Source organism: Sphingomonas sp. CFBP 13733 (assembly GCF_014841795.1).
Lineage (GTDB): Bacteria > Pseudomonadota > Alphaproteobacteria > Sphingomonadales > Sphingomonadaceae > Sphingomonas > Sphingomonas aerolata.
In genome coordinates this window covers 57,672-169,799 of the sequence record NZ_JACYUP010000006.1, presented here as the reverse complement: position 1 = coordinate 169,799, position 112,128 = coordinate 57,672, and the positions used below count along the sequence as shown (strand labels likewise).

Annotated in this window: 110 protein-coding genes and 1 riboswitch (2 of these 111 running past the window's edge); of the genes, 65 read left to right on the top strand and 45 right to left on the bottom strand. The window is 67.7% G+C overall.

Translation table 11 applies throughout. From position 1 onward, the window contains the following. The 4 genes from IFT71_RS17865 to IFT71_RS17855 form a co-directional block, all read left to right on the top strand. Positions 1-1,558, top strand: partial view of a FlgK family flagellar hook-associated protein gene (locus IFT71_RS17865; protein WP_192142660.1) — the 3' portion only. It extends 461 nt beyond the left edge of the window; only the last 1,558 of its 2,019 coding nucleotides appear in the window; its start codon lies off the left edge, out of view; its stop codon occupies positions 1,556-1,558. 11 nt (positions 1,559-1,569) lie between these two features. After that, positions 1,570-2,163 carry a flagellin gene (locus tag IFT71_RS17860; protein ID WP_342212692.1) on the top strand — a complete coding sequence of 198 codons (594 nt, stop codon included), beginning with the start codon at positions 1,570-1,572 and terminating at the stop codon, positions 2,161-2,163. 78 nt (positions 2,164-2,241) lie between these two features. Continuing rightward, entirely contained in the window at positions 2,242-2,478 is a 237-nt protein-coding gene (locus tag IFT71_RS21905) for a hypothetical protein (protein WP_084215211.1), read from the top strand. A 94-nt stretch (positions 2,479-2,572) separates the two neighbouring features. Then, a complete protein-coding gene (locus IFT71_RS17855; protein ID WP_192142614.1) occupies positions 2,573-3,571 on the top strand; it encodes an adenosine kinase in 999 nt (332 codons plus the stop codon). A 119-nt stretch (positions 3,572-3,690) separates the two neighbouring features. Here the strand turns inward: IFT71_RS17855 and IFT71_RS17850 are convergent. From IFT71_RS17850 to hisB, 8 genes are all read right to left on the bottom strand, one after another. Further along, positions 3,691-5,219, bottom strand: a 1,529-nt coding sequence (locus IFT71_RS17850; RefSeq protein WP_192071544.1) for an amino acid permease, incomplete at its 3' end; no start/stop codon positions are given. A gap of 110 nt (positions 5,220-5,329) precedes the next feature. Continuing rightward, positions 5,330-5,707 carry a histidine triad nucleotide-binding protein gene (locus tag IFT71_RS17845; protein ID WP_192099734.1) on the bottom strand — a complete coding sequence of 126 codons (378 nt, stop codon included), beginning with the start codon at positions 5,705-5,707 and terminating at the stop codon, positions 5,330-5,332. Between the two features lie 142 nt (positions 5,708-5,849). Further along, entirely contained in the window at positions 5,850-6,170 is a 321-nt protein-coding gene (locus IFT71_RS17840; protein ID WP_056408834.1) for a phosphoribosyl-ATP diphosphatase, read from the bottom strand. A gap of 32 nt (positions 6,171-6,202) precedes the next feature. After that, positions 6,203-6,379, bottom strand: coding sequence for a hypothetical protein (locus tag IFT71_RS17835; RefSeq protein ID WP_166747134.1), 177 nt, complete (start codon positions 6,377-6,379; stop codon positions 6,203-6,205). Positions 6,380-6,384: 5 nt separating this feature from the next. Further along, a complete protein-coding gene (gene hisF / locus IFT71_RS17830) occupies positions 6,385-7,158 on the bottom strand; it encodes an imidazole glycerol phosphate synthase subunit HisF (RefSeq protein WP_192142613.1) in 774 nt (257 codons plus the stop codon). Positions 7,159-7,375: 217 nt separating this feature from the next. Continuing rightward, positions 7,376-8,110, bottom strand: a complete 735-nt coding sequence (gene hisA, locus IFT71_RS17825) for a 1-(5-phosphoribosyl)-5-[(5-phosphoribosylamino)methylideneamino]imidazole-4-carboxamide isomerase (RefSeq protein ID WP_031394379.1) — start codon at positions 8,108-8,110, stop codon at positions 7,376-7,378. Then, positions 8,107-8,712: an imidazole glycerol phosphate synthase subunit HisH gene (hisH, locus tag IFT71_RS17820; RefSeq protein ID WP_192142611.1), complete on the bottom strand. Its 606-nt coding sequence runs from the start codon at positions 8,710-8,712 to the stop codon at positions 8,107-8,109. The genes hisA and hisH overlap by 4 nt, the downstream gene beginning before the upstream one ends. Next, complete coding sequence (hisB, locus tag IFT71_RS17815) at positions 8,709-9,296, bottom strand: imidazoleglycerol-phosphate dehydratase HisB (RefSeq protein ID WP_192142609.1); 588 nt, start codon at positions 9,294-9,296, stop codon at positions 8,709-8,711. The genes hisH and hisB overlap by 4 nt, the downstream gene beginning before the upstream one ends. Positions 9,297-9,367: 71 nt before the next feature. Between hisB and IFT71_RS17810 the strand changes: the two genes are divergently transcribed. The 5 genes from IFT71_RS17810 (at position 9,368) to gmk (ending at position 12,706) form a co-directional block, all read left to right on the top strand. Beyond that, positions 9,368-9,853, top strand: coding sequence for an SspB family protein (locus IFT71_RS17810; protein ID WP_031394376.1), 486 nt, complete (start codon positions 9,368-9,370; stop codon positions 9,851-9,853). Between the two features lie 165 nt (positions 9,854-10,018). After that, complete coding sequence (gene fumC / locus IFT71_RS17805) at positions 10,019-11,410, top strand: class II fumarate hydratase (protein WP_192142607.1); 1,392 nt, start codon at positions 10,019-10,021, stop codon at positions 11,408-11,410. A gap of 160 nt (positions 11,411-11,570) precedes the next feature. Next, positions 11,571-11,783 carry a hypothetical protein gene (locus IFT71_RS17800; RefSeq protein WP_037530644.1) on the top strand — a complete coding sequence of 71 codons (213 nt, stop codon included), beginning with the start codon at positions 11,571-11,573 and terminating at the stop codon, positions 11,781-11,783. Continuing rightward, positions 11,780-11,983, top strand: a complete 204-nt coding sequence (locus IFT71_RS17795; protein WP_031440271.1) for a hypothetical protein — start codon at positions 11,780-11,782, stop codon at positions 11,981-11,983. Before IFT71_RS17800 ends, IFT71_RS17795 begins: the two co-directional genes overlap by 4 nt. A gap of 72 nt (positions 11,984-12,055) precedes the next feature. Next, the gene (gmk, locus tag IFT71_RS17790; RefSeq protein WP_055873910.1) at positions 12,056-12,706 is read left to right on the top strand and encodes a guanylate kinase; all 651 of its coding nucleotides are present in this window, start codon (positions 12,056-12,058) and stop codon (positions 12,704-12,706) included. A 39-nt stretch (positions 12,707-12,745) separates the two neighbouring features. On the opposite strand, the gene IFT71_RS17785 is transcribed toward gmk, so the two are convergent. The 6 genes from IFT71_RS17785 to IFT71_RS17760 all read right to left on the bottom strand — a co-directional run bounded on the left by IFT71_RS17785 (position 12,746) and on the right by IFT71_RS17760 (position 17,714). Further along, positions 12,746-13,426: an ATP12 family chaperone protein gene (locus IFT71_RS17785; RefSeq protein WP_056408843.1), complete on the bottom strand. Its 681-nt coding sequence runs from the start codon at positions 13,424-13,426 to the stop codon at positions 12,746-12,748. Positions 13,427-13,439: 13 nt separating this feature from the next. Next, on the bottom strand, positions 13,440-13,658 hold the full coding sequence (locus tag IFT71_RS17780) for a hypothetical protein (protein ID WP_037532554.1): 219 nt from the start codon (positions 13,656-13,658) through the stop codon (positions 13,440-13,442). After that, complete coding sequence (locus IFT71_RS17775; protein WP_192142605.1) at positions 13,655-14,314, bottom strand: HAD-IA family hydrolase; 660 nt, start codon at positions 14,312-14,314, stop codon at positions 13,655-13,657. The genes IFT71_RS17780 and IFT71_RS17775 overlap by 4 nt, the downstream gene beginning before the upstream one ends. 893 nt (positions 14,315-15,207) lie before the next feature. Beyond that, a complete protein-coding gene (locus IFT71_RS17770; RefSeq protein ID WP_192003249.1) occupies positions 15,208-16,506 on the bottom strand; it encodes an RluA family pseudouridine synthase in 1,299 nt (432 codons plus the stop codon). Beyond that, a complete protein-coding gene (gene crcB, locus IFT71_RS17765) occupies positions 16,503-16,877 on the bottom strand; it encodes a fluoride efflux transporter CrcB (RefSeq protein ID WP_031441014.1) in 375 nt (124 codons plus the stop codon). The genes IFT71_RS17770 and crcB overlap by 4 nt, the downstream gene beginning before the upstream one ends. Positions 16,878-16,964: 87 nt before the next feature. Further along, positions 16,965-17,714 (bottom strand): hypothetical protein, encoded by a 750-nt coding sequence (locus IFT71_RS17760; RefSeq protein ID WP_192142603.1) that lies wholly within the window; start codon positions 17,712-17,714, stop codon positions 16,965-16,967. Positions 17,715-17,822: 108 nt separating this feature from the next. On the opposite strand from IFT71_RS17760, the gene IFT71_RS17755 reads away from it, so the two are divergent. Continuing rightward, positions 17,823-18,044, top strand: a complete 222-nt coding sequence (locus IFT71_RS17755; protein WP_031395999.1) for a hypothetical protein — start codon at positions 17,823-17,825, stop codon at positions 18,042-18,044. A gap of 17 nt (positions 18,045-18,061) precedes the next feature. On the opposite strand, the gene IFT71_RS17750 is transcribed toward IFT71_RS17755, so the two are convergent. From IFT71_RS17750 to IFT71_RS17740, 3 genes are all read right to left on the bottom strand, one after another. Next, a complete protein-coding gene (locus IFT71_RS17750; protein WP_244655025.1) occupies positions 18,062-18,529 on the bottom strand; it encodes a hypothetical protein in 468 nt (155 codons plus the stop codon). Next, entirely contained in the window at positions 18,522-18,947 is a 426-nt protein-coding gene (locus IFT71_RS17745) for an OsmC family protein (RefSeq protein WP_031395930.1), read from the bottom strand. Before IFT71_RS17745 ends, IFT71_RS17750 begins: the two co-directional genes overlap by 8 nt. 88 nt (positions 18,948-19,035) lie before the next feature. After that, positions 19,036-19,344, bottom strand: coding sequence for a glycine zipper 2TM domain-containing protein (locus IFT71_RS17740; protein ID WP_037532560.1), 309 nt, complete (start codon positions 19,342-19,344; stop codon positions 19,036-19,038). Between the two features lie 351 nt (positions 19,345-19,695). On the opposite strand from IFT71_RS17740, the gene IFT71_RS17735 reads away from it, so the two are divergent. Beyond that, positions 19,696-20,337: a trimeric intracellular cation channel family protein gene (locus IFT71_RS17735; protein ID WP_056408854.1), complete on the top strand. Its 642-nt coding sequence runs from the start codon at positions 19,696-19,698 to the stop codon at positions 20,335-20,337. A 7-nt stretch (positions 20,338-20,344) separates the two neighbouring features. Here the strand turns inward: IFT71_RS17735 and IFT71_RS17730 are convergent, their stop codons facing one another. Further along, on the bottom strand, positions 20,345-20,938 hold the full coding sequence (locus IFT71_RS17730) for a GNAT family N-acetyltransferase (RefSeq protein WP_192142601.1): 594 nt from the start codon (positions 20,936-20,938) through the stop codon (positions 20,345-20,347). Continuing rightward, a complete protein-coding gene (sppA, locus tag IFT71_RS17725; RefSeq protein WP_192142600.1) occupies positions 20,938-22,812 on the bottom strand; it encodes a signal peptide peptidase SppA in 1,875 nt (624 codons plus the stop codon). Before sppA ends, IFT71_RS17730 begins: the two co-directional genes overlap by 1 nt. 580 nt (positions 22,813-23,392) lie before the next feature. Between sppA and IFT71_RS17720 the strand changes: the two genes are divergently transcribed. The 3 genes from IFT71_RS17720 to groL all read left to right on the top strand — a co-directional run bounded on the left by IFT71_RS17720 (position 23,393) and on the right by groL (position 26,963). Continuing rightward, positions 23,393-24,799 carry an MATE family efflux transporter gene (locus IFT71_RS17720; protein ID WP_342212691.1) on the top strand — a complete coding sequence of 469 codons (1,407 nt, stop codon included), beginning with the start codon at positions 23,393-23,395 and terminating at the stop codon, positions 24,797-24,799. A 126-nt stretch (positions 24,800-24,925) separates the two neighbouring features. Beyond that, a complete protein-coding gene (groES, locus tag IFT71_RS17715; RefSeq protein ID WP_031394281.1) occupies positions 24,926-25,213 on the top strand; it encodes a co-chaperone GroES in 288 nt (95 codons plus the stop codon). A 103-nt stretch (positions 25,214-25,316) separates the two neighbouring features. Further along, the gene (gene groL, locus IFT71_RS17710; RefSeq protein ID WP_031394280.1) at positions 25,317-26,963 is read left to right on the top strand and encodes a chaperonin GroEL; all 1,647 of its coding nucleotides are present in this window, start codon (positions 25,317-25,319) and stop codon (positions 26,961-26,963) included. A 198-nt stretch (positions 26,964-27,161) separates the two neighbouring features. Here the strand turns inward: groL and IFT71_RS17705 are convergent, their stop codons facing one another. Further along, positions 27,162-28,238, bottom strand: coding sequence for a mannose-1-phosphate guanylyltransferase/mannose-6-phosphate isomerase (locus tag IFT71_RS17705; RefSeq protein WP_192142598.1), 1,077 nt, complete (start codon positions 28,236-28,238; stop codon positions 27,162-27,164). 161 nt (positions 28,239-28,399) lie between these two features. Here IFT71_RS17705 and IFT71_RS17700 point away from each other — a divergent pair, with 161 nt between their 5' ends. Genes IFT71_RS17700 through IFT71_RS17680 form a run of 5 tightly spaced genes read left to right on the top strand, consistent with a single transcriptional unit; the run spans position 28,400 to position 36,088 of the window. Beyond that, on the top strand, positions 28,400-29,788 hold the full coding sequence (locus tag IFT71_RS17700) for a TIGR03013 family XrtA/PEP-CTERM system glycosyltransferase (protein WP_192142596.1): 1,389 nt from the start codon (positions 28,400-28,402) through the stop codon (positions 29,786-29,788). A 7-nt stretch (positions 29,789-29,795) separates the two neighbouring features. Then, positions 29,796-31,856, top strand: coding sequence for an XrtA/PEP-CTERM system histidine kinase PrsK (gene prsK, locus IFT71_RS17695; protein ID WP_192142594.1), 2,061 nt, complete (start codon positions 29,796-29,798; stop codon positions 31,854-31,856). Further along, a complete protein-coding gene (gene prsR, locus IFT71_RS17690; protein ID WP_192142592.1) occupies positions 31,853-33,232 on the top strand; it encodes a PEP-CTERM-box response regulator transcription factor in 1,380 nt (459 codons plus the stop codon). Before prsK ends, prsR begins: the two co-directional genes overlap by 4 nt. Further along, on the top strand, positions 33,225-35,240 hold the full coding sequence (locus IFT71_RS17685; RefSeq protein ID WP_192142590.1) for a tetratricopeptide repeat protein: 2,016 nt from the start codon (positions 33,225-33,227) through the stop codon (positions 35,238-35,240). Before prsR ends, IFT71_RS17685 begins: the two co-directional genes overlap by 8 nt. A gap of 38 nt (positions 35,241-35,278) precedes the next feature. Next, on the top strand, positions 35,279-36,088 hold the full coding sequence (locus IFT71_RS17680) for an ATP-binding protein (RefSeq protein ID WP_192142588.1): 810 nt from the start codon (positions 35,279-35,281) through the stop codon (positions 36,086-36,088). A gap of 42 nt (positions 36,089-36,130) precedes the next feature. Here IFT71_RS17680 and IFT71_RS17675 read toward each other — a convergent pair whose 3' ends face one another. Next, positions 36,131-36,385: a hypothetical protein gene (locus IFT71_RS17675; RefSeq protein ID WP_031393487.1), complete on the bottom strand. Its 255-nt coding sequence runs from the start codon at positions 36,383-36,385 to the stop codon at positions 36,131-36,133. 87 nt (positions 36,386-36,472) lie between these two features. Then, positions 36,473-38,248 carry an ABC-F family ATP-binding cassette domain-containing protein gene (locus IFT71_RS17670; RefSeq protein ID WP_192142586.1) on the bottom strand — a complete coding sequence of 592 codons (1,776 nt, stop codon included), beginning with the start codon at positions 38,246-38,248 and terminating at the stop codon, positions 36,473-36,475. Between the two features lie 86 nt (positions 38,249-38,334). On the opposite strand from IFT71_RS17670, the gene IFT71_RS17665 reads away from it, so the two are divergent. From IFT71_RS17665 to IFT71_RS17655, 3 genes are all read left to right on the top strand, one after another. Then, positions 38,335-38,682 carry a hypothetical protein gene (locus tag IFT71_RS17665; RefSeq protein WP_236559110.1) on the top strand — a complete coding sequence of 116 codons (348 nt, stop codon included), beginning with the start codon at positions 38,335-38,337 and terminating at the stop codon, positions 38,680-38,682. A 34-nt stretch (positions 38,683-38,716) separates the two neighbouring features. Beyond that, the gene (locus IFT71_RS17660) at positions 38,717-39,382 is read left to right on the top strand and encodes a response regulator transcription factor (RefSeq protein WP_031393490.1); all 666 of its coding nucleotides are present in this window, start codon (positions 38,717-38,719) and stop codon (positions 39,380-39,382) included. A 100-nt stretch (positions 39,383-39,482) separates the two neighbouring features. Then, on the top strand, positions 39,483-40,793 hold the full coding sequence (locus IFT71_RS17655) for a sensor histidine kinase (RefSeq protein WP_031440086.1): 1,311 nt from the start codon (positions 39,483-39,485) through the stop codon (positions 40,791-40,793). Here IFT71_RS17655 and IFT71_RS17650 read toward each other — a convergent pair whose 3' ends face one another. Continuing rightward, positions 40,794-41,792: an LLM class flavin-dependent oxidoreductase gene (locus IFT71_RS17650; RefSeq protein WP_192142584.1), complete on the bottom strand. Its 999-nt coding sequence runs from the start codon at positions 41,790-41,792 to the stop codon at positions 40,794-40,796. A gap of 124 nt (positions 41,793-41,916) precedes the next feature. On the opposite strand from IFT71_RS17650, the gene IFT71_RS17645 reads away from it, so the two are divergent. The 3 genes from IFT71_RS17645 to IFT71_RS17635 are packed head-to-tail and all read left to right on the top strand — an operon-like array spanning position 41,917 to position 44,121. Further along, the gene (locus IFT71_RS17645) at positions 41,917-42,582 is read left to right on the top strand and encodes a pyrimidine 5'-nucleotidase (protein WP_031393493.1); all 666 of its coding nucleotides are present in this window, start codon (positions 41,917-41,919) and stop codon (positions 42,580-42,582) included. Next, positions 42,579-43,400, top strand: coding sequence for a 2,3,4,5-tetrahydropyridine-2,6-dicarboxylate N-succinyltransferase (gene dapD, locus IFT71_RS17640; protein ID WP_192142583.1), 822 nt, complete (start codon positions 42,579-42,581; stop codon positions 43,398-43,400). Before IFT71_RS17645 ends, dapD begins: the two co-directional genes overlap by 4 nt. A 13-nt stretch (positions 43,401-43,413) precedes the next feature. Beyond that, entirely contained in the window at positions 43,414-44,121 is a 708-nt protein-coding gene (locus IFT71_RS17635) for a CPBP family intramembrane glutamic endopeptidase (RefSeq protein WP_192142581.1), read from the top strand. Here the strand turns inward: IFT71_RS17635 and IFT71_RS17630 are convergent. The 5 genes from IFT71_RS17630 to IFT71_RS17610 form a co-directional block, all read right to left on the bottom strand. Further along, complete coding sequence (locus IFT71_RS17630; protein WP_107931556.1) at positions 44,118-44,894, bottom strand: ABC transporter permease; 777 nt, start codon at positions 44,892-44,894, stop codon at positions 44,118-44,120. The two genes, IFT71_RS17635 and IFT71_RS17630, sit on opposite strands and share 4 nt — an antisense overlap. After that, complete coding sequence (locus tag IFT71_RS17625; protein ID WP_192142579.1) at positions 44,891-45,820, bottom strand: ABC transporter ATP-binding protein; 930 nt, start codon at positions 45,818-45,820, stop codon at positions 44,891-44,893. The genes IFT71_RS17630 and IFT71_RS17625 overlap by 4 nt, the downstream gene beginning before the upstream one ends. A gap of 169 nt (positions 45,821-45,989) precedes the next feature. Beyond that, complete coding sequence (locus IFT71_RS17620) at positions 45,990-46,700, bottom strand: DsbA family protein (RefSeq protein WP_192142577.1); 711 nt, start codon at positions 46,698-46,700, stop codon at positions 45,990-45,992. Beyond that, positions 46,697-48,052 carry a M48 family metalloprotease gene (locus IFT71_RS17615; protein ID WP_192142566.1) on the bottom strand — a complete coding sequence of 452 codons (1,356 nt, stop codon included), beginning with the start codon at positions 48,050-48,052 and terminating at the stop codon, positions 46,697-46,699. Before IFT71_RS17615 ends, IFT71_RS17620 begins: the two co-directional genes overlap by 4 nt. A gap of 198 nt (positions 48,053-48,250) precedes the next feature. Next, positions 48,251-51,211 carry a ribonuclease E/G gene (locus IFT71_RS17610; RefSeq protein ID WP_192142654.1) on the bottom strand — a complete coding sequence of 987 codons (2,961 nt, stop codon included), beginning with the start codon at positions 51,209-51,211 and terminating at the stop codon, positions 48,251-48,253. Positions 51,212-51,778: 567 nt separating this feature from the next. On the opposite strand from IFT71_RS17610, the gene IFT71_RS17605 reads away from it, so the two are divergent. Together IFT71_RS17605 and IFT71_RS17600 are read left to right on the top strand one after the other, a co-directional pair. Next, positions 51,779-53,020 (top strand): N-acetylmuramoyl-L-alanine amidase family protein, encoded by a 1,242-nt coding sequence (locus IFT71_RS17605; RefSeq protein WP_244655023.1) that lies wholly within the window; start codon positions 51,779-51,781, stop codon positions 53,018-53,020. A 137-nt stretch (positions 53,021-53,157) separates the two neighbouring features. After that, positions 53,158-55,131 carry an OPT family oligopeptide transporter gene (locus IFT71_RS17600; protein WP_244655022.1) on the top strand — a complete coding sequence of 658 codons (1,974 nt, stop codon included), beginning with the start codon at positions 53,158-53,160 and terminating at the stop codon, positions 55,129-55,131. A 214-nt stretch (positions 55,132-55,345) separates the two neighbouring features. On the opposite strand, the gene IFT71_RS17595 is transcribed toward IFT71_RS17600, so the two are convergent. The 3 genes from IFT71_RS17595 to queF all read right to left on the bottom strand — a co-directional run bounded on the left by IFT71_RS17595 (position 55,346) and on the right by queF (position 59,563). Continuing rightward, positions 55,346-56,629 (bottom strand): glycoside hydrolase family 130 protein, encoded by a 1,284-nt coding sequence (locus tag IFT71_RS17595; protein WP_031440075.1) that lies wholly within the window; start codon positions 56,627-56,629, stop codon positions 55,346-55,348. Between the two features lie 52 nt (positions 56,630-56,681). After that, positions 56,682-58,952: a glycosyltransferase family 4 protein gene (locus IFT71_RS17590; protein WP_192142564.1), complete on the bottom strand. Its 2,271-nt coding sequence runs from the start codon at positions 58,950-58,952 to the stop codon at positions 56,682-56,684. 152 nt (positions 58,953-59,104) lie between these two features. After that, the gene (gene queF / locus IFT71_RS17585; RefSeq protein WP_037527914.1) at positions 59,105-59,563 is read right to left on the bottom strand and encodes a preQ(1) synthase; all 459 of its coding nucleotides are present in this window, start codon (positions 59,561-59,563) and stop codon (positions 59,105-59,107) included. 20 nt (positions 59,564-59,583) lie between these two features. Between queF and IFT71_RS17580 the strand changes: the two genes are divergently transcribed. Further along, positions 59,584-61,122: a cryptochrome/photolyase family protein gene (locus IFT71_RS17580; protein ID WP_192142562.1), complete on the top strand. Its 1,539-nt coding sequence runs from the start codon at positions 59,584-59,586 to the stop codon at positions 61,120-61,122. A gap of 52 nt (positions 61,123-61,174) precedes the next feature. Then, positions 61,175-62,335, top strand: coding sequence for an alpha-hydroxy-acid oxidizing protein (locus IFT71_RS17575; RefSeq protein WP_192142560.1), 1,161 nt, complete (start codon positions 61,175-61,177; stop codon positions 62,333-62,335). Here the strand turns inward: IFT71_RS17575 and IFT71_RS17570 are convergent. Beyond that, positions 62,332-62,832 (bottom strand): DNA-deoxyinosine glycosylase, encoded by a 501-nt coding sequence (locus IFT71_RS17570; RefSeq protein WP_192142558.1) that lies wholly within the window; start codon positions 62,830-62,832, stop codon positions 62,332-62,334. The two genes, IFT71_RS17575 and IFT71_RS17570, sit on opposite strands and share 4 nt — an antisense overlap. Positions 62,833-62,889: 57 nt before the next feature. Between IFT71_RS17570 and IFT71_RS17565 the strand changes: the two genes are divergently transcribed. Next, on the top strand, positions 62,890-64,956 hold the full coding sequence (locus IFT71_RS17565) for a S9 family peptidase (RefSeq protein ID WP_192142556.1): 2,067 nt from the start codon (positions 62,890-62,892) through the stop codon (positions 64,954-64,956). 144 nt (positions 64,957-65,100) lie between these two features. On the opposite strand, the gene IFT71_RS17560 is transcribed toward IFT71_RS17565, so the two are convergent. Next, positions 65,101-66,036, bottom strand: a complete 936-nt coding sequence (locus IFT71_RS17560; RefSeq protein WP_192142554.1) for a DUF808 domain-containing protein — start codon at positions 66,034-66,036, stop codon at positions 65,101-65,103. A gap of 149 nt (positions 66,037-66,185) precedes the next feature. On the opposite strand from IFT71_RS17560, the gene IFT71_RS17555 reads away from it, so the two are divergent. The 3 genes from IFT71_RS17555 to IFT71_RS17545 all read left to right on the top strand — a co-directional run bounded on the left by IFT71_RS17555 (position 66,186) and on the right by IFT71_RS17545 (position 70,386). After that, positions 66,186-67,196, top strand: a complete 1,011-nt coding sequence (locus IFT71_RS17555; RefSeq protein WP_056409237.1) for an adenosine deaminase — start codon at positions 66,186-66,188, stop codon at positions 67,194-67,196. Further along, positions 67,196-68,188 carry a bile acid:sodium symporter family protein gene (locus tag IFT71_RS17550; protein WP_446740772.1) on the top strand — a complete coding sequence of 331 codons (993 nt, stop codon included), beginning with the start codon at positions 67,196-67,198 and terminating at the stop codon, positions 68,186-68,188. The genes IFT71_RS17555 and IFT71_RS17550 overlap by 1 nt, the downstream gene beginning before the upstream one ends. Positions 68,189-68,259: 71 nt before the next feature. Beyond that, positions 68,260-70,386: a histidine kinase dimerization/phosphoacceptor domain -containing protein gene (locus IFT71_RS17545; protein ID WP_192142552.1), complete on the top strand. Its 2,127-nt coding sequence runs from the start codon at positions 68,260-68,262 to the stop codon at positions 70,384-70,386. Positions 70,387-70,389: 3 nt separating this feature from the next. On the opposite strand, the gene IFT71_RS17540 is transcribed toward IFT71_RS17545, so the two are convergent. The 4 genes from IFT71_RS17540 to pyk form a co-directional block, all read right to left on the bottom strand. Further along, entirely contained in the window at positions 70,390-70,932 is a 543-nt protein-coding gene (locus IFT71_RS17540; protein ID WP_192142544.1) for a biliverdin-producing heme oxygenase, read from the bottom strand. Beyond that, the gene (locus IFT71_RS17535; RefSeq protein ID WP_037527929.1) at positions 70,923-71,120 is read right to left on the bottom strand and encodes a YbdD/YjiX family protein; all 198 of its coding nucleotides are present in this window, start codon (positions 71,118-71,120) and stop codon (positions 70,923-70,925) included. The genes IFT71_RS17540 and IFT71_RS17535 overlap by 10 nt, the downstream gene beginning before the upstream one ends. After that, on the bottom strand, positions 71,117-73,171 hold the full coding sequence (locus tag IFT71_RS17530; protein ID WP_042466965.1) for a carbon starvation CstA family protein: 2,055 nt from the start codon (positions 73,169-73,171) through the stop codon (positions 71,117-71,119). Before IFT71_RS17530 ends, IFT71_RS17535 begins: the two co-directional genes overlap by 4 nt. Before the next feature lie 85 nt (positions 73,172-73,256). Next, complete coding sequence (pyk, locus tag IFT71_RS17525; protein ID WP_056408891.1) at positions 73,257-74,720, bottom strand: pyruvate kinase; 1,464 nt, start codon at positions 74,718-74,720, stop codon at positions 73,257-73,259. 80 nt (positions 74,721-74,800) lie between these two features. Between pyk and IFT71_RS17520 the strand changes: the two genes are divergently transcribed. From IFT71_RS17520 to IFT71_RS17510, 3 genes are all read left to right on the top strand, one after another. Beyond that, positions 74,801-75,109 (top strand): DUF1244 domain-containing protein, encoded by a 309-nt coding sequence (locus IFT71_RS17520; RefSeq protein WP_192142542.1) that lies wholly within the window; start codon positions 74,801-74,803, stop codon positions 75,107-75,109. A gap of 160 nt (positions 75,110-75,269) precedes the next feature. After that, entirely contained in the window at positions 75,270-75,512 is a 243-nt protein-coding gene (locus IFT71_RS17515) for a DUF2312 domain-containing protein (RefSeq protein ID WP_197975315.1), read from the top strand. A gap of 89 nt (positions 75,513-75,601) precedes the next feature. Then, positions 75,602-75,886: a DUF1294 domain-containing protein gene (locus IFT71_RS17510; protein WP_056679033.1), complete on the top strand. Its 285-nt coding sequence runs from the start codon at positions 75,602-75,604 to the stop codon at positions 75,884-75,886. On the opposite strand, the gene IFT71_RS17505 is transcribed toward IFT71_RS17510, so the two are convergent. After that, on the bottom strand, positions 75,887-77,350 hold the full coding sequence (locus IFT71_RS17505) for an ATP-binding protein (protein ID WP_107045068.1): 1,464 nt from the start codon (positions 77,348-77,350) through the stop codon (positions 75,887-75,889). Positions 77,351-77,463: 113 nt separating this feature from the next. On the opposite strand from IFT71_RS17505, the gene IFT71_RS17500 reads away from it, so the two are divergent. From IFT71_RS17500 to ruvA, 5 genes are read left to right on the top strand one after another with little or no spacing between them, the layout of a single operon-like run. Beyond that, entirely contained in the window at positions 77,464-78,006 is a 543-nt protein-coding gene (locus IFT71_RS17500) for a DUF1003 domain-containing protein (protein ID WP_192142540.1), read from the top strand. Between the two features lie 28 nt (positions 78,007-78,034). Further along, positions 78,035-78,778: a YebC/PmpR family DNA-binding transcriptional regulator gene (locus tag IFT71_RS17495; RefSeq protein ID WP_031395214.1), complete on the top strand. Its 744-nt coding sequence runs from the start codon at positions 78,035-78,037 to the stop codon at positions 78,776-78,778. A gap of 52 nt (positions 78,779-78,830) precedes the next feature. Continuing rightward, the gene (locus IFT71_RS17490; protein ID WP_192142538.1) at positions 78,831-78,983 is read left to right on the top strand and encodes a hypothetical protein; all 153 of its coding nucleotides are present in this window, start codon (positions 78,831-78,833) and stop codon (positions 78,981-78,983) included. Further along, positions 78,980-79,486 carry a crossover junction endodeoxyribonuclease RuvC gene (gene ruvC / locus IFT71_RS17485; protein WP_031395213.1) on the top strand — a complete coding sequence of 169 codons (507 nt, stop codon included), beginning with the start codon at positions 78,980-78,982 and terminating at the stop codon, positions 79,484-79,486. Before IFT71_RS17490 ends, ruvC begins: the two co-directional genes overlap by 4 nt. Then, entirely contained in the window at positions 79,483-80,082 is a 600-nt protein-coding gene (gene ruvA / locus IFT71_RS17480) for a Holliday junction branch migration protein RuvA (RefSeq protein ID WP_031440320.1), read from the top strand. Before ruvC ends, ruvA begins: the two co-directional genes overlap by 4 nt. A gap of 2 nt (positions 80,083-80,084) precedes the next feature. Here the strand turns inward: ruvA and IFT71_RS17475 are convergent, their stop codons facing one another. Then, positions 80,085-80,516 carry a winged helix-turn-helix transcriptional regulator gene (locus tag IFT71_RS17475; protein WP_042466957.1) on the bottom strand — a complete coding sequence of 144 codons (432 nt, stop codon included), beginning with the start codon at positions 80,514-80,516 and terminating at the stop codon, positions 80,085-80,087. Positions 80,517-80,633: 117 nt separating this feature from the next. Between IFT71_RS17475 and IFT71_RS17470 the strand changes: the two genes are divergently transcribed. From IFT71_RS17470 to IFT71_RS17435, 8 genes are all read left to right on the top strand, one after another. Further along, complete coding sequence (locus IFT71_RS17470; protein WP_031440318.1) at positions 80,634-81,695, top strand: SDR family oxidoreductase; 1,062 nt, start codon at positions 80,634-80,636, stop codon at positions 81,693-81,695. A gap of 76 nt (positions 81,696-81,771) precedes the next feature. Continuing rightward, positions 81,772-82,797 carry a Holliday junction branch migration DNA helicase RuvB gene (gene ruvB, locus IFT71_RS17465; RefSeq protein ID WP_031440317.1) on the top strand — a complete coding sequence of 342 codons (1,026 nt, stop codon included), beginning with the start codon at positions 81,772-81,774 and terminating at the stop codon, positions 82,795-82,797. Between the two features lie 94 nt (positions 82,798-82,891). Then, positions 82,892-85,165, top strand: coding sequence for a phosphoenolpyruvate--protein phosphotransferase (ptsP, locus tag IFT71_RS17460; protein WP_192142536.1), 2,274 nt, complete (start codon positions 82,892-82,894; stop codon positions 85,163-85,165). Between the two features lie 102 nt (positions 85,166-85,267). Beyond that, entirely contained in the window at positions 85,268-86,137 is an 870-nt protein-coding gene (locus IFT71_RS17455) for a helix-turn-helix domain-containing protein (protein WP_043158400.1), read from the top strand. Between the two features lie 68 nt (positions 86,138-86,205). Next, positions 86,206-87,123 carry a YbgF trimerization domain-containing protein gene (locus IFT71_RS17450; protein WP_192142534.1) on the top strand — a complete coding sequence of 306 codons (918 nt, stop codon included), beginning with the start codon at positions 86,206-86,208 and terminating at the stop codon, positions 87,121-87,123. Positions 87,124-87,154: 31 nt separating this feature from the next. Continuing rightward, positions 87,155-88,174, top strand: coding sequence for a tRNA lysidine(34) synthetase TilS (tilS, locus tag IFT71_RS17445; RefSeq protein WP_192142532.1), 1,020 nt, complete (start codon positions 87,155-87,157; stop codon positions 88,172-88,174). A 104-nt stretch (positions 88,175-88,278) separates the two neighbouring features. Further along, on the top strand, positions 88,279-90,258 hold the full coding sequence (gene ftsH, locus IFT71_RS17440; protein ID WP_031396187.1) for an ATP-dependent zinc metalloprotease FtsH: 1,980 nt from the start codon (positions 88,279-88,281) through the stop codon (positions 90,256-90,258). Positions 90,259-90,322: 64 nt separating this feature from the next. After that, positions 90,323-90,700: a hypothetical protein gene (locus tag IFT71_RS17435; RefSeq protein ID WP_244655021.1), complete on the top strand. Its 378-nt coding sequence runs from the start codon at positions 90,323-90,325 to the stop codon at positions 90,698-90,700. Between the two features lie 65 nt (positions 90,701-90,765). Here IFT71_RS17435 and IFT71_RS17430 read toward each other — a convergent pair whose 3' ends face one another. Beyond that, a complete protein-coding gene (locus IFT71_RS17430; RefSeq protein WP_192142525.1) occupies positions 90,766-91,851 on the bottom strand; it encodes a DUF3667 domain-containing protein in 1,086 nt (361 codons plus the stop codon). A 62-nt stretch (positions 91,852-91,913) separates the two neighbouring features. On the opposite strand from IFT71_RS17430, the gene IFT71_RS17425 reads away from it, so the two are divergent. The 10 genes from IFT71_RS17425 (at position 91,914) to IFT71_RS17380 (ending at position 99,846) form a co-directional block, all read left to right on the top strand. Next, positions 91,914-93,188: a glutamate-5-semialdehyde dehydrogenase gene (locus IFT71_RS17425; RefSeq protein WP_192142522.1), complete on the top strand. Its 1,275-nt coding sequence runs from the start codon at positions 91,914-91,916 to the stop codon at positions 93,186-93,188. A 33-nt stretch (positions 93,189-93,221) separates the two neighbouring features. Continuing rightward, positions 93,222-93,824: a nicotinate-nucleotide adenylyltransferase gene (locus IFT71_RS17420; RefSeq protein ID WP_192142520.1), complete on the top strand. Its 603-nt coding sequence runs from the start codon at positions 93,222-93,224 to the stop codon at positions 93,822-93,824. Between the two features lie 13 nt (positions 93,825-93,837). After that, complete coding sequence (gene rsfS / locus IFT71_RS17415; protein ID WP_031395980.1) at positions 93,838-94,251, top strand: ribosome silencing factor; 414 nt, start codon at positions 93,838-93,840, stop codon at positions 94,249-94,251. Positions 94,252-94,267: 16 nt separating this feature from the next. Beyond that, positions 94,268-94,690: a 23S rRNA (pseudouridine(1915)-N(3))-methyltransferase RlmH gene (locus IFT71_RS17410; protein ID WP_031395979.1), complete on the top strand. Its 423-nt coding sequence runs from the start codon at positions 94,268-94,270 to the stop codon at positions 94,688-94,690. A 2-nt stretch (positions 94,691-94,692) separates the two neighbouring features. Then, positions 94,693-95,880: a murein hydrolase activator EnvC family protein gene (locus tag IFT71_RS17405; protein WP_342212689.1), complete on the top strand. Its 1,188-nt coding sequence runs from the start codon at positions 94,693-94,695 to the stop codon at positions 95,878-95,880. Between the two features lie 112 nt (positions 95,881-95,992). Next, on the top strand, positions 95,993-97,327 hold the full coding sequence (locus IFT71_RS17400) for a S41 family peptidase (protein WP_031439957.1): 1,335 nt from the start codon (positions 95,993-95,995) through the stop codon (positions 97,325-97,327). Positions 97,328-97,347: 20 nt separating this feature from the next. Beyond that, a complete protein-coding gene (locus tag IFT71_RS17395) occupies positions 97,348-97,830 on the top strand; it encodes a disulfide bond formation protein B (RefSeq protein WP_031395676.1) in 483 nt (160 codons plus the stop codon). Then, positions 97,827-98,399, top strand: coding sequence for a demethoxyubiquinone hydroxylase family protein (locus IFT71_RS17390; protein ID WP_042466726.1), 573 nt, complete (start codon positions 97,827-97,829; stop codon positions 98,397-98,399). The genes IFT71_RS17395 and IFT71_RS17390 overlap by 4 nt, the downstream gene beginning before the upstream one ends. Positions 98,400-98,512: 113 nt before the next feature. Beyond that, on the top strand, positions 98,513-98,980 hold the full coding sequence (locus tag IFT71_RS17385; RefSeq protein ID WP_056408911.1) for a hypothetical protein: 468 nt from the start codon (positions 98,513-98,515) through the stop codon (positions 98,978-98,980). Between the two features lie 77 nt (positions 98,981-99,057). Next, positions 99,058-99,135, top strand: a riboswitch (ZMP/ZTP riboswitch). An 18-nt stretch (positions 99,136-99,153) separates the two neighbouring features. Then, on the top strand, positions 99,154-99,846 hold the full coding sequence (locus IFT71_RS17380) for a DJ-1/PfpI family protein (protein WP_056408912.1): 693 nt from the start codon (positions 99,154-99,156) through the stop codon (positions 99,844-99,846). On the opposite strand, the gene IFT71_RS17375 is transcribed toward IFT71_RS17380, so the two are convergent. Continuing rightward, the gene (locus IFT71_RS17375) at positions 99,837-100,469 is read right to left on the bottom strand and encodes a DedA family protein (RefSeq protein ID WP_031439961.1); all 633 of its coding nucleotides are present in this window, start codon (positions 100,467-100,469) and stop codon (positions 99,837-99,839) included. The two genes, IFT71_RS17380 and IFT71_RS17375, sit on opposite strands and share 10 nt — an antisense overlap. Before the next feature lie 53 nt (positions 100,470-100,522). After that, positions 100,523-101,923 (bottom strand): UdgX family uracil-DNA binding protein, encoded by a 1,401-nt coding sequence (locus tag IFT71_RS17370; protein ID WP_192142518.1) that lies wholly within the window; start codon positions 101,921-101,923, stop codon positions 100,523-100,525. Positions 101,924-102,006: 83 nt separating this feature from the next. Between IFT71_RS17370 and IFT71_RS17365 the strand changes: the two genes are divergently transcribed. The 6 genes from IFT71_RS17365 to IFT71_RS17340 all read left to right on the top strand — a co-directional run bounded on the left by IFT71_RS17365 (position 102,007) and on the right by IFT71_RS17340 (position 110,485). After that, complete coding sequence (locus IFT71_RS17365; protein WP_192142516.1) at positions 102,007-102,855, top strand: shikimate 5-dehydrogenase; 849 nt, start codon at positions 102,007-102,009, stop codon at positions 102,853-102,855. A 113-nt stretch (positions 102,856-102,968) separates the two neighbouring features. Further along, the gene (locus IFT71_RS17360) at positions 102,969-104,084 is read left to right on the top strand and encodes an extracellular catalytic domain type 1 short-chain-length polyhydroxyalkanoate depolymerase (RefSeq protein ID WP_192142508.1); all 1,116 of its coding nucleotides are present in this window, start codon (positions 102,969-102,971) and stop codon (positions 104,082-104,084) included. A 152-nt stretch (positions 104,085-104,236) separates the two neighbouring features. Then, positions 104,237-107,086, top strand: a complete 2,850-nt coding sequence (locus IFT71_RS17355) for a M16 family metallopeptidase (RefSeq protein WP_192142506.1) — start codon at positions 104,237-104,239, stop codon at positions 107,084-107,086. A gap of 17 nt (positions 107,087-107,103) precedes the next feature. After that, positions 107,104-107,403, top strand: coding sequence for a hypothetical protein (locus tag IFT71_RS17350; protein ID WP_031439525.1), 300 nt, complete (start codon positions 107,104-107,106; stop codon positions 107,401-107,403). Between the two features lie 80 nt (positions 107,404-107,483). After that, positions 107,484-109,304, top strand: a complete 1,821-nt coding sequence (locus tag IFT71_RS17345; RefSeq protein ID WP_192142504.1) for a DUF885 domain-containing protein — start codon at positions 107,484-107,486, stop codon at positions 109,302-109,304. A 98-nt stretch (positions 109,305-109,402) separates the two neighbouring features. After that, positions 109,403-110,485, top strand: a complete 1,083-nt coding sequence (locus IFT71_RS17340) for a glycosyltransferase family 2 protein (RefSeq protein WP_192142502.1) — start codon at positions 109,403-109,405, stop codon at positions 110,483-110,485. Here the strand turns inward: IFT71_RS17340 and IFT71_RS17335 are convergent. The 3 genes from IFT71_RS17335 to ykgO all read right to left on the bottom strand — a co-directional run. Continuing rightward, a complete protein-coding gene (locus IFT71_RS17335) occupies positions 110,482-111,177 on the bottom strand; it encodes a murein L,D-transpeptidase catalytic domain family protein (protein ID WP_031439528.1) in 696 nt (231 codons plus the stop codon). The two genes, IFT71_RS17340 and IFT71_RS17335, sit on opposite strands and share 4 nt — an antisense overlap. Positions 111,178-111,464: 287 nt before the next feature. Continuing rightward, positions 111,465-112,100 (bottom strand): HAD family hydrolase, encoded by a 636-nt coding sequence (locus tag IFT71_RS17330; RefSeq protein ID WP_192142645.1) that lies wholly within the window; start codon positions 112,098-112,100, stop codon positions 111,465-111,467. Positions 112,101-112,104: 4 nt separating this feature from the next. Then, on the bottom strand, positions 112,105-112,128 hold the final stretch of the coding sequence (ykgO, locus tag IFT71_RS17325; RefSeq protein ID WP_003046794.1) for a type B 50S ribosomal protein L36. Its footprint extends 102 nt past the window's final position; 24 of the gene's 126 nt are visible here — the last part of the coding sequence; its start codon lies beyond the right edge, outside the window — the gene reads right to left on this strand; it ends in the stop codon at positions 112,105-112,107.

Here is a 112,128-nt window from a genome sequence, read left to right as displayed (position 1 = left end):
TTCGATCTCGCGGCTGCAGGGGCTGGGGCGCAGCGCGTCGGGCCCCGCGGACCGCCGCACCACCGCGCTTGAGGAGCTCAGCGCGCTGATCGGCATCACCGCGCGCGAACAGCCGAGCGGGCGGGTGACGATCGATACCGCCTCGGGCGTCCCGCTGCTCGACCAGCGGCTGCGCCAGCTCTCCTATCCCGCCAGCGGCGTCGGCAGCGCGCAGCCGGTCTATCCGACGATCGACGTGCGGTTCGCCGAGGCGGACGGCACGCTCGGCGCGGCGACCGGGACGACGCTCGATACGCCCGCCATGGGCGGGCGGCTCGGCGGGCTGCTCGACCTGCGCGACCGGCAGTTGCCGGCGTTCTCGGCGCGGGTCGAGACGCTGTTCGCGGGGCTCGCCCGGACGATCAACGCCGCGTCCAACACCGGCTCGGCGGTTCCCCCGCCGGCGACACTCACCGGTCGCGCGACCGCGCTGACTGGTGGCGACCGGCTGGGGTTCACCGGCGCGGCGCTGATCGCGGTGACGCGCTCGGACGGCACGATGGTCGCCGGCACCACGCTCGACTTCGACGCGCTCGGCGCGGCAGCAACGGTCGACGATGCGATCGCGGCGATCAATACCGGCCTGGGCGGTGCGGCGACCGCGTCGTTCGCCAACGGCACGCTCACCATCGCCGCGACCGGGGCAGGCACCGGCGTCGCGGTCGCGCAGGACACGGCGCGGCCGAGCGCGCGGGCCGGGATCGGCCTGTCGCACTATTTCGGGCTGAACGACATCGTCCGCAGCGACACGAGCATGCTCGTGCCCTCGGGGTTCACCACCGCCGATCCGCATCGCTTCGCCGCCGGCGAGGCGGTCGATTTCGCCTTGCGCGATTCGTCGGGCCGGCTGGTCGCGCGCTACGCGCTGACGGGTGCGACGGGGCCGACCTATGGCGACCTGATCGACGAACTCAACGCCAGTCCGCTCGGCGGTTATGGCCAGTTCGCGCTCGACGATGCCGGGCGCCTGCGGTTCTCGGCCACCCGCGCCGAATCGGGGGCAATGCTCTCGGTCCTGTCCGACACGACCGACCGCGGCGGCACCGGGCGCGGCTTTGCGGCGATCACCGGGCTGGGCGCGGCGGGGGCGGGGCTCGACAGCGCCGGGGTCCGCCGCGACGTGCTCGCCGATCCGACCCGCCTCCCGCTCGCACGCCTCCAGCCCGTAGCGGTGGGGACGAAGGCGCTGGGGCCGAGCGACCGGCGCGGCGCGACCGCGCTGGTCGATGCGCTGGCGAGCGCGGTCGATCTCGGCGATGCGGGGACGATGACGATCGCGCGCTTCTCCGCGGTCGTGCTGGGCGATGCGGGATCCGCCGCGTCGCGCGCCACCGATCGTGCGGACCAGATGGGCGCACGCCGCGACGACGCGATCAACCGCCGCGACAGCGTCTCGGGCGTCAATATCGACGAGGAGCTCGGCCAGATGGTCGTGCTCCAGAACAGCTACGCCGCCGCCGCGCGCGTCATGACCACCGCGAGCGAGATGTACGACACGCTTCTCGGCATGATCAGATAGGACCAGCATCGATGACCCGCATCGCCACCATCCCGCTCCAGCGGACGCTGACCGACGCGGTCCAGAAGGCGCAGCAGCGGCTCGCGCAGACGCAGCTGCAGCTCAATTCGGGCAAGAAGGCGAAGGACCTCGCCGATCTCGGCAGCGCCGCGGTCCGCACGCTGTCCGCGCGCAGCGCGCTGTCGATGCAGGCGGCGCAGAGCGCGGCGACGACCCGGCTCGGCACGACCTTGTCGCTCTACGAGGCCAATATCACCGCGATCGACACGATCGCCGGCGATCTCCGGACACAGCTGATGACCGCGGTCGGCACCGGCGCGACGCCCGCGCTCGGCAGCGCGATCGAAAGCGCCTTCAGCCAGTTCCGCTCGGCGCTCAACGCGACCGATGGCAGCGAGCCGTTGTTCGCCGGTGCGCAGGGCGACGCGATCCCGTTCAAGCCCGCGACGCTCGCCGAGACCGCGGGCACGACGACGCAGGCCGCATTCGGCAATGACGACGTCCGCGCCTCGGCGTCGATCGGCGGCGGCGCGACGCTGACCTATGGCGTCACCGCGAGCGAGCTCGGCGACGGCGTGCTCGCCGCGTTCCGGACGCTGGCCTAGGCCGGGCCGATCGGCGCCAGCCCCAGCGCGGGCCAGGCCGCGGCGCTCAAGACCGCGATCGCGCAGCTCGACGCCGCCTTGCCGCAGGTCCGCGGGCTCAACGCCGCCAACGGCCTCCGCCAGGCGCAGATCGAGACGCTCGGCGCGCGCGCGGCCGATCGCGCCGCGCTGCTCGAGAAGATCGTCTCGGACAATGAGGATGCGGATTACGGCCAGATCTCGATGGACCTGATGCAGCGCAAGACGATGCTCGAGGCGAGCTATTCGGTGTTCGGCAAGGTCGCCGGCCTCAGCCTCGTCGCCTATCTGCGCTGACGTCCACGGTTGGGGCACCCGGCGCCGCAGCGGTTGCGCCTGCCGCCCGCGCGAATTACGGCGAGCTTTTCCCGTTCGGTCCGGAGACCTCCCCTTGAGCACGCCTACCTATGACGTCGTCGCGATCGGCAATGCCATCGTCGACATTCTGAGCACCGCCGACGACGCCTTCATCGCCGAGATCGGTGTCGCCAAGGGCTCGATGCAGCTGATGTTCTCGTCGGAAGAAGCCGATGCGCTCTATGCCAAGATGGGGCCGGGCATGGAAATCTCGGGCGGGTCGGCCGCCAACACCGTCGCCGGCGTCGCCGCGCTCGGCGGCAAGTGCGGTTTCATCGGCCAGGTCGCCGACGACCAGCTCGGCCAGGTCTTCGCGCATGACGTCCGCAGCATCGGCATCGAGTTCGCAACCCCGGTCCGCGCCGGCGACCCGACCACCGGCCGCTGCCTGATCTTCGTGACGCCCGATGGCCAGCGGACGATGAACACCTTCCTGGGCGCAGGGCAGTTCCTCCCCGCCGCGGCGATCGACACCGCGATGATCGCCGACAGCGCGATCCTGTATCTCGAGGGCTATCTCTGGGATCCCGAAGAGCCACGCGCCGCGATGCGCGCCGCGATCGATTGCGCACGCGGTGCAGGGCGCAAGGTCGCCTTCACGCTCAGCGACGTGTTCTGCATCTCGCGCCACGGCGGCGATTTCCGCCAGCTGCTCAGCGACGGGCTGATCGACATCCTGTTCGCCAATGAGAGCGAACTGGCGGCCCTCGCCGAGACCGAGGATTGCGACGCGGCGGTCGCGAAGATCTCGGGGCAGGTCCCGACCCTGGTCGTCACGCGCGGCGAACACGGCGCCTGCGCGATCCAGAACGGCACGCGCGCCGAAGTGAAGGCCGAGCCGATCGCCAAGGTCGTCGACACGACCGGCGCGGGCGACCTGTTCGCGGCGGGCTTCCTCCACGGCCAGGCGCAGGGCCACGACCTCCACGCCTCGCTCAAGCTCGGTGCGGTCTGCGCAGCCGAGATCATCAGCCATGTCGGCGCCCGCCCGATGGTCGACATGAAGGCGCTCGCCGCCAAGCATATCGGCTGACGAACCGAACCGTCATTCCCGCGCAGGCGGGAACCCATATTGGCCGGCCGCGCGATAGACTCGCAACCGCTGGAGGGTATGGATCCCCGCCTCCGCGGGGATGACGGTCCGGCAGCAGNCTGCCCGGGGGCGCCATGTCGATCGGCTCACCGCCATCGGCCATGCCGCGCCCGAGATAGCTCTTGCGGTAGCCATAGAGGAAATAGATCACGAGGCCGACCGCGCCCCAGATCGGCAGTACCGCCATCGCCTCATAGGGAAGCGAGAAGTACAGCCCGATGCAGCCGACGATCGTCAGCGGCGCGACGATCCAGGCCGCCGGCGTGCGGAACGGACGATGCCGGTTCGGCTCGCGCTTGCGCAGGATCAGCAGCGCGATCGCGACCATCATGAACGCGTAGAGCGTCCCCGCATTGGCGATGTCCGCGAGCTGCCCGACCGGCAGGAACGCGGCGGCGAACGCGACGAACACGCCGGTGATCGCGGTGACGATATGCGGCGTCTTCCACTTGGGATGCACGCGGCTCAGCACTTCGGGCAGCAGGCCGTCACGGCTCATCACGAAGAAGATGCGCGTCTGGCCGAACATCAGGATCAGGATCACCGACGGCAGCGCGAGACCGGCGGCATAGCCCATCCAGTTGCCGACATTGGCATAGCCGACCTGACGCAGGACATGCGCCAGCGCCTCGTTCGAGCAGACCAGCGCCTGCGCGTTGGCGGGGATCAGGCAGGCGCGGGCGAGCTCGGCCGACCCGGTGGTGAACGGCACGCCGTCGGCGCCGAACAGCGGCTGTCCGCCGATCGTGCCGATCGCGCCCGCTGCGACCAGCATGTAGAACACGGTGCAGATGCCGAGCGAGGCGATCAGCCCGATCGGCACGTTGCGCTGCGGATCCTTGGTCTCCTCGGCCGCGGTCGAGACCGCGTCGAAGCCGACATAGGCGAAGAAGATCGTCGCCGCCGCGCCGACCACGCCCAGCCCGTTGCTGCCGAGGATGCCGGTGGGGAGGAACGGCTCGAAATTGCTGCCATGCGTCTTGGGCAGCGTCAGCGCGACGAACGCGGTCAGCGCGACGACCTTGATCGTCACCAGCACCGCATTGACGCGCGCGCTCTCGGTCGTGCCGATCATCAGCAGCCAGGTGATCAGCAGCGAGATGACGACCGCGGGCAGGTTGATGAACCCGCCCGGCATGTACGGCCCGTGCGACAGCCAGGTCGGGAGTGTTATCCCGAACGTCTCGTGCAATATCGAGCCCGCGAAATAGCCGGACCAGCCGACCGACACGGCGCTCGCGGCCACCGCATATTCGAGGATCAGCGCCCATCCGACCGTCCAGGCGAGCAGCTCGCCCATGACCGAATAGGTGTAGGTGTAGGCGGAGCCCGCGACCGGGGCCATCGCCGCGATCTCGGCATAGCAGAGCGCGGCGACGACGCAGACCGCGCCGGCGACGACGAAGCTCAGGATCATGCCCGGCCCGGCCTTCTGCGCGGCGGCGGAGGTCAGCACGAAGATGCCCGTGCCGATCACGCAACCGATGCCGAGCATGGTTAGCTGGAACGCGCCCAGCGATCGGTGGAGCGATTTCTTCTCCGCCGTCGCCAGAATGGCGTCCAGTGACTTAACGCGACCAAAAATCAATTCGGTTCCCCCCGGGGGTTGTGAGGGCCTGTTCACTGGCCCCCTTGCTCAAGCCGGGAAGCCTAATGGCAATTTTATTACGCGCAATCCTTTAGTGGCGGAAAGCCGCGCTATCCGGCCAGCATCGGGCCAAGCGGACGTCCGCCAAAGACATGAACGTGCAGGTGCGGCACCTCCTGATGCCCGTGTTGGCCGATGTTCGCGAGCAGGCGATAGCCCGGCTCGACCAGCCCCGCGGCGCGCGCGACCGTCCCGACCGCGCGGATGAACCCGGCGATCTCCGCATCGCCCGCACGCGCGGAGAAATCGTCCCACGAGACATAGGCGCCCTTGGGGATCACCAGCAGATGCGTCGGCGCCTGCGGGTTGATGTCGTGGAACGCGATCGCGAAGTCGTCGTCATACACCCGCTTGGACGGGATCTCGCCGCGCAGGATCTTCGCGAAGATGTTCTGGTCGTCATAGGGCTGGGTGGCGTCGATCGGCATGGGGCTTGCTCCTTTCGGGGCATCCTACCAACCTTCGTCATCCCCGCGAAGGCGGGGATCCATATCCTCGGAGGATCACGATCAATCCGCGCGGCCAGCCAGTCTGGAGTCCCGCCTCCGCAGGAATGACGGAGGTGGCGGATCAGGCAGTCCGCGCAGCCTTCTCGACCAACCCGCCGACACCCTCGCGCCGCTCCAGCTCCGCCCGCACGTCGTCGAGGCTCAGCCCGGCGTCCGCCAGCAGCACCGCGAGATGGAACATCAGGTCGGCGGCCTCGGGGACGATGCTCGCCTCGTCGCCCGAACAGGCCGCGATCACCGTCTCGACCGCTTCCTCGCCGAGCTTCTGCGCGATCTTCGGGCGGCCACGCGCGAACAGGCTGGCGGTGTAGGAGGTGTCGGCGGGCGAATCGCGGCGCGCGCGGATAGTCGCCTCCAGGCGGTCGAAAACGGGGTCTGCCATGCCGTGCGTGCTGACGCAGGCGCGCGGGCGGGTCAATCCTTTGCGCGCGGCGGCCGCTTCAGGAACCGCTTGCGCAGCGCGCGGCGGACCAGCCACACGCCGATCGCGGCGACCGCGAACAGCGCGATGTCCGACGCTTCGGGGCCGGTGCGCGGATGCACCACGCCGCTATGCCCCGACTGCACCGCGACCAGCGGCAGCGTCGCCATGCCGGTCAGGCCGACCGCAGGGGGGTCCGCACCGGGATCCCCGCAGCGGCCAGCGCGGCGTGCGCGTCGCCGATCGACGCCTGGCCGAAATGGAAGATCGATGCGGCCAGCACCGCGCTGGCATGGCCGTCGCGGATCCCGGCGACCAGATCGTCGAGCCCGCCGACCCCGCCGCTTGCCACGACCGGCACCGCCACGCGGTCGGCGATCGCGCGGATCAGGTCGAGGTCATAGCCGCTGCGCGTCCCGTCGCGGTCCATCGAGGTGACGAGCAGCTCCCCGGCGCCGAGGTCGGCGAGCTTCACCGCATGCGCGATCGCGTCGATCCCGGTCGCGCGCCGGCCGCCATGCGTGAACACCTCCCAGCCTTCGCCCGAGCGCCGCGCATCGACGCTCGCGACGCAGCACTGGCTGCCGAAGCGCTCGGCGATGTCCGCGACGAGTTCGGGCCGCTCGACCGCGGCGGAATTGACCGCGACCTTGTCCGCGCCCGCCAGCAACAGCGCGCGCGCATCGTCCGCGGTCCGAACGCCGCCGCCGACCGTCAGCGGCATGAAGCACACCGCCGCGGTCCGCCGCACGACGTCGAGGATCGTGCCCCGGCCTTCATGGCTCGCGCCGATGTCGAGAAAGCACAATTCGTCCGCACCGGCGGCGTCATAGGCGCGCGCCTGCTCGACCGGATCGCCCGCGTCGCGCAGCTCGACGAAGTTCACGCCCTTCACGACGCGGCCGTCGGCGACGTCGAGACACGGGATCACACGCGCGCGGACGGTCATGGGTGTGCTCGAAGAAGGGGTTCACGCGGAGACGCGGAGACGCGGAGACGCGGCGAAGCCGCTAAGATTGATTCACGCGAAGGCGCGAAGGCGCGAAGAGGGAGAAGGGCAGAGCAGGGCTTCTGCTTACACTTCGTGCCTTCGCGCCTTCGCGTGAACCCATATCTGCCTGCGGCGCCAAAAGACTCTCCGCGGCTCCGCGTCTCCGCGTGAACCCTCATGCCGCCTTCGCCACGCTCAACGCCGCCGCGAGATCGAGCCGCCCGTCGTACAAGGCGCGCCCCGTAATCACGCCCTCGACGCCATCACGGACATGCAGCGCGAGCACGTGGATCTCCGCGATCCCCTTCACCCCGCCGCTCGCGATCACCGGAATGTCGACCGACCGCGCCAGGTCGACCGTCGCCTCGACATTGCAGCCCTTGAGCATCCCGTCGCGCCCGACATCGGTGAACAGCAACGACGCCACCCCCGCATCCTCGAACCGGCGCGCGAGATCGACCGCGCTGGTGGTCGAGACGTCGGCCCAGCCCTTGGTCGCGACCATGCCGTCCTTCGCGTCGACCGCGACGACGATCCCGCCGGGGAAATCCTTCGCCACGCCGCGCACGAAGTCGGGATCCTCGAGCGCCGCGGTGCCGATCACGACCCGCGACACGCCCAGATCGAACCAGCCCTCGACATTGGCGCGCGTGCGGATCCCGCCGCCCAGCTGCACATGCCCCGGAAACTGCGAAACGATCGCGCGCACCGCGTCGCCATTGACCGACGCGCCCGCAAACGCGCCGTCGAGATCGACGACGTGCAGATGCTCGGCACCTGCGCTCGCGAACAGCATCGCCTGCGCCGCGGGATCGTCGCCATAGACGGTCGCACGGTCCATATCGCCCTCGGCGAGGCGGACGACTTGCCCTGCCTTGAGGTCGATCGCGGGGAAAACGATAAGGCTCACGGCCGCCACTCCAGAAAACGTTCGAGCAAGGCCAGGCCGTAGCGCTGGCTCTTCTCAGGGTGAAATTGCACGCCGATCATCGTGTCGCGGCCGATCGCCGCGGTGACGGGGCCGGCGTGATCGGTGGTCGCGAGCACGTCGGCGCCTTCGAAGGCGAAGCTGTGCAGGAAATAGGCCTCGCCCGGCGCGATCAGCGGATGCGCGGTGGCCGGCACGACGTCGTTCCAGCCCATATGCGGCACCTTCGCGTCCATCGTCCCCGGCTCGAGCCGCCGCACGCGCCCTGGCACCCAGCCGAGCCCGGCATGCGTCCCCATCTCCTCGCCCGCGTCCGCCATCAGCTGCATGCCGACGCAGATGCCGAGGAACGGCGCGCCCTCGTCGCGCACGCGGCGGTTCATGGCCTCGACCATCCCCGGCACCGCGCGCAACGCCGCCGCGCACGCGCCATACGCGCCGACGCCGGGCAGCACGATCCGGTCCGCCTTCGCGACGACGTCCGCGTCGGCGGTGACGATCAGGTCGCTACAGCCCGCGGTGCGCAGCGCGTTCTCGACCGAATGCAGGTTCCCCGCGCCGTAATCGATCAGCGCGAGCGTCACAGTATCCCCTTGGTCGACGGGATCGCGTCGGCCTTGCGCGGATCGATCTCGATCGCGGTGCGCAATGCGCGCGCGACGCCCTTGAACGCGGCCTCGGCGATGTGATGATTGTTGGTGCCGTACAGCGTCTCGACGTGCAGCGTGATGCCCGCGGCCTGCGCGAAGCTGTGGAAGAAATGCTCGAACATCTCGGTGTCCATGCCGCCCAGCCGGCTCTGCGAGAACAGGTCCTTCCAGACGAGCCAGGGCCGCCCGGAGATATCGAGCGCCACCCGGGTCAGAGTCTCGTCCATCGGCGACAGCGCATCGCCGTAGCGCGCGATGCCGCGCTTGTCGCCGAGCGCCTGCGCGAACGCCTGGCCGATCGCGATGCCGGTATCCTCGACGGTGTGATGCTCGTCGATATGCAGGTCGCCCTTGGTCCGGACGTGCAGGTCGATCAGCGAATGGCGCGAGAGCTGTTCGAGCATGTGATCGAAGAAGCCGACGCCGGTCTCGACGTCGTACAGGCCGGTCCCGTCGAGGTTGATGGTGACGTCGATCGCCGTCTCGGCGGTGGAGCGGGAAATCGTGGCGGTGCGCATGCCACCTCCCATAACGTGCGCCACGACGCATGCAATCTTGACCGCCATCCGAATACCGCTACCCAGAGGGAATGAGTGATGGACTGCCCGATAGCCTGATTCCGTACGACGAGATCGTGCAAGAAGCCCTGCGTGCCGTCGTCGGCCGCGTGCTCGGCTCCGTGTCGGAGGCCGGCGGGCTTCCCGGCGAGCATCATTTCTACATCACCTTCAAGACGCAGGCGCCCGGCGTCGACATCCCCAAGCGGCTGATCGAACGCTTCCCGGACGAGATGACGATCGTCATGCAGAACCGCTACTGGGACCTCGTCGTCGACGACGAGCGCTTCTCGATCGGCCTGTCGTTCAACCAGGTCCCGTCGAAGCTGGTCATCCCCTATTCGGCGATCACCGCATTCCAGGATCCCGCGGTCAGCTTCGAACTGCGCTTCCAGGCGCAGGAAGGCGCGGACGAGTCGCTCGGCGAGCATGACCCCGCCGAGAATGACGGCCCGACCGCGGTGCCGATCGAAGACGGCTCGAACGTCGTCGCCGTGGATTTCAAGCGGAAGAAGTGAGCTGGAGCGAGGCGATCAGGCAAAGCTGATCGCCGGTCGCAAAGCGACGCGAACGGCCGGCCGACGCGCACCGCGCGGTCGACGACATGGGATTTACTCCCATGTCGGCCTTCTGCTCTACGCCGCCATACCGGAACAAGCCCGGCATGACGGCGTAGGTAGGCCATGACCAACACCCGCACAGAAACCGACTCGATCGGCCCGATCGAAGTCCCCGCTCAGGCCTATTGGGGCGCGCAGACCGAGCGATCGGTCGAGAATTTCCCGTTCGGTACCCGCGAACGCATGCCGATCGAGATCGTCCACGCCCTCGCGCTCGTCAAACAGGCCGCCGCGCGCGTGAACCGCACGCACGGCCTCGACGCCACAATCGCCGACGCGATCGACGCCGCCGCGCAGGAAGTCATCGACGGCACGCTCGACGACCAGTTCCCGCTCGTCATCTGGCAGACCGGCAGCGGCACCCAGTCGAACATGAACGTCAACGAGGTGATCGCCGGCCGCGCCAACGAAATGCTCACCGGCACGCGCGGCGGCAAGTCGCCGGTCCATCCCAACGACCATGTCAACATGAGCCAGTCGTCGAACGACAGCTTCCCGACCGCGCTCCACATCGCCGCCTCGCTCGCCGTGACGCGCCGGCTCTTTCCCGCGCTCGACCGGCTGCGGACCGCGCTGCAGGCGAAGGCGGATGCGTGGGACGACATCGTCAAGATCGGCCGCACGCACCTGCAGGACGCGACCCCGCTGACGCTCGGGCAGGAATTCGGCGCCTATGCCAATCAGGTCTATCGCTGTGGCCGCCGGATCGAGCCGGGCGTCACCAACGGCACCAACCGGCTCGCGCAGGGCGGCACCGCGGTCGGCACCGGGCTCAACGCGCCCAGGGGGTTCGCCGCGGATTTCTGCAAGGCGGTCTCCAACCTGACCGGCCATCCGTTCATCCCCGCCGAGAACAGCTTCGAGGCGCTCGCCTCGAACGATCCTCTCGTTCATCTATCGGGCACGCTCAACACGCTCGCGGTCGCGCTGACCAAGATCGCCAACGACATCCGCCTGCTGGGCAGTGGCCCGCGCTGCGGCTTCGGCGAGATCGACCTGCCCGCGAACGAGCCCGGCAGCTCGATCATGCCCGGCAAGGTCAACCCCACCCAGTGCGAGATGCTGACGATGGTCGCCGGCCAGGTGATGGGCAATCACGTCGCGGCCACCATCGGCGGGATGCAGGGGCATCTCGAACTGAACGTCTTCAAGCCGCTGATCGGCGCGAACGTGCTCCGCTCGATCGACCTGCTCGCGACCGCGATGGAGGGTTTCGCGGAGCGCTGCGTCGACGGCATCGAACCCAATCGCGACCGCATCGCCGACCTGCTCGACCGCTCGCTCATGCTCGTCACCGCGCTCGCGCCCGAGATCGGCTATGACGCGGCCGCGAAGATCGCCAAGCACGCGCATGCCGAGGGGCTGACGCTGAAAGAGGCCGGCCTCGCACTCGGGCTGGTCGACGCGGAAACCTTCGACCGGGTCGTGCGGCCCGAATCGATGCTCGGCCGCTAACGCCTCCCCCGACCCCGTTCGTGCTGAGCGAAGTCGAAGCACCGTCGCTTGCGGCACACCCTTCGACGTCGCTCAGGGCGAACGGAAGGGGGAGGGGCGCACCTGCGGGAACCCAAACGCGGTTCGCGCGCTAACCCGCCACACGCGGAGGAGAAATTACGTGGGCGCAACGACCATAGGCGCGCTGATCGGCGCAGGCATCGACTCGCTCAGCGGCGATGACGGCAATGCGGACGGCGCGATCATCGGTGCGGTCACCGCCAACGTGCTCAAGATCGTCGTGCCGCTGGCCGTGACCTACGCGATCGGCTGGGCGGTGCTGCGCGGTGCAGCGGAACTCAAGGACCAGGTTTTCGGAGAGGTTAAGTCATGATCGGACGTATCATCAGTGCATTGGTTGGCCGCGAAATGGGTCGTCGCAGCGGCGGCAGCGGTGGCACCTCGGGTGCAGTGAAGGGTGTGGTCGCGATGAGCGTGCTGCGTCGCATGGGCCCGCTCGGCATGATCCTCGGCGGCGGCTATGCGGCCAAGAAGGCTTATGACCGCAACCGGGCGCGCAAGTCGGGCTACTGATCCGCCGCCAGAATGACACGCGCGGGCTGTGCATGGGTTGACGCCCATGCGCAGTCCGCGGCAAGGGCGCGCATGCCCCACACACTTCCGTCCGACCCGCATGGTTTCCGTCGCCGCGGCGTCCTGTTCGTCCTGTCCTCGCCATCGGGCGCCGGCAAGTCGACGATCGCGCGCCGATTGCTCGCCGACGAGCATGAGCTGGAGATGTCGGTCTCGGTGACGACCCGGTCGATGCGCCCGGGCGAAGTCGACGGCAAGGACTATCATTTCACCGATCTCGAGGGCTTTCGCGACATGGTCGCGAAGGACGAATTCCTCGAATGGGCGCATGTCTTCAACCATCGCTACGGCACCCCGCGCGCGCAGGTCGAGGAGATGCTGGCGGCCGGCAAGGACGTGCTGTTCGACATCGACTGGCAGGGCGCGCAGCAGCTGTTCCAGATCGCGGGCGGCGACGTCGTCCGCGTCTTCATCTTCCCGCCGTCGATGGAGGAACTCCACCGCCGCCTCACCAGCCGCGGTACCGACTCGACCGAAGTGATCGACGCCCGCATGTCGCGCGCCGCGAACGAGGTCAGCCACTGGGACGGCTATGATTACGTCCTGGTCAATGACGACGTCGACAGCTGCATCCGCGGCGTGAAGACGATCCTCGCCGCCGAACGCCTCAAGCGCTCGCGCCAGACCGGCCTGATCGGCTTCATCCGCCGCCTGACGCGCTGACCCCCCGTCATCCTGGATCGGGTCCAGGATGACGAAAGCCTACAGCATCGCCAGAAACGCGACACCGCGCGCGAATTCCTGGCGCTTGAGCTCGCGCAGCTGCGCCGCCTGCCAGTCCTCGCCCCACATCTCGATCGACCAGTCCTCGTCGATCCCCGCCGCCGCCCAGGCCGCATCGCCGTCGATCTCTCCCTCGACCAGCGCCAGCCCGATCACCAGCGACCCCGTCAGCGTGACGACCGGCGACAGCCCGGCAAGGTGGAAATCGTCATGCGCCGCGACCGCCTCGTGCAGCCGCGCGATCGTCGCGGGGGCCTGCGCGACGTGCATCACCCCCGCCGTCACCGCGAACGTCACGTCGTACCGCGCGCGCGCCCAGTCGAGCAGCGGGTCCCAGCGCGCTGCCTGCCGCTCGACCAGCGGTGGCGGGCCGTCCGCGCGGTAGCAGAGCAGGTCGCTCTCGCCATAGGCCGCCAGCCGTGCGGCGAACTGCGCCGGATCGTTCGCGATCGGATCGGTCGCGGCATTGGCGAGGCCCGTCAGCGGCATCGTCCGCGGATCGATCGTCTCGCCGACGCTGCGCCATTCCTCCGCGACCGCCTGCGCCAGCGCATCGGTCGGCAGCGCGAGCGGCCGTCGCCCGGGGGTGCGGACCGGCTTGCCGTCGAGCGTCACCACGCGATCCGCATCGATCGCGACGTCTGTCCAGAATCTCTTCATGCGTCCTGTCCGGTCATTCGGTGGGCGTGCGCCAGCGCTGCGCCAGGCTGCGCGGCACGATCGCGATCATCGCCATCGCCGACAGCACGATCGCGGTGCCGAGGATCTTCGGCCCCCAGCTATAGGCGCGCGCGATCAGCACCAGCCCGAGCACCGCGCCCGCCACGCCCGCGAGCCGCACGCCGACCAGCACGAACCAGCGCCGCTGCGCCAGGCGATCGGCCTCCGTCACGACGCGGTCACCAGATGGCGTAGCGCCGGCACCGTCTCGGCGACGACGTCCGCGCCGGCCTCCGCCAGCTCGTCGACCGCGTGATAGCCCCAGGTGACACCGACCGCCCGTGCGCCCGCGGCGCGTGCCATCGCCATGTCATAGCTCGTATCGCCGATCATCGCGGTCGTCGCCGGGGTCGCGCCCGCCTCCTTGATCGCCGCGAACAGCATCGCCGGATCGGGCTTCGACGGATGCCGGTCCGCGGTCTGCAGCGTCACGAACCGGTCGGTGATGCCGTGCGCGGCGAGGACATGCGCGAGCCCGCGGTCCGACTTGCCCGTCGCGACGCCCAGCATCCAGCCATCGTCGGCGAGCGTCGCCAGCACGTCGGCGATCCCCTCGAACAGCGGCTCCTCGATCAGCTCGCCGCTCGTCCGCATCGCATGGAACGCGGCCTTGTAGTCGGTGGCGAGCGTGCGATGCAGCGCCTCGTCGCCCTGCGGCACCAGGATCTGCATCGCCTCGACGAGGCTGAGCCCGACGATCCGCCGGATCGCGGCGCGCGGCGGCGGGACGAGCCCGGCCGTCTCGAACGCCCGCTCGCACGCGACGCAGATATTCGCCTGACTGTCGACGAGCGTCCCGTCGCAATCGAACACGGCGAGGCGGATCATGAGATTTTCCAGCGCATCCCCGTCTCGTAGATCAGCCGGGCGAACGAGGGAACGCCAAACCGGAACGCGCATCGTCATGTTCCCCCGCAAGGCGGGGGACTCGGGCCCAAGCAGAGCTCCCGATCATGCCCCCTGGACCCCCGCCTCCGCGGGGGAACGGGCAGGGGGCACCCCCACCACCACCACCCCGGCGAAGGCCGGGGTCCAGTTGGGGGACGGTGCTGACGAAGCGCAGCCCCCGGTTACTGCAACCTCCCCAACTGGACCCCGGCCTTCGCCGGGGTGGTGTTAGGTATGGGGCGAGGTTGGTCCGCGAGATGACCGCGACCCCCGCCTCCGCAGGGGAACGAGTAGGCGGGCAGAGCCCCACCATAATAACCACCCCGGCGAAGGCCGGGGCCCAGTTGGGGGACGGTGCTAACGGCGCGCAGCACCCGGTTACTGCAACCACCCCAACTGGGCCCCGGCCTTCGCCGGGGTGGTGTCAAGAGAGCGTAGCCGTCGACCTGCTAGACCACCGCGACCCCGGCCTGCTGCAGGGCCCGCTCGGCTCGCTCGCCGCCTTATTGTTCTCAACCACACCGCGCACGCGGTGTTCGGCACGGTGACTGAAGCCGTGTGGTTGCGGCTGTTGCGGTAACGCTCGCGCTGATCCGTTCCCCCGCGAAGGCGGGGGCCCAGGACTCAAGCAGCGTGCCATTCGTGGTCCCTGGACCCCCGCCTCCGCGGGGGAACGGGAGGGCACCCAACAATCACCACCACCCCGGCGAAGGCCGGGGCCCAGTTGGGGGACGGTGCTAACGGCGCGCAGCACCCGGCTACTGCAACCTCTCCAACGGGACCCCGGCCTTCGCCGGGGTGGTACTGGAAATGGGCGAGACCACCCCGCTAGATCACCGCGACCCAGGCCCGCTCCTAGGCCCACCCGGCTTCCCCCCCGGACGACCCCGGCCACCAGGCTTGGCACCCTCGACCCGCGGCCCACTCCTGGGCGCGCCGAACTTCGACCCCGCGCCCGTCCGCGAACCACCCGTCTTCGGCCCCGCAGGCTTGCCCCCCGCCGTCTTCTCCTCGACCACACCACGCCCGCGCCGTTCGCCGCGGCGCTCCTTGCGCACCGACTTCGCATGCGCCCTGGCGCGCGACTTGATCTCCTCGCGCGACGGCGCGGTCTTCTCGTCGAGCACCAGCGCATCGCCGAGCGACTCCTCGAAGCCCAGCTGCTTCAGGCTTTCCGCGAAATGCGTCGGCAGTTCGGCGGTCACGTCGATCGACCCGCCATCGGGATGGTCCACCTTGATGCGGCGCGCATGCAGATGCATCTTGCGCGAGATCCCGCCGGTCAGGAACGCCGCCGCGCCGCCATATTTCCCGTCGCCGACGATCGGATGGCCGATCGCCGCCATATGGACGCGCAGCTGGTGCGTGCGACCGGTGAAGGGCTGCAGCTCGACCCAGGCGGCGCGGTTGCCCGCGCGCTCGATCACGCGGTACCGGGTCCGCGCGGGCGCGCCCTCGGCCTCGTCGACATGCATCTTCTCGCCGCCGGTGCCGGGCTGCTTGCCGATCGGCAGCTCGATCATGCCGTCCTCGATCGACGGCACGTCGACCACCAGCGCCCAATAGACCTTCCGCGCAGTCCGCCCCGAAAACGCCTTGGCGAAGAATGCCGCTGCGCGCGACGTCCGCGCGACCAGCAGCGCGCCCGACGTATCCTTGTCGAGCCGGTGGACCAGCTTGGGCCGGCCCTCATTGTCATACTGGAGCGCATCGAGCAGCCCGTCGACATGCTGCGTCGTCTTGGTGCCGCCCTGCGTCGCCAGACCCGGCGGCTTATTCAGCACGAACGCCTGGAAATCCTTGTGGATGACCATCGCCTGCGCGGCCTCGGTCTCCTCGTCCGACAGGATCACGCGCTCGCGCACGCGCCGCGGCGCGTCGACGTCGGCGGTGGCCTTGTCCGCCTCGGGCGGCGGCACGCGCAGCATCTGGCCCGCCGCGATCCGGTCGCCGGGCGTCGCGCGCGCGCCGTCGACGCGCAGCTGGCCGGTCCGCGCCCACATCGCCACTGTCGTGAAGCTCGTCTCGGGCAGGTGCCGCTTGAACCACCGGTCCAGCCGGATGCCGTCATCGTCGAATCCGACGTTGAACTCGCGGAAATTCGTATCGCTATCGTGTTTGCCCGCAGTCATGCGACGGCCCTTACTGCGGAGAGACCCGCGAACAACGCGGCGATCGAACCGATCACCGACACCAGAACATAGCCGAGCGCGAGGCCCGGCGCGCCACGCTCGATCATCGTGACGACGTCGAGCGAGAAGGAGGAAAAGGTCGTGAACCCGCCGAGCACGCCGACGCCGAGCAGCAGCCGCCAGCCTTCGGGCGCCGAATGGCGCGCGAGCACGCCGACGAGCACGCCCATCAGCAGCCCGCCGACGAGATTCACCGCCAGCGTGCCGAACGGATAGCCGGCACCGAGCAGCGCGGTCATCGCGCGCCCGGTCAGATAGCGCGCGCCGGATCCGACCGCGCCACCGACCATGACATAGAGAAGGGGAGACATGCCCGCGCCCTAGCGCGAATCGCGGAAAACGGAAAGCCGCGCTTGACGGGCATGCGCGGCGCTCGCCCTTGGACACGGCGGCGTCGCTCAGCGCCCGGCGTTGGAGACCAGATCGACGTCGCTGACGCCGCCCACGCGCGGCGTGACATACACCCTATAGGCATCGCCGCCGCGCAGACCGCCGAGCACGTGCCGGCGGCCGTCGCTGCGGTGGTCGGCCGAATAGCCCGTGTCGGCGGTGCGCGTATAATAGAAGTCGAGCAGCCGCTGCGGCGTGGCGCGACTCGAAAAGTGCACGACGCGCAGCCGGCAGCCGGCCTGGTCGGAACCCGCCGCCTCCGACAGCTGCGCATCGGGATAGAGGGGCAGGTCGGCGGGCAGGCGATTCGCCCACCTCGCCGAATAGCCGATCGTCCGCGCACACGCCGCCGCGTTCGGAAACGTCTGCTGGTCGGCCAGCGCGCCCAGCGTCAGCGCCGCGTCGGCCTGGCGGCAGGCGGGACAGCCACCGGCAGCGGCGGGCGCGCGCTTCAGTGTACGTGGATCGACCGTATCGGCGCGGCGGCCCGCTTCCTCGGGTGGCATCGCCCCGCCCATCGGCTCGGGCGGCGGGCGGATCGCGTCGTCGTTCGATGATTGGGACAGCGTCGGGTCGACCATGATCTGACCCGCGAGCGCGGCGTTCAGCGCCGGGTCGCCCGCATTGCCGTTGCCAAGGTCCGCCTCAAGGCGCGTCGGGTCCTGCTGATCGACCGCGGGCTCGCCGCACGCGATCAGCGCGAGCGGCAGGGCAAACGCCAGGGCGGGCAGGCGGATCGTACGGGCAAAACGGGTCATCACCCGGCATCAATGCGGGAGTGCGGGTGAAGAAAGCGTTGTCGCGGTACGCTTGGTTGGCCGGCCCGCGATCTTGCCTGCGACCCGTCGAGACGCCATGTCCGGGTCATGCTCAACCTCGTCTCGATCCTCATCGGCCTCGTCACCCTCGCACTGGGTCTCGTCGCCTTCTTCCCGCTGCTCGGCTGGATGAACTGGCTGGTCATCCCGATCGGCATCGTCGGTGCTGCGGTCGGTGCACTGTCGTCGAGCAATGCCGGGCGCAATCTCAACATCGTGCTGATCATCATCTTCACGCTGCGGCTGATGCTCGGCGGCGGCATCATCTGACCGCGGGGGTCGGAGGGTCAGCGGCAGCGAATCCGGCCGCGATCAACCGACCGGCCGGGCAACGCACCGCCGCGCGTATCGACCAGCGTGCCGATCAGCCGTGATCCACCCCGCGCGATGACGTTGCCGAGGACACCGCCGGCCAGCCCGCCGGTGATCAGGCCGGTCGTCCCGTCGTCGCGGCGACAATAATAGCGACCGTCGGCGCCGCGATACAGCCGATCCGCACGGCTCAGCCGGCGCACCGCATAATAGCGGCCATCGCGAAAATACCGGTCCGCAAAATAGCCGCGCTGCCCCGGTTCGGGGCGATCATGATCATAGGCGCGGTATCGCTGCCAGTCGCCGGCGTCGCGTCGTGCGACGCCGGCGATCGTCTGTGCACCGGCCACGGCGGCACCGACGACCCCCGCCTCGAGCCCCGCACCGAGCAGGACGAGGGCGACGGTCGCGGCGATCCGCATGCCGGCGCGTCGATCAGGCAAGCGTGTGGTCGAGCGTGATGTCGGCGTTCAGCACCTTCGACACCGGGCAGTTCGCCTTGGCATCCGCCGCGATCGTCGCGAACTCGTCGGCCGAGATCCCCTCGACCTTCGCATTCAGCGTCAGCGCCGACTTGGTGATCTTGAACCCGTCGCCATCCTTGTCGAGCGTCACCTTCGCGCTCGTCTCGAGCGTGCCCGCCTCATAGCCCTTGGCCGCGAGCGCAAAGCTCAGCGCCATGGTGAAGCAGCTCGCATGCGCGGCGGCGATCAGTTCTTCGGGGTTGGTGCCGGGCTCGTTCTCGAACCGCGTGTTGAAGCCGTAAGGCGAGTCGGACAGGACGCCCGACTGCGTCGAGACATGGCCCTTGCCGCTCTTGCCGAGGCCTTCATAGCTGGCCGAACCGCTGCGTGTCGTCATTTTCGGATCCTTCGAAACATGAAAAAGGGCGCCGCGGTTTCCCGCGACGCCCCCCTTCAACGCATCAGTCCGCAATGCGGTGCGTGGTTTAGCGGCAACGACGATTATTGTTGCTCGTGCCCTTGTCGATCGCGCGACCGGCCAGGCCACCCAGGACCGCGCCGCCGAGCGTGCCGACCGTGCGGTCGCCGCGCGTGTCGACCGTGCGGCCGAGGAGCGCGCCGCCGACGCCGCCGATGATCGTGCCCGTCGTGCCGTTGCTCTTCTTGCAATAGGTCCGCCCGTCGCGACCGCGCCATTCGCGCTTGCCGCGCTGCGCATCGGCGGCCGAGATCGGCACCGCGAGCGTCGGCAGGACGAGGGCGGTCGCGCTGAGTGCCATGATCAACTTACGCATAAAATCTACTCCCGTTTGTAATGATCTGTGTCCGTAACGGCCGGCGTTTACCCCCGGTTGCATGAACCCAAAACAACGTCGCGTTCATCTTCGCTCCGGGCATCCTGGGTCGTGCAGGCACAGCAATCTGTCCCCGTTATCCACAGCAAGTTATCCACAGGCTGTGCACAAAAGGATAAGAACCGGCAAAATTGCGCCCCGGGCACGGGCTGCCCGGGGACTTTTCCCCGTTATCCACAAAAAATTATCCCCACCTGTGGATAAGTCTGTCCTCAGCCGGGAAATCGCGCAAAATCCGGTCGCGGGTGCGGCCTCGCTTGTGTCGCGCGCCACAGCGGCTAGGCCGGGGGGATGCTGCCCGCCACGATCCTGTCGCCCGACGTCCTTCCCGCCGCTGCGCGCTGGCTCGATCTCGCCGGGCTCGCGGTGTTCGCCGCCTCGGGCGCGCTCGCCGCGGCCAAGCGCGGGCAGACCGTCGTCACCGCGATCTTCTTCGGGCTGATCACCGGGGTCGGCGGGGGCACGGTGCGCGACCTGCTGATCGACGCACCGGTCTTCTGGGTGCACGACGCGCGCGCCGCCAGCATGTGCCTGATCGTCGCGCTGGTGATCTGGATCACGCCCGAACGCTGGTGGCGCGACGAGGCGCTGGGCTGGTTCGATGCGATCGGGCTCGCCGCCTATGCGGTGTTCGGCGCGGCCAAGGCGCTGGGCTATGGCGTGCCGCCCGTGCCCGCGGTGCTGATGGGGGTGATGAGCGCCTGTTTCGGCGGGATCATCCGCGACGTGCTCGCGGGCGAACCCTCGATCCTGATGCGTCCCGAACTCTATGTCACCGCGGCGGCGCTCGCCGCGGCGAGCTATGTCGGGCTGGTGCTGCTGGGGGTGCCGATCGGCTGGTCCGCGGTCGTCGCGGCGAGCGCGGGGTTCAGCCTGCGCGCCGCCGCGATCCGCTTCCACCTCGCGCTGCCCGCCTACCGCGCACGCCGCTAGTCCGCAGTCAGCCCCGCACGACGCCGACCTCGGCAAAGCGGCGCGGCTCGACCGGTGGCACCGCCGCGTCGTTCAGCGCGCATTGCCAGTGGCCGACATCGATCCACTGGCCGTTCTTGTACCCGACCGCGCGATAGACCCCGGCGCGGCGGAACCCGACCGATTCGTGCAGCCGGATCGATCCGTCATTGGGCAGCGCGATGACCCCGATCGCCTGGGTGAACCCTTGCGCGCGCAGCGTGTCGATCAGCGCCTCGTACAACAGCCGCCCCGCACCCTGGCGCTGCGCCGCATCCGCGACATAGACCGTGGTCTCGACGACGAAGCGATAGGCGGCGCGTTCGCGGAACCGTCCGGCATAGCCGAACGCGATCACCCCGCCCGCATCCCCCACCGTCGCGACCAGCCAGGGATAGAGCCCGTCCGACGCCGCCATCCGCGTCCGCATCTGCCGTGCGTCGGGCGCATCCGTCTCGAACGAGACCGTCCCCACCAGCACGTGCGGCGCATAGATCGCGGCGATCGCGGCGGCGTCCTCGGGTCGCGCCGCCCGGATCGTGATGGCCCCGGCCGTCCCGATCGTGGGCGACGCGCCCGGCATTACAGGCCGATCCGCGCGAGCAGCAGGTCGAGCAGCCGCGCATCGCCGCCGTCGCCCGCACTCGGGCCGATGCCGCCGCATTCGAGGCAGCGTGCCTGGATCGAGCCCGAGGTCGCCAGCCGCTTCATGTCGCCGACCGCACGCGCGACCATCTGGCGGCGGTCGAGCGCGATCCGGCCGAACGCGTCGCTGCCGGTCGTGGTGTCGTCGTCACCCGTGTCGAAACCGGCGGCGAGCTGGGCAAGGACGCCCGGCGGCTTTTCGAGATATTCGGCATGGATCTTCGCCGGATCGAGCTTGGCGCGGCGGGCGGCCTCCGCGATCGCGTCCTTCAGCGTGCCGAACCGGTCGACCAGCCCGATCTGGCGTGCGGTGCCGCCGTCCCAGACGCGGCCCTGGCCGATCGCGTCGACCCGCGCCGGGCTCAGCTTGCGCGACGCGGCGACGCGCGCGATGAACTGGCGATAGCCATTTTCGATCCCCGCCTGGATCAGCGTGTCGAACATCGGCGTCGTGCCGGCGGTGATGTCGGGCTGCCCCGACAGCGGCGTCGTCTTCACGCCGTCGGTGGTGACGCCGATCTTGGCGAGTGCGGTCTCGAACGTCGGGATGATCCCGAAGATGCCGATCGACCCGGTGATCGTGCCGGGTTCGGCGAAGATCACGTCGGCGGGCGTCGACACCCAGTATCCGCCCGACGCGGCGAGGCCGCCCATCGACACGACCACCGGCAGGCCCTTCTTCTTCGCCTCGAGGATCGCGAGCCGGATCCGTTCGGACGCGAGCACCGATCCGCCCGGCGAATCGACGCGCACGACCAGCGCCTTGAGGTTCTTCTTGGCGAGCCCGTCGAGCATCGCCTTCTCGATCGTCTTGCCCGCCGCGGTGCCGGGGCCGCCTTCGCCGTCGACGATGTCGCCCGCCACGGTCAGCACGCCGATCGCGTCGCCGCCGGTCGGCAGGGGATTGGCCTTGACCCAGGAGTCATAGGTGATGGTGTTGAAACTGCCCGCAGGCTTGCTCGTGTCGGCGCCCGCGATCGCGGCGACGCGCTTGCCGAACGCGGTCCGGTCGCCGAGCTTGTCGACGATCCCTGCGCGCAGGTTCGCGGTCGCGATGTCGCCATTGGCGGCGAGCACGAGCGCGTCGGGGCGGGCGAGGAACTGCGCGATCTGCGCCTTGGGGCGGGCCTTGGCGACCGCTTCGCGCCACTGATCGTACAACGTGCCGTACAGCGCCTGGCTCGCCGCGCGCGCATCGTCGCTCTGGTCGGTGCGCGTATAGGGCTCGACGAACGACTTGTAGCGGCCGACGCGGTAGACATGCGTCGTGATCCCCAGCTTGTCGATCAGCCCCTTATAGTAAAGCTGGTTGCCGCCCGGCCCCATGAACAGCGTGCCGCCCAGCGGATTGACCCAGACCTCGCTCGCATTGGCCGCCAGCCGGTAGCTGCCGTCGGTATAGGCGGTGGCATAGGCGAGCACCGGCTTCTTGGCGGCGCGGACGCGCGCGATCGCGTCGCCGATCTCGCCCAGCGCGGCGGGATAGGCCCCGGTAAAGCCGTCGAGATCGAGCACCAGCGCCTTCACCCGGCCATCGGTCCGCGCGGTATCGATCGCGCGCACCACGTCGCGCAGGCGGAACTGCTTCGGCGTATTCTGTCCCGACAGCGCGGCAAAGGCGGCGGGTTCGGCGGGCTGCTCGACGATCGAGCCGTTCAGGTCGAGCACCAGCGCGCCGTCCTTGATCGCCTTGGTCCCCGGCCGCGCATTGAGCGCCGCGAAGACCAGACCGAAGAACAGCAGCATCGCGATCAGGACGAGTGCGTCCTTGATCCCGACCAACAGCTTCCATGCGCCGCGTACCAGCTTCACCTGCGTCTCCTCATACCGGCACGGCCGGTTGGTGCGATGCCGGCAACGCCGGTTCACCGTCGACGATAGCCGCGTGTGTCATGCGGGAGCAATACGCTTATCCGTTTCGCCCAGCGGTCGCCCGCCGGCGCTGCGCCGCGCGCGCCGGCAACCGCAATCCGTCATCCTGACGAAAGTCAGGACCCAGAGCCAAACAGGACAGCGCCCCGCAACCTTGGATCCTGACCTGCGTCAGGATGACGGACGGGAAGGGCAGGGCCGCCAACCCCGCCGCAACGCTCTCCAAACAACCCGCCGCCCCGATCACACCGCACCCTCACCCCAATTCCGTCATCCTGACGAAAGTCAGGATCCAGAGCCAAGCAGGACAGCACCCCGCGACCCTGGGTCCTGACTTTCGTCAGGATGACGAAGGGGGGGCAGGGGGGCGGATAACCGAGGTGGGGGGGCGACCCCGGCCGCCCTCAAAGGACCAATCCATTGGCCAGCCAGTCCCGCGCCCGACCCACCCCAATCCCCCGCACACCCCCCGCACAGATCCCAGGTGTCCCACGCCGCAAATCCCGCTAGGGGCGGCCGGGTGATCGAACCCGTTCCCATCGCCACCGGCCCGGCGCCCGCCGATGCCCGCGCCGAGTTTCGCGCGCTGCTGCGGCTCGCCACGCCGCTGGTCGGGGCGAACCTGATCCAGATGGCGGTGTCCGCGGTCGACGTGATCTTCGTCGCGCGGCTCGGCACGGTCGATCTTGCCGCCGCGACGCTCGGCGTGTTCGTCTTCAATCTGCTGATGTTCGCGCTGATCGGGCTGACCAGCGCGGCGGCGCCGCTGATCGCCGCCGAACTCGGCCGCCGCGCGCATGCGGTGCGCGAGGTCCGGCGCAGCGTGCGGATGGCGCTGTGGCTCGGCATTCTCGGCTCGCTTCCCGTCATCCTGATTCTCACGCAGGGCGAAACGCTGATGCGGCTCGCCGGCCAGGACCCGGAGGTCGCGCGTCGCGCCGGCCGGTTCATGACGATCATCGCCTTTGCGCTGCTGCCCGGCGTGCTCGCGGGCGTCATGCGCACCGCGGCGGCGGCGCTCGGCCGGCCGGGCTGGGCGTTTCTCGTCACCGGACTGTCGCTAGTCGTCGGGATCGCGGGCAACTGGCTGCTGGTGTTCGGCAATCTCGGCTTCCCCGCGCTCGGGCTGGAGGGCTCGGCGCTCGCCAGCGTCGCCAGCCTCGGCGTGATGATGATCGCGTACGGCGTGATCCTGACGACGGACCGGCGGCTGCGGCGCTTCCACCTGTTCGGCCGCTGGTGGCGGACCGAATGGTCGCGCTTTCACGAGATCGTCCGGCTCGGCACGCCGATCATGCTGACCTGGATCTTCGAAGGCGCGCTGTTCGGCGGCGCGGCGCTGCTGATGGGGCTGATCGGCGTTGCGGAGGTCGCGGCGCATGCGATCGCGCTCAACATCGCCGCGGTCGCGTTTCAGGTGCCGTTCGGCGTCGCGCAGGCGGCGACGATCCGCGTCGGCATGGCGTACGGCGCGCAGGACCGGGTCTGGATCACCCGCGCGGGCAATGTCGCGCTGGTCGTCGGGATCGGCTTCATGGCGGCCAGCGCACTGCTGATCTGGGCGGTGCCGCGGCTGATGATCGGCGTCTATGTCGATCCCGACCTGCCGCAGAACGCGGTCGTCGTCGCGCTCGCGCTGCGGTTCCTCGGCGTGGCCGCGGTGTTCCAGCTCGTCGACGGCGCGCAGGCGGTCGCGGCGGGCGTGCTGCGCGGGTTGCAGGATACCCGCACGCCGATGCTGATCGCGCTGTTCGGCTATTGGGTGATCGGCTTCGGCACCGCGATCCTGCTCGGCTTCCGCACGCCGCTTGCGGGCGAGGGCGTGTGGTGGGGGCTGTTCGCAGGGCTCGCGGTGGTGTCGGTGCTGCTGCTGTGGCGCTGGTCGCGGCGTGATCGGCTGGGGCTCGTCCTGACCCGTGGAATGTAACGATTGACGCGATTTTCGATCGGGCGCCCGTTGACGATGCCGGGGACGCGGCACATATGACGGCTGTTGGCACTCGATATCGTCGAGTGCCAGAAATCTGTCACAAACCTAAAGGACATGGATCCCATGAACTTTCGTCCGTTGCACGACCGCGTGCTGGTGAAGCGCCTCGAAGCCGAAGAGAAGACGGCCGGCGGCATCATCATCCCCGACACCGCCAAGGAAAAGCCGCAGGAAGGCGAAGTCGTCGCCATAGGCACCGGGACCCGCGCCGAGAACGGCACGATCACCCCGCTCGACGTCAAGGCTGGCGACAAGATCCTGTTCGGCAAGTGGTCGGGCACCGAGGTCAAGGTCGACGGCGAAGATCTGCTGATCATGAAGGAATCGGACATTCTGGGCATCGTCGGCTGACGCCGACGTGGCCTGGACCGCCCCTTAGGGCTGGTCCGGACCGCGCTCAAAAATACCGTTTTCGTCTCAACATTCACAACATTCGTTTGAAAGGGTAGCTGACATGGCTTCCAAGGACGTAAAATTCGGTCGTGACGCGCGCGAGCGCATCCTCCGCGGCGTCGACATCCTCGCCGACGCGGTCAAGGTGACCCTGGGGCCCAAGGGCCGCAACGTCGTCATCGACAAGAGCTTCGGCGCACCGCGCATCACCAAGGACGGCGTCACCGTCGCCAAGGAGATCGAGCTCAAGGACAAGTTCGAGAACATGGGCGCGCAGATGCTGCGCGAAGTGGCCTCGAAGACCAACGACATCGCCGGTGACGGCACGACCACCGCGACGGTCCTGGCGCAGGCCATCGTCCGCGAGGGCATGAAGTCGGTCGCAGCGGGCATGAACCCGATGGATCTGAAGCGCGGCATCGATCTCGCCGTCGTCAAGGTCGTCGAGGACGTCAAGGCGCGTTCGAAGCCGGTTTCGGGTTCGAAGGAAGTGGCGCAGGTCGGTATCATCTCGGCCAACGGCGACCGTGAAGTCGGCGAGAAGATCGCCGAAGCCATGGAGAAGGTCGGCAAGGAAGGCGTGATCACCGTCGAGGAAGCCAAGGGTCTCGAATTCGAGCTCGATGTCGTCGAAGGCATGCAGTTCGACCGCGGCTATCTCTCGCCCTACTTCATCACCAACCCCGAGAAGATGACCGTCGAGCTTCAGGATCCCTACATCCTGATCCACGAGAAGAAGCTGTCGAACCTGCAGGCGATGCTCCCGATCCTGGAAGCCGTCGTTCAGTCGGGTCGTCCGCTCCTGATCATCGCCGAGGACATCGAGGGTGAGGCTCTCGCCACGCTCGTCGTCAACAAGCTGCGCGGCGGCCTGAAGGTCGCAGCGGTCAAGGCACCGGGCTTCGGCGATCGTCGCAAGGCGATGCTCGAGGACATCGCGATCCTGACCAAGGGCGAGATGATCTCGGAAGACCTCGGCATCAAGCTCGAGACCGTCACGCTCGGCATGCTCGGAACCGCCAAGCGCGTCACGATCGACAAGGACAACACCGTCATCGTCGACGGTGCCGGCGATCACGAGACGATCAAGGGCCGTACCGAAGCGATCCGTCGCCAGATCGAGAACACCACCAGCGACTATGACAAGGAGAAGCTCCAGGAGCGTCTTGCCAAGCTCGCCGGCGGCGTTGCCGTGATCAAGGTCGGCGGTTCGTCGGAAGTCGAAGTCAAGGAGCGCAAGGACCGCGTCGACGACGCGCTGCACGCAACCCGCGCAGCCGTCGAAGAAGGCATCGTCCCCGGTGGTGGTACGGCTTTGCTCTACGCGACCAAGGTGCTCGACGGCCTGACCGGTGCGAACGAAGACCAGACGCGCGGTATCGACATCGTCCGCAAGTCGCTGACCGCTCTGGTTCGCCAGATCGCGCAGAATGCGGGTCATGACGGTGCGGTGGTTTCGGGCAAGCTGCTCGACGGCAACGACTCGAACATCGGCTTCAACGCCGCGACCGACACCTACGAGAACCTGGTGGAAGCCGGCGTGATCGATCCGACCAAGGTCGTCCGCACCGCGTTGCAGAACGCGGCATCGGTCGCAGGCCTCCTGATCACGACCGAAGCGGCTGTGAGCGAAATGGCCGAAGACAAGCCCGCCATGCCCATGGGCGGCGGCGGCGGCATGGGCGGCATGGGCGGCATGGACTTCTGATCTTGGACCGGGGCAGGGCAACCTGCCCCGGACACAGGATCAGAACAGCCGGCGGGCTGGGCGGCGAAAGCCCCCAGTCCCGTCCGACGAAAAGGGCCGGCTTTGCCGGTCCTCCGTTCCGACCAAGACGACCCAAAGCAAAAGGGCCGGGGAGCGATCCCCGGCCCTTTGTCCGTTCTCACTATTGGCGAAAAAGCCTCAGCGGTTCTTCATCGCTGCGATCAGCTTCTTCACTTCCTGGCTGCGACCGCGCGGCATGATCAGCACGTCGTTGCCGCTCGCCACCACGATCAGGTCCTCGACCCCGACCAGCGCGACCTTGACGCCGTCGCTGCGCACCAGACAGTTCTTAGTGTCGATCGCCAGCACGCTGCCATCGCCATCGCCGCGATGCGCATTGCCGTCCGCGTCGCGCGCGCTGATCGCATGCAACGCGTCCCAACTGCCGACGTCGTTCCACCCCATCGCCACCGGCACCACCGCAACGCGGTCGGCCTTTTCCATGACCGCATAGTCGATCGAATCATCGGGCGATGCGGCAAAGGCCTCGGCATCGGGATAGACCCGCGTGCCTTCGCGGCGGGCGAGCTTCATCGCATCGGTCGTCGCGACCAGGATGCCGGGATCATGCTGCGCAAGGGCAGCAAGATAGGCATCGGCGCAGAACAGGAAGATGCCGCCATTCCAGGCATGATCGCCCGAAGCCAGCATCGCCTCCGCCTTGTCGAGCGGCGGCTTCTCAACGAAGCGCGCGACGCGGTGGACACCCGCGGCCAGCTCCTCGCCGACCTGGATCCAGCCATAGCCGGTTTCAGGCGCGTCGGGGGCGATGCCGAACGTCACCAGCCAGCCCTGCGCGACCATCGGCAGCGCCGCGGCGATCGCGGCGTGGAAGGCGGGCAGGTCGGCGATGACGTGATCGGATGGCATGACGAGCAGCGCGTCGCCGCTGCCGGCACCGGTCTCGCCCGCGGCGATCGCCGCCAGTGCGATCGCGGGCGCGGTGTTGCGGCCCATCGGCTCGAGGATCAGCGCCTGTGCCTCGGCGCCTGCGTCTGCCAGCTGCGCTTCGACCAGATTGGCATGCGCGGCGTTGGCGACGACGATCGGCGCGGCGAAGCGTTCGCCCTGCGCGCGGCCTGCGGTCAGCTGCAACATGGTCTGCTCCGCGGTCAGCGCGAGCATCTGCTTGGGCATCTCGGGACGCGACATCGGCCACAGCCGGGTGCCGGAACCGCCGGACAGAATCACGGGTATAATCGTTCGAACTGTCATGCGACCTCCACTCGGGAGACCGTATAACGACCAATCCGGGACTTCCAATCGCAAACCACCCCGCCAGCGCGCGGTCTTCAGCCTTTGTTTGCGAATTGGTGCAAAGAGACAGCTAGGTGTCGGGTGCGTTTACAGTCACCCTGTCGGGATCCCGCCGAACGATGATCAGGCTCTTCAAACACTATGTCCCCTATGCGGTGCTGCTGCTCGGCATCGTCGACGCCGTGTTGCTGGTCGTGGCGGGGGAGATCGGGTGGGTGGTCCGCGCGCATCAGATCGGCATGGCGGTCGAGCCGATCCACACGCGCGTGCTCCAGCTCGCGACCTTCGCCGCGGCGTTGCAGATCGCGCTGGTCGCGGTCGGCGCCTATGGTGTTGCCTCCTTCCTGTCGCTGCGGTTCGCCGCCGCGCGGCTCGCGGTCGCCTTCTCGCTCGGCGTGATCTTCCAGTCGCTGATCTTCTTCCTGGTCCCCGCGCTCACCTTCTGGCGGTCCAACCTGCTCTATGCGACGCTGATCGCCGCAGTCCTGCTGGTGACGGTCCGCGCGGTGCTCGGCCGCGCTCTGGGCGGCGACACGTTCAAGCGACGGATCGTCGTGCTCGGTGCGGGCCATCGTGCCGCACGCATCCTCGCGCTCTCGCAACAGCCCGGGATCAACTTCGTCGCGGCGGGCTTCGTCGCGATGGGCGAGGCGGAGGCGGTGGTCGACGGTGCGATTCCCCGCGCCGACATCCCGAACCTGGCGGCGCATATCGTCGACCTGAACGCAGGCGAAGTCGTCCTCGCGCTCGAGGAACGGCGTAACGCGCTGCCGCTCAAGGATCTGCTCCGTGTCCGCACGACCGGCGTCCAGGTCATCGAGATTTCGACCTTTCTCGAACGCGAAACCGGGCGGATCGATCTCAACAGCGTCAATCCGTCCTGGCTGATCTTCTCCGACGGTTTCGCCAGCGGCCGGATGCTGTCGAGCGTGTTCAAGCGCGCGTTCGACATCGTCGCCAGCCTGATCCTGCTTGCGGTCACGCTGCCGATCATCCTGGTCACCGCGCTTGCGATCAAGATCGAGTCGCGCGGCCCCGCCTTCTATCGTCAGCGGCGCGTCGGCCTGTACAATCAGGGGTTCGACATCCTGAAGCTCCGCTCGATGCGGCAGGATGCCGAGGTCGCGGGCAAGGCGGTCTGGGCGGCGGAGGACGATCCCCGGATCACGCGGATCGGCCGCTTCATCCGCAAGGTCCGCATCGACGAACTGCCGCAGACCTGGACCGTGCTCCGCGGCGAGATGAGCTTTGTCGGTCCGCGCCCCGAACGGCCGCAATTCGTCGACGAACTCGAGACCCATCTGCCCTATTATGCCGAGCGTCACATGGTGAAGCCGGGCATCACGGGCTGGGCGCAGATCAACTATCCTTACGGCGCATCGATCGAGGATGCGCGGCACAAGCTCGAATATGATCTGTATTACGCCAAGAATTATTCGCCCTTCCTCGACATGCTGATCCTTCTGCAGACGCTCCGGGTCGTCCTGTGGCCGACCGGCGCGCGCTGAACGTGGCATGATCGCGCTGCTGATCCTGTGGACGCACGCACTGGCCGCGCTGCTGTTCGGCGCGCTCGTGTTCAGGCAGGCGCAGCGGCCGGCCGGCGGCTGGTCGAACGCGGCCTTTGTCGGCCCGCTCGTCCTGACGACGCTCTGGGCGCTGGCCGTGTCGGGCATAGACTTTCGCGATGTCAGCACCCGGATCGCCGAGAGCGCGCGCTCCATCGCCTGGCTCGGCTTCATGTTCGCGCTCGTACGCCGGGAACGCACCGGCAATCGTGCGCTGGGTGCGGTCTATGGCACCGTCGTAGCGATCGCGGTGATCGGCGCGCTGCTCGCGGTCGTCGAACTGGTGCCGATGGATGCCGATGCGCAGGCACAGACCGAATCGGCACGGCTCGTGTTCGGGATGATGGTGGCGATCAGCGCGCTGGTGCTGGTCCATCATCTGCATCAGGCAGCACGGGCCCCGCCCGACGCGGCGTGGCACGGCGGGCGTCTGGTCGTGGTCGCGGTCACGATCATGTGGAGCGTCGATCTGCTGCTGGCTGTCAGCGCCTATGTCGCGCCGCGCTGGACGCCTGTGATCGTTGCCGTACGCGGTGTCGCGATGATCGGCATGGCGCTGCTCCTGCTCGTTGCGGTCACCCGTCGCGGCGACTGGACGTTCGCGGTGTCGCGTCGCGTCGCCACCCGGTCGCTCGCCGCGATCGCGGTGATCAGCTATGTCGGGATCACCGCCGTCGCGACCAGCGTCGCCGACGCCTATGGCGGCGATCACGCGCGGCTGATCCAGACCGCGATCATCTGCGGTGCGACCGCTGCGCTGTTCGGGCTGCTGGCCACGTCGTGGCTGCGCGCATGGGCGAAGGTGAAGATCGCCAAGCACCTGTTTCGCCATCGCTATGACTATCGCGCAGAGTGGCAGCGTTTTACCGAGACGCTGGGCGCACCGGGCGACGGCGCCGCGCCGCTCGACGGACGGATCGTGAAGGCGGTGGCGGACCTGACCGACAGCCCGGGCGGTCTCTTGCTGGTCCCCGACGGTCTGGGCATGAGCAGCGCCGCCGCCTGGAACTGGGAGATGACGACGGCGCCGGCGCCGATGTCGGATCGGGCGCTGGCCGAGCGTCTTCGTCTCAGCCCGCGGATCATCGAACTTGACCCCGTACGGCGCGGCACGGCGCCGGCGGAGGAGAGCGCTAGCGTGCCGCACTGGCTCAGCGCATGCCCCGTGGCCTGGGCGATCGTCCCTTTGGTGCATGGCGGTGCACTGGTCGGCGCGATCATCCTCGCCCGTCCGCCGGTCGATCGCGCGCTGGACTGGGAGGATTTCGACCTGTTGCGGGTCGCGGGCCGGCAGGCGGCGAGCTACCTTGCCGAGGACCGCGCGCATGCCGCGCTCGCGGACGCGCAGCGGTTCGACGAGTTCAACCGCCGCTTCGCGTTCATCCTGCACGACATCAAGAATCTCGTCAGCCAGTTGACGCTGGTCGCGCGCAACGCAGAGCGTCACGCCGACAATCCGGCGTTCCGCGTCGACATGGTCGCCACACTCCAGGACTCCGCCGATCGCATGAATGCGCTGCTCGCCCGGCTTTCACAAACGCACGCGGCCCCCAGCGAGCCGTTCCAGCCGGTCGATGTCGCAGCGCTGGTCAACCGCGTCGTCGGCGCGCGTCGCGCACAGCATCCGATCGCGGCACAGGCAACCGGACAGGTGCTCGCCCGGGCGCAGGCGGCACGGCTCGAACAGGTGCTCGGCCACCTGATCCAGAACGCGATCGAAGCGAGCGACCGCGACGCTTCGATCGTCGTCGCGGTCACGGCAAACGGCGCGACCATCGCGATCGACGTGATCGACCAGGGGTCCGGGATGAGCCCTGCTTTCGTCCGCCATCAGCTGTTCCGGCCGTTCGCCTCGTCCAAGCCGCTGGGGTTCGGGATCGGCGCGTTCGAAGCACTGCAACTGGTCGAGGCGATGGGCGGATCGCTCGATGTCTTCAGCCGGGAAGGTGAGGGGACGCGGTTCCGCATATCGTTGCCGGCGGCCGATGCGATGGAGGCGGCGGCATGAGCGCATCGGCATCCCCTGTGGAGGCGCGCCCGGTGCTTCTGATCGTCGAGGACGATCTCGGGCTGCAGCGACAGCTGCGCTGGGCGTATGAGGGCTATGAGATTGTCGTCGCCAGCGACCGCGCCACCGCGATCGAAGCGGTTCGTGCGCACGAACCCGCCGTCGTCACGCTCGATCTCGGCCTGCCACCCGATCCCGACGGCGTCACCGAAGGCTTTGCGACACTGCGCGAAATCCTCGCGCTGAAACCCGATACCAAGGTGATTATCGCGTCCGGGCACGGCGCCCGCGAAAGCGCGCTGACCGCGATCGCGGAGGGGGCGTGGGATTTCTATGCCAAACCGATCGATATCGACGTGCTCGGGATGATCGTCGCACGTGCGTTCCACGTCCATGGCCTCGAGGCGGAGAACCGGCGGCTTGCGGCGCGGGTAGCAGCGAGCGGGACGGGATTTGGCGGCGTGACCGCTGCCTCGCCCGAAATGGCGCTGGTGACGCGGACGCTCGAACGGGTCGCGCCCGCCAATGTGGCGGTGATGCTGCTGGGCGCGAGCGGCACGGGCAAGGAAGTGCTCGCGCGCGGCATCCATGATGCGTCGCCGCGCGCGCGGGGCCGGTTCGTCGCGATCAACTGCGCGGCGATTCCCGAGACCTTGCTCGAAAGCGAGCTGTTCGGTCATGAAAAGGGGGCATTCACCGGCGCGATCAAGACCACCGAAGGCAAGATCGAGCAGGCGGCAGGCGGCACGCTGTTCCTCGACGAGATCGGCGACGTGCCGCTGACGCTGCAGGTCAAACTGTTGCGGTTCCTGCAGGAACGAGTGATCGAGCGGGTCGGCGGCCGCAAGGCGATCCCGGTCGACACGCGGATCGTCTGCGCGACGCATCAGGATGTCGACGCGATGGTCGCGACGGGCCGGTTCCGCGAGGATCTCTATTATCGGCTGGCGGAAATCGTCGTGCGGATCCCCTCATTAGCAGAGCGCAGCGGCGACGCGGCGCTGCTCGCGCGGCATTTTCTGGCGAAGTACGCCAGGACGATGAATGCGGGCGTGACCGGCCTCGCCCCTGATGCGCGCGCGGCGATCGATGGCTGGAGCTGGCCGGGCAATGTTCGCGAGCTCGAAAACCGGATCAAGCGCGCGGTGATCATGGCCGACGGCAAGCTGATTACCGCTGCCGATCTCGACCTCGGCGGTACCGCCGACACGGCCGATGGGCTCAACCTGCGGGCGGCGCGGGAGGTGGCGGATCGCAAGGCGATCCGTCGCGCGCTGAGCCGTGCCGGGGGCAATATCTCGAGCGCCTCCAAGCTGCTCGGGATCAGCCGGCCGACGCTGTACGATCTGCTCAAAAGCTATGATCTCCATGCGTGACCCGCGATATCCGCTGTTGCGCCGCAGACGCGCACCGCGGCGACGGCGTGTGTTCACGCGGAGCCATGCCCGTCTGCTGGCGATCGCGCTGCTCGTGGTGGCGGTCGCGGGGACGGCGACGCTGCTGACGCTGCGGCGCGATCCCCCCGATGCGCGACGCTTGCTCCGCGACGCGCGGATCACGCTGCAGTCGGGCAATTACAGCGCGGCCCGGTCCAATGCGCAGGCGGCGATCGCGGCGGCGCCGTCGAACGGGCCTGCGCATGTGGTCCTTGCACGCGCCCTGCTCGAACTGGGAGACGGGCTCGCAGCCGAGGCCGAACTGACCCGCGCGCGCGATGCAGGCATCGCGATCGCCACGCTCTACCCGTTCCAGGCGCAGGCGCGGCTGCTCCAGAATGACCCGGTCGGTGCGATCGAGGCGGCCGACCGCGCCGCACCGCGCCAGGCCGCCTATGCTCGCCGCATCCGCGCCGCCGCGCTGGCACTGCTCGGCAACGGCGCTGCAGCCCGCGTTGATCTTGGCCGCCTGGTGGCAGAGCAGCCTCGCGACGGGCGCAACTGGACTGCGCTCGGTCGCGTGGCGCTGGCTATCGGCGATGTCGGTACCGCCGCGGATGCTGCGACGCGCGCGGTCGCGCTGTTGCCGGATGAGCCCGCGGCGCTGACGTTGCAGGGCGAAATTGTCCGCCGGCGGTACGGCCTGGTCGCAGCACTCCCCTGGTTCGAGCGCGCGCTTGCACGCGATGCCTATTATCATCCGGCGCTGATCGAATATGCCGCCACGCTCGGTGATGCCGGGCGGTATCGCGCCATGCTGGCGGCGACGCGACGCGCGCAGCGGGCGCGACCCGGCAGCCCGCAGGCGCTGTATCTCCAGGCGGTGCTCGCGGCGCGCGCGGGCCGGACCGAACTCGCGCGCGGGTTGCTCCAGAAGACTGGCGGGGCGATCGACAGCATGCCCGGTGCGATCCTGCTCAGCGGTGTGCTCGACTATGCCGAGGGGCGGTTCGAACAGGCCGGCGCGATGTGGCGCGGTCTCGCGCGGCAACAGCCGCTCAACGTCAGCGTGCGCCGGCTGTTGGGCGCCGCGTTGCTGCGGTCGGGTGATCCGCGCGGGGCGCGGGAGGTGCTGAGGCCGATCGTCACCCGTGCGGACGCCGACAGCTATGCGCTCGTGCTTTTCGCGCGTGCGGCAGCCGCCACCGCAACGACGGACCGTGAGCGCGAGGGTGTGGCGCAGGATCTCGATCGCGCAAACCGCGGTGCCACCGGGATGGCGACGGCCTTCGCGATCGACGATCAGGTCGGCACGCTCGACGCGGCGATCCTGCAGGTTCCGGGGGATCCGGGCGCTCTGCTGGCGGTGATTCGCGGCCGGATTCAAGCGCGCGCGCCGGGTGATGCGCTTGCCCGCGCCCGCAACCTTGCGCGGGCAAGCCCCGGCGCGCCCGCCGCCCAGTCGACGCTGGGCGACACCTTCGCGGTGGCGGGGCGTTACGCGGACGCTGCACCGCTTTATGCGCGTGCTGCGGATCTCAGCTTCGACGAACCGACGATGCTGCGCCTGGTCGACGCGCTGAGCCGGGTCTCGCGCCAACGCGAGGCATCGACCGCGCTGGCCCTGTATCTTTCGCAAAATCCGCAGAGCCTGACCGGCCAGCGAATCCTTGGCCATTGGCACGTGATGGCGGGCAACTGGACCGCGGCGATCGATACGCTCGAAGCGGTGCGCCGGCGGATCGGCAATCGTGACGCGGGGCTGCTGACCGATCTCGCGCGCGCCTATGCCGGGGCGGCGCCGCGTGACGGCGCAGATACGGCTGCGCTTCGCTATGCGCGCGCGGCCCATGCGCTTGCGCCGATGAATGCAGCGGCGACCGACGCCTATGGCATCGCGCTGGCGGGCGTGGGCAAGCTGGACGGTGCGCGGCAGGTGCTGACCAAGGCGGTGGCGCTGGCCCCCGGGGATCGCGCCATCGCCAGCCATCTCGCCGAGCTCCGTTAGACCTTGTCGCACGGCGGCGGTGCCGTCATGACCGCGCGATGACCGACCCGCTCGACAGGATCGCCGCCGCCCTCGAACGCCTCTCGCCGCCGCCGCCGCCAGTAGCGGACTGTCTGGCGTTTCCCGCCTATGTGTGGCGCAACCGGGCGCTTGTCCCGATCCGCGGTTTCGCCCCGCTGCCGCTCGATCTGCTGATCGGCATCGATCGGCAGAAGCATCTGCTGCTGGAGATGGTCCGGCGTGTCGCCAGCGGTCACGCGGCGCATGACGTCCTGCTATGGGGCGCGCGCGGTACCGGTAAATCGGCGCTGGTGAAAAGCGTTGTCGCCGCGGTCCAGGCCGAACAGGGCAATGTCGCGCTGATCGAGATCGCCGACATGACCGCGCTGCCGGGCCTGTTCGCGATGCTGGCACCTGTCGATCGCGCCTTCATCGTCTTCGTCGACGATCTCGGCATCGATACTTCGTCCGAGGCGCGCGTGCTGCGATCGGTGCTTGAAGGCGGCGCGGAGCCGCGTCCCGCCAATGTGCGTCTGGCCGTGACGGCGAACCGCCGGCATCTGGCGCCACGCGATATCGCCGAACAGGAAAGTGCCATCAATCCACGCGATTCGATTGACGACCAGCTCGCGCTGGCAGATCGGTTCGGACTCAGTCTGGGGTTTCATGCCGTCGATCAGGACGGCTATCTGGCAATCGTCGAGGGCTATGCGGCGCTGCACGATCTGCCATTTCAGCCCGACGAGGCCCTGACATGGGCAACGCAGCGGGGAAGTCGTTCCGGGCGTGTTGCCTGGCAGTATATCGTTGATCTAGCGGGGCGGTCCCGGCGCGCGATCAGCAAATAACGTAAAAAGGGCCGGCGCCGAAGCGCCGACCCTCAGAACAGCTTAGTTGCTGTCCGAATCGTTGTCGTTGTCGTCCTTGACGATGGCGACAACGCCAATCGCAACGACGCCAGCGGCGATCAGGCCGGCGATAACGCCAGCGCCTGCAGCCTTGTTCTTGCCGGTCGTTGCCGAACCGACGCGTGCCTTCGAAACCGACAGGCTCGACGCAGGGTTGGCAGGCGCAGCAACGGCTGCAACCGACGTGGACATCATAGCGATAGCGAGCGCGCTACCGGTCAGGTTCTTCAGCTTCATAAGACTCTCCAAAACGTACAATGGCGGGATGCTGCAACGCGGTAACATGTGTCAAGTTCCAAATGGTTCAGAGCGGTTTAGCTGCCGCTATTCGCCAACCTGCTCAGCCAGTTCGAGCCAGCGGAGTTCCGCAGCCTCCTTTTCGGCGCGCGCCGCCTCGATCGCGGCGGTCAGCCTGGCGAAGGTTGCATTGTCGCGCATGTACAGGTTCGGCGCAGCAAGCTTTGCGGCATCGCTCGCGATCTGGGCGTCGAGCGCCTCGATCCGCTTGGGGAGCAACTCATAATCGCGCTGATCCTTGTAGGTCAGTTTCGCACGCGGCGCGGGGGGCGGCGGCGCGGTCGCTGCGACCTTCTTCGAGGCCCGCTTGCCGCTGGTCTGGGTCGCACGGCGCTTTTCCCAGTCCTCGTATCCGCCGGCGACGACATCGACGGTTCCGGATCCGTCGAGCCCGAGCGTGATCGTCACCGTCCGGTCGAGAAAGTCGCGATCATGGCTGACGATCAGGACGGTGCCGTCATAATCGCCGATCACCTCCTGCAGCAGGTCGAGCGTTTCGAGGTCGAGATCGTTGGTCGGCTCGTCGAGCACGAGCAGGTTCGACGGCTTGGCGAATTCGCGCGCCAGCAGCAGTCGCGATCGCTCGCCACCCGATAGCGACCCGATCTTGGCGTCGACCATGTTCGGGTCGAACAGGAACTCCTTCAGATAGCCGTGGATATGCTTGCGCACACCGAGCACGTCGATCCATTCGCCGCCATCGACGACGACCTCGCGGACCGTCTTTTCAGGCGCCATCAGGCTGCGCTGCTGGTCGATCACGACCGCGTCGAGCGTCTGGGCGAGCTTGATCGAGCCGCTGTCGGGCTGGATCTCGCCGGTCAACAGCTTCAACAGCGTCGACTTGCCCGCGCCGTTGCGGCCGACGATACCAATCCGGTCGCCGCGCGTCACGCGCAGCGTCAGGTCGCCGATGATCGTCCGGTCCCCATACGCCTTGGTGACGTTCTTGGCGTCGATCACCACCTTCGACTTGGTGTCGTCGCTGCTGGTGACGAGGTTGGCCGAACCCTGCGGCCCGATCATCGAGGCGCGTTCGGCGCGCATCTCGTGCAGCTTGGTCAAGCGTCCCTGGTTGCGCTTGCGCCGCCCGGTGACGCCGCGAAGCAGCCAATGCTCCTCCAGCTTCAGGCGCGCGTCGAGCTTTTCGGCCTGGCGCTGTTCCTCGGCATAGACCTGTTCAGTCCACGCCTCGAACCCGCCAAACCCAACCTCGGCGCGGCGGATCGCGCCGCGATCGAGCCACAGGGTCTGCTTGGTGAGACGCGTCAGGAAGGTACGGTCATGGCTGATCACGACGAACGCGCCGCGGAAGCGCTTGAGCCAGTCCTCGATCCATTCGATTGCGCCGATGTCGAGATGGTTGGTCGGCTCGTCGAGCAGCAGCACGTCGGGGTCCTGCGCCAGCGCGCGGACGATCGCGGCGCGGCGGCGCTCGCCACCCGAGGCGGATGCGGCTTCGCGCGACAAGTCGATGCCGAGCTGGTCGGCGATCGAATCGGCTTCGTAGCTGACCGGTGCGTCGTCGCCGCCCATCACATAGTCGCGCAAGGTCGCGAAGCCGCGCAGGTCGGGCTCCTGCTCGAGAATGACGACCCGGGTACCCGGGACGATCGTCCGGCGGCCCTCATCGCCCTCGATGCTGCCGCCGAGCAGCTTGAGCAAGGTCGTCTTGCCCGCGCCGTTGCGGCCGATCAGCGCGAGGCGATCGCGCGGACCGATATGGATGTCGAGGTTGCGAAAAAGCCATCCAGAACCCTGGACAAGGCCGAGGCCTTCGAATGCGAGAATAGGTGCTGCCATGTCCGGGTCACCTAGGGTCGCCGGGTGATGCAGGCAAGTTACACTATGCTGTCGTCCTGCTGTCGCCCTCATTCACAGGCTGTTCAATGCGCCGGGCCTATGCCACCTCCATGAAGATGCTGCTGTTCCTGACAACTCTTGCTGCTTTCCCGATGCTGACGCCGCTGGCGGCGGGCGTTGCGGTGGCGCAGGCGCCCGATCAGCGGCACGGCGACCAGCGTTCCGCCTTCGAAGCGCGCAGGACCGGCCGGTCGCTGTCGCTGCGCGAGATCGAGGCGCGGGTGATGCCGATGATGCAGGGCGCGCAGTATCTTGGCTTCGACTATGATGCGGGCAGCGGCATTTACACGCTGAAGTTCCTGCGCAATGGCAATGTGATCTGGGTCGACGTCGATGGCCGGACTGGCCAGATCATCGGCCGCACCGGCCAGTAGCCTGGCCGCGAGCAATTCAAGCGAGAGGATTATCATGCGCGTTCTGATCGTCGAGGACGAGCCGAATCTCGGGGCTCAGCTCAAGAATACCCTCGAGGGCGCCGGCTATGCGATCGACCTCGCGGTCGATGGCGAGGAGGGGCATTTCCTGGGTTCGACCGAGAATTACGATGCCGTCGTGCTCGACCTCGGCCTGCCCGAGATCGACGGCCTTACCGTGCTCGACCGCTGGCGCAAGGAGGGCAAGGTCATGCCCGTCCTGGTGCTGACCGCGCGCGACAGCTGGTCGGACAAGGTCGCCGGGCTCGATGCGGGTGCGGACGACTATGTCGCCAAGCCGTTCCAGAGCGAGGAACTGATCGCGCGTCTGCGGGCGCTCATCCGCCGCGCGAGCGGCAATGCCTCGTCCGAGCTGACCGCCGGCGACATCCGCCTCGACACGCGCAGCGGCAAGGTGACGCGTGCGGGCGAGCCGGTGAAGCTGACCGCGCAGGAGTATAAGCTGCTGAGCTATCTGTTGCATCACAAGGGCAAGGTCGTCAGCCGCACCGAATTGATCGAGCATATCTACGACCAGGATTTCGATCGCGATTCGAACACGATCGAGGTGTTCGTGACGCGTATCCGCAAGAAGCTGGGTCAGGACGTGATCACGACGATCCGCGGGCTTGGCTACAGCCTCGAAGATCCCGACGCCTGACCGACATGATTGCGCCGGATAGCTGATGAACACGCCCCCGCTGGCTGCCGACCTGCCGCTTCACGTGCAGGCCCGGGCAAAGGGATCGCTGTCGGGACGCATGATCCTGATCGCCGCGGTGTGGATCACGGTGCTGTTGGGGGCGGGCGGGTTCGCGCTCGACCGTGTCCTGTCGAGCGCGGTGACGCGCAATTTCGACGACCAGCTGGAGTATGTCCTCCGCTCGCTGCTGAGCTCGTCCGAGATCGGGCCCGAGGGCGAGGTGATCTTCACGCGCGAAGCCGCCGCCGACCAGCGGTTTCTGGAGCCCGGTTCCGGCCTGTATTGGCAGGTATCGGGCCGGGGGCGCGAGGATTTCCCATCACGCTCGCTCTGGGACCGACGGCTGGCGTTCGGGTCGTCGCATGACGATCTGAACGTGCATTTCTACGACAGCAAACAGTTTCGCGACGAATCGCTGCGGGTCGTCGAACGCGACGTCGTCCTGCCCGGATCGAAGATCCACTGGCGCTTCCAGGTCGCGCAGGCTCGCGAAGGGCTCGATGCGCAGATCACGACGCTGCGGCGCACGCTGGTTCGCAGCTTCGCGCTGCTTGGGCTCGGCCTGATCATCATGGCCGCGATGCAGACGTTCTACGGACTCTGGCCGCTGCGCCGTGTCCGCGAGGAGATTGCGCGGATGCGCGCCGGCCAATCCAACCGGGTGGGCAGCGCGATGCCGATCGAGGTCGCGCCGATGGTCGAGGAACTGAACGCGCTGATCGAGCATAACGAACGCCAGGCCGAGGAAGCGCGACGGCATGCGGGCAATCTCGCGCATGCGCTGAAGACCCCGCTGACCGTGATCATGAACGCCGCGACCGCGCAATCGGACGATCTGGCCGATACCGTCATTCGTGAAGCGCGGACGATGCGGCGCCAGGTCGATCATCACCTCGCGCGTGCGCGTGCGGTCGGCCGGCGCGGTTCGGCGCATAGCCGGGCCGATGTCTGGCCGAGCCTCGAATCGGTCGAACGTGCTGTCGCTCGTCTGTATCGGCATGTCCGCATCGACATTACCGGGGACAAGACGCTCAAGGTTCATGTCGAACGCCAGGATCTCGACGAGATGCTCGGCAATCTGATCGAGAACGCCGCGAAATATGGCGGTGGCAGCGTCTTCGTGACGGTCGGCGCGCAGGCCGGGTTCGTCGAGTTCCTGGTCGAGGACGACGGCGTCGGGATTCCCGAGGAGCAGCGCGTCCGCATCTTCGACCGCGGTGTGCGGCTCGATACGGGCAAGCCGGGTACGGGTCTCGGGCTCGCGATCGTCCGCGACGTCGCCGAGATCTACGAGGGCACAGTCGGGCTCGAGGAGAGCGAGGACCTCGGCGGACTCATGGTCCGCCTGAGGCTCCCCGCCGCGAGCTGATCAGGCCGCGATCTTCAACTCCTGCATCACGTCGGCGGTGATCGACAGGCTCCGCTTGCGGGCTTCGTGATCGTAGATCGCACTCGTCACCATCACCTCGTCGACGCCGGTACGCTCGACGAACGCAGCGATCCCGCGCGCGACCTTGGCCGGGCTGCCCACGGCCGAGCATTGCAGGACATGGTCGAGAATCTGATTGCCCTGCGCGCCGAGCGATTCGCGATAGCCCGCGACCGGCGGCGGCAACTGGCGCGGATTACCGGTGCGCAGCGCGACGAACGACTGTTGCTGCGAACTGGCGAGCAATTCGGCCTCGGCGTCGGTATCCGCGGCAAAGACATTGAACCCCGCCATGACGTGCGGCTTTGCCAGCCGCGCCGAGGGGCGGAAATCGCGACGATAGATGGCGAGTGCGGCATCGAGCGCATCGGGCGCGAAATGCGAGGCAAAGGCATAGGGCAGGCCGAGTGCGGCGGCGAGCTGCGCGCCGAAGGTGCTGGAGCCGAGAATCCACATCTCGACATCCGCGCCCGCGCCCGGCGTCGCGACGATCCCGGTCTGGCCGTCATTGGCGAAATAGCTCTGCAGTTCCATCACGTCCTGCGGGAAGGCGTTGGCGTCGGTTTCGAGCGTGCGGCGCATCGCGCGGGCCACCCTCTGGTCCGAGCCGGGCGCGCGGCCGAGACCCAGGTCGATCCGGCCGGGGAACAGCGCGTCGAGCGTCCCGAACTGCTCGGCGATCACCAGCGGGGCGTGGTTCGGGAGCATGATGCCGCCCGATCCGACGCGGATCGTATTGGTCGCGGCGGCGATATGCGCGATCACGACCGCAGTGGCGGCGGAGGCGATACCGGTCATGCCGTGATGTTCGGCAACCCAGTAACGCTGGAATCCGACGCTCTCGGCATGGCGTGCAAGATCGGCCGCATTAGCGAGCGACTGTGAAACGGTGCCGCCTTGGACGACGGGGACGAGATCGAGCAGGGAATAGCGTGTCATGCATCGGATATAGGTACCGAGCGGTAGCTTATCCAGTGTCCGCCAAATTTGCTGCGTAGCGCTCTGCTCGATCCCACCGCGCCGGCTTGTCCCTGCGCGCCACGATGCCTAGAGGTTCGCTCTGATGCTTGCCCGACTTGACCATGTCCGCAACTGGATCTTCGATCTGGACAACACGCTCTATCCGGCGAGCGCCGATCTGTTTTCGCAGGTCGACGCACGGATGACCGGGTTCATCCAGGACCTGCTCGGGCTCGAGCATGACGAGGCGCGGCGCGTGCAGAAGGGCTATTTCCACAATCACGGCACGACGCTGTCGGGGTTGATGACCGAGCATCACGTCGATCCGCACGCGTTCCTCGCGCATGTCCATGACATCGAGATGGACGTGCTGGAGCATGATGCGCCGCTGGTCGCAGCGATCGCCAAGCTGCCCGGGCGCAAGCTGATCTTCACCAACGGCGACACGCCCTATGCGCTGAAGATCCTCGACCGTCTCGGGCTTGGCGCGAGTTTCGAGGCGATCCACGACATCCATGCGATGGACCTGATGCCCAAGCCGCATGCATCGGCCTATGCAGGCTTTTGTACCGCGTTCGACATCGACCCCGCCCAATCTCTGTTCGTCGACGACATGGTCCGCAATCTGCTGCCCGCCAAGGCGATCGGCATGACGACGGTGTGGGTCGACAACGGGTCCGAACAGTCGCCGGGCGCGGAACGCGATCATATCGATTTCACCATCCCGGTGCTCGCGCCGTGGCTGGAAACCATCCTGGAGACATCATGAGCAACCTGCAGACGATCATCGACACCGCCTGGGACGACCGGGCAAATCTCGGTCTGGAGACGAAGGGCGAGATCCGCGATGCGGTCGACAGCGCGCTGGCGATGCTCGATGCAGGCACCGCGCGGGTTGCGGAGCCCGCCGGTGACGGGTGGCAGGTCAATCAGTGGCTGAAAAAGGCCGTGCTGCTGTCGTTCCGCCTCAACGACAATGTCGTGATCGACGGCGGATCGGGCGGCGCACCCGCGTTCGACAAGGTGCCGTCAAAGTTCGCGGGCTGGGGCGAGGCCGAGTTCCGCGCGGCCGGCATCCGCGTCGTTCCCGGCGCGGTCGCGCGCCGCGGCAGCTTCATCGCCAAGGGCGCGATCCTGATGCCGAGCTTCGTCAATATCGGCGCCTATGTCGGTGAGGGCACGATGGTCGACGCCTGGGCGACCGTCGGATCCTGCGCGCAGATCGGCAAGAACGTCCATCTGTCGGGCGGTGCCGGCATCGGCGGCGTGCTCGAGCCACTTCAGGCCGACCCCGTGATCATCGGCGACGGCGCATTCATCGGCGCGCGTGCCGAGGTCGCCGAGGGCGTTCGCGTCGGTGAGGGCGCGGTGCTGTCGATGGGCGTGTATCTGGGCGCGTCGACCAAGATCATCGACCGCGCGACCGGCGAAGTCTTCAAGGGTGAAGTGCCGCCTTATGCGGTGGTCGTGCCGGGTTCGATCGGCGGCGGGGAGGGCAAGCCCGCGCTCTACTGTGCCGTGATCGTCAAGCGCGTCGACGCCCAGACTCGGTCGAAGACGAGCATCAACGACCTGCTGCGCGACTAGACCGGTCGCGGTGATGGTCGCGCAGACACTGCTCGCGATCGTCGCCGTTTACATGCTGGCGATCCTGTGGCGGGGGCGGACGTTTCGCGTTCGCCTGCCGACACGACCGGGCCGTAGCCCCGCAAGGCGGATGACGGCCTGGGCGGTCGGGTTGGCGGTGTCGTTCGGTCTGCCCGCGCTGGTCGGCCTCGTCCTGCTCGGCCAGAACCCGCTCGCGGCGGCGCAGCCTGCGGCAATCGCGCTGGTGCCGGACGACTGGCCACGCCTGCCGATCGCGCCACTGATCCTCGGCATGGCGCTCGGCACGCTCGCGAACGCGGCGATCACGCATGTCTTGTGGCGCCGCGGCCGCCGCGCGTTCCAGATCGGCACCTTCCCCGATGTCCTGCCGAAGACGCGCAAGGACATTCTCCCGGCCATCGCCCTCGCGATCAGTGCCGGGGTCAGCGAAGAGCTGTTCTTCCGCCTGTTCCTCCCGCTGCTGATCGCGCTGGTGTCCGGCAGCGCGCTGGCCGGGACGATCATCGCCGCCCTCTGCTTCGGCGGGGTGCATCGCTATCAGGGGTGGCGCGGCGTCGTCGCGACGACGCTGTCGGGCGTGGCGCTGTCCGTGCTCTACGGCCTGACGAACAGCGTGTGGATGGCGATCGCGTTTCACATCGCGATCGACATCAACGCGCTGGTCGTGCGGCCGATGGCGTACGGGGCGTGGCGCGCCTAGTTCTTCATCCGCCAGCCGGTCTTGAAGATCAACGCGATCACGACGAGGCAGGTGACGAGGAACGCCGCGGTCACCGCGAGGCTGATGCCGACCGCGACATCACCTTGCCCGAAGAAGCTCCAGCGAAACCCGCTGATCAGATAGACGACCGGGTTGGCCAGGCTGAGCGTGCGCCAGGGCTGGGGCAGCATGTCGATCGAGTAGAACGCGCCGCCGAGAAACGTCAGTGGCGTGATCAGCAGCGCGGGGACGAAGTTCAGCTGTTCGAAGCCGTTCGCCCACACGCCGATGATGAAGCCGAACAGGCTGAACGCGACGGCCGTCAGGATCAGGAAGGCGAACATCGCGAACGGATGCGCGATATGCAGCGGCACGAAACAGGCGGCGGTCGCCAGGATGATCAGGCCGATGATCACCGACTTGGTGGTCGCCGCCCCGACATAGCCGATCACCATCTCCATCGCGGACACGGGCGCGGAGAGCAGTTCGTAGATCGTGCCGGTGAATTTGGGGAAGTAGATGCCGATCGATGCGTTCGCGATGCTCTGCGTCAGCAGCGACAGCATGATCAGGCCGGGGACGATGAAGCTGCCATAGCCGACGCCGCCGACCTCCTGCATCCGGCTGCCGATCGCGCCGCCGAAGACGATGAAATAGAGCGACGTCGTGAGGACGGGGGTGACGAGGCTCTGCCACAGCGTGCGCAAGGCCCGCGCCATTTCAAAGCGATAGATCGCCCAGACGCCGTGCCAGTTGAGAAAGGGGGTGTTCATGCGCGCTCTCCGACGAGATCGACGAAGATGTCCTCGAGGCTCGACTTGCTGGTTTCGAGATCCTTGAAGCCGATGCCGAGTTCGGCAAGCTTGCGCAGGAGCGAGGGGATGCCGGTATGGTCCGCCTGTGCGTCGAACACATAGCGCAGGCGCTTGCCCTCGTCCTGCAGCGATACGTCCCATTCGGCCAGCTCGGGCGGGATCGCGGTCATCGGCTCCTGCAACGCCAGATCGAGCTCGCGCTTGCCCAGCTGTTTCATCAGCGATGCCTTGTCGTCGACGAGCAGCAGTCTACCCTTGTTGATCACGCCGACGCGGTCGGCCATCTCCTCGGCCTCCTCGATATAATGCGTGGTCAGGATGATCGTCGTGCCGCCCTCGCGCAGGCGGTGGACGAGCTTCCACATGTCGCGGCGCAGCGCGACGTCGACGCCCGCGGTGGGTTCGTCGAGGAACAGGATCTCGGGCTCGTGGCTCAACGCCTTGGCGATCAGGACACGGCGCTTCATCCCGCCCGACAATTCCATGATCTTCGCATGGCGCTTGTCCCAGAGCGACAGGTCACGCAGCACCTGTTCGATATAGGCGCTGTGGCCCGAGCGACCGAACAGGCGGCGGCTGAAGGTGACGGTGGCGAGCACCGTCTCGAACATGTCGACGTTCAGCTCCTGCGGGACCAGACCGATGCGGCTGCGCGCCTGCTTATAGTCGTGGATCGCGTCGAAGCCCGCGACGGTAATCGTTCCTGCGCTGGGCGTGACGATCCCGCAGATGATGCTGATCAGCGTGGTCTTGCCCGCACCATTGGGCCCGAGCAGCGCGAAGATCTCGCCCTTGCGGATGTCCAGATCGACGGGGTGGAGTGCGGTGGTACCGCTTTTGTAGGTCTTCGTGACGCCCGCAACGGACAGGATCGGTTCGGTCATTGGGGCCCCTTTTAAGTGAGGGGAAGATGGGGGTGGTGGGGTGTGAAAGTAAGGCCTGACGCGACCCCATCGTCATCCCCGCGGAGGCGGGGATCCATAGACTCGGACGTTCGCCAATATGGGTCCCCGCCTCCGCGGGGATGACGAAATGGGGGTTTGCGAAGTCGGCTTATCCGGCGCGGGCGGCGGCGACCGCCTTTTGCAGGTCCTCGAGCGGCAGTGCGCCGGACAGGATGCGGTCGCCGACCACCCAGCTTGGCGTGCCCGTCATGCCGAGCTTGGCCGCGGTTTCCATGTTCTTGCCGATCTCTGCATCGGCGGTCTTGGTGAAACCGGCCTGATTGATGTCGACCCCGGCCTTCGCCGCTGCCGCCGCGATCGTCGCGTCGCTGACCGGGCCGCCGGCGTAGAGCGCGTCGTGGAAGGCTGCGAACTTGCCCTGTTGGGCGGCCGCGAGGCTCGCGCGGGCAGCGACGCGGCTTTCTGCGCTGAGGATCGGCAATTCGCGGAAGACGACGCGGATCTTGGGGTCTGCGGCGATCAGCTTTGCGATCATCGGCAGGCTCGCACGGCAATACCCGCAATTATAATCGAAATATTCGACGAGCGTGACGTCGCCCTTGGGGTTGCCCGCCCAGGCGCTGCCGAACGGCGTGACGATCGCATCGCGGTTGGCAGCGACCGTCTTGCCCGACTCGCGGTCGCGCAGTTTCTCCATCGCTTCGGGCAGGATCTCGGGATGCGCGAGCATGTAGTCGTGGACGATCGCCTCGACCTGTGCGCGCTCGACGCCACCGCCCTGGCGATCATAGCCCCACACCGCGAATCCGCCCAGGACCGCCCCGACCGCCGCGATGGCGGGCAACATCATCTTGTTCATCGGCGCCGCTTATACTGCTTGGGATTGTCGTCCATCTCGTTCTGCGCGGCCATTGCGATATCCTGCGCGCGGATCCAGTCGGGGGTGTTGGCGGGGATGTTGGCAAGCGCATAGCGCGCGCTGGCCGATGCGGTCCGCATGTCGCCGCCCATGCTCGCGCGCTCGGCGGTGGCGAGCGCCGCACGCGCGGTATCGCCGGTCAGTTCGTAGACGGTGCCGAGCTGCATCCAGGCGAACGGGTTCTCATCGTCGCGGCCGACCGCCGTGCGCAGGACCTTCGTCGCCTCGGGATAATTCGCCTTGTTCTCGGTCGCGATCAGCGCGTGGCCGAACGTCGTGGCGATCAGCGGGTTGTTGCGCGAACCCTCGGTCGCCTCGCGCAACGGGACGAGCGACTCGACCGGCCTGCCCGCCTCGAGCAGGATCTGGCCCTTGATCTCGAGGAAATAGGGATCGTCGGGCTTGGCCTTCACCAGCGCGTCCGCCTCAGCATCGGCTTTGTCGGGATAGCCCGATTTATGATAGGCATAGGCCCGGGCGTAATGCGCGTAGATCGACTGGTCGCTCGGCGGATAGCTTTGCAGCGTGCGCGGCGCGGGCAGGACATAGCCGGCAAGCTTGGCCTTCACGCGGCGGAAACGTTCCTCGAGCGCAGCATCGGGCTTGTTAGCCCAGGCGGGCGACGCCTGGAGATCCGCTGTCAGCGCCGAGACGCGCTCGCCCGACAGCGGATGCGACTGCATGAACGGGTCGATATTGGCGGTGCCGAAGCGATATTCCTGCTGCTGCAGCTTCTTGAAAAAGCTCAGCATGCCGCGGCCCGTGACGTTGGCCTCCCGCAGATATTTGGCGCCGCTCGCATCCGCAGTGGATTCCTGCGTGCGGCTGAACGCCAGGTAATTGCCCATCGCGGCCTGTTGTCCGGCCGCCATGATCCCCGCGCCCGCCTCGCCGCTGCCCGCCGCCATCGCCGCCAGGCCGAGCACCATCGAGAGCAGGTACATGCCCATCGCGGGTTTGGTCCCGCGATCGGAGAGGACGACATGACCGTCGGCGATGTGGCCGAGTTCGTGCGCGATCACGCCCTGGACTTCGTTCGCATTGTCCGCCGCCTGGAGCAGGCCCGAATGGACATAGACGGTCTGGCCGCCCGCGACGAACGCATTGATCGAATCGTCGTTGATCAGCACAACCTTGACGTCGCGCGGCGACAGGCCTGCCGCCGTGATCAGCGGGCCGGACATTTCGGCGAACATCGTTTCGGTTTCCGCATCGCGGAGGATCGACTGCGCCTGTGCGGGTTGCGCCCAGAGCAGGAGGGTGGCGGTCAGGGCCGCGACGAAGCGCTTCATATCGCGCAGTATCGTCGATCGGCGGCGGGGGAGCAATGGCGGGGACGACGAGGTGCGCGGCGCCGACGCCCGATGGTGAGCTGCAGGACGTAGCACGACCCAAGCGGCCGATCGCCGGAACCAATTGGTCCGAATGCGCCGAAATGAAAACGGGCGCGACCTTTCGATCGCGCCCGTCTCAACGGCTATGGCTTGGCGTCAGCCGAAGGTGCGCTGCCACCAGCCACGGCGCGGCGCGCCATCGGGGTCGTCGTTCGTGCCCGGCGCGTCGGCGTCCTGCGGCTGGACCTCGACCTGCGGCGGCGTGGTCTCGACCGGCGCGGCAAGCACCTCGCTGGTCGGGGCGGCGTCGCCGGCCTCGATCACCGCGGCCTTGCGCGGCCGACCACGCGGCTTGGCGACCTTGGCAGGGGCCTCCTCGACGGCTGCGAGCTCGACCGCCGTATCGCTCGCCTTGCGACGCGCGCGCTTGGGCTTCGGCGCGGACGCCTCCAGCGTCTCGGCAGGCGTAGCGCCAACCTCGTCCATCGTCGCATCGGCAACCGCCTCGCGACGGCGCCGTGCAGGCTTGCGCGCCGGCTCTGCCGCAACCGGATCGGGAGCGGCCTGTTCCTGCGGCTCGGGCGTGACGGGCACTTCGGATACGACCGGTTCTGGTGCCATGGTCGTCTCGTCGGCCGTCTCGACCGGACGCGGCTTGCGACCCCGACGCGACTTGGGCGCCGTTTCGGCGACCGGGTCAGCGTTGATCGTCGCGGCGGCCGCACGGGCGCGCGGGCGACGACGCATCTTGGGAGCCTCGGCGACCGGCGCGGACGGCACGTCTTCGAACACCGACTCGGCCTCGGACGTCTCGACCGGCGCAAACGCTTCCGGCTCGGGTGCCTCGGCGATCAGTGCCGCGGTGTCGATGCTGCTGACGGCAATCGACTCGCCCGTCTCGGCGCCGGTCTGCTCGCCGCCCTGCTCGCCGCCCTGGTCGTTGCGCCGACCACCGCGACGTCCGCGACGTCCGCGACGACGACGGCCTTCGCCTTCGACGCCATTGGCCTGTTCGGCCGGAGCCGTACCTTCGATCTCCTCGCCACCGCCGACTTCGACGATCTCGCCGACGCCTTCGTCGATTTCCTCGACATTGGTGTCGACGTCCTCGAACGCGCCATCCTCGCTCGTACCACCGACGGCGCCGTCCTCACCCGGGCGTGCCCGGCCCCGACGACCGCGGCGGCGACGGCGCTTCTTGCCGCCCTCGCCATCGGCATCGCGGCCCTCACGTGGCGCGGTCTGCTCACGACCACCTTCGCGGCCCCCCTCGCGACGACGCGGCTGTTCGGCCTCGGCCTCTTCGACCTCGTCCTCCTCGATCTCGTCCTCGATCTCTTCGGGAAGATCGTCCTCGTCCTCTTCGATGATCTGGACGAACTTCGGCGGATGCGCGGGCGGCGGGCCACTGGCCTCGACCGTCATGTGCGCGCCTTCCTCGTCCTGGCCGGGAATGATCTCGACGATCACGCCGTAGCGATCCTCGATCTCGGCGATGTCGGCACGCTTGCGGTTGAGGATGTAGACGGCCGCTTCCTGGCTCGCGCGCAGCGTCAGCAGCGAGCCGCGACCGCGGGCGGCCTCGTCCTCGATGAGGCGGAGCGCGGAGATGCCCGACGACGATGCGGTGCGGACCAGGCCGGTGCCCTCGCAATGCGGGCAGGCGCGCGTCGACGCTTCGAGCACGCCGGTGCGCAGCCGCTGGCGGCTCATTTCCATCAGGCCGAACGACGAGATGCGGCCGATCTGGATGCGCGCACGATCGTTCTTCAGCGCCTCCTTCATCGCCTTCTCGACCTTACGGACGTTGGAATTGTTATCCATGTCGATGAAGTCGATGACGACGAGCCCGGCCATGTCGCGCAGGCGCAGCTGGCGGCCGATTTCCTGTGCGGCCTCGAGGTTGGTCGCGGTCGCGGTCTGCTCGATACTGTGTTCGCGCGTCGAGCGGCCCGAGTTGATGTCGATCGAGACGAGCGCCTCGGTCGGGTTGATGACCAGATAGCCGCCCGACTTCAGCTGGACGACCGGATGGTACATCGCCGACAGCTGGTCCTCGACGCCCGCGCGCTGGAACAGCGGCACGGGGTCGGCGTAATGCTTGATGCGCCGGGCGTGCGTGGGCATCAGCAGGCGCATGAACTCGCGCGCCTGGCGATAGCCGTCCTCGCCCTCAACGATGACCTCTTCGATTTCCTTGTTGTAGATGTCGCGGATCGCGCGCTTGATCAGGTCGCTGTCGCCATACACGAGCGCGGGCGCCGACGCCTTCAGCGTCGCCTCGCGGATCCCGTCCCACAGGCGGGCGAGGTAATCGAAGTCGCGCTTGATCTCGACCTTGCTGCGCTGCAGCCCGGCGGTGCGGACGATGCAGCCCATCGAGGGCGGCAGCTGCATGTCGGCCATGATCGACTTCAGGCGCTTGCGATCGCCCGCGTTGCTGATCTTGCGCGAGATGCCGCCGCCGTGGCTCGTATTGGGCATCAGCACGCAGTAGCGGCCCGCCAGCGACAGGTACGTGGTCAGGGCTGCGCCCTTGTTGCCGCGCTCTTCCTTGACGACCTGGACGAGCAGCACCTGACGGCGATGGATCACGTCCTGGATCTTGTAGCGGCGGCGCAGGTTCATGCGACGCTCGCGCAGATCCTCGACCGCGGCCTCGTCGCCGTTCGGCTTGCGCTTGCGACGCGGGGCCTCGCCGGTCTCTTCGCCGCCTTCGAGCTCCTCGGCGACGTCGGGATCTACCCCGCCATCGTCCTCGAAGCGCTCGATATCGTCCTCGTCGTCACCCTCTTCGTCGTCCGCGTCATAGTCGGCGCGCAGCGCGGCCTCCTCGGCGGCATGCTCGGCCTCTTCGCGGAGCAGTGCGTCACGGTCTTCCTTGGGGATCTGGTAGTAATCGGGGTGGATTTCGCTGAACGCGAGGAAGCCGTGGCGATTGCCGCCGTAATCGATGAACGCCGCCTGGAGCGACGGTTCGACCCGCGTGACCTTGGCGAGGTAGATGTTGCCCTTGAGCTGCTTGCGCTCGGCGCTTTCGAAATCGAATTCCTCGATCCGGTTACCCTTGACGACGGCGATCCGGGTTTCTTCCCGGTGGCGTGCGTCGATCAGCATACGCGTTGTCATAATAGATTCTCCGCGCGCGCGCCGGGCCTGATGGCAGCCGTCGCGCGCTTGATGGTGGTGCGGTCGGACACGGACGCCCGGACTCGCGGAAGGTATGCGAAACTGCCTCTGCTCGACGCGCATGCTGCGGGAACTCACCCTGCGGCGCCCGCACGACCGCGATCCCGTCGGCGAAGGCCGATCGGTGAGCGGGGCGGGGGGAATGCGTCATTCGAGCGTCAACCTGAAATTGCCGCGCCGTCGAGGATCCGAAGGCGGGCGTTGAGACCGGCGCGTCGCTGGCAAACTCTAGCGACGCACGGGTGCACGGCAGGACTAGCACCGCATTGCAGATCCCGCAACTGGCCCGGCGCGGGGCCGTCCCAAGCCTTGAAACCCGGCATTTTCACACGCTGTATTTCCGCGCGGCGATTTGTCCGGCAGCCGCGCCGGCAGCCACGGATATGGGAAAACCAAGGCAAACAGGCTATTAACCCTGCTCCGCAAGATCCTCTTGCGGGGGCGTGGCGTAGGCGTCTCGTTTCGGTCGGGCTCGACCGATCCAGGGAGTGTAGAATGGCTTTTCGCTGGACCGGCAGCGCGGTCGCACGGCATGGACGCAGGATGGTTGCGATCATCGCCCTGCTGCTCGGCTGGCTGTCCGGCGTTCCCGCGCTGGCGGCGACCGTCCAGAGCATCGCGATCGGCCGGACGCAGATCGTGATCCGCTTCGATGCACCGGTCGGCAGCGGCGTGAGCCAGATCCTGACCGGACAACGGCAGATCGCGGTCGATATCGCGAACGCGAAGCCCGGCGGAACCGTGAGGCCGGGGGGCGTCGTGACCCGCATCACGCAGCGCCGGCACGGCGGCACCGGGCTGCGGATGCTGTTCGACTTGGCCGAGCCGGTGATCGTGGCGGATGGCGGGTTCGATTCGCAGGGACGCGAACTGACGCTGGCCTTGCGCCGTGTCGACGATGCGGCCTTTGCGCAGGCCAGTATCGCCGGCCCGCTGAATTTCTTCCCGGTCACTTTCGCCGCGCGGCCGGCGCCGCGGTACAAAGTGTCGATCCCGGTGCCGCCGCGCGCGCGCGGGATCGCGCTGCCGCGGGTCGAGGGCGACGATATGCGTCCGCTGGTGGTGATCGATGCCGGGCATGGCGGAGTCGATCCCGGCGCGATCGGCCCTGACGGGCTGCGCGAGAAGGACGTGACCCTCAAGGTCGCCAAGGCGATCCGTGACGCGCTGCTCGCTTCGGGGCGGGTGCGGGTCGCGCTCACGCGGAGCGACGACCGGTTCCTCGTGCTGCGCGAGCGGTACGGCGTCGCACGGCGGTTGAAGGGCGACCTGTTCATCTCGGTCCACTGCGACAGTACCGGATCCGAAGGCGCGAGCGGCGCGACTGCCTATACTCTGTCCGAGGTGGCGTCCGACAAGGAGGCGGCGCGGCTAGCCGCGCGCGAGAACAAGGCGGATGTGATCTCCGGGGTGAATCTGGGCGAGGCGCCTGCCGACGTGTCGTCGATCCTGATCGACCTGACGCAGCGCGAGACGATGAACGCGTCCGCCACGTTCGCGCGGTTGTTGGGACGCGAGGCCAAGCCGCTGATGCCGCTCAAACCGAATTTCCACCGCATGGCGTCGCTGATGGTGCTCAAGGCGCCCGACATGCCCTCTATCCTGTTCGAGACGGGCTATATTTCGAACCCGCAGGACGCGGCGTTTCTCGACAGCGACGAGGGACGGCAGCGGATCGCGGAGAGCGTGACGCGCGCGGTCACGGTGCATTTCGCGCGGCGGATGGTGGCGCGCTGATCCGGCCGGTTGCGCTCAAGGCAAGAGCGCGGCATCCTGACGGCTAGGACCCCGGCGGAGGCCGAGGCCCGGTTGGAGGACGTTCCGACTGGGCCTCGGCCTCCGCCGGGGCACGTGTTTCTGGTTAGGACGATCTGATGACCGACGCGACGCGGGGCGTATCCGAGACCGGGCCCGAGACGAGCATGCGCGAGCTTACCTTTCGCGGGGTCGTGCTCGGCGCGATCATCACGCTGCTGTTTACCGCGGCGAACGTCTATCTGGGTTTGAAGATCGGGCTGACCTTCGCGACGTCGATCCCCGCCGCGGTGATCTCGATGGCCGTGCTGCGGCTGTTCAAGGATTCGACGATCCTCGAGAACAACATCGTCCAGACGATCGCGTCCGCGGCGGGCACGCTGGCGGCGATCATCTTCGTGCTGCCCGGCCTGGTGATGATCGGCTGGTGGCAGGGGTTCCCGTTCTTCACCACCGCGGCGATCACGATGTTCGGCGGCGTGCTCGGCGTGCTGTTCTCGGTCCCGCTGCGCCGTGCACTCGTCGTCGACACGGTGCTGCCCTATCCGGAGGGCCGCGCGGCCGCCGAAGTGCTGAAAGTCGGCGCGGGCAGCCGTGAGGGCGGCGAGGAGAGCGCACGCGGGCTCGGCATCATCGTCGTCAACGCGCTGGTGTCAGCCGGGTTCGCGATCCTGACTCAGACCAAGCTGGTCGCCGCGGAGGCAGCAACGTGGTTCCGCGTCGGCGCAGGCGCGACCGGGATTTCCGGCGGATTGTCGTTCGCGCTGCTGGGCGCGGGGCATCTGGTCGGCATCTCGGTCGGGATGGCGATGTTTACGGGCGTGGTGATCGGCTGGTGGATCCTGCTGCCGATCCTGACCTCGGCGGGGAGCGTGACCGGCACCGCGGAAGTGATCGCGACGACCGTGTTCCGGTCGGACGTGCGGTTCTTCGGTGCGGGCGTGATCGGCGTCGCGGCGATCTGGACCTTGCTCAAGATCGCAGGGCCCGTGGTCGGCGGCGTGCGATCGGCGCTGGCGGCGTCGGCAGCCAAGCGCGGCGGCGAAGTGCTGGCACTCGAGGAGCGCGACATCCCGATCGGGATCGTCGGGATCGCGTCGCTGGCGATGCTCGTGCCGATCGGGATCCTGCTGTGGACCGTCCTCCAGGGCGGGCCGCTCGAGGCGTCGGCGATCGGGCTGATCGCAGGGAGTCTTGCGTTCATCCTGGTCATCGGCCTCGTGATCGCGGCGGTGTGCGGGTACATGGCGGGGCTGATCGGCGCGTCGAATTCACCCGTATCGGGCATCGGCATCCTCGCCATCCTCGCCGCATCGATCCTGCTGGTGTCGTGGTTCGGCCGTGCGGTCGAGCCGGGGACGACGCAGGCGCTGGTCGCCTACGGCCTGATCGTGACCGGCGTGGTGTTCGGCATCGCGACGATCTCGAACGACAATCTCCAGGATCTGAAGACCGGGCAGTTGGTCGGTGCGACGCCGTGGAAGCAGCAGGTCGCGCTGCTGATCGGCGTGGTGTTCGGGTCGATCGTCGTGCCGCCGGTACTCAACCTGCTCGGCAGCACGCTTGGCTTTGCGGGTGCGCCGGGGGCTGGGCCCAATGCGCTGGCCGCACCGCAGGCGGCGTTGATCTCGGCGCTCGCCAAGGGCGTGCTGGGGGGCAATCTCAACTGGGCAATGATCGGCTATGGCGCGATGACCGGGGTCGCGGTGATCGCGCTCGACGAACTGCTGGGCAAGGCGGGCAAACTGCGGTTGCCGCCGCTGGGCGTCGGGCTGGGCGTGTATCTGCCAATGGCGGTGACGTTGCCGGTCACGATCGGCGCGGTGGTCGGCTATGCCTATGACCGCTGGGCCGACCGCGCGCGCGATCCCGAGCTTGCCAGGCGGATGGGCGTGCTGACCGCGACGGGGATGATCGTCGGCGAGTCGCTATGGGGCGTGGGGTTTGCCGGGATCGTCTATCTCACCAACCAGGAGACGCCGCTGGCGCTGGTCGGGGAGGGGTTCGTGCCCATCGCGCTGGTCGGCGGAACCCTGCTGTTCGCGCTGCTGACCTGGGTGATGTACCGGCGGACGATGGCGGCGTCGCAGTAAAGAGTGTTTCCCCGCGAAGGCGGGGACCCAGACTGGGCTCCCGCCTTCGCGGGAGAACAGGATACACGCGTGCGCCGAGGTATTTCGCACCACCCCGGCGGAGGCCGGGGCCCAGTTGGGGAGGTCGACGTAACGGAGGGCCGTTAGTCGTTACTACCGTCCCCCAACTGGGCCCCGGCCTTCGCCGGGGTGGTGGTTGGGGTGCGGGGTAGCCTCACTTCATCGCGGCGAGCATGTCCGTGATCTTGACGAAGGCGAAGCCGATCGAGCTGTCGGCGATCCCGTAAGGCAGGAACAGCGCATCGCCGTGGCGCAGCGCGCCGCAGCTGTAGACGACGTTGGGGACATAGCCCTCGCGGTCCTGATCCTTGGCGGCGAGAATCGGCTGCTGCGTGCGGCCGATCACCTTCGACGGGTCGTCCTTGTCGAGCAGCACCGCACCGATCGAATATTTGCGCATCGCGCCGACGCCGTGCGTGAGCAGCAACCAGCCCTCGTCGAGTTCGATCGGCGGGCCGCAATTGCCGATCTGGACGAGCTCCCACGGATAGAGCGGCGTCAGGATCTTCTCGCCGTCGTCCCAGTCGGTCAGCGTGTCCGACTTCAGCAGGAACAGGTTCTCGCCATCCTGCCGGCCGATCATCATATACTGGCCGTTCACCTTGCGCGGGAACAGCGCCATGCCCTTGTTGCGCGCGGCGGGGCCAGTCATCGGGACGAGATCGAACGCGCGGAAATCGCGCGTCCGCATCAGTTCGGACTGGATGACCGAGCCGTTATAGGCGGTGTAGGTGCCGATCCATTCATAGTCGCCATTGTCGTGCTGGAAGCGGACGATGCGCAGATCCTCCAGCCCCTTCGACTGCGCCTGGGTGATCGGGAAGATCACGGTGCCGCTGAGCGTGCTGTCGCGGTGGCGATAGACGGTGACGGGGCCCTGCGGCATCTCGTCCTCGCCGCTGCCGACCGCGTCGGTCGCGGTGGCGAAGGGCGGCTCGGGCGCGAGCTTCATCAGATTCTGGTCGGTGATGATGCCTTCGCGGAAGGCGACCGACGAGATGTGACCTTCGCCGACCGCGCGCATCGACATCAGGATGCGCAGGCTGCCCGGCGGCATCCCCGACTGGTCGAAATGCGGCACCGCGCTGGGGTTCATCAGCGCGGCGGCGGCATAGCTGTATTCATGGCAGAAATAGGCGCCGATCAGCTGGCGCTTCTCATCACCGATATCCGCGCCGTTGAGCCCGAGCATGTCCTCGATCTGGTCGTAGCGCGTCATGAACACGCGCCGCGTCTGCCAGTGCCGCGCCTCGAAATCCTTCAGCACCACCTCGAGCTGGATCCGCGCCTCGGCGCTCGTCATCTCGAGAACTTCGCCGACCAGTCGCTCGGTACGACTGGGTGCACCGGCATTGCCGGCCCAGGCGATATGAAAGGGCCGGACGACGACCCGTGACGGGTCGGCGTGCAACCGCAGCTGGTGGGTAAACAGGTCCATCGTGCTTATGCCTCGCGTGCCGTTCCACCTTGGGACGCCGACGCTAGCGAGGCTATGCGACGACGCGCGAGGCTCCTGCCACGCTTTGGGCTGCGTTTGATACCCCCGAAATCGCACAATTGGCCAATTGCAGCGCCAAAATCGACTCTGCACCCTGGTTGCGGTTCAATCCCGTCGGCATCAATCCATCGAAACAGCCACCATCGGCGATGCTCGCGAGCGGCAGATTGAGGTCATTCCCGCCCAGGAACCAGCGATAGGCACGCTCGGCCTCGTCACGCCAGCGCAGGTCGCCGGTGGCCTCGAACGCCGCCATGCAGGCATCGACGGTGGCCTGTGCCTCCAGCGGCTGCTGGTCGAACTGCAGCGGATCCTCATAGGAGCGTCCGAAGCTTTCCGTGCCAACCGCGCGGAAGCGACCCTCGGGCGAGGTCTGCTTGGCGACGATCCATTCGAGTGTCGCCAGACCGCAATCGATCAGGTCCTGGCGGCCGAGCGCCTGGCCCGCACGAATAAGCGCCTGTGGCAGGCGCGCATTGTCATAGGCGAGGACGATCTCGAACCACTGCCATTCGGGACGTCGCGTCTTCTCGAGCAGTGCCAGATGGACATCTGGGAACTTTGCCAGGATCGACAGCGAGAGCTGATGCCCGGGGCTCGCCTCGAGCATCGCCGCCGCGCCGAGCATCGCAAAGGCCTGCGCGCGCAGGCTGCCGAGCTCGAGCGCACAGGATGCGGTCGAGTCATACATCGCCGTCGCCCAGTCGCGATGCTTGGCCAACTGCGCATCGCGTGCCGTGATGCCGAGCGCCCAGACGGTGCGACCGTTGGAATCCTCAGACCCGACATCCTCGCACCAGCTCCGGTCGAAGCTCATGAAGTTGCGGAAGCGACGCTCGTCGGGGTTCCAGGCATATTGTACAAACGACGCATAGATCGTCGTCCACTTGTCGCGCTGGACCTCATCCATGTCCGGCATCGCGCTCATCAGCATGAGCGCACGGCAATTGTCGTCGATGCAATAGCCATGCCGGCGATCGGGGATCGAGTAGATCGAATGCTGGAGCATGCCCGTCGAATCACTCATCCGTTCGACGGCCGCGAAGTCAGGCGCAAGCGGCTTCAACGGGGGCGAAGGCTTGGCCAGACGAAAAGGGCGTGCCGCGACCACCGCGCGGATCTCTGCCATCGATGTTTCGGCAAGCTGTGGCCAGATCATCGTACGACCGCGCGCATAGGCGCGCTCGGCCAAGCGATGGCGGTCGCGATCACTCGACAGCAGCATGTCGATCTCGCGCGCGAAGGCAGCGACATCTCCGAACGGGACAAGAACGCCATGCCCATCGGCGAGGATTTCCGTCGCATGGACGTACGGGGTCGAGATGACGGGCTTGCCGACGCCGATGGCGTAGCTAAGCGTGCCCGAGGTGATCTGCGCCGGGTTGGTGTAGGGCGTCACATAGATATCTGCCGCCTGCAGATAGCTCAGCAGCTCATCATGTTCGACGAACGCGTCGATGAAGGCGACATTGCCCGCCACGCCGCGCTCTTCGGTCAGCGCCTTGAGACGATCACGATACGCCTCGCCCTGATGCGCGACGAGATTGGGGTGCGTCGCGCCGAGCACGACGTAAAGAAGATTGGGATGACGTTCGATGACCGCGGGCAGCGCCTCGATCACTGTTTCGATACCCTTGTTCGGTGCGAGGAGCCCGAAGGTCAGCACGACCTTGCGGCCTTCCCAACCGAATTGCGCCTTCAGCGTGTCGGGTTCGACGAGGTCGCGATCGGGCACGCCGTGCGGGATCATCACGATCTGCCGCGGGCTGGCGCCATAGACGCGCTGGAGGATGTCGCGGCCACGCTCCGCCATCACGATGACGCGCGCGGCACGGCGCAACAGGCCCTCCATGACGCGGCGTTCGTCGGGATTGGGACGTTCGAGGATCGTGTGCAACGCAACGACGACCGGCAGCGTCGTGCGGTCGAGCAGCGCGAGCAGATAGTCCCCGGCCGGGCCACCGTAGATGCCGTATTCGTGCTGAACCCAGATTGCCTGGGCTCCGCTCGCATCGATCTTGCGCGCGGCATCCAGATAGGCGGTCAGGTCAGTTTCGGGGATCGTTCCAACGACTTCCGGCGGATACTCGTACAGGCCAGGATGATCATCCATCGCATAGACGTCGACCGCGACCTCGGGAAAGCGCGCCCGCATCGCCGTGAACACGTCCGTCGTATAGGTCGCGATACCGCACCGCCTCGGCAAAAAATTGCCAATGAGTGCCAGCCGCGTGATCTTGGTCCCGTCCGCCGGTAACGCCATACCCTGTCCTTTGTCTGAGCGCGCATAACAGGCTAACCCGGCATCGCGCTCACCTCCAACGGCTGACAAGGTATGAAAGTTGCATTAATATTGCACTGCAGCACACGCTTTGATGTTAAACTTTATCAACATCACTGCATGCGACGACGGCGTCAGCCACGCCCGCGATACGGGGCGACGCCCTGATCGGGCAGCCAGAGATCGGCAGGGGGCGCCGAAGACTGCCAGAAGACGTCGATCGGGATCCCGCCGCGCGGATACCAATAGCCGCCGATCCGCAGCCAGACCGGCTTCATCTCGTCGAAAAGCCGCTCGCCGATGCCGACCGTGCAATCCTCGTGGAAGCCGGCATGGTTGCGAAAGCTGCCCAGGAACAGCTTGAGCGACTTGGATTCGACGATCGTCTCACCGGGGACATAATCGATGACGAGATGCGCGAAATCGGGCTGGCCGGTGACCGGGCAGAGCGAGGTGAATTCGGGCACCGCGAACCGCACCAGATAGGTCCGGCCGACGCGCGGGTTGGGCACGTAATCGAGCACGGCCTCTTCGGGCGAGGCGGGGAGGGCGCTGTTCTGGCCCAGATATAACGGGTTTGTAGGAGCGGTCATGGTCCGCCATGTAGGATGCGATGCGCTCCAAGAAAACCACGCTCGTGCCGATCCTCGGCGACCAGCTCTCGCTGCAGATCGCCTCGCTGAACGGGGCCGACCCGGCGGCGACGATCGTGCTGATGATGGAGGTCGCCGACGAGACGACCTATGTCCGCCATCATCGCCGGAAAATCGCCTATATCCTGTCGGCGATGCGCCATCACGCGGAGGCACTGCGCGAGGCGGGCTGGACCGTCGACTACGTGACGCTCGACGATCTGGAGTCGACCGGCAGCTTTACCGGCGAGGTCGCGCGCGCGATCGGGCGGCATGATCCGGCGCGAATCATTGTCACCGAAGCGGGCGAGTGGCGCGTTGCGGGGATGCTGGACGCGTGGGAAACGCTGTTCGGCCTGCCGGTCGAGATCCGCGCCGACGACCGTTTCCTCGCCAGCCATGCCGAGTTCGAGGCTTGGGCGGAGGGGCGCAAGCAGTTGCGGATGGAGTATTTTTACCGCGAGATGCGCCGCCGCACCGGGTTGCTGATGGACGGCGACAAGCCCGAGGGGGGCGAATGGAATTACGATGCGGACAACCGCAAGCCCGCCAAGGCCGACCTGCTGATGCCGCGCCCGCTCTCCTTTGCCCCCGATGCGATCACGACCGAGGTGCTCGCGATGGTCGCGGCGCGGTTCGGCGAGCATCCAGGCAGCCTCGATGCCTTCGACTTCGCGACGACCCGCGACGATGCGCTGAAACAGCAGCGGCATTTCCTGAAGCACGCGCTGCCGCGGTTTGGGGATTATCAGGACGCGATGCTGACCGACCAGCCGTTCCTGTGGCACGCGGTGCTGTCGCCCTATATCAATTCGGGGCTGCTCGATCCGGTCGACCTGTGTCGCGCGGTCGAGGCGGAATATGCCGCCGGGCGCGTGCCGCTCAACTGTGCCGAGGGGTTCATCCGCCAGATCATCGGCTGGCGCGAATATATGCGCGGCATCTACTGGCGCGAGGGGCCGGAGTATGTCGAGCGCAACTTCCTGGGCGCGAGGCGTGACCTGCCGGGCTTCTACTGGACCGGCGAGACCGACATGCACTGCCTCTCGCAGGCGATCGGGCAGACGCTCGACCATGCCTATGCGCATCATATCCAGCGGCTGATGGTGACGGGCAATTTCGCGCTGCTGATCGGCGCGGACCCCAAGCAGGTCCATGAATGGTATCTGGAGGTCTATGCCGATGCGTATGAATGGGTCGAGCTGCCCAATACGCTGGGCATGAGCCAGTTCGCGGATGGCGGGTTGCTGGGGTCGAAGCCCTATGCAGCGTCGGGGGCGTATATCAACCGGATGTCGGATTATTGCGGGCACTGCCGCTATGACGTGAAGCAGCGCGTCGGCCCCGACGCCTGCCCGTTCAACGCGCTCTACTGGGATTTCCTGGTGCGCAACGCGGAGAAGCTCGATCGCAACCCGCGACTGGCGATGCCGTATCGCAACTGGGCGAAGATGAAACCGGCGGACCAAGACGCGACGCTTACACAGGCAAAGGAATTTCTGGCGCGGCTCGACGGCTGAGCGCTACATTCGCCGTCAGGACGGGTGTAACGCCGTCGATAGGAGTAGGCGGATGCCGCATTTCGGCGATTACCAGAACGCGATTTACAACGCCGGTCTGAGCGGCGTGATCCCGAAGCTGCCGGTCGATTACGCGACGCTCGAACAGCGCGCGAGCGCGGCGATGCCGCCATCGGTGCTGGGCTATGTCCAGGGTGGCTGCGGCGACGAATTCACGCAAAACAACAATGCCGACGCGTTCCGGCACTGGGGCATGACGCCGCGGATGATGGTCGATTGCAGCAAACGCGACCTGTCGGTCGAGCTGTTCGGGATGCGCCTGCCGAGCCCGATCTTCATGGCACCGGTCGGGGTGATCGGGATCTGCACGCAGGACGGTCACGGCGACCTCGCCGCCGCGCGCGCCTCGGCCGAGACGGGGGTGCCGCTGATGGCGTCGACGCTGTCGAACGATCCGCTCGAAAGCGTGGCGGGTGCGCTGGGCGATACCCCCGGGTTTTTCCAGCTCTATACACCCAAGGACAAGGCACTGGCCGAGAGCCTGGTGCGCAGGGCCGAGGCGGCGGGGTATAAGGGGATCGTCGTCACGCTGGACACCTGGGTGACGGGATGGCGGCCGCGCGACCTGAACGTCGCGAACTTCCCGCAGCTGCGCGGCGCGGTGCTGATGAACTATTTCTCCGATCCGGTCTTTCGCGCGATGCTCGCCAGGCCGCCCGAGGAGGATGGTGCGGCGGCGGTGCGGCAATGGGCGGGCGTGTTCGGCAAGGTGCTGACCTGGGACGACATGGCGTGGCTGCGCTCGCTGACCACGCTGCCGCTGATCCTGAAGGGGATCTGCCATCCCGACGATGCGCGGCGCGCGATCGATGCGGGAGCGGATGCGATCTATTGTTCGAATCATGGCGGGCGGCAGGCCAATGGCGGGATCGCGGCGATCGACATGCTGCCGGACGTGGTCGCGGCGGCGGGCGACGTGCCCGTGCTGTTCGATTCAGGGATCCGGTCGGGGAGCGACGTGGTGAAGGCGATCGCGCTCGGCGCGCGCGCGGTCGGGGTCGGACGGCCCTATGCGTACGGCCTCGCGCTCGATGGGGCGGCGGGGGCGGCGCATGTGCTGCGATGCCTGCTGGCGGAGGCGGATCTGCTGATGGCGGTCAATGGCTGGCCGACGATCGCCGATGTCCGTGCGGCGGGCGCGGTGCGGATCTAGCGCGACACGGCGAGGAAGGGGGCGAGCGCGTCCCAGGCGGGCTGCTTGGCGGCGCGGCCGATCGTGTGGAGCGGGCTGCTCGACGGCAGCGCGACGATCTGCGGGCCGAGCGTTCCGAGCCCCTGTCTGCGGCCGAGCTTCAACGCGGTGGCGCCGTTGAACGCGATCGCGCGGAGGTCGGGCAGGCGCGCGACAAGGTCGGCGACCGCATTGTCCTGCGCATCGAGGATCGCGGCGTCGGTGCTGCCGACGCGGTGCGCCGACCCGATCACGTCCCACAGCGCCACGCCCGCATCGCGCAACGCGACCAGCCGCTCGTCATAGGCCAGCGCGACCAGATCGCGCGCCACGACGCCCGACATCAGCGCCCAGAACTGGTTCTGCGGATGCGCATAATAGCGAGCTTCGGCAAGCGAACGGTCGCCGGGCAGGCTGCCGAGGACGAGCAGCCGCGCATCGGCGGCGGCCACGGGCGGGAAGGAGGATTTGCGCGTCATCGTGCGCGACGACGTGGCGATTGCGCGCGATCGTGCAAGCATTCTATGCAGACGCGCATGAAGATCCTGCTGTCCGCAAGCCTCGCCGTGCTCGCTCTTGCAAGCGCCCCTGCCACCGCCCGCCAGCTGACCATCGACGATGTCGTCAAGCTGTCGCGCGTGTCCTCGCCCGCCGTGTCGAAGGACGGCCGCTGGCTGGTGTGGGAACAGCGCGAGACCGATCTCGCCGCCGATCGCGGGCGGTTCGACCTGTGGCGGCTCGACCTGACGCGCAAGGGTGCGAAACCCGAGCCGCTGATCGCCGAAGCCGATGTGAACGAGACCGGCGCGCAATTCTCCGCCGATGGCGCAACCGTCTATTACCAGTCGGACAAGGGCGGCAGCGACGCGGTCTGGTCGATCGGGATCGCTGGCGGCACGCCGCGCAAGCTGACGAGCTTCGAGGGCGGCTTTGGCGGGTTCAAGGTCGCACCGACCGGCGACAAGCTGGTGATCTGGGCCGACCGCAAGCCCGGCGCGCCGAGCCTTGCGCCCGCCATGGTCAAGAAGGACCCGAATGCCGGGGCGGGGCGGACTTACGACCAGCTGTTCGTGCGGCACTGGGACACATGGTCGAACGGCGACCGGTCACAGCTGTTCGTGCTGCCGCTGACGGCCGCGGGTGCAACCGGTGACGGCGTCGCGGTGACGGGCGGCCTGATCGGCGATGCGCCGTCCAAGCCGTTCGGCGGCGGCGAGGAAGTGTCGTGGAGCGTGGATGGCAAAACGCTGTATTTCGCGCTGCGTGAGGCGGGGCGGATCGAGGCAATTTCGACCAATCTCGACATCTTCTCGGTCCCCGCGGACGGTTCCGCAGCGCCGGTCAACCTGACGGCGGCGAACACCGGCATGGACAATCTGCCGACGGTGTCGCCCGACGGCCGGACGCTCGCCTGGTTCGCGATGGCGCGCGCCGGGTTCGAAGCGGATCGCCAGGTGCTGATGACGCGCGACCTGGCGAGCGGTCAGGTCCGCGCGGTGACGCAGGGCTGGGATCGCTCGGTCGCGTCGATCGCGTGGAGCCCCGACAGCAAGCGCATCTACGTCACCGCCGACGACACGCAGGAAACGCCGGTGTTCGCGGTCGATCCCGTGACGGGCAAGGTGACTCGCCTGACGCAGGAGGGCCATGTCGGTGCGGTCGTGCCGACGCCGAAGGGCGTGGTCGTCGCGATCAGCAGCCTGACCACGCCCGACGATTTCTACGCGCTGGCGGTGAAGGGCAAGCGGATGCCGAAACGCGAGCGGCTGACCTCGGTCAACGCGGCAAAGCTCGCGGGCATCGACATGCCGACCGTCACGCGGTTCAACTTCAAGGGCGCGAACGACGACACCGTCTGGGGCTATGCGGTGAAGCCGTATGGCAGCCCGGCCTCGACCCAGAATGGGAAGGTCCCGGTCGCCTATATGGTGCACGGCGGACCGCAGGGGTCGAGCAACAACAGCTGGTCCTATCGCTGGAACCCGGCGGTGTTCGCGGGTGCGGGCTACGGGCTGGTCGCGGTCGATTTCCACGGGTCGACGGGGTATGGCCAGGCCTTCACCGACGCGATCAGCAACAATTGGGGCGGCTGGCCGCTCGAGGATCTGCAAAAGGGGCTGGCGGCGGCGACCGCCAAATTCGGCTGGCTCGACGGCGACCGCGCCTGCGCGCTCGGCGCGTCGTACGGCGGCTATATGATGAACTGGATCGAGGGGAAGTGGCCCGACCGGTTCAAGTGCATCGTCCAGCATGACGGCGTCTTCGATGCGCGTGCGATGGCGTACGAGACCGAAGAGCTGTGGTTCGACGAGTGGGAGCATGGCGGGAAGACCTATTACGAGGATCCTGCCGCGTTCGAGAAATGGAACCCGGTCAACTACGTCGCCAACTGGAAGACGCCGATGCTGGTGATCACCGGCGAGAAGGATTTCCGCATTCCCTACACGCAGGGGCTCGCGAGCTTCACCGCGTTGCAGCGGCGGGGGATTCCGTCGCGATTGCTGGTCAACCCGAACGAGAATCACTGGGTGCTGAAGCCGAAGAACAGCCTGCAATGGTATGGCGAGGTGATCGGCTGGATGGACAAGTGGACGGCGAAATAAGGGGCGCATCGGTTGCCGGGGAGGCTGTTCCCCCCATGCCGTCATCCTGACGAAAGTCAGGATCCAGGGTAACGGACGCTGACGTTCCTGACTCTGGATCCTGACTTTCGTCAGGATGACGGGAATGGAAGGAGCCGCTAGCGCTCAGTGCGCCTTGGGCTTCTTCACGGCGTGGAGGGCGAGTGCGATCGCGCCACCGAGGATCAGGCCGACCACGCCCGACAATGCGGCGTTGACCACCCAGTTCACCACGCCCTTGGCCACCGGCACCGCGGCGGCGGCGCCCGCGGCGGCATCGTGGATGAAGTGCGGGATCGTCGTCAGCCCGAAATCCTCGATCCCGTGGACGATGATCTGCCCGCCGACCCAGACCATCGCCGCGGTGCCGACCACCGACAGCACCGACATGACGACCGGCATGCCCTTGACCAGGCCGCGTCCGAACGCCTGGACCGCGGGGCTTTTCCGCTCGGTCAGGTGCAGGCCGATATCGTCCATCTTCACGATCAGCGCGACGACGCCGTAGACGAGGATCGTGATCGCGACGCCGACCAGCGCAAGCACGATCGCCTGTTCCCAGATCGGTTCGGCGGCGACGTCCGACAGCGCGATGACCATGATCTCCGCCGACAGGATGAAGTCGGTGCGGATCGCGCCCGACACCTTCTGGTCCTCGAGCGTCTTCGGATCGATCGGGGCGGTGGCTTCGGCTTCGGCATGGCCGCCGCCGAGCGCTTCGAGGATCTTTTCCGCACCCTCGAAGCAGAGATAGGTCCCGCCGATCATCAGCAACGGGGTCAGCGCCCAAGGTGCGAACGCGCTGAGCGCGAGCGCTGCGGGGAGGATGAAGAGCAGCTTGTTGCGGAACGAGCCGAGCGCGATTTTGCCGATCATCGGCAATTCGCGCTTGGGCGAGAACCCGACCATGTAGCGCGGCGTGACCGCGGCATCGTCGACCACCACGCCGATCGCCTTGCTGCCCGCCTTGCCGGTCGCAGCACCGATATCGTCGAGGCTGGCCGCGGCGAGCTTGGTGATCCCGGCAATGTCGTCGAGCAGTGCGACCAGTCCTGTGGGCATCGATGGGTCCTTCGCGTGATCGGTAAGAGGCGGCAATAGCCGGTCCGCGGTAACGTGACAGCGATGTCATGCAACGGGTTTCGACCTTGCGCAAAGTGCGTGACGCGCGGAATGGTTGCGCGGTGACGCACATCACGACGGGATCGAGCATGACAGACGACTTCATCACCAACCTGCCCAAGGCCGAACTGCATCTGCATATCGAGGGCAGCCTCGAGCCCGAGCTGATGTTCGCGCTCGCCGAGCGCAACAAGGTCGCGATCCCGTTCAAGAGCGTCGAGGACGTGCGCGCGGCCTACAGCTTCACCAACCTTCAGACCTTTCTCGACATCTATTATGCGGGCGCGGCCGTGCTGAAGACCGAGGAGGATTTCCACGATCTGGCGCTCGCCTATTTCGACCGGGTCGCGCAGGACGGCGTGGTCCATGCCGAGATCTTCTTCGATCCGCAGACGCACACGCACCGTGGTATCCCGTTCGACGTCGTCGCCAACGGCCTGTTCGCCGGGATCGACGCGGCGCGGGCGAAGCACGGGATGAGCATCGGCCTGATCATGAGCTATCTGCGGCATCTCGACGAGGAGGATGCGTTCAGGACCTTCGAACAGGCCGAGCCCTGGCTCGACCAGATGATCGGCGTCGGGCTCGATTCGTCCGAGATGGGGCATCCGCCGTCGAAGTTCGCGCGCGTGTTCGAAGCATCGGCAGAAGCCGGGCTGCTGCTGTGCGCGCATGCCGGCGAGGAGGGCCCGCCCGCCTATATCCATGAGGCGCTCGACATCCTGCGCGTCGACCGGATCGACCACGGCAATCGTGCGCTCGAGGATCCGGTGCTGGTCGCGCGGCTCGCGCGCGAGGCGATGACGCTGACCGTGTGCCCGCTGTCGAACGTCGCGCTGCGCAACGTCGACCGGATCGAGGACCATCCGATTGACCGGATGCTCGATCTCGGCCTGCGTGCGACGATCCATTCGGACGACCCGGCCTATTTCGGCGGCTATATCGGCGAGAATTACCGGCAGACCGCGCGTGCGCGCAACCTGTCGCGCGGGCAGATCGTGACACTGGCGCGCAACAGCTTCCTCGGCAGCTTCCTCGATGACGAGGCGATCGCCGGGCATCTGGCTACCCTCGAGGCCTATGTGACCGCGCATCCGTGATCCGGCGCTTTCTATCGATCTTCGAGCCGTTCATCCTGATGCTGCTCGGCACCGTCGTGCTGGCGAGCCTGGTGCCGGCGCGGGGACAGGCGGCGACGATCGTCGGCTATGTCGCCGACGTCGCAATCTTCCTGCTGTTCTTCCTGCACGGCGCAAAGTTGTCGCGTGCTGCGATCTGGGACGGACTTCGCAACTGGCCGCTCCACCTCGCCGTACTGGGGGTGACGTTCATTGCCTTTCCCGCGCTCGGGCTCGGGCTGACCGCGCTGCCCTTCGTCGACGAGCGGATGGCGACGGGCGTGCTGTTCCTGACGCTGCTGCCCTCGACGGTCCAGTCGTCGATCGCCTTTACCGCGATCGCGCGCGGCAATGTCGCGGCCGCGGTGTGCAGCGCATCCTTTTCCAACCTGCTCGGCATACTGATCACCCCCGCGCTGGTCGCGCTGCTGATGCGGAACGCAGGCAATGCCGGCGGGATGTCGATCGAAAGTGTCGAGACGATCATCGTCCAGCTGCTCGTGCCGTTCGTGGCGGGGCATGTGCTGCGGCCCTGGATCGGCGCATGGGTGACGCGGCGCAAGGCGATGCTGACGATCGTCGATCGCGGATCAATCCTGCTCGTCGTCTATGGCGCGTTCGGCGCGGCGGTGATCGAGGGGCTGTGGAGCCGGGTGTCGCTCGGCGACCTGCTCCTGATCGGGCTGCTCTCCTGTGCCCTGCTGGCCATCGTGCTGGCGCTGACGCTGACCATCGCGCGGCTGATGCGATTGCCGCGCGAGGATGCGATCGTGTTGCTGTTCTGTGGGTCGAAGAAGAGCCTCGCGTCGGGGGTGCCGATGGCCGGCGTGCTGTTCCCTGCGGCGCAGGTCGGTGTGATCCTGTTGCCGCTGATGCTGTTCCACCAGATCCAGCTGATCGCCTGTGCGGTTATCGCGCGCCGCTATGCAGACCGGGCTGATGCGCGCGTGGAGGCGATGGCACCGGTGGCGTAACTGCCTTGGCTTATTTGCTTTTCCGCGCCAGAAACGACATGGTCGCGGCGTGAGGGAAAGGCCCAGCATCTGTGACTGATACCGCGTTGGACCTTACGGCCTGCGATCGGGAGCCCATACACATTCCCGGCGCGATCCAGCCGCACGGGCTGTTGCTCGTTGCCGATGCGGCGAGCTTGCGCGTCGTTGCGGGCGCGGGCGATATCGAGACCCGGCTGACCCCCGACTGGCTGGGCGCGGACCTGGCGACGCTGATCGGCCAGGGCGTCGCCGCAGTGCTGGCCGAGCGGTCCGGGCGCGGCAGCATGATCGGCGCTGCGGTCGGCACGCTGGTCGCGGGTACCAGCGAGCAGTTCCACATGGTCCTGCATGCGAGCGAGGAACACGTCCTCGTCGAGCTCGAGCCCGCCACGACGGCGCCGTCGAGCGCCGCGACTGTGCTCGGCTGGCTTGATTCGATGGCGACCGCGTTCGAGCGGTCGGGCAGTCTCCAGGCGCTGTGCGAACAGGCGGCGGTCGCGTTCCGGACGCTGACCGGGTTCGACCGCGTCATGGTCTATCGCTTTCTCGACGATGAATCCGGACGCGTGATGGCCGAGGATCGCGACCCTGCGCTGCACAGTTTTCTCAACCATCATTTTCCTGCGACCGACATCCCGAAACAGGCGCGCGCGCTGTATGTCCGTAACCGGACGCGCGCGATCCCGCATGCGGTCTATACACCCGCGATCCTGCGCCCTGCTGGGTTCGAGAGGCTCGACCTGAGCGACGTCGCGCTGCGCAGCGTGTCGCCGATCCATCTGCGCTACATGACCAATATGGGCGTCGCGGCGTCCGCGTCGATCTCGATCGTCAAGGACGGGCTGTTGTGGGGGATGATCGCCTGCCACAGCATGACGCCGCGGACGCTGGCGCCCGATATCCGCGCGACCGCGAGCACGCTGGCGAGCAGCCTCGCCCGACAGATCCGCGCGAAGGAGGAGGCCGAGGGATACCGCGAACGCCTGCGGCTGCGGTCGGTGGAAGACGTCGTCGTGCTCAAGATGGCCACCGAGGGCAGCGCGCAGCGGACCGCGGCGGCGGTCGGCGACGACCTGCGCCGGATGCTGGCGAGCGACGGCTTCGCACTCGTCCAGCACGGCGCGGTGCAGTGCGACGGCCAGTGTCCGGACGACAGAGACGTACTGGACCTGGTCGAGTGGATCCGCAGCCGCGGGACAGGCGACATCGTTGCAACGCATGCGCTGTCGACGCTCTACCCGCCGGCGGAACGCTATCGGTCGAAGGCGAGCGGGCTGCTCGCGATGCCGCTGATCGACGAGGGCGCGGTGCTGCTGTGGTTCCGCGCCGAGCGGATCACCGAGATCGAATGGGCGGGCAATCCGCACAAGGCGACCTCCGGGGACCCTGCCGAGCAGCTGACGCCGCGCACGTCGTTCGCGTCATGGACCGAAGAGGTGCGCGGCGAATCGCGGCGCTGGTCGCTCGAAGAGATCGAGGCCGGCTATCGGCTGCGCCGGATGTTCCACGACAGCTATGCGAGCAACCGGATGCGCGCGCTCAACCGCGAATTGCAGCGGACGCTGGCCGAAAAGGATCTGCTGATCGAGCAGAAGGACGTCCTGATGAAGGAGGTCAATCACCGTGTGCAGAACAGCCTGCAGATGGTCTCCGCGTTCCTCGCGCTGCAGGCCAAGGCGGCGGGCGACGCGAACGTCACCGCGCATCTTGCCGAGGCGCAGGCACGGCTGTCCGCGGTCGCGCTGGTGCACCGGCGGCTGTACCGCGACGACCAGGTCCAGTCGGTCGACCTCGCGCGCTATCTCGAGGAACTGGCGGGCGACATGAAGGGGACGCTGGGGCAGGACTGGGGCGCGCAGATGCGGCTCGACCTCGCACCGGTGCTGATGCCGACCGACCGTGCGGTCAATGTCGGGCTGATCCTGACCGAGCTCGTCATCAATGCCAGCAAATATGCCTATGGCGGACAGCCGGGGCCGATCCTGATCGCGCTCGAGCAATATCGCAACCAGATCCGGCTGATCGTCGCGGACAAGGGCGTCGGTCAGACCGGCACGCGCGTCGGGTTCGGCAGCCGGATGATGAACGCGGTGGTCGGACGACTGTCGGGATCGATCGCGCAGCATGACAACATGCCCGGGCTACGCGTGATCATGACCGCCCCGATCGAGGATTGAGGCTTAGCGCGCGGCGGCGGCGCGGCGATACAGGTCGAAGGTCGCACGCGCGCCGGTGATGGCCTGGTCGATCCACCTGTCTGTTCCAACAAGCGTCGCGGCGCGGTCGAGTGCACCGAGCAGCTCGCGCCATTCGCCCGACAGATGGCGCGCACCGAGATAGGCGGTCGGCAGCCCGTCGGGCACGGTACGCGCGAGCATGATGCCGCCGAGCCGTGATCCCTCCACGACATAGAGCGCGCCCCAAGCCGCCGCGTCGCCCGCGGGCAGCGTGAAGGGCAGGGGTAGAGGCATCGTCTCGCCCAGCGCCGCGAGGTCGGCGGCGAGGAGGGGCGTGCGGGGGCGGAAGTGCGCCAGGCCCGGGACGGCTGCCAGTGCATCCTCCGCTGCGGGAAGCGCGCGCGCGTGCGCGTGGAGGAACGCGCGATAGCTGTCGGGCGCGGCGAGGTCGAAGTTGCCATAGGCTGTGTCGACGCGGTCGTGATCGCCGCCGGTCTCGCTGCGCAGCGCGGCGACGATCGAGCGTGGCGGGTCGTTCAGCAGCATCGGCCACCGCCCTTGCCGCCGTAGCGCGCCTGTTCGCGGTCACGGAAGAACGCCGCGGGATCCATCGCCGCATGGCCGGGGTGATTCTCGGCCATGTGCTGCAGATAGGCGGCGTAGGAGGGCTGGCCGACCATCATCAGCGCGGTCTCCCGCGCGCGTGCCAGCAGATGCCGGATCCGCGGCGTCATTCGGCCGGGACCAGCATGGGCGGAACCTCGGTCACGGTCGGGCGATCGACCTTCAGCGCCGCGCGGCAGCTGCGGATGCCGAAGGCAAGGATCGACACGACGACGCCGAGGAACAGCGCGATCAGCGCCGCGTCGATGCGGTCGTTGAAGATGATCCGCTGCATCTCCGCCATCGTCTTGGCGGGCGCCAGGATCTCGCCGCGCGCCGCAGCGTCCGCGAACTTGGACGCATGCGCGAGGAAGCCGACCTTCGGATCGCTCGAGAACAGCTTCAGCAGCCCCGCGGTGATCGTGCACAGGCACAGCCATGCGGCGGGCAGGATCGTCACCCAGGCATAACGCTGGCGCTTCATCCGGAACAGCACGACCGTGGCCAGGATTAGCGCGACCGCGGCGAGCATCTGGTTCGAGATGCCGAATAGCGGCCACAGCGTGTTCACGCCGCCGAGTGGATCGGTGACGCCCTGATAGAGGAAGAAACCCCAGGCCGTGACGCACAGCGCGGTCGCGACGATGCCCGGCCCGATCGCCGAGGCATTGCGGAACGACGGCACCACGAGCCCGATCAGGTCCTGCAGCATGAAGCGCCCGGCGCGCGTGCCGGCATCGACCGCGGTCAGGATGAACAGCGCCTCGAACAGGATCGCGAAGTGGTACCAGAACGCCTTCATCGCCTGACCACCGATCAGGTTGCTGAAGATCTCCGCCATCGCGACCGCCAGCGTCGGCGCGCCGCCGGTGCGGCTGATGATCGTCGTCTCACCGACATCGCGCGCGGCCTGCGCCAGCGCTTCTGGCGTGATTGCAAAGCCCATGTTGGTGACCGCGGCGGCCGCCGACGCCGCGTCGGTGCCGAGCACCGCGGCGGGGCTGTTCATCGCGAAGTAGATGCCGGGATCGAGGATCGTTGCGCCGACCAGCGCCATGATCGCGACGAAGCTTTCCATCAGCATCGCGCCATAGCCGATGAACGGCGCGTCACCTTCGCTGGCGATCAGCTTGGGCGTGGTGCCGCTGGCGATCAGCGCGTGGAAGCCAGAGACTGCACCACAGGCGATCGTGATGAACAGGAACGGGAACAGCCCGCCCGACCAGACCGGACCACTGCCGTCGATGAACTTGGTGAGCGCGGGCATGCGCAGCGGCGGTGCGACGACCGCAATGCCGATAGCCAGCGCGACGATCGCGCCGATCTTGAGAAAGGTCGACAGATAGTCACGCGGGGCGAGCAGCAGCCAGACCGGCAGAACCGACGCGACCGCGCCGTATCCGACCATCAGGATGCACAGCTGGACCGGGGTCAGCGTGAAGACCGGGCCCCAGAAGGCGGACTCGGCGACCTGGCCGCCATAGACGATCGCGAGCAGCAGCCCGATGACGCCGAGGATCGAGACTTCGCCAATGCGCCCCGGACGGATCCAGCGCGTGTAGATCCCCATCGCGAAGGCGAGCGGGATCGTCGCCGCGACGGTGAACAGCCCCCAGGGGCTGCCCGCGAGCGCGCGCACGACGATCAGCGCGAGCACCGCGAGGATGATGACCATGATCGCAAAGGCACCGATCAGCGCGATCGTGCCTGCCACCGCACCCATTTCCATGCGGATCAGCTCGCCGAGCGACCGCCCGTCGCGGCGCATCGAGATGAACAGGATCATGAAGTCCTGCACCGCGCCTGCGAGCACGACGCCGGCGAGGATCCAGAGCGTGCCGGGGAGATAGCCCATCTGCGCGGCGAGCACCGGCCCGACCAGCGGTCCGGCGCCGGCGATCGCGGCGAAATGGTGACCGAACAGGACGTTGCGGTCGGTCGCGACATAATCGAGCCCGTCCGCGCGGCGGATGGCCGGGGTCGGCCGCGTCGCATCGAGCTGCATGACGTTGCGCGCGATATAGCGGGCGTAGAAGCGATAGGCGATCAAATTGACCGAGACCGACGCGGCGACAATCCACAGCGCGTTGACATGCTCGCCGCGCTGGAACGCCACCACCGCGAGCGCGCACGCCCCGAGCAGGCTCATCGCACCCCAGCCGATCTTTTCGCGTAACGTCATGCGGTTGCTCCCCCGTCCGGTCCTTGTACCAGCCATCGCGGATTTGGCGGAGGAGCGCTAGGGGGGAGCGCTAGGGGGAGCCGCCTCAGACCTGCGAGTGGTGGCCCTTCAGCTCGTCGCCGACGATCCGCACGACATGCAGCACGTTGGTCGAACCCGGCGTACGGAACGGCACGCCCGCGAGCACGATCACGCGGTCGCCCGCCTTCGCCATGCCGTGGCGCAGCGCCATGCGCTTCGACTTGGCGACCATGTCCTCGAACGACTCGACGTCGCGGGTGTGGACCGCATGCGTGCCCCACAACAGGCCGAGGCGGCGCGCAGTGTCCTGGCTCGGCGTCAGCACCAGCAGCGGCACCGAAGGCCGCTCGCGCGCGATCCGCCGTGCGGTCGAGCCCGAGGTGGTGAAGCAGATGATCGCGACCGCGGATACCGTCGCGGCGATGTTCTTCGCCGCCTCGGCCAGCGCGTCGGCGGTCGTCGGATCGGGCTTCATCACGGTGAAGTGCATGCGGTCGCCATGCTCGGGATCGGCCTCGACCGACACGCCGATCGCGTCCATCATCGCGACCGATTCGACCGGCCATGCGCCCGCGGCGCTTTCCGCCGAGAGCATGATCGCATCGGCACCGTCATAGACCGCGGTCGCGACGTCCGAGACCTCGGCGCGCGTCGGCGAGGGTGAGGTGATCATCGATTCGAGCATCTGAGTCGCGACCACCACCGGGCGGCCCATGCGGCGCGACACCTCGACGATGCGCTTCTGCAGCGGCGGCACCGCCTGCGGGGGCATTTCGACACCGAGATCGCCGCGCGCGACCATCACGCCGTCGCACGCCTCGACGATCTCCTCGAGCCGCTCGATCGCGGCGGGCTTCTCGATCTTTGCGAGCAGCGCGGCCTTGCCGCCGATCAGCTTGCGTGCCTCCCACAGATCCTCGGGGCGCTGGACGAACGACAGCGCGATCCAGTCGACGCCCTGGTCGACCGCGAAGTCGAGATCGCTGCGATCCTTCTCGGTCAGCGCGGCCATCGGCAGGACGACGTCGGGAACGTTCAGCCCCTTGTTGTTCGACAGTGCGCCGCCGACCTCGACCCTGGTCGTGATTTCGCGCGGGCTGTGCGAGACGACGCGCAGCACCAGCTTGCCGTCGTCGAGCAGCAGACGCGCGCCCGGTTCGATCGCGGCGAAGATCTCGTCATGCGGCAGTTCGACGCGGGTCGCATCGCCCGGCGTCGTGTCGCGGTCGAGCACGAAGGTCGAGCCGGTTTCGAGCACCGTGCGGCCGCCGTCGAACTTGCCGACGCGCAGCTTGGGGCCCTGGAGATCGGCGAGGATCGTCGAGGGACGACGATATTGCTTCTCCAGCGCGCGAATCGCCTGGATCACCGCGATCTTCGACTGCTGGTCGCCGTGGCTCATGTTGATGCGAAACGCGTCGGCGCCGGTGCGGAACAGCGTCGCGATCATCTCGGGCGTGCTGCTGGCAGGGCCTAGCGTCGCGAGGATGCGGACTTTGCGCGAGCGGGGTGCGATGGCCATGGTCATGCGTTGCGTTTCCTGGGGGAGGTCTTTGCCGCCACGGGCCTTAAACCCTATCTCGGTGGGATCAACTACGGAGCATACGAATGAACCACGATAGCGACACGCTGGACACACTCGACGATGCCGTAGCGGCGCAGGCCTTTCGCCGGCTGATCCGCCACCTGCGCCACCGCGACGATGCGCAGAATATCGACCTGATGGGTCTGGCGGGATTCTGCCGCAACTGCCTGTCCGACTGGGTCGAGGACGCTGGTGGTCTCGACAAGGATGCGGCGCGCGAGGCGGTGTACGGCATGCCCTATTCGCAGTGGAAGGCGCAGCACCAAGGCGACGCCACGCCCGAGCAGCTCGAGCGAATGAAGGCTAGCGTCGCCAAGAATGCGGTCGTCTGACCCGGGGTCGCTTGAGCCGCGAACGGTTACCGCCTAGACGCGGCGCCGCACTTGCAGCGGCGCGATTCATCGGTGGTCCTTGGGACCCCGGTCGCCGCATGCGGGTCTGTGTTTCGAGCGAATGGGGACGAGTATCATGACGGACGAACGCCAACACGGCATGGGCGGCGGCGCGGTCGCAGCGGACGAACTGCGTCTGCTGATCGAGCGCGCTGAGCGTCTCGAAGAAGAGAAGAAGGGTATCGCGGACGACATCAAGGACGTGATGGCCGAGGCCAAGGGCCGTGGCTACGACCCCAAGGCGATCCGCAAGATCCTGTCGATCCGCAAGAAGAAGAAGGAAGAATATCAGGAGGAGGAGGCGATCCTCGAGGTGTACCTCCAGGCTCTGGGGATGATCTGACGATCGGACTCTGCGCGGTGTCTCCCTCGCGATGCGTCATCGACGCCGGGGTGGACGCCGCGTCAACGTCGACGCGGTACCGGTGAGCCATGCTCGTATCGATCGCTGCGGCGTCATTTCTGTTTCTGGTGATCAACGCGGTCACGGTCGCCGCGTTCGCGCTGGACAAGCGCCGATCGCGCGGTGGCGCATGGCGCATCCCCGAATCCCGTTTGCTCTGGTTCGCAGCGCTCGGTGGCAGCCCCGGCGCCTTCTGGGCGCGCCGTCGTTTTCGCCACAAGACCCGCAAGCAGCCGTTCGTCGGCCGGCTGCAGATGATCGCGATCGTGCAGATCGGCGTGGTCGCCGGACTGGTCTTCGCTTTCGCGGTCTAGTTAAGCCGCTTCTGCCGGCAGTGTCGTCCAGCCGAGTCCCGGGATCGTGATAGAGCGCTTGCCCGCCAGGTCTGTGCGGCAGACGATCAGGTTGCGGCTTTCGATATAGCCGATCAGGCGCTTCACGCGGCCGAGCGAGCTGGTGCCATAGGTCGCGGCGATGCGCGCGTCGGAGGGGCAGGGTTCGCCCTCACGCGCGGCGCGTGCGACCAGCAGGAAGGCGCCGAGCATGTCGTCAGGCAGGCCGCTGGCGACATCGAGTGCCGCGGTCCACGCCTCGTCGGTCATGTCGAAGATGCCGGCGCGTGCGCAGCTCAGCCGGCGGACGAAGCCCGGCAGATCGAGCGGGGGCTTGGCGAGGCCGCCCATCCGGCATCGCACCTGGAAATCCTGGAACAGCACCGAGGGCGGGCGCAGCGTCGATTCGGGATCCTCGACGATCGCGCGGAACACGTCGGCATAGACCGCCTCGACCTCGTCATCGGTCTTCTCGGGCGGCGGGGGCGCGGCGGTGCGCGGCTCGGGCGGGCGGGCGATACCGTCGAGCAGTTCCTCGGCCGGAACGCGCCGCGGCCGCGAATCGAAGAGCAGGCCGAGTTCGGGGGCGTCGACCACGGGCTCGGACAGCAGGTCCTGCAGGTCCATCGGCGCGGCGCTGGGGAGCGGGGTCAGCTTGGGGCTGCCGCTGCGTGCCGAGGTCGCGACGTCGCCGATCTTCACGGTGATGGGGCGGCGCGAGACCGCGGGGCCGAGCGCCATGAACGTCCCGCGCTGGAGGTCGCGGATCGCCTCCGCCTGACGCCGCTCCATGCCGAGCAGATCGGCGGCGCGCGCCATGTCGATGTCGAGGAAGGTCCGGCCCATCAGGAAGTTCGACGCCTCCGCCGCGACGTTCTTCGCGAGCTTCGCCAGACGCTGAGTCGCGATCACGCCGGCGAGACCACGCTTGCGGCCGCGGCACATCAGGTTGGTCATCGCCGCGAGCGAGGCACGGCGGACCTCTTCGGACACTTCGCCGCCGGTGACGGGCGCGAACATCTGTGCCTCGTCGACGACCACCAGCACCGGATACCAATGCTCGCGCGGCGCATCGAACAGCGCGGAGAGGAACGATGCGGCACAGCGCATCTGCCCTTCGACCTCGAGTCCCTCGAGGCTGAGCACAGCGGACGTCCGGTGTTCGCGCAGGCGGGTGGCGATGCGCGCGATCTCGCGTTCGCTATAGTCGCCCGCCTCGATCACGACATGGCCATGCGGGCCCGCGAGCGTCACGAAATCGCCCTCGGGATCAATCACGATCTGCTGGACATGCCCCGCCGACCGTTCGAGCAGGCGGCGCAGCAGATGCGATTTTCCCGATCCCGAATTGCCCTGCACCAGCAGGCGCGTGGCGAGAAGTTCCTCCAGGTCGACGCCGACGGCCGTACCATTGCCGTCGGTGCCCATATTCACGCTAACCGTCATGCCGCGCGTTTGGCAGGTGCGGGCGCATCGGGGCAAGGAGTCTTTCGCGGGTCTCGTCGCAAGCGCGGTTTTGCGCGCTGGCTTAATCTGCAATCGCGGTTACGCCGTTCGCCATGGCTACATCCTCTCCGCTCGACGATCTCTCGCACCGCCTGCTCGGCAAGCCCCCCGGCGAGCTCAACGACGAGCAACGCCGCGTGCTCGCGGGGATCGAGGCGGGGACTACGGTCAGTCGCGACGCCGCCGACCTGGCCGACGAACGCGCGACGTTCGGCGAGCGGCTCTCGGACCGGGTTGCGGCGGTCGGCGGGTCGTGGGGGTTCATCATCGCGTTCACTGCGGTGCTGCTCGGCTGGATGATCCTCAATTCGGACATCCTCACCCATTTCAACGCGGCGTTCGATCCCTATCCCTACATCTTCCTCAACCTGCTGCTGTCGACGGTCGCGGCGATCCAGGCGCCGATCATCATGATGAGCCAGAATCGGCAATCGGCGAAGGACCGGCTCGCCGCGAGCCTCGATTACGAGACCAATCTGCGCGCCGAGCTCGACATTTTACGCGTGCATCACAAGATCGACCATCTGGTGCTCGCGCGGCTCGACGCGATTGAGGCGAAAATCGATGCTCTGGCGAAATCGGGTGCCGGAGCCTAAGAGCGGCGCATCAGCTATAGAGGCACAGATGGCAGGCCATTCCAAATATAAGAACATCATGCATCGCAAGGGTGCGCAGGACAAGAAGCGCTCGTCGGCGTTCAGCAAGCTCAGCCGGGAAATCACGGTTGCGGCCAAGATGGGCCTGCCCGATGTCGACATGAACCCGCGCCTGCGCGCGGCAGTGAATGCGGCCAAGGCGGCGTCGCTGCCCAAGGAGAACATCCAGCGCTCGATCGACAAGGCGAGCCGCGGCGATGCCGAGAATTACGAAGAGATCCGCTATGAGGGCTTCGGGCCGGGCGGCGTGTCGCTGATCATCGAGGCACTGACCGACAACCGCAACCGTACCGCAACCAACGTGCGCGTCGCGGTCGGCAAGAATGGCGGTAACCTAGGTGCCGGCGGGTCGGTCAGCCATGCGTTCGACCGCGTCGGGCTCATTTCCTATCCGGCGAGCGCGGGCGATGCCGACACGGTGTTCGAGGCTGCGCTCGAGGCGGGGGCCGAGGACGTGACGTCAAGTGAGGACGGGCACGAGGTCTGGACCGCACAGGGCGACCTGCATGAAGTCGCCAAGGCGCTCGAGGCGAAGCTCGGCGAGGCCGAGGGCGCGAAGCTCGCCTGGCGGCCGCAGACGATGGTCGCGGTGGATGCCGACGATGCGGCGACGTTGTTCAAGCTGATCGACGCACTCGACGATGACGACGACGTGCAGACGGTTTGGGGCAATTACGAGATCTCGGACGAGATCATGGAGACGCTGGGTTGAGCCAGTGAGAAGGAAGATTGGTTCGCGCGGAGGCGCGGAGGCGCGGAGAGAGATGCGTCGTGCATGCGTCCTCCGCGCCAGCGGCATCACACCCGCAGGCATGCCCGATGGCGTGAAGGTCGCGCTGATGCGCGACAGCGGTCAGAAGCGCACCCCCTCCGCGCCTCCGCGCCTCCGCGCGAACCAGTCTTCTTTCTTCGCATGATCATCCTCGGACTAGATCCCGGCCTCGGCACCACGGGCTGGGGCGTCATTCGTGCCGACGGTAACCGGCTGAGCCATATCGCGAATGGCCAGATCCGGACCGATCCGTCGATGGCGCTGCCGCGGCGGTTGACGGCATTGTATTCGGCGTTGCTCGACGTCATCCGCGCCGAGCGGCCGGATGGCGCCGCGGTCGAGGAGGTGCTCGGCAACACCAATGCGCAGTCGACGCTGAAGCTGGGGCAGGCGCGCGGCGTGGTGCTGCTCGCAGCGGCGGGGGCGGGGCTGCATATTGGCGAATACCACCCCTCGACCGTCAAGAAAGGCGTCGTCGGCACCGGCGGCGCGGACAAGAAACAGATCCAGGCGATGATGGCGGTGTTGCTGCCCGGTGCGAAACTCGCCGGCCCCGATGCCGCCGACGCGCTGGCGGTGGCGATCACGCACGCGCATCATGTCGCGAGCGCGGCGGCGCTGTCGCGACGCACGGGAGTAGGCGCATGATCGTCCATCTGAAGGGCCGGCTCGATTCGACCGGGATCGACCATGCGGTGATCGATGTCGGCGGGGTCGGCTATCTGGTCGGCGCGTCGGCGCGCACGCTGTCGGCCCTCGGGCCGATCGGTGAGGCCTGCACCGTCTTCACCGAACTGCTGGTGGGCGAGGATTTCCAGCGGCTCGTCGGATTTTCGAGCGCGGACGAGCGCGACTGGTTCCGGTTGCTGACCGCGGTGCAGGGCGTCGGCGCGCGGGTTGCGCTCGCGATCCTGTCCGCGCTCGAACCCGTCGACCTGTCACGGGCGATCGCCAGCGGCGACAAGGCGATGGTCGCGCGCGCGAACGGCGTCGGGCCGAAGCTCGCCCAGCGTATCGTCATGGAATTGAAGGACAAGGTCGGCGGGATCGCGCTCGGGCTCGGGCCCGCGGTGGTCAATGCGGCGCCAGGGGCGTCGGCGGATGCGGTGTCGGCGATGCTCAACCTGGGGTTCCGGCCTGCCGAGGCGAGCGTCGCGGTGGCGGCGGCGGACGAGGAACTGGGGCCGGGCGCGACGCTCGACGCGCTCGTCCGGCTGGCGCTGCGCAAGGCGTCGAAGCCCTAGTCTCAGTCGGTCTTCGGCCGTTTGGCGGACCGGCGGGGCGCGGGGCCGGGGCCGAACGCGTCGAGCGCATCGGCATTGGTGCGGCCCCAGTCGTAGAGCAGATTGACCGGCTCGACGAACCGCCTGCCGAGCGGCGTCAGACTATATTCGACCGCGGGGGGCATCGTCGCGAGCACGTCGCGCAGGATCAGCCCGCTGGTTTCCATGTCGCGCAGCGTCTGCGTCAGCATCTTCTTCGAAATGCCGGGCAGGCTGCGGTGGAGGACGCCGGTGCGCGCGCCGCCCTCGTGCCGCGCGTCGAGCGTGTGGAGGACCATGCTCGTCCATTTGGTCGCAAACAGGTCGAGCACCCGGCGCGGTGCGCAGTCCTCGCGCCAGTCGTCGGTCACGGGGGCAGGATCGGGGGCGAGATCAGAGTTGGGGGGCGTTGTCATACTGGGTTCCTGAACGTCGCTGGATCCCGAAAGGTGCCCGGGGCCCCGAATGGTGCCGTCTAGAACGCGTCGCTGGCGATGCCTAGCTACTGCGTTCAAGCGAAACGGAGAATGACGATGGCCCGGACGGCATTGGTGGTTGGCACGAGCGGTATTGTCGGCAGCGCGACGGCGGCGCTGCTGATCGAACAGGGATGGACGGTCCATGGCCTCGCGCGGCGTCCGTCCGACCAGCCCGGCGTGCACCCGGTCGCTGCCGACCTGACCGACGCGGCAGGCACCGCCGCCGCGCTGAAGGATCTTGCGCCCGACGCGGTGTTCGTCTCGACCTGGTCGCGCCAGGCGACCGAGGCGGAGAATATCCGCGTCAACGGCGCGATGGTCCGCAACCTGCTCGACGGCCTGCGTCCCGCCAAGTCGGTGCGGCATGTCGCGCTGGTGACAGGCCTGAAGCATTATCTCGGGCCATTCGAGGCATATGGTAAGGGCGTGCTGCCGCAGACGCCGTTCCGCGAGGAGCAGGGCCGGCTCGAGGTCGAGAATTTCTATTATGCGCAGGAGGACGAGGTGTTCGCGGCTGCCGAGCGCGACGGCTTCAGCTGGAGCGTGCACCGTCCGCATACGGTGATCGGCAAGGCGGTTGGCAATGCGATGAACATGGGGACGACGCTGGCGGCCTATGCGACGCTCTGCCGCGAGACCGGGCGGCCGTTCCGCTTTCCGGGATCGGCGGCGCAGTGGAACGGGCTGACCGACATGACCGACGCGCGTCAGCTCGCGGCACAGCTCGTCTGGGCAACGACGACGCCCGAGGCGGCGAACCAGGACTTCAACATCGTCAATGGCGACGTGTTCCGCTGGAGCTGGATGTGGTCGCGGATCGCCGACTGGTTCGGGATCGAGGCGGCGCCGTTCGACGGCACGATCGTCCCGCTTGAGGAACAGATGGCGGATGACGCGGTCGTGTGGCAGCGGATCGCCGAGCGCGAGGGGCTGGTCGAGGCCGATCTCACGCGTCTCGCCTCCCCGTGGCACACCGATGCCGATCTTGGTCGGCCGATCGAGGTCGTCACCGACATGGGCAAGAGCCGGCGGATGGGCTTTACGCGCTACCAGCCGACCGACGATGCGTTCTTCGACCTGTTCGCACAGCTCCGCGCGGACCGACTGATCCCGTGAATTCGGTAGGCCGGTCGGGCGGGACGCGCGCGACGGGGTGACAGGGGCGGGCGTGAACGGGTAGGGAACGGGCTTGATGACCGATGCCGAACGCCTGCTCACGCCAGCCCGCCGCCCCGAGGACGTGGATGCGGCGCTGCGCCCCAAGAATCTCGACGAATTTGTCGGGCAGAAGGCCGCGCGCGAGAATCTGCGGATCTTCATCCAGGCGGCCAAGGCACGCGGCGATGCGCTCGACCATGTGCTGTTCTTCGGGCCGCCGGGGCTCGGCAAGACCACGCTCGCACAAATCGTCGCGCGCGAGATGGGGGTGGGGTTCCGCGCCACCTCGGGGCCGGTGATCGCGAAGTCGGGCGACCTTGCCGCGCTGCTGACCAATCTCGAGGATGGCGACGTGCTGTTCATCGACGAGATCCACCGGCTGCAGCCCGCGGTCGAGGAGGTGCTGTATCCAGCGATGGAGGACCGCGCGCTCGATCTGATGATCGGCGAGGGGCCCTCGGCACGCAGTGTGCGGATCGACCTGCCGCGCTTTACTTTGGTCGGTGCGACGACGCGGCAGGGGCTGCTGACGACGCCGCTGCGCGATCGCTTCGGCATCCCGGTGCGGCTGCAATTCTATACCGTCGACGAGCTCGAGCGGGTGGTGACGCGCGCGGCTGGGTTGCTCGGGCTCGCGATTTCGAAGGACGGGGCGATGGAGGTGGCGCGGCGCGCACGCGGCACGCCGCGCATCGCCGGGCGGCTGCTCCGCCGGGTTCGCGACTTTGCCGATGTCGCGGGCGCCGAGATCGTCGATGCGCGCACCGCCGACGCCGCGCTCAACCGGCTCGAGGTCGATGCGCTGGGGCTCGACGCGATGGACCGGCGCTATCTGATGATGATCGCCGACATCTATCGCGGCGGGCCGGTCGGGGTCGAGACGCTGGCAGCGGGCCTCAGCGAACCGCGCGACACCATCGAAGAGGTGATCGAGCCCTATCTGATCCAGCTCGGCCTCGTCGCGCGGACCGCGCGCGGGCGGTGCATGAATGCGGGCGGGTGGAAGCATCTGGGCCTCAATCCGCCGGTCGGGAGCCAGGACGGGTTGTTCGACGTTTGAGGCAGGGCACGCAGCAATGACGATAGACCGGGCTTGCGCAGAAGAATACTTTTGTTGCGTGGCACCCAAGCGCTTGATCTGGTAGCTCCTCCCCATGCCCGTTTCGGCCGCCGCCTCCGCCCGCGAGATCCTCACCAGCCTTCACGACGTGATGGCCGCGCGCACGACCGCGCAAGCCAAGCTCAATTCGGTCGTCGGCATCATCGCCGCGGCGATCGATAGCGAGGTCTGTTCGATCTACCTCCTGCGCGAGGGCGTGCTCGAGCTGTTCGCGACGCGCGGCCTTGCACAGGAGGCGGTGCATGTCACCAAGCTGGCGCTGGGCGAGGGGCTGGTCGGCACGATCGCGCAGCAGGTCGAGGTGCTCAATCTCGACGAGGCGGCGAGCCATCCCGATTTCGCCTACAAGCCCGAGACCGGCGAGGAGCGCTATCACAGCTTTGCCGGGGTTCCGATCATCCGGCGCGAACGCGCGGTCGGCGTTCTTGCAGTGCAGCATGCCGAAACGCGCAAATATCAGGACGTCGAGATCGAGGCGCTGCAGACCGTCGCGATGGTGCTGAGCGAGCTGATCGCCAATGCCGGGCTGATCGACACCGCGGGCGGCGGATCGGATCGCCCGCAATCGACCGCGGCGATGCGGATCCCGGGGCAGAAGCTGGTGGACGGGATGGGCGCGGGCTTTGCCGTGTTCCACCAGCCGCGCATCCATATCGAGCATACCGTCGCCGAGGACACCGATGCCGAGCGGCACCGCGTCTATGCCGCGTTCGACAAGATGCGCGAAGGCATCGAGCGGATGACGCGCGAGGCCGAGTTCGGCGTCGGCGGCGAGCATGAGGAGGTCCTCGAGACCTACAAGATGTTCGCCTATGACGAGGGCTGGGCGCGGCGGATCAACGAGGCGATCGATTCCGGCCTGACTGCGGAGGCGGCGATCGAGCGCGTCCAGCAGCGTACCCGCCAGCGGATGCGGCAGATCGACGATCCGCTGCTCGCCGACCGGATGCACGATCTCGAGGATCTGGCGAACCGCCTGCTGCGGATCGTGTCGGGCCAGATGGGTACCGCCGCGCAGATGGGGCTCAGGCAGGACACGATCCTGATCGCGCGCAATCTGGGGCCGGCCGAATTGCTCGAGTATGACAAGCGCCGGTTGAAGGGCGTGATCCTCGAGGAAGGGTCGCTGACCGCGCACGTGACGATCGTCGCGCGGGCAATGGGCGTGCCGGTGCTCGGCCGTGTCCGCGGCGTCCGGCGGTTGATCGCCGAGGGCGATCTGCTGCTGCTCGACAGTGCCGACGCCAATGTGTTCGCGCGACCCTCCGCGGCGATGGAGGAGGCGTTCGAGGCGCGACTTGCGCTGCGGCAGAAGCGCAGGGCGGCGTTTGCGGCGCTGCGCGACGTGCCGCCGATCACGAAGGATGGCCATCGGCTGACGCTGATGGTCAATGCCGGGTTGCGGGACGATGCGGCCGCGCTCGACATCACCGGTGCGGACGGGATCGGCCTGTTCAGGACCGAATTCCAGTTTCTCGTATCCGCGACGCTGCCGCAGCGCGAGCGCCAGCAGCGGCTGTACCGCGAGGTGCTGGAGGTGGCGGGCGATCGGCCGGTGATCTTCCGGACCGTCGATATCGGCGGCGACAAGGCGCTGCCCTATCTCAACAAGGCCGCCGCGGATGAGGAAAATCCGGCGATGGGCTGGCGCGCGCTGCGGCTGGGGCTCGAACGCGACGGGCTGATGAAGGTGCAGGCGCGCGCGCTATTGGAAGCAGCGGCGGGGCGCACGCTCAACGTCATGTTCCCGATGGTCAGCGAGCCCTGGGAGTTCGACGAGGCCAAGGCGCTGTTCGAGGCGCAGCGGAGCTGGCTGGCGGGGCGCGGGCGCAAGCTGCCGACGACGATCCGCTACGGCGCGATGCTCGAGGTGCCGGCACTTGCCGAGATGCTCGACATCCTGCTGCCCAAGATCCAGTTCCTGTCGGTCGGCACCAATGACCTGACACAGTTCCTGTTTGCCGCCGACCGCGCCAATCCCAAGCTCGCCGAGCGCTATGACTGGCTGAGCCCGTCGATTTTGCGGTTCCTTGCCCGGCTCGTCGAGCCTGCGCGCGCGGCCGGTGTCGATCTCGGCGTGTGCGGCGAGATGGGCGGGCGGCCGCTCGAGGCGATGGCGCTGGCGGGGATCGGGATCGACCGGCTGTCGATCACCCCGGCGGCGGTCGGGCCGATCAAGGCGATGGCGCGCTCGCTCGATCTGGCGGCGATCACCGCGAAGATGACGGCCTTGCTCGCCGATCCACCGCGCGACATGCGCGCCGTGCTGACCGACTGGGCAACGGAAAACGGTGTCGAGCTCGCCTGACGCGCGGGTTTCGCTAGGGCCTTCGCGTTGACATGGGTTATTGGCTCTGGAACATGACCCGCCTTGATGGGCGCGCGCTACAGCCCATAATCGGAGACAAGAATGGACGACGTCGCAACCGGGCAGATCCCTCCGCCCGCCTCGCCCGAACGGGCCGGCGATATCCTGCGTGCAACGCGCGAGGCACAGGGGCTGACGATCGCCGATGTCGGGGGCCGGACGCGCGTGCCGCTGCGGCATCTCGAGGCGATCGAGGCGTCTGATTACGCGACTTTGCCGTCGTCGACCTATGCGGTCGGGTTCGCCAAGGCCTATGCGCGCGCGGTTGGCGCGGACGAGGTACGCGTAGCCAATCTCGTGCGTGCCGAGCTCGGCAAGATCGTGCGCCGCACGCCCGAATACGAACCCTATGAAATGTCCGATCCGTCGCGGGTACCGTCGCGCGGCGTGGCGGTGATCGCGCTCGGCATCGCGCTGGCCGTGCTGATCCTGGTCGGCATCTGGTACGGCACCGACCTGTTCCGTGGCGGCGCGACCACGTCCGGGTCTGCGGCGGGATCGGTGGCGACGGTTGCCGAAGTGCCCAGCCCGACGCCGGCCTCCCCCGCAGCGGCGCCCGCGGCGCCGGCGCTGGAGACCGGGCAGGTCACGCTGGCCGCGACCGACGAAGTGTGGATGCGCGTCTATGATGCCGACAACAAGACGCTGTATCTGGGGACGATGAAGGCCGGCGATCGGTTCGACGTGCCGCGTGACGCGAAGGATCCGATGATCAACGTCGGTCGCCCGGACAAGCTGACGGTTACGCTCAACGGCTCGAACGTGCCGCCGCTGGGAACCGGCGAACGCGCGATCAAGGACGTCCGCGTCGGCGCCCCGGCGATCGCCGCACGGCTCAACGGCGCGCCTGCCGCGAGCGGTGGCGATGCCGCTGCCGAGGGGGCACCGGGCAATGCATCGGGAACGCCTTAAGGCTGGCGACAGGAATGATGTTGCAGCTATATCGCTCGTCTTATCCAGTGCCCCGGGGGGTATAGCCCATGCATAAGTCCATCATCGTCGGCATTCTGCTTGCCGGTGCATCGCTGCCCGTCGCGGCATCCGCGCAGTCGAACGTCGAAGGTCGTGTCGGCAAGCTCGAAAGCGAGATGCGCGCGGTCCAGCGCAAGGTGTTCCCGGGCGGGGCAGGGCAGCTGCTGCAGCCCGAGGTGACAGGGCCGCAGACGACCGCAGGCCCCGGTCCTGGCACGCCCGCCACCAGCGCGGTCGCCGATCTGGCGCAGCGCGTGACCTCGCTCGAACAGCAGATTGCGTCGATGACCGGGCAGGTCGAGCAGACCGAGTACAAGATCCGCCAGCTGCAGGAGCAGTTCGACGCGTATCGGCGTGCAACCGACGACCGGATGAAGCTGATCGAGGCCGCCCGGACGAACAGCGCGCCCGGTGCAGCCGGAACGGCCGTCGAGGGCACGGGGGGGCCGGACGAGGACGCCGGGCCGCCGGCGCGGCCATCGGGGGCCACCGCCGCCGCGCGGCCAGCAAACGCGGTCGAGAAGCCGTCGACCGGCAATCCGGCCGAGGACGAGTATCTCTATGGCTATCGGCTGTGGGCGGCCAAGAGCTATGCCGAGGCGCAGACGCAGCTGAAGAAGGTGGTCGCGACCTATCCGAAGGACCGGCGCGCGAGCTATGCACAGAATCTGCTTGGCCGCGCCTATCTCGACGAGGGCAAACCGAGCCTCGCGTCGATGGCGTTCTACGACAATTACAAGAAGATGCCCGATGGTGAGCGGGCGTCCGAAAGCCTCTATTATCTCGGCCAGTCGCTGACCAAGCTGAATAAGTCCGCCGATGCGTGCAAGGTGTATGACGAGCTCAACGACGTCTATGGCGCCAAGCTCTCACGCGACATGACTGCTAAGGTCGCTGCCGGACGCGCCGCCGCCAAATGCAAGTGAGCGTGCATCGCGGCGTGTGGTGGCCGGCAGGATGAGCGATCCTGTCCTCACCGAGGAGGCCCAGCGTTTTGCAGCGGAGGTCGCAAGGCTTGGCGCGGGGCTGACATCGCCCGTGCTCGCGGTGTCGGGCGGACCCGACAGCATGGCGATGCTGACGCTCGCGCAAGAATCGCTCGGGACCGGTTTCACCGTGGCCAGCGTCGATCATCGTCTGCGCCCCGAAGCCGCGGGCGAATCGGCGATGGTGGCGGCACATTGCGCGACGTTCGGAATCCGCCACGCGACGCTGGCGCCGACCGAGCCGATCACCGGGGCCAGCATCCAGGCGCAGGCGCGCGGCGTCCGCTATGCGCTGCTCGCCGATCATGCGCGCTCGATCGGTGCGGGATGCGTGCTGACCGCGCATCACGCCGACGACCAGGCCGAGACGTTCCTGATGCGCGCCGCGCGCGGGTCGGGACTGGCGGGGCTGGCAGGCGTGCGCGCCCGGACCGAGGTCGCGGGCATCCCCGTCATCCGGCCGTTGCTCGACTGGCGCCGGGCGGAGCTTCGCGCGATCGTCCGCCGCGCCGAGGTGCCGTTTTTCGACGATCCATCCAACCACGACGATCGGCATGACCGCACGCGGTTTCGTCGGTTGCTCGGCGCGAACGAATGGCTGGGCACCCCCAATCTGGCGCGCGCGGCCGCGGCACTGGCGGAGGCGGATGCCGATGTCCGCGCGGCGGTCGAATGGCTCTGGGCCGACCGTGCGAAAGTCGCGGCAGGCGAGGTCCGGCTGACGGTCGGCGACGTGCCGCGCGAGTTGTTGCGCCGCATGGTCCGGCGCGCGATCGGCGTGGTGCGTGATGCGATCACGGACGCCGCGCGCGACGGTGCCGAGCAGGACGCGGCCGCCACGATCGAGGGCGACTGGAGCGCGGCGGTCAATATCGAACGGCTGCTCGATGCACTGATCGCGGGCAAGCGCGCGACTCAGGCGGGGGTGATCGCATCGCCCCGCGCGGGTGTCTGGCGCTTCCGTCCCGCGCCGCCGCGTCGCTCGATGTAGATTCGTCCCGCGCGGACACATTGATTGCTGCCAAGTCGCGGCTTGTTCCATTGCCATTAACCTGCGCGCGCTTATCTTGTAGGTTCGAAAGGTATCCGGCACCCATGAACGACAATGACAATCGAGGGGACAACCGCGGCAACAAGCCACAGGGCCCCGAAAATGGCAGCCCGTGGATGAAGAGCCTGCTCATATGGGTCGGCATTCTCGTCGCGCTGGCGCTGTTCGTGACCATGTTCGACGGCCGCACCGCGACCTCGAGCGGCAACACGATCGCCTATTCGGCGTTCCTCGACAAGGTCGACGAGGGCACCGTCAAGGACGTGAACATCTCGCGCGACATCATCTCGGGTACGTTGTCGAGCGGCGAGAAGTTCAAGGCCTATCCGATCCAGGACGCGACGCTGGTTCCCAAGCTGCGCGAAAAGGGCGTGGCGATCAGCGCGAAGCCCGAGGAAGGGCCGTCGATGCTGGCGCTGCTCCTCTATCAGTCGCTGCCGTTCCTGCTGTTCTTGGGCATCGCGTTCTTCGTCCTGAAGCAGATGCAGAAGAATTCCGGGTCGGGCGCGATGGGCTTCGGCAAGAGCCGCGCGAAGATGCTGACGCAGAAGGAAGGCAAGGTCACCTTTGCCGACGTCGCGGGCATCGACGAGGCGCGTGAGGAGCTGGAGGAGATCGTCGAGTTCCTGAAGGACCCAACCAAGTTCGCCCGTCTCGGCGGCAAGATCCCCAAGGGCGCTCTGCTGGTCGGCTCGCCCGGTACCGGCAAGACGCTGCTCGCCCGCGCGATCGCTGGCGAGGCGGGCGTGCCGTTCTTCACGATCTCGGGTTCCGATTTCGTCGAGATGTTCGTCGGTGTCGGCGCGAGCCGCGTGCGCGACATGTTCGAGCAGGCCAAGAAGTCCGCACCGTGCATCGTCTTCATCGACGAGATCGATGCGGTCGGTCGCCATCGTGGTGCCGGTCTCGGTAACGGCAATGACGAGCGCGAGCAGACGCTGAACCAGCTGCTGGTCGAGATGGATGGCTTCGAGGCGAACGAAGGCATCATCATCATCGCCGCGACCAACCGTCCCGACGTGCTCGACCCTGCGTTGCTGCGTCCGGGTCGCTTCGATCGTCAGGTCGTCGTGCCCCGCCCGGATATCGAGGGCCGGATCAAGATCCTCGAAGTGCACATGAAGAAGGTGCCGCTGGCACCGGACGTCGATGCCCGCGTCATTGCGCGCGGTACGCCGGGCTTCTCGGGCGCGGATCTCGCCAACCTCGTCAACGAGGCGGCGCTGCATGCGGCGCGCAAGGGCAAGCGCCTGGTGGCGATGGCCGAGTTCGAGGAGGCCAAGGACAAGGTCATGATGGGCGCCGAGCGTCGCTCCATGGTCATGACCGACGACGAGAAGCGGATGACCGCCTATCACGAGGCCGGCCATGCCGTCGTCGCGATGCACGAGGCGGCGTCGGATCCGATCCACAAGGCGACGATCATTCCGCGCGGTCGTGCGCTGGGCATGGTCATGCGTCTGCCCGAGCGTGACAGCTACAGCTATCACCGCGACAAGATGTATGCGAACCTTGCGGTATCGATGGGCGGCCGCGTCGCCGAGGAGGTCATCTTCGGCTACGACAAGGTCTCGTCGGGCGCGAGCGGCGACATCCAGTACGCCACGGGTCTGGCGCGCGACATGGTCACGCGTTGGGGCATGTCGGACAAGGTCGGGCCGCTAGAATATGGCGAGCCCGAGGGTGAGTCGTTCCTCGGTTACTCGTCGAGCCGTCCGTCGCGCATGTCGAACCAGACGGCGCAGCTGATCGACGACGAGATCAAGCGGATCGTCGAAGGCGGTCTCGATCGTGCCAAGCAGGTGCTGAGCGATCATGTCGACCAGCTCCACACGGTTGCGGGCGCGCTGCTCGAATATGAGACGCTGACGGGTGATGAGATCAAGCAGCTGATCGCTGGCGAAGATCTCGACCGGCCGGACCCGGGTGCGAAGGCAAGCCTCGTACCAAAGGCGGGGACGTCGATCCCCAAGACCCGGCGACCCAATGGGCCGTTCGGAACGCCGACCCCGCTAGGCGCCTGATCCGGTTCAGCGGCTAGTCAGCTAAATGCCTCCATGGGCGGTCTTTTCTTCGGAAAGGCCGCCCATGTCGTATGTGCTTCCCAAGGCCGTGATTGCCGCGATGCTCGTGGGCGGGATGGCGATTCCCGCGTCCGCGGCGATGACCGTGGGGACGTTTCTCGCCCGCGCCAATGCATTGCGGGATCAGGGGCCGATGGCGCTGATGTCGCCCGACTTCCCGGCATTGAAGGCGGAGGCGAAGGCCGCGACGACGCAGCTGAAGGCCGAGCGGGCGGCGCGCGCCGCGGCAGGCAAGCCGCCGATCGCCTGCGTCCCCGAGGGGGAGTCGGTGGGAATCATGGACATGCTCGACGGCCTGTCGGACTTGCCGGCGAGTTATCAGAAGCGGCCGTTGAAGGACGGCTATGCGCGAGTGCTGGCGAACTTATACCCGTGTCGGTGATCGGGTGAGCCGGACGCGGGGAGGGGCTCGTCGAGGCGAGGCCAAGCAATCGCTGGCGGCCAGGTCTACTCCGTCAGGCCGTGCAGCAGGATCAGCACCACAAACGCAATTAGTACAGTAAACGCGAAGGTGAGCAGCGCGACGGTACGCCAGCCCGCCGAAACCTTGCCGAGCGCATAGGCACCACGAAGCTGCGCGAACATGTGGACCGGCGGGACGAGCAACGCCGCCATCACGATCCACCCGCTCGCCAGCCCCGCCATGCCGCCGAGCATCAGTGCGATCACCAGCAGCATCATGAACGCCAGCGAATAGGTCACAAAGACCGCGTGATCGTAGAGATGGTGCTTGCGGCGCCACAGGAACAGCAGCGCCATGAACGGCACCGAGAGCGGGATCAGCCCCCAGCTATATTTATACGCACTCGACTGGAGCTTGTAGATCATGAGGCCGGGATTGGCGTTCGCCTTGGCGATGCCGTGGTCGAGCAATGGCCAGCCGGTCTTCTTCACGTCGGTGAAGGTGAAGTCGTCCGTGTCGCGCCTGGCCGTGCCGCTTGCGCTCGTCAGCGCGCGGATGCTGCCGCGCAGGACGAGCGCCTGCGTATCGAGATCGGTGGTCGATTGACCCGCGCGCGCCGCGACCGCGCGCGCCCGCTCGACGCGGGCAAGCTCGCCACGGGCCTCGTCCAGCCCGCGTGCGAGTTCGGCGCGGTCGCGCGTCGTGGGGGCAGCAATCTGCTCGGTTATCTCGCCACCGACGACACCGATCGTCGCGAACATCAGGAAGACGGTAAACAGGAACAGCGCAAGCGGCGAGACGAACCGCGCGCGCTCGCCATTGACGTAGCGCCGGGTGAGCGTGCCGGGATGCAGGATGAGCAGCGGCAGCGTGCGCCAGATCTTGCCCTCGAAATGGAACACGCCGTGCGCAATCTCATGCCCGATCGCGCCGAGCGACCGGTGGACATGCGCGGCCTGACCACAGGCATGGCAGTGCGCGCCGATCAGCGCGGTGCCGCAATTGAGACAGAGCGCGCCCGTCGCATGCGTCCTGCCGATTGCGGTCGATTCGCCAGCACATGGTTCGAACGCGCGTCCGACCAATGCCCCCGTGGCGATGTCCGCCGCTGCCCCCATGTCCCCGTTCATAACGCAAGCGTAACGCAGCCCGGGCGTTGGCGCGAGTCGGTTTGGCGTGATAGTCGGATGGCATGACCGACCTTCCCGGCGCCGAGACGCACCCCGCAACCCTGATCGCCGACATGGGCGCGCGCGCGCGCGTCGCATCAGGCGTCCTCGCGGCGCTGCCGACTCCGCGCAAGGCGGCAGCGCTGGTGTCTGCGGCGGCAGCGCTGCGCGACGCGGCGGCGACGATCGAGGCGGCGAACCGCGAGGATATGGCGCGCGCGGCCGCCGCGGGGCTGTCGGGGGCGCTGCTCGATCGGTTGCGGCTCGATCCCGGGCGGATCGCGGCGATGGCGGACGGCGTCGCCGCGGTCGCCGCGCTGGCCGATCCGGTCGGCCAGATCATGGATTCGCGCGCACGTCCCAATGGCCTCGTCCTCAGCCGGGTCCGCGTACCGATCGGCGTGATCGGGATCATCTATGAAAGCCGGCCGAACGTGACCGCAGACGCCGCCGCGTTGTGCGTGATGGCGGGCAATGCCGCGATCCTGCGCGGCGGATCGGAAGCCGTCGCGAGCAATCGCGCGATTCACGCCGCCCTGATCGAGGGCCTCGCCGCGGGTGGGGTCCCCGCGGACGCGGTGCAGCTGGTCCCGACCACCGACCGCGCCGCGGTGGGGGCGATGCTCAAGGCGGACGGCGCGATCGACCTGATCATCCCGCGCGGCGGCAAGAGCCTCGTCGCGCGCGTCCAGGCCGAGGCGCGCGTACCGGTGCTCGCGCATCTCGACGGGATCAACCATGTCTATGTCGACGGCTCCGCCGATCCCGCGATGGCGGCGGCGGTGGTGGTCGATGCGAAGATGCGCCGGACCGGCATTTGCGGCGCGATGGAGACGCTGCTGATCGACCGCGATTATGCCGGCGCGGCCGAGCTGATCGGGCGGCTGGCCGATACAGGCTGTGTCGTGCGGGGCGATGCGGCTGCGATCGCGCTGGTCCCCGGGATCGCGGCGGCGGACGCGGCGGACTGGGATACCGAATATCTCGATGCAATCGCCTCGGTCGCGATCGTCGACGGGCTGGACGGCGCGGTCGCGCATATCGCGCGGCACGGGTCGCACCATACCGATGCGATCGTCGCGGCGGATGCGGATGTCGCCGAGCGGTTTCTCGCGCAGGTCGACAGCGCGATCGTGCTGTGGAACGCCTCGACCCAGTTTGCCGATGGCGGTGAATTCGGGCTGGGGGCGGAGATCGGCATCGCCACGGGGCGGCTCCACGCGCGCGGCCCGGTCGCGCTGGAGGGGCTGACGACCTACAAGTGGATCGGGCGCGGCACGGGGCAGGTGCGCGGGTGAGGTGTCGGGCCGATCGGCGTCGCGCGTGACGCCATGACCCGCATCGGTATTCTCGGCGGTTCGTTCAACCCGGCACACCGGGGGCACCGCGCGATCACGCTTTCGGCGATCGAGGCCTTGGCGCTCGACGAGGCGTGGTGGCTCGTCTCGCCGGGCAATCCGCTGAAAGAGGCGGCGCGCGACATGGCGCCGCTGACGGCGCGGCTCGCCTCTGCCCGGCGGATGGCGCGGCGCGCCCCGATCCGCGCCACCGATATCGAGACCCGGCTCCACACCCGCTATACGCTCGACACGATCCGCAAGCTCAGGCGGCGCCATCCGAAGATCCGCTTCATCTGGCTGATGGGCGCGGACAATCTCGCCGACTTCCACCGGTGGAAGAACTGGCGCGCGATAGCCCGCGAGGTTCCGATTGCGGTAATCGCTCGGCCGGGATATGACGGGCGCGCCCTCGCGGCCCCCGCGATGGGTTGGCTGCGGCGCTTCCAACGGCGCACAGACCATGCGAAGAGCTGGACGACGTGGAGATTGCCGGCCCTTGTGCTGTTGCGCTTCCGACCCGACCCGACCTCCGCAACCGGCCTGCGCGCCGAAAATCCCGACTGGTTCCAGCATGTTGCCGGGCCGGTAACCTGACCCAGGAGCTGACTTGGCCACTTCCCCTACTGCCCCTCGCGCGACCGACCCCGAAGAGGTTGAGGCGCTGCATCGCCTGATCCTCGCGTCGCTCGACGACGACCAGGCGGTCGAGACGATCTCGATCCCGCTCGCGGGCAAGACGAGCATCGCCGATTACATGGTGATCGCCAGCGGCCGTTCGACCCGCCAGGTTGCCTCGATGGCGCAGAAGCTGGCCGAGCGCATCAAGGCCGAGTTCAAGCGTCCGGTGAAGATCGAGGGGCTGCCGACCGCGGACTGGGTCCTGATCGACGCCACCGACATCATCGTCCACCTGTTCCGCCCCGAAGTCCGCAGCTTCTACAATCTCGAGCGGATGTGGGCGTTCGGCGATGCGCCGACGCCGCCCACTGCTCCGTTCGCCGACCTGTCCGACCAAGACTGACCCGGGTGCGCGGGCGATGCTGCTGCATATCGTCGCCCGCGGCCGGATCGGGCGATCGCCCGAAGCCGAGCTCGTCGATCGCTATCTGAAACGGATCGCCTGGCCGACCAAGGTGTCCGAGCTTCCCGACACGGGCGGGCGGATTCCCCCGGTCGGCGACCAGACCCGGCGGATCCTGCTCGACGAGAAGGGCGACGTGCTGTCGTCCATGGCGTTCGCGCGCGTGCTCGAGCGGTGGCGCGACGACGGCGTGCGCGAGGCGCGGTTCATGATCGGTGCGGCCGACGGGTTCGACGACGCCGCGCGCGACGAGGCCGACCTGCTGGTCTCCTTCGGCCGCGCGACCTGGCCGCATCTGCTCGCGCGGGCGATGCTCGCCGAACAGCTCTTCCGTGCGACGAGCATCCTGGCCAACCACCCGTATCACCGCGAAGGCTGATCGTGCGGATCACCGCGTCATCGCGCCTGTCATCGGCGGTGCTGTTGCTGTTCGCAGCGCTCGCCCTTGGTCTTGCAGCCACCCCGCGCGCGAGCGCGGCGGCGACACCGCAGCAGCGACTGATCGAGGCGAGACGCGGCGCGCGGATCGCGGCGATACGTGCCGAGCGTCTGGCCGCCGCCGCGTCGCAGGAGCGCGACGCCGCCGAGCGCGCCAAGGCCGAGGCGCGCGCAATGGCCGCGAGGATCGACGCGACCCGCGCCGACATCGCCGCCGCGCGGATCCGCCTCGCGATCCTCGAACAGTTGCTCACCGAACAGCGCGCGGCCCTGGGCGTCGTCCAGTCCCCGATCGCACGTTTGCTGGCGGCGCTGCAATCGCTCGCGCGGCGGCCGACGATCGTCGCGGTCGCGCAGCCCGGATCGGTCGACGATCTCGTCCATGTCCGTGCGGTTCTGGGCACCGCCCTGCCTGCGGTCCGGCTGCGGGCGGACGCGGTGCGCACCGCGCTCCGGCGGACCCGGCGCCTGCAGGCGGGCGCAGCGCAGGCGGCACGCGCGCTGCGTGACGGACGGATCCGGCTCGAGGCACAACGCGTCGCGCTCGCCAAACTCGAGGCGACGCATCGCCGTCGCAGCCAGGCCCTGGGGCGCGGCGCGATCGGCGAATCCGATCGCGCGATCGCGCTGGGCGAACGCGCGCGCGACCTGGTCGACAGCCTCGCCGAGTCGGGCAGTGCAGAGGCGACCGCGCTCGACCTGGCCGCGCTGGCGGGGCCGGTGCCGCGCCCGCTTGCCCCCGGCAGCATCCCCGCGGCCCGTGTCCGCGGTGCCTATCGCCTGCCCGTACGCGGTCGGCTCGTCACCGGCTTCGACGCGGTGTCCGATGTGGGCGTGCGATCGCGCGGCCTGACCTTCGCGGTCGCACCGGACGCGCGCGTGGTGGCGCCGGCGGCGGGCATCGTCCGTTACGCCCGGGCGTTTCGCGGTTATGGCCGGATCGTGATCCTCGATCATGGCGATGGCTGGACGACGCTGTTGACCGGGCTTGCCGACACCGGGGTGGAACCGGGCGTCCGCGTCGCCGCCGGATCGCGGATCGGCACCGCGCCGGGGGGCGAGGATCCGCTGATCACGGTCGAGCTTCGGCGGCGCGGGCGACCCGTCGACGCGGCCGCATTGATCGGCTAATCAACCAAGAACCGGTCGGGCGTCCATTCGCCAGACCGCGAAGACCGTCGCGGCTTTGCTCCGCGCGCACTATACCGCTACGCTGTGCCTTCCCCCGGTTTCAGGACCTTAGATGCCACGTCCGATCCTTACCGCTACCGCCATCCTCGGCGCGCTGACCCTCGTGCCGCTGGCCACCTCGGCGATGGCGGCGGTCGATACCGACACCTATCGCGAGTTCGACCAGTTTCTCGACGTCTTCAACCGCGTGAAGGCGGAATATGTCGACAAGGTCGATGACAAGACGCTGATCAAGGGCGCGATCCAGGGGATGCTCGCAAGCCTCGACCCGCATTCGAGCTATGTCGATGCGCTGGATTACGAGAATCTGCGGATCATGACCGAGGGCAATTATGGCGGCCTCGGCCTGACGGTGCAGATGGAGGACGGCGCGATCAAGGTCGTCACGCCGCAGGAGGATTCCCCCGCCGCACGCGCGGGCGTCAAGTCGGGCGATTACATCACGCATATCAACGGCAAGCTGATCTACGGCGATTCGCTCGACGAGGCGGTCGCACAGATGCGCGGCAAGCCCGGCAGCAAGATCACGCTGGGGCTCGTCCGGCCGGGTCGCGACAAGCCGCTCGACGTGTCGATGCTGCGCGAGATCATCGTTCAGAAGCCGGTGAAATGGGAAGTCCGCGGCGATGTCGGTTATATCAACATCAACACCTTCAGCGAGAATACCGGCGCGGACACGCGCGCGGCGATCATGGCGATCGACAAGTCGCTGGGGCACCGTCCGCTCGGCTATGTCGTCGATCTGCGTCAGAATGGCGGGGGGCTGCTGACCCAGGCGATCGCGGTCAGCGACGCGTTCCTCGATCACGGCGAGATCGTGTCGCAGCGCGGCCGCGAGAAGACGGATATCGAGCGCTATTATGCCAAGCCCGGCGACGACGCGCATGGCCTGCCGGTCGTCGTGCTGACCGATCCGGGGACCGCATCGGCCTCCGAGATCGTCGCCGGCGCGCTGCAGGACCACCACCGCGCGCTGATCATGGGCGAACGCACGTTCGGCAAGGGATCGGTCCAGACCGTGCTCCAGCTCGGCCCCGAGACCGCGTTGCGCCTGACGACCGCGCGCTACTTCACGCCGTCGGGCCGGTCGGTCCAGGAGGGTGGGATCGAACCCGATATCCGCGTGCCGCAGATCAGCGACCCCGATCACAAGGCGCGCCCGGTGTTCCGCGAGGCCGACCTGCGTCGTCACCTGATCAACGAGGTGAAGGCCGACAATGCGGTGCTCGAGGAAGATACCAAGGACGATCCGCGCTTCTCGGCGACGCCCGAGGCGCTGAAGAAGCAGGGGGTCGAGGACTTCCAGCTTTATTATGCGCTGAAGACGGTCGCCCGGCTCGGCGGCGCCGCGCAGGTCGCCGCCGCGACCAAGGCACCCGTCAAGTGAGCGTACGCCGCGGGCTGGGGATGACCAAGAACGAGGAGATCGCCCGGTCGATCGCGCTCGTGCTGCCGCTGCTGCTGTTGCTGGGGGCGCTCGGGTCGCAATATCTGGGCGGGCTCTATCCGTGCGAGATGTGCCACTGGCAGCGCTGGCCGCATTATTCGGCGGTGTTGCTCGCGGCGGCGACGTTCGTGGTGCCGCAGCGCTCGCTGCGCGCCTCGCTGGTGCTCGTCGCGGCATTGCTGATCGGGATCAGCGGCGCGATCGGGCTGTTCCATGCCGGGGTCGAATATCACTGGTGGAACGGCATCACCGCCTGCACCACGACGGTGTCGATGGCGGGCACGACGCCGGCCGAACGGCTCGCCGCGATCATGAACGCGCCGATGGTGCGCTGTGATTCGGCGCAGTGGTCGCTGGCGGGGATTTCGCTCGCCGGGTTCAACGCGATCTTTTCCCTGGGCGGCGCGATCACCATCTTCGTGCTGATGAGGAAGACACGATGACCACCGCAACCCCGATCCCGACCGTCCCGCGCGGCACCGGTTGGAAGCCGGGCGATCGCAAGCATCCGAGCGAGGCGATGGTCCGCGTCGACCAGGCCGGCGAATATGGCGCGATCCGCATCTATGCAGGGCAGCTCGCGGTGCTGGGCGACCGGCATCCGTCGTCGCGCCTGATCCATCACATGGCGCAGCAGGAGGAACGCCACCGCGCGTTCTTCGACCGGATGATCGTCGAGCGGCGTGTGCGGCCGACCGTGCTGCAGCCGATCTGGAAGGTCGCGGGCTTCGCGCTTGGCGCGGTCACGGCCGCGATCAGCCCGCGTGCCGCGATGGCCTGCACCGCGGCGGTCGAGACCGAGATCGACAAGCATTATGCCGAGCAACTCGTCGCGCTGGGCGACAGCGATCCCGAACTGAGCGCCGCGATCCTCGATTTCCAGGCCGAGGAGCTGGAGCACAAGGCGACCGCGATCGCTGCCGGGGCGGAAGAAACCCCCGGCTATCCGGTGATGAGCGCGCTGATCCGGCTGGGGTGCAAGGTCGCGATCGCGACCGCGAAACGGATCTGACCGCGGCGCCAGCCGTTGGGACTGAAACGCGTGGCCTTGCGGCGTTCAGCCTAGGGCCACCGACGATCGCCGATCCTGTCGGCCAACAGATACGGATTATGGGAGTGGTGCGTATGAGGATGATGATGGCGGCGGCCTTGCTGGTCGCCGGCCCGGTGGCGGCGCAGACGGTGACGTCGGGTGCGGCCATCCCGGCCAAGCCCGGTGCCCCCGCAGCCAAGCCCGCCTCCGCGCCGGGTGAGGTGTCGCGCAGCGCGCCGGTCAACGGCGTGCTCACGCTGTTCGGCAACGAGCGCTGCCCGACCAATGCACAGGGCGAGGAAATCGTCATCTGCGTGCGTCGCAGCGCGCAGGAGCAATATCGCGTCCCCAAGGAGTTGCGCGAGTTCGCCGTGACGCCCGAAAATGAGAGCTGGGCGGCCAAGGCGCAGGGTACGCTTGGCACCGGTGTCGGTGCGAACAGCATCGGCAGTTGTTCGACCGTCGGGCCGGGCGGCGCAACCGGATGCTTCGGGCAGCGCGTTCGCGAAGCGCGCCGCGAAAACAAGGAGCGTGCAGCCGAGGTGCCCGTCCTCCCCTAAGCTGCCGCGACCGGTTTGCGTGCAGGGCGCGAACCCGTCGATGCTGTTGCGTCGTCAAAGACAACCGCATAGCGTCGGCTCGTCCGCGTGACTGGCGCCGAGTGGATCACCACGGGGAAGCGCGGACGGTTCCGCCGCGCGCCTGGGCAGCCCCTCTGGACGGAGCCTGTGCCATGCGCGACCCTCTTCGTATCGCCTTCCTGCTGTTTCCCAACGTCACCCAGCTCGACCTCACCGGTCCTGCCCAGATCCTGTCGCGGCTTGGCGAGGCGCAGGTCGATCTTGTCTGGAAGACGCGCGATCCGGTGCCAACCGACGCCGGGTTTTCGATCCTTCCGACCGCGATCTTTGCCGAGGTGCCGTACGCGGACATCCTTTGCGTCCCGGGAGGCTTCGGACTCAACGACGTCATCGCCGACGACGAAGCGATGGCATGGGTGGGGGCCGTCGGGGCAGGCGCGACATGGGTCACCAGTGTCTGCACCGGCTCGTTGATCCTGGGTGCCGCAGGATTGCTCGACGGGTACCGCGCGGGGTGCCACTGGGCTCAGCGTGACATGTTGCCGCTCTTCGGTGCGATCCCCGTCGACGCGCGCACCGTGGTCGATCGGAACCGAGTCACCGGCGGCGGTGTGACGGCGGGCATCGACTTTGCGCTGACGCTGATCGCGCTTATCCGCGGCGAGGCGCATGCACGCATGGTGCAATTGGCGCTCGAATATGATCCCCAGCCACCGTTTGACAGCGGCTCACCCGCACAGGCCGGGCCGGAGATCGTCGCCGCGTACCAGCGGCGTGTGCAGGCGCTGGCACCGACGCGTGACGAAGACCTGCGCGCGCTTGCCCGGCGTCGTGGTTACGGGTGACGCTTCAGCCCGCGGACGCGGTGCCAGATATAGAAGCCGACCAGCGCGATCAGGACGATGCCGATCAGCAGGTCCGCGCTGTGGAAGGCGGCCTTCACACGCGGGTCGCTGTCCCATTTGTCGCCGAGCTTCATGCCGACCCAGGCAAGCCCGAAGCACCACGGCCAGGAGCCGATGAAGGTGTAGAGGTGGAAGGGCACGAGCTTCATCCGCGCGACACCCGCCGGAAAGGCGATGAACGAGCGGATGACGGGGAGCAGACGCCCGATCAGCACCGCCATGCTGCCCCAGCGCGCAAAGAACCGGTCCGCCGTATCGAGCTCGCCCGGCCCGATCAGGACATAGCGACCCCAGCGCTCGGCCATCGGTCGACCGCCGCGCTTGCCGACCTCATAGGCGACGATCGAGCCGAGGTTGCACCCGATCGCGCCCGCGGTGGCGGCGAGATACAGGTCGAACCGGCCGGTCGACACCAGATAGCCGGCGAACGGCATGATGATCTCGGATGGAAGCGGGATACACGCGCTTTCGATCGCCATGAGGATCGCGATGCCGACATAGCCGCCGGACGAGATCACCCAGATCGTGAAGGTGGCCAGCACGGCCAGAATCTTTTCGAACATGGCGCGGGGATTTGCGCGATGCGGCGCGCGAAGGGAAGGGCCAATCGGTTCGCCTAGGCCAGCCGCGTGCCGGCCATTCGCAGATCCTCGACGAATCGCGCATATTCCTCGTCGGCCTGAACCTTGTCGGGCAGGCGCAGCAGGTAGCTGGGATGGACGGTGATCCATGCCTCGCCGCCGCCGGGAAGCTGCAGCGCGCGGCCGCGTTCCTTGCCGATCGTCATCACCTTGCCGAACAGCGAGCGGGCCGCGGTGGCGCCGAGCGCGATCGTCACCTTGGGCGCGACGAGCATCTGCTCCTGCTCGATCCACCACCGGCAGGCCTCGATCTCGCCGGCGCCGGGCTTGGCGTGGATGCGCCGCTTGCCGCGCTGCTCGAACTTGAAATGCTTGACCGCGTTGGTGACATAGGCGCGGCTGCGGTCGAGTCCCGCCTCCGCCATCGCGCGATCGAACATCTGACCGGCGGGGCCGACGAACGGCCGCCCGGCAAGATCCTCCTGGTCGCCCGGCTGTTCGCCGACGAACATCAGCGGCGCGTCGATCGGTCCCTCGCCGAACACGGTCTGGGTCGCGGGCTTGTAGAGCGGGCAGCGGGTACAGCCCGCGGCCTCGTCGCGCAGCGCCTCCCAGGCGATCATGCTGTTACCGCCGACGACGTCGCGGGCGCGCTCGATCATGCCGCTCTCGCGTGCCTGTGCGGTGGCGATCATGCCGGGGACGAGATCGGTTTCGGGCATGTTCTTCCAGTATTTCCGGGGCATCTCCTTCAACATCGCGCCGATCTTGACGCGCGCGGGGTTGAAGGTGCTGGCGTAATAGGTCTTCCAGACCTCTTCGGTCGGGTCGCCCTCGGGTGCGTCGGTCTTCTTGGCGCCTGGCCCTTCGCTGAGCATCGTCCCGTCCCAGTGGATCGCGACCTCGGGGGTCAGGATCGACCAGTGCATGCTCGCGAAGCGATTGACGAAGAAGGCGGCGTTGGCGCGGACGATGTGGTGATCGGGTTCGAACCAGGCGACGAACCGGGTTGCGCCCTCTTCCTCGACCTCGCGGAAGCGCAGGAACGCGCGCATCTTGTGGATGTCGCGGCGGACATCCTTCGCAATCCGGTCAAGCCGTCGCACGAGCGGATCGGCCCGATCCTCGATCAGCTTGGGTTCCCGGCGCAGGCGGTGGAGCAGCGTGTAAAGCAACGCGAACCGCTCCGAGTCGCTGCCGAGGATGACGCTGCGGGCAAGATCGAGGAACGCGCGCGGGACCGAGACGGTCGCGGAGGCAGCCCGCGGCGCGGATGCTGCAGGAGGATCCGGTGGCACCGTCCCGAACAGGTCGGCGGGGGCGCTACCGACCTGCCACACCACGTCGTCGGGGGGCACGTCATCGGCCATCAGGCCGCGCGCTGCATCGCGCCAGCCATCGAAATCGTCCGGTTCGGCAAGGGTCACGACGCGCATCGCCGGTTCTACGCCGGGTAGCGGCGCTTGTTCCGCCGCGCTTGTATCTCGACCCCGGCGGATCGCCGTCCTATTTTATGGTGATGACCCAACAGACCTCAGCCCCGGAACCCGCTCGTCCGCTGATCGGGCGCGATACACGCCTGTGCATGTCCTTGTCCGCTCGACCGGGCAATTTCGGGACCCGGTTCCATAATCGGCTCTATGCGCTGACCGGGCTCGACTATGTCTACAAGGCGTTCTCGACCCGTGACTTGGAGGGCGCGGTGCGCGGTATCCGGGCGCTCGACATCCGCGGCTGCGCGATCTCGATGCCGTTCAAGGAGGCGGTGATCGCGCTGCTCAATGGACTCGCGCCCTCGGCCGCGGCGATCGACAGCGTCAACACGATCGTGAACGACGATGGCGTGCTGACCGGGCACAACACGGATTATGCCGCGGTCGCGGCGCTGATCGTGGATATCGACCCGGCAACGCGGTTCGTGCTGCGCGGGTCGGGCGGGATGGCGAAGGCGGTCGCCGCGGCATTGCGCGACACGGGGTTTCGCAACGGCGTCATCGTCGCGCGCAACGAACCCGCCGGGCGCGCGCTCGCCGATCTCTATGGCTTCGCATGGGCCGCGGATCTTCACACCGAAGAGCAGGCGAACCTGCTGATCAACGTCACGCCGATGGGGATGACGGGAGCCGATGCGGACGCGCTCGCCTTTCCGCCGGCGATGATCGCGACGAGCGCCATTGCGTTCGACGTCGTGCAATATCCCCCGGAAACGCCGTTCCTGCGCGCCGCAGCGGCGGCGGGGAAACGCTGCATCACCGGCACCGAGGTCGCGATCCTTCAGGCGCTCGAGCAGTTCGTGCTCTACACCGGCATCCGCCCGACCGACGCGCAGGTCGCCGACGCCGCCGCCTTCGCGCGGGCTCACGGCTGAGCTCCGGCGGCGATTTGCCCTTGTGATCGGGCAGGGGCGGCACAAGATATGCTGCACTGCACCATTCACGGGGCCGGGCGTCAAGGCGTCGGGCGCGCATGACGGGACGATCGATGGCCAGGCTTTCGGAAACACTCGCGCAACTGGCGCAGGCGCGACGCGCCGCGGCGGCGCGCTTCGCCGAGCAGCCGGAGGGCGAGGACTCGCGCCTGCGTCCGCTCGAATCGTTCGGCGCGAATCCCGGCGCGTTGCGTGCGTTGACCTATGTGCCCGAGGCGACGTCCGACCGGCGGATGCCATTGGTCGTGGTCCTCCATGGCTGCACGCAGACCGCCACGGGGTACGACCGGGGGGCAGGCTGGTCCGACCTCGCCGACCGGCACGGGTTCGCCGTGCTCTATCCCGAGCAGCAGCGCGCGAATAACGGCAATCTCTGCTTCAACTGGTTCGACGCCGAGGACATTCGCCGCGGTGGCGGTGAGGCGCAGTCGATCCGGTCGATGATCGCAACGATGGTCCGGGACGTCGCGATTGATCCCGACCGCATCTATGTAACGGGATTGTCGGCCGGCGGCGCGATGGCTGGCGTGATGCTCGCCACCTATCCCGAGCTGTTCGCTGCCGGGGCGATTATCGCAGGTCTTCCCTATGGCACCGCGACCTCGATGTCGCAGGCGCTCGACCGGATGCGCGGGCGCGGCCTGCCCGCCGATTCCGCGCTGGCCGCGCTGGTCGACGGCGCGGCGCCGGCCGGCGGACGCGTGCCACGCGTCTCGGTCTGGCACGGCGATGCCGACGCGACCGTGGTGCCTGCCAATGCCGATGCGATCATCGCACAGTGGCGCGGCGTGCACGGGCTCGCCTACGCACCCGACGAGGTCGAACAGGTCGAAGGCCATGCCCATCGCCTCTGGCGCGACGCGCAGCGCCGTGCCGCGGTCGAGGAGTATCGGATCCGCGGGCTGGGCCATGGCACACCGCTGGCCACGACGGGCGCCGACGGCCTCGGCCAGCCGGGTCCGCACATGCTGGAGGCGGGGATCTCGTCGACGCTGCACAGCGCCGCGTTCTTCGGGCTGATCGAGCGCCCATCGGCGCGCGCGGCGGCAACCCGCGCGAAGCCGAAGCCCGCATCGCCGCATCCGCACCCATGGAGCCACAGTCCGGGCCGATCGCAGGTCGGCGACATGATCAACGGTGCGCTCCGCGCTGCGGGGCTGCTGCGCTAGGCGCGGACCCGGCGACGGTGCGGGCGGCCGGCGCAGGTCGTGGCGCCGAGGATCGATCGAGATCCGCGCCAACCGCGAAGGCGGCGGCTTGCGGGGTGGCGATCCACTGTTATACCTTGGTATAACAGTCGTCGTATTCCGGGGAAAAATCCATGTCGTTGAAGCTCTTGGCCCTTGCTGGCGTCGCCACCGCCGCGCTTGTCGCGCCGGTTGGCGCGCAGGTCGCAAAGCCTGCACCGGTCGCCACGCTCGTCACCTCGGTCGATATTCCCTATCAGCAGTTCACGCTGAAGAACGGGTTGCGCGTGATCGTGCACACCGACCGCAAGGCGCCGGTCGTCGCGGTGTCGGTCTGGTATGACGTCGGGTCGAAGCACGAGCCGCAGGGCCGCACGGGCTTTGCGCATCTGTTCGAGCATCTGATGTTCAACGGCAGCGAGAATGCGCCGGGCGATTTCTTCGCGCCGCTGAAGGAGGTCGGGGCGACCGACTTTAACGGCACGACCTCGTTCGACCGGACCAACTATTTCGAGACGGTCCCCGCCGCTGCGCTCGAGCGCGCGCTGTTCCTCGAGAGCGACCGGATGGGGCATCTGACCGGCGCGATCACGCAAGGTGTGCTCGACGAGCAGCGCGGCGTCGTCCAGAACGAGAAGCGCCAGGGCGACAACCAGCCTTACGGCCTCGTCCAATACAAGCTGTTCGGCGGGCTGTTCCCCGCGGACACGCCCTATGGCCACACCCCGATCGGGTCGATGGCGGATCTCGACCGCGCCAGCCTTGCCGATGTGAAGGACTGGTTCCGCTCGCATTACGGCCCCAACAATGCGGTGCTGGTGCTCGCGGGCGATGTCGATGCGGCGACCGCAAAGCCGCTGGTCGAGAAATATTTCGGCGATATCAAGACGGGCCCCAAGTCGGTCCTGCCGACCGTCACCGTGCCGACACTCACCGCACCGGTGAACGAGGTGATGAAGGACCGTGTCGCCGCGGTGATGATCACCAAGAACTGGGCGGTACCGGGGATGCTCGATCCCGATGCCGCGGCGCTCGACGTCGGCGGTACGGTGCTGGGCGGGCTCGCCTCGTCGCGGCTCGACAATGCGCTGGTCCGCAAGGAGAAGCTCGCGGTCAACGTGTCCGCCGGCTATAGCGACATGGCGCAGATCGGCATGTTCACGATCCGCGCGATCGTGCGGCCGGGCGTCGATCCCGCGGTCGTGTCGAAGCGGCTCGACGAGATCCTTGCCGACTTCCTGAAGACCGGACCGACCGCGGACGAGATCCAGCGCGTCCAGACCCAGGCGGTTGCGGGCCGGATCCGCGGCTATGAATCGGTCGGCGGGTTCGGCGGCAAGGCGGTCGCGCTGGCGGGCGGCGCGCTTTATGCGAACGACCCGGGCCACTACAAGAAGGAGCTGGCGGCGATCGCAGCGCAGACGCCGGCAAGCGTCAAGGCGGCCGCGACGCGCTGGCTGACGCGCCCCGCCTACACGCTGACCGTGGTCGACGGCGAGCGCGACAAATATGAGGAGGCGGTCGTGCCGCCTGCGGTCGCGGTGAAGCCCGCGGCCGAGACGCCGGTCAAGGGCACACGCGCCGGCGGCATCCCCGCGGTCGGCACGCTGACCGGGCTTGCCTTCCCTGCGGTCGAGCGCGCGCGGCTGTCGAACGGGATCGAGCTCGTCTATGCGCGTCGCGATGCGGTGCCGATCACGCAGGCGGTGCTGAGCTTCGACGCGGGCTATGCCGCCGATGTCGCGGACAAGCTCGGCACGCAGCAGCTGACGCTGAGCGTGATGGACGAGGGGACGCGGACGCTCGACGGGATCGCGCTGGCCGAGGCGCGCGAGCGGCTGGGCGCGTCGATCGGGACGGGCACCTCGCTCGACCGGACGACGCTGTCGATGAGCGTACCGAGCGCGAACCTGACGCCCGCGGTCGCGCTGTTCGCGGATATCGCGCGCAATCCGGCCTTCGCGGACGAGGAGGTCGGTCGAGTCCGCAATCAGCAGCTGGCCGGGATCCAGCAGGAACTGACCAGCCCGCAGGGCCTGGGCAACCGCGTGATCGGCAAGCTGATCAACGGCGATACCCCTTACGGCAAGGCACAGGGTGGCGGTGATCCGAAGGCGGTCGCCGCGTTGACGCGCGCCGACCTGATCGCGTTCCAGCAGGCGTGGCTGCGCCCCGACAAGGCGAAGATCTTCGTCGTCAGCGACCGCCCGCTCGCCGAGGTCAGGGCGGTGCTCGACCGCGGGTTTGGCGACTGGACGGCGCAGGGGCCGGCGGGCGTCAAGAGCTTCCCGACGACGCGCACCCCGCTGACGCCGAAAATCGTGCTGGTCGACCGGCCCAACAGCCCGCAGTCGTTGATTCTCGCGGGCCAGCGGACCGGGTTGAAGGGCAGCGACGACATGCTGGTGTTCAACACCGCGAACGATGCGCTGGGTGGCAGCTTCCTCAGCCGGATCAACATGGACCTGCGCGAGGAGAAGCACTGGTCCTACGGCGCGGGCGGGCGGTTCCAGACGGCCGCGTTCGATGCGCCCTATGGCATTTCGGCCGGGGTGCAGGCGGACAAGACCGGCCCGTCGATCACCGCGTTGCAGCAGGACGTGACGCAGTTCGTGACGACCAAGCCGATGACCCAGACCGAATTCGGGCTGGCGATCGACGGCGGGATTCGCGCGTTGCCCGGCAGCTTCGAGACGTCGGGCGCGGTGCTCGGCGCGATGCAGCAGAATGATTTGTTGAAGCGCCCCGACGATTATTACGCGACGATCACGCGACGCTACGGCGCGCTGACCCTGCCGCAGCTGAACACCGCGATCGCGGGGGTGATCGACGTGAAGAAATTCACCTGGGTGGTCGTCGGCGATGCCAAGACGGTCAAGCCGCAGCTTGACAGCCTGGGGTTGCCGGTCGAGGTCGTGAGCGCGGCTTCGGTCGCGGGGCTGCCGGTGGTTCCGGTGACGCCGCTTGCGGCCAAGGCCAAGTAATCGAAGGAGAGAATAGCATGGCAAATGTCGATGGCAGCTGGGATTGCGTCGTGAAGTCGCCGCTCGGCGATCAGAAGATGACGCTGACCGTGAACAGCGCGGACACCAGCTTTTCGGGCGCGGTGTCGGGTGCGATGGGCGGCATGGATGTGACCGGCGAGGTCGATGGCGACACGCTGAGCTGGAAGCAGGCGATGACCGTGCCGATGCCGATGACGCTCGACTGCAAGGCGACCGTCGATGGCGACACGATGACCGGTACCGTCGGTGCGGGCGCATTTGGCAGCTTCCCGCTGTCGGGAACGCGCACCGCTTGATCGCCTCTGGCATCATGACGTGACGAAGAACGGCCCGTCTTCCCGGTGGAAGGCGGGCCGTTTGCATTTCGGAGAGTGGGATGAGTTTGAAGATCCATCGCCGCGCGGTGCTTGCGGGCACGATGCTGGGCGGCGCGGCGTCGCTGGTACCGGCGCTCGCGCAGGCAGCCGAGACGCCCGCGACGCCGCTGTCGCGGCTGTTCGACCAGCTCGTCCAGGCGCAGTTGCGGCGCAGTCCCGAGAGTGCGACCTCGCTCGGGCTCGATACCGGCGCCAACGCCGATCTGCGCGCGAAGCTGTCGGACCAGTCGGCGGCGGGGATCGCCGCGGCGCGGGCGCAGACCAGGGCCGAGCTGGCGCAGCTTGCGGCGATCGACCGCGCCGGGCTGTCGCCAGCGGAGCGGATCGACCTCGACTGCGTGATCTATACGCGGCGGTCGGCGGCGGCGGTGCAGGCGTTCGATTTCGGCGGCACGTCCTATGGCCCCAGCCCCTATGTCGTGTCGCAGCTGTCGGGTGCGTATCAGTCGGTGCCCGATTTCCTCGACACCAAGCACCGGATCGAGACGAAGGGCGACGCCGACGCCTATCTGCAGCGGCTCCAGGCGTTTGCCGGACAGATCGACGCGAACACCGCGCGCATGCAGCATGACGCGGGCGTCGGCGTGGTCGCCCCCGACTTCATCCTCGACCTCGCGCTCGACCAGATGACCAAGACGCGCCAGCCCGCAAGCGAGGCGCTGGTCGTGCAGAGTCTCGTCCGGCGCGCGGCGGCCAAGGGGCTGGGCGAAAGCTATGGCCGCGATGCCGCGCGGATCTATGACGCGGCGGTGCTGCCCGCGCTCGACCGGCAGATCGCGGCGACCCGCGACCTCCGCCGGGCGGCCACGCATGATGCCGGCGTGTGGAAGCTGAAGGAGGGCGCCGCCTTTTATCCCGCCGCGTTGCACGCAACGACGACGACCAATTTGTCACCCGACGAGGTGCACAGGTTCGGGCTCGACCAGGCGAAGATGCTGTCGGCGCAGCTCGATACGCTGTTGCGCAAACAGGGGTACAGCAAGGGGAGCATCGGTGCGCGGATGGCGGCGCTCTACAAGAATCCCGACCAGCTCTATCCCAACACCGATGCGGGCAAGCGCGAGGCGATCGCCTATTGCAACGACCGGCTCGCGGCGATCCGCGCGAAACTGCCGAGCGTGTTCGAGCGGATGCCGCCTTACGGGTTCGAGGTGCGCCGCGTGCCCGCGCAGACCGAGGCCGGTGCGGCCGCTGCGTTCGCGCAGCCGCCGGCGATCGACGGCTCGCGGCCGGGGCTGGTCTATTTCAACCTGAAGGACAGCGCCGACTGGCCCAAATTCTGCCTCGCGACGACGGTCTATCACGAGGGGCTGCCGGGGCATCAGATGGAGAGCGGGCTCGCGCTGTCGAACACGCGGCTGCCGCTGATCCGCAAGATGACGAGCTTTTCGGGCTATGGCGAGGGCTGGGCGCTCTACGCCGAACAGCTCGCGGACGAGATCGGGATGTATGACGACGATCCGCTCGGGCGGCTCGGCTATCTGAAATTCCAGCTGTTCCGCGCGAACCGCTGCGTCGTCGATACGGGCATCCATCACCTGCGCTGGACCCGCGAACAGGCGATCCGCCATTTCATCGACGCGGAAGGCGAGGCGGAGGGCTTCGCGACGCGCGAGGTCGAGCGCTATTGCGTCAATCCCGGGCAGGCGGCGAGCTACAAGCTTGGCCATTCGGTGTTCGTCGATATCCGCGAGCGCGCCAAGGCGAAGATGGGCAATGCGTTCGACCTCAAGGCCTATCATGCGGCGGTGCTCGCTTATGGTCGCGTGCCGCTCGATATGCTGCGCGAGATCGGCGATGCCTGGATCGCGAAGGGCTGAGCGAAGGGCGCGCTGAGCGGCGGGCCGCGTAACTCTACGTAATCGCCCGTTAAAGCCGGACCGTGCAAGGGGAGGGGAATGCCGAGTGCTCCCCCTCGATGACGCGTGCCGTCCGCCCAAGGCCCGATCCGGTCATCAGCGTCGTCATGCCGGTGTATAATGGCGCAGCCTTGTTGCCCGCCACGTTCGACAGCCTCGCCGCGCAGTCTTTCACCGATTTCGAGGTGATCGTCGTCGACGACTGCTCGACTGACGCGACGCGTGCCTGCGTTGCGGGCTGGTCCGATCCGCGCGTCAGGCTGGTGGCGATGCCGGTCAATGGCGGCCCCGTGCTGGCGCGCAACGCCGGGGTCGCTGCAGCGCGAGGCCGCTATATCGCCGCGCTTGATGCCGATGATCTCTGTCGCCCCGACCGCTTCGCCCGCCAGGTCGCGTATCTGGAGGCGAACCCTGCGACCGTGCTGCTCGGGACGGCGGCGGACCTGCTGATCGACGGCGACATCAGGCCTTCCGACCATGCCGCGATCACCACGCCCATGCTCATCGACTGGCTGACAGGAATCGAGAACCCGCTGATCTGGTCATCGGTCATGATCCGGGCCGACGCGGCGCGGCGGCTCGATCCGTTCATGCGGCCCGAGCGGCTCTATGCGGAGGATTTCGACCTGTATCAGCGGATCCGCCGGTTTGGCGCGATCGCACGCCTCGACGAGCCGCTGATGGTGTACCGGGTCCACGCGGGCGGGGTCTCGAAGCGGTTCACCGAGCAGATGGAGACCGTGGCCGCGGAGATTCTGGCCGAGCGGCATGCCGATCTGTTCGGCGAACAGGTGGACCGGATCGCGGCGCTGATCGTGGCGCATGTCCTGGCACGGCGCCCGGTGCGCGATCGTGCTGCGTTGACGGCGCTGGGCAGCGCACTGGGGGCGATCCAGGCCGAGTTTCTCACACGGCATCACTGTTCGGGGGAGGATCGCCGGCTGATCCGGTGGGAAACCGCGCGGCGCTGGCGCGGTGTCGGGCGGGCCGGCCTGCGCGCGGGGACTTTGGAGGTCGCCGACCTGCTTGCCGCACGGCCGGCGCATCTCGGGCTTGGCTATGCCGGGCTGCCCGCGCTGCTATGGTCCGGGGCGATCGGCGGCGTACGCCGCGCGATGCGCCAACCGGCGTGTGCGCCTTAGACCTTCGCGGCGAAGATCATACGGCCCTGGCCGAGGCGTGCAAACACCTGGTCTAGGTCCTTCTCGCCGACCGCGAAGCAGCCTTGGCTGCGGCCGAGCATGCCGTGCGACGCGATCATGTCCTTGTTCGCATACCAGGCCGAATGGACGACGATCGCCCGACCGAGTGCGTTGTTGTTGGTGCGATCGAGCCCGATCAGCCGCTGCGACCGACCATGTTTGCCGACATAATAATCGTCGGTCACGAAGGCGCCTTCCGACGACGCATTCGAGCCGAACGCGTTCGAGAAGCGCTCGAGATAGCCGGTATGCGCGGGGTCCGAGCCGCTGCCGTGCGACACGAGCAGCGACGTGCTGCGGCCGCTGGCGAGGTCGACGAAGTGGAACCGCGGCTGCGACGACGAGGCGGTGAAATCGGCGATCGCGATCCGGTCGTGATGCGGGATCCGGCTGCCGTTGCGACCCAGCGCGGCCATCGCCTGGCGCAGCAATTCGGGGCGCACGACGCGCGACGACGAAATCGGCATCGCCGGCGAACGCGGCAATGGTGGCTGAGTCATCGGCTTCAAATCGCGTGCCGTAAGACGTTGTGTTGCAGATACCGCACTCGGAACTGCAAGTGCACCGGCCAATACTAGACCGTTCTTTAGAATGGCACGACGATCTCGCCGTGCGCCCTGTTCATCGTACATCGAAATTCCCGAAAAACCCCAATCCCGTGACCCTCTCTATAGCGTAGAAATGATGAACATTCCTCAACCATTTCCACCAGTTGTCGTGATGTTCCTTCTGTCCGCCCCGGGAAGGAGGCGGTTCGTCGTAGGCGCGTGCGCGGCGAGGTGACTCTCCGGCTGGCCAGCGGCGTCGGAGCGGGTTGCCATATCAGGCGACACGATCGGTCCTGACGCGGCACATCCGATGCGCGGTCTTGGGGCGTTTCGATGGGAAGTACGGGCGCGCATCGTCGTGCGCGCACGGTTCAGCGCGGGGGCGTTTCGCCCTTAGCGGCAATTGGCAGGCCAAGCTCGACGAGTCGCGAGCGGAAGCTGGCGGCATCGGTGAAGAGCACCGATTCGATCTCTAGCGCGCGTGCGGCGGCGATATTGGCCGGATTGTCGTCGACGAACACCGTCTCGTCCGCACGCACACCGAATCGATCGAGCGCGAGCCGATAGATGGCGGGGTCGGGCTTCACGATCTTCTCGTCGCCCGACACGACGATGTCGCGGAAGCGGTCGAACATCGCCGATTCGCGCGCGCGAAACGGCGGCCAGAATTCGTGGCTGAAATTCGTGATCGCGAACAGCGGTACGTCGGCTGCGTCGAGATCGCGGACGAGTTCGTGCATCCCCGCAATCGCCGGGCCGATACTCTCGCTGAAGCGCGGGCCCCAGACGGCGATCAGGTCGGCATGCTGCGGATGCAAAGCGGCAAGCTCCGCCGAGGTGTCGGCGAAGTCGCGGCCAGCATCATGCTGGAAATGCCAGTCGATCGTGACGACATCGCGCAGGAACGCGTCGAGCGCCCGATCGTCATCGATCAGGCGCTCGTACAGGATCCGGGGATCCCAATCGTACAGGACACGACCGACGTCAAAAATGACGCTGGTCTTCAGGGGTTTAGCCCTGGCGTGCCTTGAAGCG

Excerpts from the sequence above, each read along its gene's own strand:
- IFT71_RS17860 (WP_342212692.1), top strand. The coding sequence starts at position 1,570 with ATGACCCGCATCGCCACCATCCCGCTCCAGCGGACGCTGACCGACGCG.
- IFT71_RS17845 (WP_192099734.1), bottom strand. The coding sequence starts at position 5,707 with ATGCCGATCGACGCCACCCAGCCCTATGACGACCAGAACATCTTCGCG.
- IFT71_RS17840 (WP_056408834.1), bottom strand. The coding sequence starts at position 6,170 with ATGGCAGACCCCGTTTTCGACCGCCTGGAGGCGACTATCCGCGCGCGC.
- IFT71_RS17835 (WP_166747134.1), bottom strand. The coding sequence starts at position 6,379 with ATGGCGACGCTGCCGCTGGTCGCGGTGCAGTCGGGGCATAGCGGCGTG.
- hisF (WP_192142613.1), bottom strand. The coding sequence starts at position 7,158 with ATGACCGTCCGCGCGCGTGTGATCCCGTGTCTCGACGTCGCCGACGGC.
- hisB (WP_192142609.1), bottom strand. The coding sequence starts at position 9,296 with ATGCGCACCGCCACGATTTCCCGCTCCACCGCCGAGACGGCGATCGAC.
- IFT71_RS17810 (WP_031394376.1), top strand. The coding sequence starts at position 9,368 with ATGAGTGATGGACTGCCCGATAGCCTGATTCCGTACGACGAGATCGTG.
- fumC (WP_192142607.1), top strand. The coding sequence starts at position 10,019 with ATGACCAACACCCGCACAGAAACCGACTCGATCGGCCCGATCGAAGTC.
- IFT71_RS17795 (WP_031440271.1), top strand. The coding sequence starts at position 11,780 with ATGATCGGACGTATCATCAGTGCATTGGTTGGCCGCGAAATGGGTCGT.
- gmk (WP_055873910.1), top strand. The coding sequence starts at position 12,056 with ATGCCCCACACACTTCCGTCCGACCCGCATGGTTTCCGTCGCCGCGGC.
- IFT71_RS17785 (WP_056408843.1), bottom strand. The coding sequence starts at position 13,426 with ATGAAGAGATTCTGGACAGACGTCGCGATCGATGCGGATCGCGTGGTG.
- IFT71_RS17775 (WP_192142605.1), bottom strand. The coding sequence starts at position 14,314 with ATGATCCGCCTCGCCGTGTTCGATTGCGACGGGACGCTCGTCGACAGT.
- IFT71_RS17770 (WP_192003249.1), bottom strand. The coding sequence starts at position 16,506 with ATGACTGCGGGCAAACACGATAGCGATACGAATTTCCGCGAGTTCAAC.
- crcB (WP_031441014.1), bottom strand. The coding sequence starts at position 16,877 with ATGTCTCCCCTTCTCTATGTCATGGTCGGTGGCGCGGTCGGATCCGGC.
- IFT71_RS17760 (WP_192142603.1), bottom strand. The coding sequence starts at position 17,714 with ATGACCCGTTTTGCCCGTACGATCCGCCTGCCCGCCCTGGCGTTTGCC.
- IFT71_RS17755 (WP_031395999.1), top strand. The coding sequence starts at position 17,823 with ATGCTCAACCTCGTCTCGATCCTCATCGGCCTCGTCACCCTCGCACTG.
- IFT71_RS17745 (WP_031395930.1), bottom strand. The coding sequence starts at position 18,947 with ATGACGACACGCAGCGGTTCGGCCAGCTATGAAGGCCTCGGCAAGAGC.
- IFT71_RS17740 (WP_037532560.1), bottom strand. The coding sequence starts at position 19,344 with ATGCGTAAGTTGATCATGGCACTCAGCGCGACCGCCCTCGTCCTGCCG.
- IFT71_RS17735 (WP_056408854.1), top strand. The coding sequence starts at position 19,696 with ATGCTGCCCGCCACGATCCTGTCGCCCGACGTCCTTCCCGCCGCTGCG.
- IFT71_RS17730 (WP_192142601.1), bottom strand. The coding sequence starts at position 20,938 with ATGCCGGGCGCGTCGCCCACGATCGGGACGGCCGGGGCCATCACGATC.
- groES (WP_031394281.1), top strand. The coding sequence starts at position 24,926 with ATGAACTTTCGTCCGTTGCACGACCGCGTGCTGGTGAAGCGCCTCGAA.
- groL (WP_031394280.1), top strand. The coding sequence starts at position 25,317 with ATGGCTTCCAAGGACGTAAAATTCGGTCGTGACGCGCGCGAGCGCATC.
- IFT71_RS17705 (WP_192142598.1), bottom strand. The coding sequence starts at position 28,238 with ATGACAGTTCGAACGATTATACCCGTGATTCTGTCCGGCGGTTCCGGC.
- IFT71_RS17700 (WP_192142596.1), top strand. The coding sequence starts at position 28,400 with ATGATCAGGCTCTTCAAACACTATGTCCCCTATGCGGTGCTGCTGCTC.
- prsK (WP_192142594.1), top strand. The coding sequence starts at position 29,796 with ATGATCGCGCTGCTGATCCTGTGGACGCACGCACTGGCCGCGCTGCTG.
- prsR (WP_192142592.1), top strand. The coding sequence starts at position 31,853 with ATGAGCGCATCGGCATCCCCTGTGGAGGCGCGCCCGGTGCTTCTGATC.
- IFT71_RS17685 (WP_192142590.1), top strand. The coding sequence starts at position 33,225 with ATGCGTGACCCGCGATATCCGCTGTTGCGCCGCAGACGCGCACCGCGG.
- IFT71_RS17680 (WP_192142588.1), top strand. The coding sequence starts at position 35,279 with ATGACCGACCCGCTCGACAGGATCGCCGCCGCCCTCGAACGCCTCTCG.
- IFT71_RS17675 (WP_031393487.1), bottom strand. The coding sequence starts at position 36,385 with ATGAAGCTGAAGAACCTGACCGGTAGCGCGCTCGCTATCGCTATGATG.
- IFT71_RS17670 (WP_192142586.1), bottom strand. The coding sequence starts at position 38,248 with ATGGCAGCACCTATTCTCGCATTCGAAGGCCTCGGCCTTGTCCAGGGT.
- IFT71_RS17665 (WP_236559110.1), top strand. The coding sequence starts at position 38,335 with ATGCGCCGGGCCTATGCCACCTCCATGAAGATGCTGCTGTTCCTGACA.
- IFT71_RS17660 (WP_031393490.1), top strand. The coding sequence starts at position 38,717 with ATGCGCGTTCTGATCGTCGAGGACGAGCCGAATCTCGGGGCTCAGCTC.
- IFT71_RS17655 (WP_031440086.1), top strand. The coding sequence starts at position 39,483 with ATGATCCTGATCGCCGCGGTGTGGATCACGGTGCTGTTGGGGGCGGGC.
- IFT71_RS17650 (WP_192142584.1), bottom strand. The coding sequence starts at position 41,792 with ATGACACGCTATTCCCTGCTCGATCTCGTCCCCGTCGTCCAAGGCGGC.
- IFT71_RS17645 (WP_031393493.1), top strand. The coding sequence starts at position 41,917 with ATGCTTGCCCGACTTGACCATGTCCGCAACTGGATCTTCGATCTGGAC.
- dapD (WP_192142583.1), top strand. The coding sequence starts at position 42,579 with ATGAGCAACCTGCAGACGATCATCGACACCGCCTGGGACGACCGGGCA.
- IFT71_RS17635 (WP_192142581.1), top strand. The coding sequence starts at position 43,414 with ATGGTCGCGCAGACACTGCTCGCGATCGTCGCCGTTTACATGCTGGCG.
- IFT71_RS17630 (WP_107931556.1), bottom strand. The coding sequence starts at position 44,894 with ATGAACACCCCCTTTCTCAACTGGCACGGCGTCTGGGCGATCTATCGC.
- IFT71_RS17625 (WP_192142579.1), bottom strand. The coding sequence starts at position 45,820 with ATGACCGAACCGATCCTGTCCGTTGCGGGCGTCACGAAGACCTACAAA.
- IFT71_RS17620 (WP_192142577.1), bottom strand. The coding sequence starts at position 46,700 with ATGAACAAGATGATGTTGCCCGCCATCGCGGCGGTCGGGGCGGTCCTG.
- IFT71_RS17615 (WP_192142566.1), bottom strand. The coding sequence starts at position 48,052 with ATGAAGCGCTTCGTCGCGGCCCTGACCGCCACCCTCCTGCTCTGGGCG.
- IFT71_RS17610 (WP_192142654.1), bottom strand. The coding sequence starts at position 51,211 with ATGCTGATCGACGCACGCCACCGGGAAGAAACCCGGATCGCCGTCGTC.
- IFT71_RS17605 (WP_244655023.1), top strand. The coding sequence starts at position 51,779 with ATGGCTTTTCGCTGGACCGGCAGCGCGGTCGCACGGCATGGACGCAGG.
- IFT71_RS17600 (WP_244655022.1), top strand. The coding sequence starts at position 53,158 with ATGACCGACGCGACGCGGGGCGTATCCGAGACCGGGCCCGAGACGAGC.
- IFT71_RS17595 (WP_031440075.1), bottom strand. The coding sequence starts at position 56,629 with ATGGACCTGTTTACCCACCAGCTGCGGTTGCACGCCGACCCGTCACGG.
- IFT71_RS17590 (WP_192142564.1), bottom strand. The coding sequence starts at position 58,952 with ATGGCGTTACCGGCGGACGGGACCAAGATCACGCGGCTGGCACTCATT.
- queF (WP_037527914.1), bottom strand. The coding sequence starts at position 59,563 with ATGACCGCTCCTACAAACCCGTTATATCTGGGCCAGAACAGCGCCCTC.
- IFT71_RS17580 (WP_192142562.1), top strand. The coding sequence starts at position 59,584 with ATGCGCTCCAAGAAAACCACGCTCGTGCCGATCCTCGGCGACCAGCTC.
- IFT71_RS17575 (WP_192142560.1), top strand. The coding sequence starts at position 61,175 with ATGCCGCATTTCGGCGATTACCAGAACGCGATTTACAACGCCGGTCTG.
- IFT71_RS17570 (WP_192142558.1), bottom strand. The coding sequence starts at position 62,832 with ATGACGCGCAAATCCTCCTTCCCGCCCGTGGCCGCCGCCGATGCGCGG.
- IFT71_RS17565 (WP_192142556.1), top strand. The coding sequence starts at position 62,890 with ATGAAGATCCTGCTGTCCGCAAGCCTCGCCGTGCTCGCTCTTGCAAGC.
- IFT71_RS17560 (WP_192142554.1), bottom strand. The coding sequence starts at position 66,036 with ATGCCCACAGGACTGGTCGCACTGCTCGACGACATTGCCGGGATCACC.
- IFT71_RS17555 (WP_056409237.1), top strand. The coding sequence starts at position 66,186 with ATGACAGACGACTTCATCACCAACCTGCCCAAGGCCGAACTGCATCTG.
- IFT71_RS17540 (WP_192142544.1), bottom strand. The coding sequence starts at position 70,932 with ATGCTGCTGAACGACCCGCCACGCTCGATCGTCGCCGCGCTGCGCAGC.
- IFT71_RS17535 (WP_037527929.1), bottom strand. The coding sequence starts at position 71,120 with ATGACGCCGCGGATCCGGCATCTGCTGGCACGCGCGCGGGAGACCGCG.
- IFT71_RS17530 (WP_042466965.1), bottom strand. The coding sequence starts at position 73,171 with ATGACGTTACGCGAAAAGATCGGCTGGGGTGCGATGAGCCTGCTCGGG.
- pyk (WP_056408891.1), bottom strand. The coding sequence starts at position 74,720 with ATGACCATGGCCATCGCACCCCGCTCGCGCAAAGTCCGCATCCTCGCG.
- IFT71_RS17520 (WP_192142542.1), top strand. The coding sequence starts at position 74,801 with ATGAACCACGATAGCGACACGCTGGACACACTCGACGATGCCGTAGCG.
- IFT71_RS17515 (WP_197975315.1), top strand. The coding sequence starts at position 75,270 with ATGGGCGGCGGCGCGGTCGCAGCGGACGAACTGCGTCTGCTGATCGAG.
- IFT71_RS17510 (WP_056679033.1), top strand. The coding sequence starts at position 75,602 with ATGCTCGTATCGATCGCTGCGGCGTCATTTCTGTTTCTGGTGATCAAC.
- IFT71_RS17505 (WP_107045068.1), bottom strand. The coding sequence starts at position 77,350 with ATGACGGTTAGCGTGAATATGGGCACCGACGGCAATGGTACGGCCGTC.
- IFT71_RS17500 (WP_192142540.1), top strand. The coding sequence starts at position 77,464 with ATGGCTACATCCTCTCCGCTCGACGATCTCTCGCACCGCCTGCTCGGC.
- IFT71_RS17495 (WP_031395214.1), top strand. The coding sequence starts at position 78,035 with ATGGCAGGCCATTCCAAATATAAGAACATCATGCATCGCAAGGGTGCG.
- IFT71_RS17490 (WP_192142538.1), top strand. The coding sequence starts at position 78,831 with ATGCGTCGTGCATGCGTCCTCCGCGCCAGCGGCATCACACCCGCAGGC.
- ruvC (WP_031395213.1), top strand. The coding sequence starts at position 78,980 with ATGATCATCCTCGGACTAGATCCCGGCCTCGGCACCACGGGCTGGGGC.
- ruvA (WP_031440320.1), top strand. The coding sequence starts at position 79,483 with ATGATCGTCCATCTGAAGGGCCGGCTCGATTCGACCGGGATCGACCAT.
- IFT71_RS17475 (WP_042466957.1), bottom strand. The coding sequence starts at position 80,516 with ATGACAACGCCCCCCAACTCTGATCTCGCCCCCGATCCTGCCCCCGTG.
- IFT71_RS17470 (WP_031440318.1), top strand. The coding sequence starts at position 80,634 with ATGGCCCGGACGGCATTGGTGGTTGGCACGAGCGGTATTGTCGGCAGC.
- ruvB (WP_031440317.1), top strand. The coding sequence starts at position 81,772 with ATGACCGATGCCGAACGCCTGCTCACGCCAGCCCGCCGCCCCGAGGAC.
- ptsP (WP_192142536.1), top strand. The coding sequence starts at position 82,892 with ATGCCCGTTTCGGCCGCCGCCTCCGCCCGCGAGATCCTCACCAGCCTT.
- IFT71_RS17455 (WP_043158400.1), top strand. The coding sequence starts at position 85,268 with ATGGACGACGTCGCAACCGGGCAGATCCCTCCGCCCGCCTCGCCCGAA.
- IFT71_RS17450 (WP_192142534.1), top strand. The coding sequence starts at position 86,206 with ATGCATAAGTCCATCATCGTCGGCATTCTGCTTGCCGGTGCATCGCTG.
- tilS (WP_192142532.1), top strand. The coding sequence starts at position 87,155 with ATGAGCGATCCTGTCCTCACCGAGGAGGCCCAGCGTTTTGCAGCGGAG.
- ftsH (WP_031396187.1), top strand. The coding sequence starts at position 88,279 with ATGAACGACAATGACAATCGAGGGGACAACCGCGGCAACAAGCCACAG.
- IFT71_RS17435 (WP_244655021.1), top strand. The coding sequence starts at position 90,323 with ATGTCGTATGTGCTTCCCAAGGCCGTGATTGCCGCGATGCTCGTGGGC.
- IFT71_RS17430 (WP_192142525.1), bottom strand. The coding sequence starts at position 91,851 with ATGAACGGGGACATGGGGGCAGCGGCGGACATCGCCACGGGGGCATTG.
- IFT71_RS17425 (WP_192142522.1), top strand. The coding sequence starts at position 91,914 with ATGACCGACCTTCCCGGCGCCGAGACGCACCCCGCAACCCTGATCGCC.
- IFT71_RS17420 (WP_192142520.1), top strand. The coding sequence starts at position 93,222 with ATGACCCGCATCGGTATTCTCGGCGGTTCGTTCAACCCGGCACACCGG.
- IFT71_RS17410 (WP_031395979.1), top strand. The coding sequence starts at position 94,268 with ATGCTGCTGCATATCGTCGCCCGCGGCCGGATCGGGCGATCGCCCGAA.
- IFT71_RS17400 (WP_031439957.1), top strand. The coding sequence starts at position 95,993 with ATGCCACGTCCGATCCTTACCGCTACCGCCATCCTCGGCGCGCTGACC.
- IFT71_RS17395 (WP_031395676.1), top strand. The coding sequence starts at position 97,348 with ATGACCAAGAACGAGGAGATCGCCCGGTCGATCGCGCTCGTGCTGCCG.
- IFT71_RS17390 (WP_042466726.1), top strand. The coding sequence starts at position 97,827 with ATGACCACCGCAACCCCGATCCCGACCGTCCCGCGCGGCACCGGTTGG.
- IFT71_RS17385 (WP_056408911.1), top strand. The coding sequence starts at position 98,513 with ATGAGGATGATGATGGCGGCGGCCTTGCTGGTCGCCGGCCCGGTGGCG.
- IFT71_RS17380 (WP_056408912.1), top strand. The coding sequence starts at position 99,154 with ATGCGCGACCCTCTTCGTATCGCCTTCCTGCTGTTTCCCAACGTCACC.
- IFT71_RS17375 (WP_031439961.1), bottom strand. The coding sequence starts at position 100,469 with ATGTTCGAAAAGATTCTGGCCGTGCTGGCCACCTTCACGATCTGGGTG.
- IFT71_RS17370 (WP_192142518.1), bottom strand. The coding sequence starts at position 101,923 with ATGCGCGTCGTGACCCTTGCCGAACCGGACGATTTCGATGGCTGGCGC.
- IFT71_RS17365 (WP_192142516.1), top strand. The coding sequence starts at position 102,007 with ATGACCCAACAGACCTCAGCCCCGGAACCCGCTCGTCCGCTGATCGGG.
- IFT71_RS17360 (WP_192142508.1), top strand. The coding sequence starts at position 102,969 with ATGGCCAGGCTTTCGGAAACACTCGCGCAACTGGCGCAGGCGCGACGC.
- IFT71_RS17355 (WP_192142506.1), top strand. The coding sequence starts at position 104,237 with ATGTCGTTGAAGCTCTTGGCCCTTGCTGGCGTCGCCACCGCCGCGCTT.
- IFT71_RS17350 (WP_031439525.1), top strand. The coding sequence starts at position 107,104 with ATGGCAAATGTCGATGGCAGCTGGGATTGCGTCGTGAAGTCGCCGCTC.
- IFT71_RS17345 (WP_192142504.1), top strand. The coding sequence starts at position 107,484 with ATGAGTTTGAAGATCCATCGCCGCGCGGTGCTTGCGGGCACGATGCTG.
- IFT71_RS17340 (WP_192142502.1), top strand. The coding sequence starts at position 109,403 with ATGACGCGTGCCGTCCGCCCAAGGCCCGATCCGGTCATCAGCGTCGTC.
- IFT71_RS17335 (WP_031439528.1), bottom strand. The coding sequence starts at position 111,177 with ATGTACGATGAACAGGGCGCACGGCGAGATCGTCGTGCCATTCTAAAG.